The organism is Algoriphagus aestuariicola (assembly GCF_017254835.1).
GTDB lineage: Bacteria > Bacteroidota > Bacteroidia > Cytophagales > Cyclobacteriaceae > Algoriphagus > Algoriphagus aestuariicola.
The window spans coordinates 272,056-387,398 of record NZ_JAFKCW010000005.1; the positions used below are offsets into that span (position 1 = coordinate 272,056).

At 48.6% G+C, this 115,343-nt stretch carries 100 protein-coding genes (2 of these 100 only partly in view); 48 read left to right on the plus strand and 52 right to left on the minus strand.

The features are described 5' to 3' along the window. The 4 genes from J0A67_RS20360 to J0A67_RS20375 all read right to left on the minus strand — a co-directional run. On the minus strand, nucleotides 1-789 hold the 5' portion of the coding sequence (locus J0A67_RS20360; protein ID WP_206571233.1) for a SusD/RagB family nutrient-binding outer membrane lipoprotein. 678 nt of this gene lie to the left of the window's left edge; the window shows 789 of its 1,467 coding nt (coding positions 1-789); the start codon lies at nucleotides 787-789; the stop codon falls past the left edge of the window. 26 nt (nucleotides 790-815) lie between these two features. Then, nucleotides 816-4,283, minus strand: coding sequence for a SusC/RagA family TonB-linked outer membrane protein (locus J0A67_RS20365; RefSeq protein ID WP_206571234.1), 3,468 nt, complete (start codon nucleotides 4,281-4,283; stop codon nucleotides 816-818). A gap of 161 nt (nucleotides 4,284-4,444) precedes the next feature. Beyond that, the gene (locus J0A67_RS20370) at nucleotides 4,445-5,332 is read right to left on the minus strand and encodes a FecR family protein (RefSeq protein WP_206571235.1); all 888 of its coding nucleotides are present in this window, start codon (nucleotides 5,330-5,332) and stop codon (nucleotides 4,445-4,447) included. Nucleotides 5,333-5,512: 180 nt separating this feature from the next. Next, nucleotides 5,513-6,112 (minus strand): RNA polymerase sigma factor, encoded by a 600-nt coding sequence (locus J0A67_RS20375; protein ID WP_206571236.1) that lies wholly within the window; start codon nucleotides 6,110-6,112, stop codon nucleotides 5,513-5,515. A 425-nt stretch (nucleotides 6,113-6,537) separates the two neighbouring features. Between J0A67_RS20375 and J0A67_RS20380 the strand changes: the two genes are divergently transcribed. From J0A67_RS20380 to J0A67_RS20400, 5 genes are all read left to right on the plus strand, one after another. After that, nucleotides 6,538-7,596, plus strand: coding sequence for an aldose 1-epimerase family protein (locus tag J0A67_RS20380; RefSeq protein WP_206571408.1), 1,059 nt, complete (start codon nucleotides 6,538-6,540; stop codon nucleotides 7,594-7,596). Between the two features lie 64 nt (nucleotides 7,597-7,660). Then, nucleotides 7,661-8,869 (plus strand): cupin domain-containing protein, encoded by a 1,209-nt coding sequence (locus J0A67_RS20385; RefSeq protein WP_206571237.1) that lies wholly within the window; start codon nucleotides 7,661-7,663, stop codon nucleotides 8,867-8,869. A gap of 115 nt (nucleotides 8,870-8,984) precedes the next feature. Then, nucleotides 8,985-10,007 (plus strand): sugar phosphate isomerase/epimerase family protein, encoded by a 1,023-nt coding sequence (locus tag J0A67_RS20390; protein ID WP_206571238.1) that lies wholly within the window; start codon nucleotides 8,985-8,987, stop codon nucleotides 10,005-10,007. Nucleotides 10,008-10,161: 154 nt separating this feature from the next. After that, a complete protein-coding gene (locus J0A67_RS20395) occupies nucleotides 10,162-11,328 on the plus strand; it encodes a Gfo/Idh/MocA family protein (RefSeq protein ID WP_206571239.1) in 1,167 nt (388 codons plus the stop codon). A gap of 122 nt (nucleotides 11,329-11,450) precedes the next feature. After that, nucleotides 11,451-11,798, plus strand: a complete 348-nt coding sequence (locus tag J0A67_RS20400; protein WP_206571240.1) for a hypothetical protein — start codon at nucleotides 11,451-11,453, stop codon at nucleotides 11,796-11,798. 71 nt (nucleotides 11,799-11,869) lie between these two features. On the opposite strand, the gene trhA is transcribed toward J0A67_RS20400, so the two are convergent. From trhA to J0A67_RS20420, 4 genes are all read right to left on the minus strand, one after another. Beyond that, nucleotides 11,870-12,508, minus strand: a complete 639-nt coding sequence (gene trhA, locus J0A67_RS20405; protein ID WP_206571241.1) for a PAQR family membrane homeostasis protein TrhA — start codon at nucleotides 12,506-12,508, stop codon at nucleotides 11,870-11,872. A 127-nt stretch (nucleotides 12,509-12,635) separates the two neighbouring features. Next, the gene (locus J0A67_RS20410; protein WP_206571242.1) at nucleotides 12,636-13,172 is read right to left on the minus strand and encodes a lipocalin family protein; all 537 of its coding nucleotides are present in this window, start codon (nucleotides 13,170-13,172) and stop codon (nucleotides 12,636-12,638) included. A 241-nt stretch (nucleotides 13,173-13,413) separates the two neighbouring features. After that, nucleotides 13,414-15,897 carry a PAS domain-containing sensor histidine kinase gene (locus J0A67_RS20415; RefSeq protein ID WP_206571243.1) on the minus strand — a complete coding sequence of 828 codons (2,484 nt, stop codon included), beginning with the start codon at nucleotides 15,895-15,897 and terminating at the stop codon, nucleotides 13,414-13,416. 1 nt (nucleotide 15,898) lies between these two features. Further along, complete coding sequence (locus tag J0A67_RS20420; protein ID WP_206571244.1) at nucleotides 15,899-16,363, minus strand: response regulator; 465 nt, start codon at nucleotides 16,361-16,363, stop codon at nucleotides 15,899-15,901. 656 nt (nucleotides 16,364-17,019) lie between these two features. On the opposite strand from J0A67_RS20420, the gene J0A67_RS20425 reads away from it, so the two are divergent. Both J0A67_RS20425 and J0A67_RS20430 read left to right on the plus strand, forming a co-directional pair. Further along, on the plus strand, nucleotides 17,020-17,268 hold the full coding sequence (locus tag J0A67_RS20425; RefSeq protein WP_206571245.1) for a Rho termination factor N-terminal domain-containing protein: 249 nt from the start codon (nucleotides 17,020-17,022) through the stop codon (nucleotides 17,266-17,268). Between the two features lie 50 nt (nucleotides 17,269-17,318). After that, entirely contained in the window at nucleotides 17,319-18,167 is an 849-nt protein-coding gene (locus J0A67_RS20430; protein WP_206571246.1) for an SDR family oxidoreductase, read from the plus strand. Nucleotides 18,168-18,237: 70 nt separating this feature from the next. Here J0A67_RS20430 and surE read toward each other — a convergent pair whose 3' ends face one another. After that, nucleotides 18,238-18,969 carry a 5'/3'-nucleotidase SurE gene (surE, locus tag J0A67_RS20435; protein ID WP_206571247.1) on the minus strand — a complete coding sequence of 244 codons (732 nt, stop codon included), beginning with the start codon at nucleotides 18,967-18,969 and terminating at the stop codon, nucleotides 18,238-18,240. 62 nt (nucleotides 18,970-19,031) lie between these two features. Between surE and J0A67_RS20440 the strand changes: the two genes are divergently transcribed. From J0A67_RS20440 to J0A67_RS20460, 5 genes are all read left to right on the plus strand, one after another. Continuing rightward, nucleotides 19,032-19,940, plus strand: a complete 909-nt coding sequence (locus J0A67_RS20440) for a diacylglycerol/lipid kinase family protein (protein WP_206571248.1) — start codon at nucleotides 19,032-19,034, stop codon at nucleotides 19,938-19,940. Nucleotide 19,941: 1 nt separating this feature from the next. Next, nucleotides 19,942-21,192 carry an AI-2E family transporter gene (locus J0A67_RS20445; RefSeq protein WP_206571249.1) on the plus strand — a complete coding sequence of 417 codons (1,251 nt, stop codon included), beginning with the start codon at nucleotides 19,942-19,944 and terminating at the stop codon, nucleotides 21,190-21,192. Nucleotides 21,193-21,602: 410 nt separating this feature from the next. Beyond that, nucleotides 21,603-21,986, plus strand: a complete 384-nt coding sequence (locus J0A67_RS20450) for a hypothetical protein (protein ID WP_206571250.1) — start codon at nucleotides 21,603-21,605, stop codon at nucleotides 21,984-21,986. A gap of 101 nt (nucleotides 21,987-22,087) precedes the next feature. After that, nucleotides 22,088-22,624 (plus strand): pyridoxamine 5'-phosphate oxidase family protein, encoded by a 537-nt coding sequence (locus tag J0A67_RS20455; protein ID WP_206571251.1) that lies wholly within the window; start codon nucleotides 22,088-22,090, stop codon nucleotides 22,622-22,624. Nucleotides 22,625-22,871: 247 nt separating this feature from the next. Then, the gene (locus J0A67_RS20460; RefSeq protein WP_206571252.1) at nucleotides 22,872-24,263 is read left to right on the plus strand and encodes a sulfatase-like hydrolase/transferase; all 1,392 of its coding nucleotides are present in this window, start codon (nucleotides 22,872-22,874) and stop codon (nucleotides 24,261-24,263) included. A 93-nt stretch (nucleotides 24,264-24,356) separates the two neighbouring features. On the opposite strand, the gene J0A67_RS20465 is transcribed toward J0A67_RS20460, so the two are convergent. The 4 genes from J0A67_RS20465 to J0A67_RS20480 form a co-directional block, all read right to left on the minus strand. Next, nucleotides 24,357-25,457, minus strand: a complete 1,101-nt coding sequence (locus J0A67_RS20465; protein ID WP_206571253.1) for an acyltransferase family protein — start codon at nucleotides 25,455-25,457, stop codon at nucleotides 24,357-24,359. A 61-nt stretch (nucleotides 25,458-25,518) separates the two neighbouring features. Further along, on the minus strand, nucleotides 25,519-25,830 hold the full coding sequence (locus J0A67_RS20470; RefSeq protein WP_206571254.1) for a chaperone modulator CbpM: 312 nt from the start codon (nucleotides 25,828-25,830) through the stop codon (nucleotides 25,519-25,521). Then, nucleotides 25,817-26,731: a DnaJ C-terminal domain-containing protein gene (locus J0A67_RS20475; RefSeq protein ID WP_206571255.1), complete on the minus strand. Its 915-nt coding sequence runs from the start codon at nucleotides 26,729-26,731 to the stop codon at nucleotides 25,817-25,819. The genes J0A67_RS20470 and J0A67_RS20475 overlap by 14 nt, the downstream gene beginning before the upstream one ends. A 124-nt stretch (nucleotides 26,732-26,855) precedes the next feature. Continuing rightward, the gene (locus J0A67_RS20480; RefSeq protein ID WP_206571256.1) at nucleotides 26,856-27,950 is read right to left on the minus strand and encodes an alkene reductase; all 1,095 of its coding nucleotides are present in this window, start codon (nucleotides 27,948-27,950) and stop codon (nucleotides 26,856-26,858) included. A 317-nt stretch (nucleotides 27,951-28,267) separates the two neighbouring features. Here J0A67_RS20480 and J0A67_RS20485 point away from each other — a divergent pair, with 317 nt between their 5' ends. Next, on the plus strand, nucleotides 28,268-29,263 hold the full coding sequence (locus tag J0A67_RS20485) for a hypothetical protein (RefSeq protein ID WP_206571257.1): 996 nt from the start codon (nucleotides 28,268-28,270) through the stop codon (nucleotides 29,261-29,263). 13 nt (nucleotides 29,264-29,276) lie between these two features. Here J0A67_RS20485 and J0A67_RS20490 read toward each other — a convergent pair whose 3' ends face one another. Together J0A67_RS20490 and J0A67_RS20495 are read right to left on the minus strand one after the other, a co-directional pair. Next, a complete protein-coding gene (locus J0A67_RS20490) occupies nucleotides 29,277-29,873 on the minus strand; it encodes a DUF2911 domain-containing protein (protein ID WP_206571258.1) in 597 nt (198 codons plus the stop codon). Between the two features lie 113 nt (nucleotides 29,874-29,986). Then, entirely contained in the window at nucleotides 29,987-30,814 is an 828-nt protein-coding gene (locus J0A67_RS20495; protein ID WP_206571259.1) for a sugar phosphate isomerase/epimerase family protein, read from the minus strand. A 152-nt stretch (nucleotides 30,815-30,966) separates the two neighbouring features. On the opposite strand from J0A67_RS20495, the gene J0A67_RS20500 reads away from it, so the two are divergent. Together J0A67_RS20500 and J0A67_RS20505 are read left to right on the plus strand one after the other, a co-directional pair. Continuing rightward, on the plus strand, nucleotides 30,967-31,956 hold the full coding sequence (locus tag J0A67_RS20500) for an NHL repeat-containing protein (RefSeq protein ID WP_241265278.1): 990 nt from the start codon (nucleotides 30,967-30,969) through the stop codon (nucleotides 31,954-31,956). A 98-nt stretch (nucleotides 31,957-32,054) separates the two neighbouring features. Then, nucleotides 32,055-32,435: a VOC family protein gene (locus tag J0A67_RS20505; protein ID WP_206571261.1), complete on the plus strand. Its 381-nt coding sequence runs from the start codon at nucleotides 32,055-32,057 to the stop codon at nucleotides 32,433-32,435. Between the two features lie 62 nt (nucleotides 32,436-32,497). On the opposite strand, the gene J0A67_RS20510 is transcribed toward J0A67_RS20505, so the two are convergent. From J0A67_RS20510 to J0A67_RS20535, 6 genes are all read right to left on the minus strand, one after another. Continuing rightward, the gene (locus tag J0A67_RS20510) at nucleotides 32,498-33,058 is read right to left on the minus strand and encodes a LutC/YkgG family protein (protein WP_206571262.1); all 561 of its coding nucleotides are present in this window, start codon (nucleotides 33,056-33,058) and stop codon (nucleotides 32,498-32,500) included. Next, nucleotides 33,055-34,413, minus strand: a complete 1,359-nt coding sequence (locus J0A67_RS20515) for a lactate utilization protein B (RefSeq protein WP_206571263.1) — start codon at nucleotides 34,411-34,413, stop codon at nucleotides 33,055-33,057. The genes J0A67_RS20510 and J0A67_RS20515 overlap by 4 nt, the downstream gene beginning before the upstream one ends. After that, nucleotides 34,410-35,168, minus strand: a complete 759-nt coding sequence (locus J0A67_RS20520) for a (Fe-S)-binding protein (RefSeq protein ID WP_206571264.1) — start codon at nucleotides 35,166-35,168, stop codon at nucleotides 34,410-34,412. Before J0A67_RS20520 ends, J0A67_RS20515 begins: the two co-directional genes overlap by 4 nt. A gap of 15 nt (nucleotides 35,169-35,183) precedes the next feature. Continuing rightward, entirely contained in the window at nucleotides 35,184-36,512 is a 1,329-nt protein-coding gene (locus J0A67_RS20525) for an FGGY-family carbohydrate kinase (protein ID WP_206571265.1), read from the minus strand. 194 nt (nucleotides 36,513-36,706) lie between these two features. Beyond that, nucleotides 36,707-37,744 (minus strand): GntR family transcriptional regulator, encoded by a 1,038-nt coding sequence (locus tag J0A67_RS20530; RefSeq protein ID WP_206571266.1) that lies wholly within the window; start codon nucleotides 37,742-37,744, stop codon nucleotides 36,707-36,709. Between the two features lie 50 nt (nucleotides 37,745-37,794). After that, nucleotides 37,795-39,915 (minus strand): bifunctional aldolase/short-chain dehydrogenase, encoded by a 2,121-nt coding sequence (locus J0A67_RS20535; RefSeq protein WP_206571267.1) that lies wholly within the window; start codon nucleotides 39,913-39,915, stop codon nucleotides 37,795-37,797. Between the two features lie 269 nt (nucleotides 39,916-40,184). On the opposite strand from J0A67_RS20535, the gene J0A67_RS20540 reads away from it, so the two are divergent. The 3 genes from J0A67_RS20540 to J0A67_RS20550 all read left to right on the plus strand — a co-directional run bounded on the left by J0A67_RS20540 (nucleotide 40,185) and on the right by J0A67_RS20550 (nucleotide 43,107). Continuing rightward, entirely contained in the window at nucleotides 40,185-41,588 is a 1,404-nt protein-coding gene (locus tag J0A67_RS20540; protein WP_206571268.1) for a purine-cytosine permease family protein, read from the plus strand. Then, entirely contained in the window at nucleotides 41,585-41,767 is a 183-nt protein-coding gene (locus J0A67_RS20545; protein ID WP_206571269.1) for a hypothetical protein, read from the plus strand. Before J0A67_RS20540 ends, J0A67_RS20545 begins: the two co-directional genes overlap by 4 nt. A 98-nt stretch (nucleotides 41,768-41,865) precedes the next feature. After that, a complete protein-coding gene (locus tag J0A67_RS20550; RefSeq protein ID WP_206571270.1) occupies nucleotides 41,866-43,107 on the plus strand; it encodes a sugar isomerase in 1,242 nt (413 codons plus the stop codon). Between the two features lies 1 nt (nucleotide 43,108). Here the strand turns inward: J0A67_RS20550 and J0A67_RS20555 are convergent, their stop codons facing one another. Beyond that, nucleotides 43,109-44,239 carry an ATP-binding protein gene (locus J0A67_RS20555; RefSeq protein ID WP_206571271.1) on the minus strand — a complete coding sequence of 377 codons (1,131 nt, stop codon included), beginning with the start codon at nucleotides 44,237-44,239 and terminating at the stop codon, nucleotides 43,109-43,111. 523 nt (nucleotides 44,240-44,762) lie between these two features. Then, the gene (locus J0A67_RS20560) at nucleotides 44,763-45,557 is read right to left on the minus strand and encodes a hypothetical protein (protein WP_206571272.1); all 795 of its coding nucleotides are present in this window, start codon (nucleotides 45,555-45,557) and stop codon (nucleotides 44,763-44,765) included. A 151-nt stretch (nucleotides 45,558-45,708) separates the two neighbouring features. Here J0A67_RS20560 and J0A67_RS20565 point away from each other — a divergent pair, with 151 nt between their 5' ends. Further along, nucleotides 45,709-46,716: an SMP-30/gluconolactonase/LRE family protein gene (locus J0A67_RS20565; protein ID WP_206571273.1), complete on the plus strand. Its 1,008-nt coding sequence runs from the start codon at nucleotides 45,709-45,711 to the stop codon at nucleotides 46,714-46,716. Between the two features lie 164 nt (nucleotides 46,717-46,880). Here the strand turns inward: J0A67_RS20565 and J0A67_RS20570 are convergent, their stop codons facing one another. Continuing rightward, nucleotides 46,881-48,200 (minus strand): Gfo/Idh/MocA family protein, encoded by a 1,320-nt coding sequence (locus J0A67_RS20570; RefSeq protein ID WP_206571274.1) that lies wholly within the window; start codon nucleotides 48,198-48,200, stop codon nucleotides 46,881-46,883. 490 nt (nucleotides 48,201-48,690) lie between these two features. Next, the gene (locus tag J0A67_RS20575) at nucleotides 48,691-49,635 is read right to left on the minus strand and encodes a DUF1593 domain-containing protein (RefSeq protein WP_206571275.1); all 945 of its coding nucleotides are present in this window, start codon (nucleotides 49,633-49,635) and stop codon (nucleotides 48,691-48,693) included. A 67-nt stretch (nucleotides 49,636-49,702) separates the two neighbouring features. Between J0A67_RS20575 and J0A67_RS20580 the strand changes: the two genes are divergently transcribed. Beyond that, nucleotides 49,703-51,139 carry an arylsulfatase gene (locus tag J0A67_RS20580; RefSeq protein ID WP_206571276.1) on the plus strand — a complete coding sequence of 479 codons (1,437 nt, stop codon included), beginning with the start codon at nucleotides 49,703-49,705 and terminating at the stop codon, nucleotides 51,137-51,139. A 68-nt stretch (nucleotides 51,140-51,207) separates the two neighbouring features. On the opposite strand, the gene J0A67_RS20585 is transcribed toward J0A67_RS20580, so the two are convergent. Then, nucleotides 51,208-51,807, minus strand: coding sequence for a GNAT family N-acetyltransferase (locus J0A67_RS20585; protein WP_206571277.1), 600 nt, complete (start codon nucleotides 51,805-51,807; stop codon nucleotides 51,208-51,210). A 135-nt stretch (nucleotides 51,808-51,942) separates the two neighbouring features. Between J0A67_RS20585 and J0A67_RS20590 the strand changes: the two genes are divergently transcribed. Both J0A67_RS20590 and J0A67_RS20595 read left to right on the plus strand, forming a co-directional pair. Further along, the gene (locus J0A67_RS20590; RefSeq protein WP_206571278.1) at nucleotides 51,943-52,305 is read left to right on the plus strand and encodes a transmembrane 220 family protein; all 363 of its coding nucleotides are present in this window, start codon (nucleotides 51,943-51,945) and stop codon (nucleotides 52,303-52,305) included. 29 nt (nucleotides 52,306-52,334) lie between these two features. Next, complete coding sequence (locus J0A67_RS20595) at nucleotides 52,335-53,084, plus strand: NIPSNAP family protein (protein WP_206571279.1); 750 nt, start codon at nucleotides 52,335-52,337, stop codon at nucleotides 53,082-53,084. A 56-nt stretch (nucleotides 53,085-53,140) separates the two neighbouring features. Here the strand turns inward: J0A67_RS20595 and J0A67_RS20600 are convergent, their stop codons facing one another. The 8 genes from J0A67_RS20600 to J0A67_RS20635 all read right to left on the minus strand — a co-directional run bounded on the left by J0A67_RS20600 (nucleotide 53,141) and on the right by J0A67_RS20635 (nucleotide 63,352). Beyond that, entirely contained in the window at nucleotides 53,141-54,277 is a 1,137-nt protein-coding gene (locus tag J0A67_RS20600) for an FAD-dependent monooxygenase (RefSeq protein ID WP_206571280.1), read from the minus strand. 104 nt (nucleotides 54,278-54,381) lie between these two features. Beyond that, the gene (locus tag J0A67_RS20605; RefSeq protein ID WP_206571281.1) at nucleotides 54,382-57,825 is read right to left on the minus strand and encodes a ThuA domain-containing protein; all 3,444 of its coding nucleotides are present in this window, start codon (nucleotides 57,823-57,825) and stop codon (nucleotides 54,382-54,384) included. Nucleotides 57,826-57,913: 88 nt separating this feature from the next. Beyond that, nucleotides 57,914-59,080: a galactokinase gene (galK, locus tag J0A67_RS20610; RefSeq protein WP_206571282.1), complete on the minus strand. Its 1,167-nt coding sequence runs from the start codon at nucleotides 59,078-59,080 to the stop codon at nucleotides 57,914-57,916. A 69-nt stretch (nucleotides 59,081-59,149) separates the two neighbouring features. Beyond that, nucleotides 59,150-60,172, minus strand: coding sequence for a LacI family DNA-binding transcriptional regulator (locus J0A67_RS20615; RefSeq protein ID WP_206571283.1), 1,023 nt, complete (start codon nucleotides 60,170-60,172; stop codon nucleotides 59,150-59,152). Nucleotides 60,173-60,248: 76 nt separating this feature from the next. Then, nucleotides 60,249-61,229 carry a M28 family peptidase gene (locus J0A67_RS20620; RefSeq protein WP_206571284.1) on the minus strand — a complete coding sequence of 327 codons (981 nt, stop codon included), beginning with the start codon at nucleotides 61,227-61,229 and terminating at the stop codon, nucleotides 60,249-60,251. Beyond that, complete coding sequence (gene cysS, locus J0A67_RS20625) at nucleotides 61,219-62,712, minus strand: cysteine--tRNA ligase (protein WP_206571285.1); 1,494 nt, start codon at nucleotides 62,710-62,712, stop codon at nucleotides 61,219-61,221. Before cysS ends, J0A67_RS20620 begins: the two co-directional genes overlap by 11 nt. Before the next feature lie 122 nt (nucleotides 62,713-62,834). After that, nucleotides 62,835-63,134, minus strand: coding sequence for a type II toxin-antitoxin system RelE/ParE family toxin (locus J0A67_RS20630; protein ID WP_206571286.1), 300 nt, complete (start codon nucleotides 63,132-63,134; stop codon nucleotides 62,835-62,837). Next, complete coding sequence (locus J0A67_RS20635; protein WP_206571287.1) at nucleotides 63,116-63,352, minus strand: hypothetical protein; 237 nt, start codon at nucleotides 63,350-63,352, stop codon at nucleotides 63,116-63,118. The genes J0A67_RS20630 and J0A67_RS20635 overlap by 19 nt, the downstream gene beginning before the upstream one ends. A gap of 142 nt (nucleotides 63,353-63,494) precedes the next feature. On the opposite strand from J0A67_RS20635, the gene J0A67_RS20640 reads away from it, so the two are divergent. After that, entirely contained in the window at nucleotides 63,495-65,003 is a 1,509-nt protein-coding gene (locus J0A67_RS20640; protein WP_206571288.1) for a glycoside hydrolase family 43 protein, read from the plus strand. A gap of 549 nt (nucleotides 65,004-65,552) precedes the next feature. Here J0A67_RS20640 and nudK read toward each other — a convergent pair. Then, on the minus strand, nucleotides 65,553-66,131 hold the full coding sequence (gene nudK, locus J0A67_RS20645; RefSeq protein ID WP_206571289.1) for a GDP-mannose pyrophosphatase NudK: 579 nt from the start codon (nucleotides 66,129-66,131) through the stop codon (nucleotides 65,553-65,555). Here nudK and J0A67_RS20650 point away from each other — a divergent pair. After that, nucleotides 66,130-66,447 carry a hypothetical protein gene (locus tag J0A67_RS20650; protein WP_206571290.1) on the plus strand — a complete coding sequence of 106 codons (318 nt, stop codon included), beginning with the start codon at nucleotides 66,130-66,132 and terminating at the stop codon, nucleotides 66,445-66,447. The genes nudK and J0A67_RS20650 overlap by 2 nt on opposite strands. A 180-nt stretch (nucleotides 66,448-66,627) precedes the next feature. Here the strand turns inward: J0A67_RS20650 and purH are convergent, their stop codons facing one another. Beyond that, entirely contained in the window at nucleotides 66,628-68,154 is a 1,527-nt protein-coding gene (gene purH, locus J0A67_RS20655; RefSeq protein ID WP_206571291.1) for a bifunctional phosphoribosylaminoimidazolecarboxamide formyltransferase/IMP cyclohydrolase, read from the minus strand. A 412-nt stretch (nucleotides 68,155-68,566) separates the two neighbouring features. On the opposite strand from purH, the gene murI reads away from it, so the two are divergent. From murI to J0A67_RS20675, 4 genes are all read left to right on the plus strand, one after another. Then, nucleotides 68,567-69,397, plus strand: a complete 831-nt coding sequence (gene murI / locus J0A67_RS20660; RefSeq protein WP_206571292.1) for a glutamate racemase — start codon at nucleotides 68,567-68,569, stop codon at nucleotides 69,395-69,397. Between the two features lie 134 nt (nucleotides 69,398-69,531). Continuing rightward, nucleotides 69,532-71,604, plus strand: coding sequence for a S9 family peptidase (locus J0A67_RS20665; RefSeq protein WP_206571293.1), 2,073 nt, complete (start codon nucleotides 69,532-69,534; stop codon nucleotides 71,602-71,604). 430 nt (nucleotides 71,605-72,034) lie between these two features. Beyond that, on the plus strand, nucleotides 72,035-73,051 hold the full coding sequence (locus J0A67_RS20670) for a polysaccharide lyase (protein WP_206571294.1): 1,017 nt from the start codon (nucleotides 72,035-72,037) through the stop codon (nucleotides 73,049-73,051). A 246-nt stretch (nucleotides 73,052-73,297) separates the two neighbouring features. Further along, a complete protein-coding gene (locus J0A67_RS20675; protein WP_206571295.1) occupies nucleotides 73,298-73,753 on the plus strand; it encodes a COG2426 family protein in 456 nt (151 codons plus the stop codon). Nucleotides 73,754-74,367: 614 nt separating this feature from the next. Here the strand turns inward: J0A67_RS20675 and J0A67_RS20680 are convergent. Then, nucleotides 74,368-74,640, minus strand: a complete 273-nt coding sequence (locus J0A67_RS20680) for a hypothetical protein (protein ID WP_206571296.1) — start codon at nucleotides 74,638-74,640, stop codon at nucleotides 74,368-74,370. A 486-nt stretch (nucleotides 74,641-75,126) separates the two neighbouring features. On the opposite strand from J0A67_RS20680, the gene greB reads away from it, so the two are divergent. After that, nucleotides 75,127-75,600: a transcription elongation factor GreB gene (gene greB / locus J0A67_RS20685; RefSeq protein ID WP_206571297.1), complete on the plus strand. Its 474-nt coding sequence runs from the start codon at nucleotides 75,127-75,129 to the stop codon at nucleotides 75,598-75,600. A 30-nt stretch (nucleotides 75,601-75,630) separates the two neighbouring features. On the opposite strand, the gene J0A67_RS20690 is transcribed toward greB, so the two are convergent. The 3 genes from J0A67_RS20690 to J0A67_RS20700 all read right to left on the minus strand — a co-directional run bounded on the left by J0A67_RS20690 (nucleotide 75,631) and on the right by J0A67_RS20700 (nucleotide 78,862). Next, nucleotides 75,631-75,903, minus strand: coding sequence for a hypothetical protein (locus J0A67_RS20690; protein ID WP_206571298.1), 273 nt, complete (start codon nucleotides 75,901-75,903; stop codon nucleotides 75,631-75,633). 227 nt (nucleotides 75,904-76,130) lie between these two features. Continuing rightward, nucleotides 76,131-76,964 carry a sugar phosphate isomerase/epimerase family protein gene (locus tag J0A67_RS20695; protein ID WP_206571299.1) on the minus strand — a complete coding sequence of 278 codons (834 nt, stop codon included), beginning with the start codon at nucleotides 76,962-76,964 and terminating at the stop codon, nucleotides 76,131-76,133. A gap of 644 nt (nucleotides 76,965-77,608) precedes the next feature. Next, complete coding sequence (locus J0A67_RS20700; RefSeq protein WP_241265279.1) at nucleotides 77,609-78,862, minus strand: cation:proton antiporter; 1,254 nt, start codon at nucleotides 78,860-78,862, stop codon at nucleotides 77,609-77,611. 500 nt (nucleotides 78,863-79,362) lie between these two features. On the opposite strand from J0A67_RS20700, the gene J0A67_RS20705 reads away from it, so the two are divergent. The 3 genes from J0A67_RS20705 to J0A67_RS20715 all read left to right on the plus strand — a co-directional run bounded on the left by J0A67_RS20705 (nucleotide 79,363) and on the right by J0A67_RS20715 (nucleotide 80,738). Beyond that, the gene (locus tag J0A67_RS20705) at nucleotides 79,363-79,506 is read left to right on the plus strand and encodes a GreA/GreB family elongation factor (RefSeq protein ID WP_317195073.1); all 144 of its coding nucleotides are present in this window, start codon (nucleotides 79,363-79,365) and stop codon (nucleotides 79,504-79,506) included. Nucleotides 79,507-79,991: 485 nt separating this feature from the next. Beyond that, on the plus strand, nucleotides 79,992-80,465 hold the full coding sequence (locus J0A67_RS20710) for a hypothetical protein (RefSeq protein WP_206571301.1): 474 nt from the start codon (nucleotides 79,992-79,994) through the stop codon (nucleotides 80,463-80,465). A gap of 57 nt (nucleotides 80,466-80,522) precedes the next feature. Continuing rightward, a complete protein-coding gene (locus J0A67_RS20715; RefSeq protein WP_206571302.1) occupies nucleotides 80,523-80,738 on the plus strand; it encodes a hypothetical protein in 216 nt (71 codons plus the stop codon). Nucleotides 80,739-80,922: 184 nt separating this feature from the next. Here J0A67_RS20715 and J0A67_RS20720 read toward each other — a convergent pair whose 3' ends face one another. After that, nucleotides 80,923-81,450, minus strand: coding sequence for a hypothetical protein (locus J0A67_RS20720; protein ID WP_206571303.1), 528 nt, complete (start codon nucleotides 81,448-81,450; stop codon nucleotides 80,923-80,925). A 165-nt stretch (nucleotides 81,451-81,615) separates the two neighbouring features. Between J0A67_RS20720 and J0A67_RS20725 the strand changes: the two genes are divergently transcribed. Beyond that, nucleotides 81,616-82,161, plus strand: a complete 546-nt coding sequence (locus tag J0A67_RS20725) for a hypothetical protein (protein ID WP_206571304.1) — start codon at nucleotides 81,616-81,618, stop codon at nucleotides 82,159-82,161. 159 nt (nucleotides 82,162-82,320) lie between these two features. On the opposite strand, the gene purL is transcribed toward J0A67_RS20725, so the two are convergent. After that, the gene (gene purL / locus J0A67_RS20730; protein WP_206571409.1) at nucleotides 82,321-85,998 is read right to left on the minus strand and encodes a phosphoribosylformylglycinamidine synthase; all 3,678 of its coding nucleotides are present in this window, start codon (nucleotides 85,996-85,998) and stop codon (nucleotides 82,321-82,323) included. A 365-nt stretch (nucleotides 85,999-86,363) separates the two neighbouring features. Between purL and J0A67_RS20735 the strand changes: the two genes are divergently transcribed. From J0A67_RS20735 to J0A67_RS20755, 5 genes are all read left to right on the plus strand, one after another. Further along, entirely contained in the window at nucleotides 86,364-86,969 is a 606-nt protein-coding gene (locus J0A67_RS20735; protein ID WP_206571305.1) for a TetR/AcrR family transcriptional regulator, read from the plus strand. A gap of 14 nt (nucleotides 86,970-86,983) precedes the next feature. Beyond that, nucleotides 86,984-88,342 carry a TolC family protein gene (locus J0A67_RS20740; RefSeq protein ID WP_206571306.1) on the plus strand — a complete coding sequence of 453 codons (1,359 nt, stop codon included), beginning with the start codon at nucleotides 86,984-86,986 and terminating at the stop codon, nucleotides 88,340-88,342. Nucleotides 88,343-88,381: 39 nt separating this feature from the next. After that, nucleotides 88,382-89,515 carry an efflux RND transporter periplasmic adaptor subunit gene (locus tag J0A67_RS20745; protein WP_206571307.1) on the plus strand — a complete coding sequence of 378 codons (1,134 nt, stop codon included), beginning with the start codon at nucleotides 88,382-88,384 and terminating at the stop codon, nucleotides 89,513-89,515. A 2-nt stretch (nucleotides 89,516-89,517) separates the two neighbouring features. Continuing rightward, nucleotides 89,518-92,922, plus strand: coding sequence for an efflux RND transporter permease subunit (locus J0A67_RS20750; protein WP_206571308.1), 3,405 nt, complete (start codon nucleotides 89,518-89,520; stop codon nucleotides 92,920-92,922). A gap of 126 nt (nucleotides 92,923-93,048) precedes the next feature. Further along, nucleotides 93,049-93,564: a UpxY family transcription antiterminator gene (locus J0A67_RS20755; RefSeq protein ID WP_206571309.1), complete on the plus strand. Its 516-nt coding sequence runs from the start codon at nucleotides 93,049-93,051 to the stop codon at nucleotides 93,562-93,564. A 17-nt stretch (nucleotides 93,565-93,581) separates the two neighbouring features. Here J0A67_RS20755 and J0A67_RS20760 read toward each other — a convergent pair whose 3' ends face one another. From J0A67_RS20760 to dapA, 5 genes are all read right to left on the minus strand, one after another. After that, nucleotides 93,582-95,273 (minus strand): toll/interleukin-1 receptor domain-containing protein, encoded by a 1,692-nt coding sequence (locus tag J0A67_RS20760; protein WP_206571310.1) that lies wholly within the window; start codon nucleotides 95,271-95,273, stop codon nucleotides 93,582-93,584. A gap of 103 nt (nucleotides 95,274-95,376) precedes the next feature. Continuing rightward, entirely contained in the window at nucleotides 95,377-96,081 is a 705-nt protein-coding gene (locus J0A67_RS20765; protein ID WP_206571311.1) for a hypothetical protein, read from the minus strand. Between the two features lie 117 nt (nucleotides 96,082-96,198). Next, nucleotides 96,199-96,387 (minus strand): exodeoxyribonuclease VII small subunit, encoded by a 189-nt coding sequence (gene xseB / locus J0A67_RS20770; RefSeq protein WP_206571312.1) that lies wholly within the window; start codon nucleotides 96,385-96,387, stop codon nucleotides 96,199-96,201. Further along, nucleotides 96,384-97,691, minus strand: coding sequence for an exodeoxyribonuclease VII large subunit (gene xseA, locus J0A67_RS20775; RefSeq protein WP_206571313.1), 1,308 nt, complete (start codon nucleotides 97,689-97,691; stop codon nucleotides 96,384-96,386). The genes xseB and xseA overlap by 4 nt, the downstream gene beginning before the upstream one ends. 5 nt (nucleotides 97,692-97,696) lie before the next feature. Beyond that, complete coding sequence (gene dapA, locus J0A67_RS20780) at nucleotides 97,697-98,557, minus strand: 4-hydroxy-tetrahydrodipicolinate synthase (RefSeq protein ID WP_206571314.1); 861 nt, start codon at nucleotides 98,555-98,557, stop codon at nucleotides 97,697-97,699. A 181-nt stretch (nucleotides 98,558-98,738) separates the two neighbouring features. Here dapA and J0A67_RS20785 point away from each other — a divergent pair, with 181 nt between their 5' ends. After that, nucleotides 98,739-99,746 carry an LLM class flavin-dependent oxidoreductase gene (locus tag J0A67_RS20785; protein WP_206571315.1) on the plus strand — a complete coding sequence of 336 codons (1,008 nt, stop codon included), beginning with the start codon at nucleotides 98,739-98,741 and terminating at the stop codon, nucleotides 99,744-99,746. Nucleotides 99,747-99,808: 62 nt separating this feature from the next. Continuing rightward, the gene (locus tag J0A67_RS20790) at nucleotides 99,809-100,423 is read left to right on the plus strand and encodes a DUF4230 domain-containing protein (protein ID WP_206571316.1); all 615 of its coding nucleotides are present in this window, start codon (nucleotides 99,809-99,811) and stop codon (nucleotides 100,421-100,423) included. 131 nt (nucleotides 100,424-100,554) lie between these two features. Here the strand turns inward: J0A67_RS20790 and J0A67_RS20795 are convergent, their stop codons facing one another. The 3 genes from J0A67_RS20795 to J0A67_RS20805 all read right to left on the minus strand — a co-directional run bounded on the left by J0A67_RS20795 (nucleotide 100,555) and on the right by J0A67_RS20805 (nucleotide 102,329). Beyond that, on the minus strand, nucleotides 100,555-101,361 hold the full coding sequence (locus J0A67_RS20795; protein WP_206571317.1) for an amidohydrolase family protein: 807 nt from the start codon (nucleotides 101,359-101,361) through the stop codon (nucleotides 100,555-100,557). Between the two features lie 69 nt (nucleotides 101,362-101,430). After that, nucleotides 101,431-101,868, minus strand: a complete 438-nt coding sequence (locus J0A67_RS20800) for an SRPBCC domain-containing protein (RefSeq protein ID WP_206571318.1) — start codon at nucleotides 101,866-101,868, stop codon at nucleotides 101,431-101,433. 32 nt (nucleotides 101,869-101,900) lie between these two features. Beyond that, complete coding sequence (locus J0A67_RS20805; RefSeq protein WP_206571319.1) at nucleotides 101,901-102,329, minus strand: VOC family protein; 429 nt, start codon at nucleotides 102,327-102,329, stop codon at nucleotides 101,901-101,903. A 74-nt stretch (nucleotides 102,330-102,403) separates the two neighbouring features. Between J0A67_RS20805 and J0A67_RS20810 the strand changes: the two genes are divergently transcribed. Next, a complete protein-coding gene (locus J0A67_RS20810) occupies nucleotides 102,404-103,192 on the plus strand; it encodes a M90 family metallopeptidase (RefSeq protein ID WP_206571320.1) in 789 nt (262 codons plus the stop codon). 44 nt (nucleotides 103,193-103,236) lie between these two features. Here the strand turns inward: J0A67_RS20810 and J0A67_RS20815 are convergent, their stop codons facing one another. After that, a complete protein-coding gene (locus tag J0A67_RS20815; protein ID WP_206571321.1) occupies nucleotides 103,237-104,403 on the minus strand; it encodes a dicarboxylate/amino acid:cation symporter in 1,167 nt (388 codons plus the stop codon). A gap of 216 nt (nucleotides 104,404-104,619) precedes the next feature. Then, on the minus strand, nucleotides 104,620-107,085 hold the full coding sequence (gene ligA / locus J0A67_RS20820; protein WP_206571322.1) for an NAD-dependent DNA ligase LigA: 2,466 nt from the start codon (nucleotides 107,083-107,085) through the stop codon (nucleotides 104,620-104,622). Nucleotides 107,086-107,297: 212 nt separating this feature from the next. On the opposite strand from ligA, the gene J0A67_RS20825 reads away from it, so the two are divergent. The 7 genes from J0A67_RS20825 to J0A67_RS20855 form a co-directional block, all read left to right on the plus strand. Beyond that, nucleotides 107,298-108,542, plus strand: a complete 1,245-nt coding sequence (locus J0A67_RS20825; protein WP_206571323.1) for a DUF2264 domain-containing protein — start codon at nucleotides 107,298-107,300, stop codon at nucleotides 108,540-108,542. 66 nt (nucleotides 108,543-108,608) lie between these two features. Continuing rightward, on the plus strand, nucleotides 108,609-109,241 hold the full coding sequence (locus tag J0A67_RS20830) for a TetR/AcrR family transcriptional regulator (RefSeq protein ID WP_206571324.1): 633 nt from the start codon (nucleotides 108,609-108,611) through the stop codon (nucleotides 109,239-109,241). 56 nt (nucleotides 109,242-109,297) lie between these two features. Beyond that, nucleotides 109,298-109,879, plus strand: a complete 582-nt coding sequence (locus J0A67_RS20835) for a GrpB family protein (RefSeq protein ID WP_206571325.1) — start codon at nucleotides 109,298-109,300, stop codon at nucleotides 109,877-109,879. Nucleotides 109,880-109,948: 69 nt separating this feature from the next. Further along, on the plus strand, nucleotides 109,949-112,009 hold the full coding sequence (gene metG / locus J0A67_RS20840) for a methionine--tRNA ligase (protein ID WP_206571326.1): 2,061 nt from the start codon (nucleotides 109,949-109,951) through the stop codon (nucleotides 112,007-112,009). A gap of 217 nt (nucleotides 112,010-112,226) precedes the next feature. After that, entirely contained in the window at nucleotides 112,227-113,690 is a 1,464-nt protein-coding gene (locus J0A67_RS20845; RefSeq protein WP_206571327.1) for a potassium/proton antiporter, read from the plus strand. Nucleotides 113,691-113,848: 158 nt separating this feature from the next. Further along, entirely contained in the window at nucleotides 113,849-115,276 is a 1,428-nt protein-coding gene (locus tag J0A67_RS20850; RefSeq protein WP_206571328.1) for a circularly permuted type 2 ATP-grasp protein, read from the plus strand. Nucleotides 115,277-115,287: 11 nt separating this feature from the next. Beyond that, on the plus strand, nucleotides 115,288-115,343 hold the 5' end (the start) of the coding sequence (locus tag J0A67_RS20855; protein WP_206571329.1) for an alpha-E domain-containing protein. Its footprint extends 937 nt past the window's final position; only the first 56 of its 993 coding nucleotides appear in the window; it begins with the start codon at nucleotides 115,288-115,290; the stop codon falls past the right edge of the window.

The following is a 115,343-nucleotide window of genomic DNA, read 5'->3' on the forward strand; positions in this document are numbered from 1 at the left end:
ATGGGCGGCCTCCGACTGACTGGTAAACACGGGATATGTGGAAGGGTCGGCAATAATCTTGGCCATGATTGCCCTGGATTCTGACGGTTTCTTGGCCGCTTGGCGATTTGCGATTCTAAGCGCCAGCGAGTTGGCAAACTTCTTCCATCGCATGATGTCTCCATTGAACAAGATGTCCCCGCTGATGGGTGCACCGCCGACGACCAGATTGGTATTGGCCTCTTCAAGGTCAGCTAGTAAGCCTGCATAGATCTCCTCCATCGAATCATATTTTGGAGAGTTGACGCTGACTTCAGCGGTTCCCTGCAATGCTTCGGAATAGGGAATTGGTCCAAAAACATCAGTGAGGTAAGAGAAAGCGAAGGCCTTCATCACCAGGGCCACTCCTACATAGTTTGAGTTTGCGTAGGCAGCATCTGGAGCTGAGAGGCTTTTGATCCGCTCAAAATTGACTAGGGATTCGGTATAAATTCGGTTCCAGGTGCCGGAGGAGACGGTCAGGGGAATTTCATAGCTGTCGCCTTCCGCGTTGATGTAGATGTTTCTGGAGAGATGTTGTATCCAGCACATCGCCGCATCGATGTTCAGCCGTTCGTATCTGGTGCTGTGACCCCAGTATCTATCCACCACGGTCTGGATGGCATTGGGGAGGAGCAAAGCCGGTGCGATCTCTACCGGGTTGTTGGGGTCGGTGTTCATTTCTTCAAACTCGCCGGTGCAGGACTGCGCTGTCCAAGCCGCCAATACGATGAAGAGTGCCGAGAGTGACTTTATATAAGTTTTTTTCATGACAGATGGAGTTTAGGTTTGGCTGATCAAAAAGTGATGTTCAGGTTGAAACCCATATTTCGGGTACTGGGCATTTCCCCATAGGCGAAGCCTTGGGCGTTGCCTCCTTTATTGTCCACCTCTGGGTCCATGTGGGGGTGGTTTTTATAGAGAATCGCTAGGTTTCTTGCGACGAAAGTGAGATTCATCGACTGGATAAAATTGTTTCGAAGAAAGTTTTCGGGGAAGCTGTAGCCAAAGGTCAGTTCTCTCAGCTTGACATAGGTGCCGTCAAATATTCCGGCTTCGTGGTAGGTCCGTGGATTTTGTGCGTTCCAGAAGGTGGTTGCATTGACGATCACGTCATTTGGAGCGTAGACTGGATCCTCAGCGGTGCCAATATTCATGACTCCTTTTCCGATAATTCCTTCTTCGCGACCAGCTGCGGTCTCTGCGTATTGGCCGGTTTTCCTTGCCAAGCCAGTACCCACGTCAAAGATATCGCCTCCCATCTTTACGTCTATCAAAGTAGACAGTGTGAATCCTTTAAAACTGAACGAGTTGGAAAGCCCACCGATCCAGTCCGGCTGGATGTTGCCTAGCGCATGGGTTCCCTCTTCGAGGATGGGAAGGCCATTGTTGTAGATCAACTCACCCTCTGGGCTGCGTAGATAGCGACGGCCGTAAAGTGTACCGTAGGGCTGACCTACGCGCGCTTCCGAAGTCAAGCTGTTCTGCGTGCCCAAAATGTAGTTTTCCAAGCCTTCGGCCAGCTCTACGACCTTGTTTCGATTTCTCGCAAAGTTCAGAGAGAGATCCCAAGAGAATCCCGACGGAAGTACTACGGGTCGGGCGTTGAGCATCACTTCTATCCCTTGGTTGGTAATCTCACCAGCATTCAAGATCTGGCTGCTGTAGCCCGAGGCAGTGGAGATGGATACCGCTAGGATCTGGTTGATCGTGGATTGGTGGTAGTAGGTCATGTCCAGTCCCAATCTTCCTTGGAAGAAACGTACGTCCAATCCCAGCTCTTTTCCCGTCGTGATTTCCGGCTTTAGGTTGCGGTTTGCGATTTCCTTGGACTCCGTGTAGGTCGGGGTAGTGCCAGCCCAGAGTCCCATCGAGGTGTACACTTGGTTGAGCATGTAGGGGTCGGCGTCGTTTCCAACTTGGGCCAAGCTCGCCCTGACTTTCGCAAAGGAGAGGACGTTGGATGAAACATTAAACATGTCCGTCAATACCGCGCTAAGGGCAACGGAAGGATAGAAAAAGGAATTGTTGTCCACAGGCAGGGTGCTAGACCAATCATTTCTGCCCGTAAGGTCTAGGAACAGCACGTTTTTATAACCCAGTTGTGCCGAGCCAAAGACGCTGTTCACCACTTGCTCACTGGTCTCGCTTGACGGCGTGGTCGGACTCGCATAATTGCCTAGGTTGTAAAGACCGTCGATGGTCAATTCGCCGACGTTTACTTGGGTTCTTTTGTAGTTGTTTGTGCGGTTGATAGCTCCAGCCTGGAGTTTCATGGAGAAAGTTTGGGAAATGTCTTTGTCAAAGGTTAGGATCAGATCATTGTTCGTTTCTTGGCTTCTGAGCGCTATCTCCTGATAGGAACCCAACCTTCTGACATTGTTTTTTGTGAACTCAACCCCCGTAACGTTTTCTCTCAAATCGGACCAAAAGTCCGTACCACTGCGCAGCATGACGCTGAAGTGCTCGCTGATGTCATAGCTGAGTGCGATGTTGCCGACTAGGCGATCTTTCTCGTTGGCATTGGTATAGGCTTCCTGATAGAAGAATGGATTTGAGAAGTACTCATGCTGCCAGTTGGCGTAGGGATAAAAGTCTCCGCTGCGGAAGGTGGCCGCTTGTATGTCGTAGTAGTCTCGCCAGTTTTTTAGCTTGGTATAGTCTGTGTGGCGATGGGCCCAGATGAAGTCCTGGCTGCCGGAGAAGTTTCTGTTGTCAGAGCCGGACTTGATGTATTCGGCATTGACCATCACCTGCAGCGCGGGAGTGAATTTGTAGGAAGTGTTGAGCTTGAAGTTGTTTCGCCAGTAGTCATTGTTCAGCATGATGCTGGTCTGGTCCATTTTTCCCACCGAAAGGCGGAAGCTTCCCAGCTCATTACCCCCGGAGAGCGCGACATTATAGGATTGCGTGCTGCCCGTTTCCCAAAAATCCTCCCAGTTGTTAGGCTGGGGAAGGAGGGCGACCTTCTCAGGTGCCGAGTACCAAAGAGGCACCATCCGGCCATCCATTGGAGCTCCCCAGCTTTCATCGACCCCAGCGGTGCCGCGTATCCCTTCCGCGTCAAATCCGTTTCGGCCGTCAACGTACCAGGTACTGTAGCCAGCCCCACCCCCGTAGATGTTTTGAAAGTTTGGCTTGACCAAAGGATTGTCCCAAGTCATGTTGGTGTTGAATTCCAGACCAATGCCTTTGGTGCCTTCCCCGTTTTTGGTGGTGACCATGATCACGCCGTTTGCCGCCCGAGAGCCGTAGAGTGCAGCTGCGGTAGCACCTTTCAGCACATTGATCTCCTTGATATTGTCGGGGTTCAGTTCGGATAGGCCACTGCCATATTTTTTGGAAGAGCTCTGCTCCAGCGGTACTCCGTCGACCACGATCAGAGGTTCGTTGTTCCCAGCCACGGACGAAGATCCCCTGATGACAATGTGAGACCCGCTGCCAGGACTGGAGTTGCCAGTGATCTGCACCCCGGCTACACGACCGGAGAGGGAGTTGGCCACGTTTGCCGCCCGGGCCCGGGTGAGGGCATCCCCATTTACACTTTGGGTTGAATATCCCAGGGCTTTTTTGTCCCTAGCCAAACCAAAGGCAGTGATCACCACTTCACTGAGCGCCAGATCCGAAGGGGCGAGGATAATGCTGTATTCCGACTGTGTGGAGACTGGGATTTCTTGGGTGGTAAACCCGATAAATGAAACTACCAGGACTGGATTGGTCAGGTTTTCATCAAAGGTCAGGGAAAACCTTCCGTCCAAATCTGTCACCACGCCGATCTTGGTATCCTTGATCAAGACGCTTGCTCCGGGGATGGCCATTTCCGTGTCGTCAAACACAATACCTTCGATGGTTCGCTCGGCTTGTATTGCTGCCTTGGAAGGCGAGGGTATAGATTCGGTTTTGCTGTTGGCGCTTGGCTGGGAAGTGCTTTCTTTTACCACCATGTAGAAGTTGCCAGAGCCTTTTTTGTATTGCAATTGGCTACCCTTGAGGATGCGGTTCAGGTTTTCTTCGGCCGAAAGTTGGGAATTGATTGCCGCTGGAGTAGCGCTTCCTGTTACCAAGTTAGACGGATAGGCGATGGATATCGCATAGATCTCTTCCAGATCTCTGAGTGCAGACTCCAGCGTTTTGGAGTCATGGGCCGCATTGGGGCCAGGCCCTTTGGCCAGTTGCTGAGGGGTTTGACCGTAGGAGGATGGTGGGAGCGTGACCGCTCCAGCCATCCCCACTACCAACAAACAGCGGGTAAATTTTGAGAACATAGATTAAGTGGTTAGTGGTTAGAATGATAGATTGAGAGGTTTTGGGTTTACTGCTAATCATTCTTCCAAATCCCATCCGGGATTTTTGCTCTATGTCTTTTTCCTGATTCATTAGAACAGGAGTATTTACTTAATCACTGTTGGTCTATTGTTTTGCTGGTTTAGTTTGTTTCAGATTGTTTTATATGGGCTATTGTTACTTTGCTTCCGTTCAAAGTGATCGACGTGCCAAACAGAATTCCGAGGTTTTCTAGTACTACTTCGGGCCGGTCAGAGAGTGGTAGACTCCCGGATACAGCTGTCCCACTTTGTAAGGTGCCTGCATCGTCGAGCGTAAGGTCATAGATCTCGAGTACGGTCTCCAATACCTTTCCGAGATTTTCATTCTCCATTTTCAGCTTCCTGTCCCTCCAGGAGCTTAGCCTTTCCGGGTTTTCTACTCGGATCGAATTAAGGTTTTTTCCCCTCGGGTCCATCTTGGCGCATTCACCCGGAGTCATCAGATGTTCGGAGACTCCGTTTTTTCCCTCGTAGCCCAGCAGCACGCTTCCTTCCATCAAGGTGACTTTCTCCACCAGACCGGAGCTTTTCACATTGAATTTGGTCCCGAGTACCGTCACTCCGAGATCACCACCTTCGTTTACTTCAAAGGTGTTTCCCTCTCCATCTTTCCGAATGGAAAAGAATGCTTCACCTTCCAGCCTGACTTTCCGGTCAAAGCCAGAAAGCCTGCTCATCCGGTAGCTCAATGTCGAATTGGAGTTGAGCGTGACTGAGGAGCTATCGGGTAGGGTAAGTTCAAGAATTTCGTCAGCTGTGGTGTGGTAAACCACCTCAATACTGCCGGTCCAGACCCAGATCGAAATTGCTGAAACTAGGACAAGAGAAATAGAGGCGGCAAGCGTGACCTTTTTCCAGATTCTCTTTCTTCTGATCACCTGCCTCTGCCTGATTTCAATTCCCGTCTTGATCGCGTCAAACATTTTTTTCTGTAAAGCGACTTCTTCGCTTTCGTTTAATCCTTCCAAATAGTCCTCGCTGTTTTGCATGCTTGTTTGGATTTTCGGGGACTAGTTGGGAAATATTAATAGTAGCTGGTCTGTTTTCATTTACTTAGTCAACTGAGAATGTTTTTTCCTCCAGTGCCAGTTGAAAAAAAGATGGTTTTTTTTTCAAAAGCCGGAAAACGGAGTCTATGAGGTGTTTTTTCTTCTGTGTTTTTAAATTGATTAAAGAAAAAAGAAGAGGGGATCTTGAAGTAGCGCCATTCCGCTCGCCAATGTCAGCTCTCTCAGGCTGACCCGAAGGTCTTTGATGGCGCGTATTAGGTGCTTCTCGACTGTGCTTACCGAAATCTCCATGACATCAGCAATTTCACTGTAGCTCAGTCCTTTATTGAATCGAAGTTTGTAAGCCTTTTGCCTTTGGATTGGGAATTTTTTGATAATCCCCTTGATGTTCAGTTTTAAATCTTTGAATTGAATCAGCTCCTCTATGGAGATGCTGGTATCTGGACTTTGTGCTTTCAGCGTATCCAAATATTTCTCCCGGATTGATCTAGATTTGTATTGGTTGATGATCCTGAAGTTGACGGAGCTATGTAGGTAGGACGACAGTGATTCGTAGATGCTGATGGATTTTCGGCGAACCCAAAGGTCTATAAATACCTCCTGCACGATTCCTTCCACTATCTCGCGCTGGTTGAGTTTCCTCATGCCGAAGTTGAAAAGTTGCTTCCAATACCGATTGTAGATTTCCTCAAATGCGGCATCTGAGTCATTCTTGATCCTTTCCAGCAACCTTTTTTCGTAGAGCACTTTCTCGGACATAGGAAATCTAGTGTAGTTGAAGGATTATCGATGCATTGAATTTTTTATAAACAGGGTTATAAATTAGGATCAATTGAATAAAAAAATGTTAAAAAATCAAATTATGGTTTATAAAAAAGTATAAATGTAAAATATGTATGTAAAAATCGGCTTTCTAGGGTTTTTCAATCGGTTTCGAGTTTTTTGGTTTTTTTTGCCTCCCTAGCTGTGAAGGTGAGAACGAAAGCTACAATTCTAGCTAAGTGTCGCGCCCAACATAGATCAGGTGGGACCAAGTTCAATATTCCCCGATATTTTGACCAGCGGCATATTCCCGCCACGCATTTTCTTTAAATTACCTCCGCGCTTCCCAGGCTACCCATATACAGCAGGATAGTCTCGGAGGGCCTTTTTTATAGGTTTAAACCTTGTCCACACAGCCCAAAATGAACCTGTCCGATCCACGCAACTGGAAACATAAACTATCCAATTCCCACCAGCTCGGTGGCATAGAAACATCGGTCATTGACAATGGCTCCGGTCGGGGAGTAAGGATAGCGTGGGTCAATACGGGAACCGGACTTCGGTATAAGCTGGTACTGGACAGGGGAATGGATATTTTGGATGCATTTCACAATCAATACAGCCTTGCTTGGATTTCCCAAGCGGGACTGACGGCTCCGCAGCTTTTTGCCAACAGAGGCATAGATTGGCTGCGAACTTTTGGGGGAGGGCTTCTAACCACTTGCGGGCTTTCCAATGCAGGGCCTCCAAATGAAGACGAAAATGGCTCCAGAGGACTTCATGGAAACTACTCCAATTCCCCTGCGGAACTTGTCTCGATCAAGCAGCCGGATATTTTCGCCGGAGATTTTGGTTTCGAGATCGTAGCCAAAGTGCGTGAGACCACGACTTTTGGGCCAAGCTTGGAGATGATTAGAACTATCTCGGGTAGTATTGGGTCTGCTGAGATCCATATCAATGACCAAGTCATTAACCGTGGCAATTCGCCAGCTCCCCACATGCTCCTCTACCACATCAACTGCGGATGGCCGCTGATCGACGACGGAACTCGGATTGTTTGGAAAGGGGAGAAGAAGCCCAAGGCTACCGATGCCAACAATACCGAATTCAACCGGAAACATGAGTTTACCCGATGTGCGCCGCCGATGGACGAGCATGCCGGCTTTGGCGAGGACGTCGCTTTTATCGATCCTAAAGTAGATGCCAATGAGCAAGTGGTTTGTGGCTATGCCAACGATGGATTGGGGTTGGCCCTTAGAATCAGCTTTTCCAAAGCCCAATTGCCATGGCTGATCAACTGGCAGCACTGGGGAAAAAATGAATACGTGACAGCCCTGGAACCTGCCACCCATCCGCCTATAGGTCAAGCCGCAGCTCGGGAAAATGGAACGCTTATTTTGTTGGAACCCGGAGAAAGTCGAACCTACGATCTTAGGATGGAGGTACTAACCGGAGAGGAAGTTGGGAATTTTAAAAAGTAACAGTCGAACATCAGAATTTTGGAAATCAAATAACGAATAAGCAATAACCTAATTACCAATAACCATGAGTTTAGCCAAAAAAGCCCTAGAGCAGGGCGAAGGAATATTGAGACTGACGCCTACTTGGGTGCCGAGGTCTTTTTGCGTACCGGGGCGACGAATCAAGCTTCATCCCGATGACTATTATGCCCTTGGCGGCATGCGGGGAGGGATTGACGAGCGCTGGTTTTCCTCTACCACTCCAGCCGAAAACGGTCCCCTCACTTCCAAGAACGAAGGCTTGTCCCACATCGCTTACGAAGAAGGCGGCAAGACGGAGCTCTTTCTTCTAAAGGATGCCATTGCCGAATTGGGTGGTGAAATCATTGGTTCCAGGCTTTGGGATAAGTACAAATCCTGGCCCATGTACTCCAAGTTTTTTGACAACATGGGGCCTTTACCCCACCACATCCACCCGAGCGATGAATTCGGTAAGCTAACCGGGCAAAACGGAAAGCCTGAAGCCTACTATTTCCCGCCGCAGGTGAACAATCATGGTGGCGATTTCCCTTATACTTTTTTTGGCATCGCGCCAGGCACGAGCAAAGAGACCATTCTCCAGTGTTTGAAGGATTTCAAAAAGGGCGACAACAAGATCACCAACTATTCCCAAGCCTTTAGACTTCAGCCGGGAACGGGCTGGGACGTTCCTCCGGGCATGCTCCATGCGCCGGGTTCGCTGTGCACCTATGAACCACAAAAGGCTTCCGATATCTTCGCGATGTACCAGTCTCTGGTCAACGAGGCGATTATTCCCGAGGAATTGCTTTGGAATGCTACCCCAAAAGATCGATGGGGTGACTTCGATCTGCTCGTGGAGATGATCGATTGGGATCTCAACGTCAATCCAAATCTGATGGACAATCACTACATGGAGCCGAGACCGGTAGAGCCAGTAGAAAAGATGCATGCGGCAGGCTATCACGATGCATGGATCTGCTACCGTTCGCGCGATTATTCGGCGAAGGAACTGACAGTATTCCCAGGGCAAACCGTCACCATCACCGACGGAGCTTCCTACGGGATGATCATGATGCAGGGACACGGAACCATGGGCGCATGGGATATCGAAACGCCTTCTTTGATCCGATTTGGACAGCTGACTCACGACGAATATTTCGTTAGTGAAAAGGCAGCCAAAGCAGGTGTGAAGATCACAAATCTCTCCAAGACCGATCCTATCGTGATGTTGAAGCACTTTGGTCCGGACAACCCGGATTTGGTGATAAAATAATCGTCAACAGTCCACAGTCGACCGAAATGCGGTGGACTGACCGTTGACAACCCTTCGACTTCGCTCAGGTGACATATCAATAGCTAATAACCCTATAACTTAATAACCTGTAACAATGAACAACTTCCCAAAACTCCATAATGCCACTTGGCCGGGACTGGTCGGAAAAGGCCCCGACTCCGAGCCGGTGATTCCATTTGATTCCTTGCTGGAGATGACCGCCGCCGCCGAGGTGGATGGCGTCAAGTTTGACGGCATAGATGTGGGGCTCTTGGAGCCGCATTTTGACCTGAACAATCCCGACGAAGCCAAGAAATTGGCCGATAAAGTTTCCAAGCATAACCTCAAAGTTGGATCTTTGGTAGCCCCGATTTGGGCCGGCTCCGCGATGGGAACTGCCGATCAGCGTAAAACTTTTGTGGAGATGGTGCGCAAATCCTGCGAGTTTGGACAGAAACTGAAAGAACTTGGCGTCAGAAACTACGGCATCGTACGAATTGATTCCGCTGCTGGAGTATCGGATTGGGCCAAAGATCCCGTGGCCAATACCAAGCTCATTGCGCAGACTTTCCAAGAGGCGGCGGATGTTGCGGCTGGGTTTGGTGAGAAACTCGCAGCGGAAGGTGAAATCTGCTGGGGAGCCATGCACAGCTGGAAGCACATGGTGGAACTGCTGGAAATGGTGGACAGAAAGAATGTAGGTTTCCAAGCCGACATGTCCCACACCTTCCTTTATACCATGGGTTACAATGCGCCTGAACATAGAATCCTTCCGGAGGGAGCTGACTTGAAAGACCGTGAGGCAGTCAAGGCCGCTTTGAAAACCGTTACCGACGCACTTCGTCCATGGACGATCGACTTCCACGTGGCTCAAAATGATGGTTCTGTCTTCGGCTCAGGGTCACACGACAAGACCGGACGCCACTGTCAAGCTACTGATCCGAATGGGGTTTTGGATATCGCACATGACGCAGGATACTGGCTGAGAGACGAAAATGGTCAACTGACCAAAGCCTTCCAGCATATCTGTTGGGATGGCTGTATGTTCCCCAACCAAGTAATGAACAACCAGCAAACTTGGAACGACATTTTGGCCGCTATGATCAAGGTGCGTGAAGCGCATGGCTGGAAAGGCTGATTTACGATTTAAGAAAGACGATTTACGAGCGGAAAATGAAGTGTTAATGTTTAAGATAGAGAGGTACTGTTGAAGTTCTGAAACCTTTCTACATTCCCGCATTGCCACTTTTCAACTCAATTTTCCAACCTTCCAAATTTAAAATTTTCCAATTATGGCTAATAAAAAACTAATTCGAATCGGACTCATCGGCACAGGGCTGATGGGCCGCATCCATACCAACGGCTACAAGCGTTTGGCCGACTTTTTCCCTGAATACGAATACAACCCGGTCTTGCAAGCCTGCTGCTCCAGAAAAGCGGAGCGCGCCCAGGCCTTCGCTGACCAGTGGGGATACAACTCCATCGAGACCGATTGGCGTAAAATCATCGAGCGGGACGACATTGACGCGGTGGATATTTGTACTCCAAATGACTCGCATGCGGAGATTGCTATCGCTGCTGCCAAAGCAGGCAAGATGATCCTTTGCGAAAAGCCCCTAGCCCGCACCGTCGCAGAGGCGGAAGGTATGCTCAAAGCAGTCGAAGAAGCTGGGGTAAAAAACACCGTGTGGTATAACTACCGTCGCATCCCCGCTGTGACTTTGGCCAAGAACATCGTGGCTTCAGGCAAGCTGGGCAAGATTTTCCACTACCGCGCCAACTTCCTCCAGGACTGGACCATCAATCCCGATTTGCCCCAGGGTGGAGATGCGCTCTGGAGATTGGATGTAGATGCCGCAGGCTCCGGTGTAACTGGGGATTTGCTGGCACACTGTATCGATACCGCTATGTGGATCAATGGGGGCATCAAAGATGTCTCTGCCGTTACGGAGACCTTTGTGAAGGAGCGTGTCCACCAAGGTACCGGGGAAAAGCAGAAGGTCGGCATCGACGACGCCTGTATTTTCCATTGCCACTTTGATAACGGTTCCTTGGGTCTCTTTGAAGCGACTCGCTACGCACGGGGACACAAGGCACTTTATACGCTGGAAATCAATGGGGAGCATGCTTCCATCCGTTGGGACTTACATGACCTGACCCGACTTGAATACTTCGACCATAGCGACGAGGGCAAAGTGCGAGGCTGGAGATCCATTCACGTGACTGACGGTGACCATCCATATATGAACCGCTGGTGGATTCCGGGCACCTCTATCGGATATGAACATTCCTTTATCCACCAAGTTTCGGATTTCTTCTTGAGCTTGCAGACTGGCGAGCCTTGCCATCCTACCTTCCGTGATGCCTTCGAGACCCAAAAAGTTTGCGAAGCGGTCATCGAATCGGCAAACTCCAGAGCCTGGAAAGACACTGGTGTCGAGTGGGTGGAGAAAGTCTGAAATGTGAAGTGTGAAAGCTGAATTCTGAAGACTGAAGTTTGAAATCTGAAAGAGTCCAAGCCTTCCGGCTTGGACTCTTTATGTTTAAGTGATTTCTTGGTGAGTTCGAAACTGAGATTAAGATGAAGTTAAAAGTCGAAATTCTTGTGTTTGTCATGCTTCTAGCCAGTTCCTGCTTGTCCAGTACGTATGATAAGTGCGCAGAAATCAAAGGAGAAAAGCTCCTTTTCCAAGATTCCATTTCAAGCGGACTGGAGGGTGATAGAGGTATCTACAAGGTTTCCATCCACCTGCGTGGAATGGTGGAAAGTGATGTCCAGTTCAACGGTTTGAATCTTCCTGCCGGAAAGATCGATACGGTAATGGACCACGTGGACCAATATGCACCCTATTTCTATTATGATTTGGAAAATGGTTCCGGAAAAGAAGTGGATTTAGAAGTATGTGTGATTTTCTACTACTCGCATTAGCGAGGGCTGGTGTGTTATTTATGCGGGCAGTTGGGAATATGGTTTGCGACTGCATAAACCACGACTTGGGATCAAATACCAACCAAATGATAAACCGCCACAAAATGACAGGCCGTACCCGCCAGTACGAAAATATGCCAGATCGTGTGGTAAAAGGGCTTTTGGCTTTGAACATAGAAAAACACCCCGGCGGTATAGGCAAGGCCTCCGGCTCCTACCCAAGCCAAAGTCTCGAAGTTTATTTTCGCAGCGATGTCGTCTAGGAAGAAGACGGCTAGCCAGCCCATGAGCAGATAGATCGCCACCGACACGACCTTGAACCTGCCGGTAAAAAATAGCTTGAGCGTGCTTCCGACCAAGACTGAGCCCCAAAGAAAGCCTAGAAAAATAAGGGCAACGTCCGGTGCAAGAACAGCAAACATCATCGGAGTATAAGACCCCGCGATAAGGAAATAAATCGAGATATGATCCAGCACCTGCAGTCTGCTTTTGCGCTTCGGATTTTTCGCCAGATGGTATAGGGGTGAAAATGTGTACACCATCACTACACCCACACTGAAAACTATCGCGCCAAGCAAGGATTGAGCCACCTGCTTTTCCGCCGCCTGCCAGACCAAAAAGGGTATTGCCACCAATGCCGCCAACAGCCCGATGCCGTGGGAAATGGCGTTGGCTAGTTCTTCTTTTTGGGTCTGCAGACGTTTGGCCATGGGTTGGAATCGCTCCCCGAAGCTAAGGAAAATCGAGGTGTCTTGGCTTGGGCCTTGTCGGAATTGAGTGATTCCATGGGAGGGCCTTCGTTGGAAACGCAATCCCAAGTACCGCGAAGAAAGGTCACTACTTCTGCGCTGTATGCTCTACCCACAAAAGCCGATCTGTGTCATAGCCTACGGTTTTGGCAATTTGCAAGTATTCTTCCTTCACGTCCTGAGGGATAGTGGTGTCTCTGGACAGAATCCAAAGGTAGTCGAGACTCTCCCCGGCTACCAGAGCATAGCGGTAATCCTCGTCGAGAGCGATGACGTTGTACCCGGAGTAGAAGGGTCCAAAGAAGGAGACTTTCAGTCTTGCTACACTATCTGAGTCCACAAACTTGGCCGTGCCCTTCGCTTGCTCCCATTCATCTTTTTTGGTGTTGTATCCCTGGTTTAGGACTTGGATGGAGCCATCATCGTTCATGGAATATTCCGCAGTCGTATTGTTGAGGTTTTTCTCAAACTTGAAGTCTATGCGTGCAATCTCATACCACTTGCCTAGATATTTTTTGGAATCAAAGGGGCTGACTGCTGTCGCTCCCTCTGGGATTCCGGGGGTGCAGGATAACAGTATTAGCAGAAGGGTGGAGATGGAAAGATAAAAGCTTGGCTTCTTCATGCCTGATGTTGGTTTGGTTTGCGCTTCACACCTTACAATCTAAGAGCCAAAATTCGCTATTTGTACCAAAGCGACAATCCGAGGTTCTTTCAGTCTAAGAATTGGGCCTTTTCCCTGACTTGGGTATCGTCAGCCCCAGCCTGAGTCGGCAATTCCACTGGCATGAGGTTAATTAAGCTTGGTTTTTCTGAAAACAGCCTTATAGAATATCAAGAGCTGATTACTAGCGCTGGTTTACATTCTACATCCTTTCCACTGGCAGATAGATGTCAAACGTTGCTCCCTGGCCGGGTTGCCCCGAAGCGCTGATGTTACCGCCGTGGTTTTCCGCGATCTTTTTCACAATGGATAGCCCTATGCCGGTTCCCTTGTATTCGCTTTTGCCATGCAGACGCTGGAATAGCTCAAAAATCCTCTCGTTGTACTCAGGCTCAAAACCAATCCCATTGTCACGGACTTGGATATGCCAATAGTCCCTGTCGTGGGGCAGATGTTTGACTGGTATAGAGGTGCCGGAAACGCGCTCCGCCCAAACCGCTATCCGAAGTGGTGTGCCAGGGCGGGAAAACTTGATGGAGTTGCTGATCAGGTTGTAGAACATCTGCTGAAACTGGAAGTGAATCACGTTAACTTCGACATCGGTCTTTAGTATAATTTCTCCCTGTTTTTCTTCCAGTTCCTCGCGGAGGTCTTGTTTGATGCGTTCGATGACGGTGGCGAGTGAAACTTTTTGGTAAACGTGTTCGGCGGTGTTGGTACGGGAATAGGCGAGCAGGTCGTTGATCAAGGCCTGCATTTGCTCGGCTGAGCGCTGCATGCGGTTAAAGAGTTCCCGCCCTTTGTCCGAGAGACTTGCGTATTCTTTTTCGATGATGCGTGAGGCAAAAGTTTGGATCTTGCGCAACGGCTCTTGCAGGTCGTGACTGGATATATAGGCAAATGATTGCAATTCCTTGTTCATCCGTTGGAGTTCCGCGTTTTTCTCCTCCAACTCTGTTTTTTTGGCTTCCAAGGCGTCGGCAGCCTCTTTCTTTTCAGTCAGGTCGTGGGTGACTTTAGAAAACCCGATAATCTCCCGTTGATCGTTATGTACTGCAGTGATGACCACACTTGCCCAAAAGCGGCTGCCATCCTTTTTGACGCGCCAGCCTTCTTGGGTGGCTTTGCCTTTTTCGATAGCCTTATTCAAAAGAGTCATCGGTAGCCCCCTTTTTCGGTCTTCCTCGGTGTAGAAGTTTGAAAAGCTCCTACCGATGATTTCTGCCGCAGGGTATCCTTTGATTTTTTGCGCTCCTGTGTTCCAGTTTTCTACAATTCCCTCCTTGCTGATGTACAGAATGGCGTAGTCCTGCACTTCCTCTACCATGAGGTGGTAGCGCTCTTCGCTTTTTTTCAATGATTCATTCAGCTTGAGAAGTTCTGCAGTTCGTTCTTTGACCTGTTTTTCCAGTTCGTCCCGGAAGCTTTTTTGATCTTCGATGTCGGTATTGCTGCCGAACCACTGTACGATTTTACCGTGCTCATCATACAGGGGTAGTACTCGGGTAAGAAACTGCCGGAATCGGCCATCTTTCCCCTTTAGTGGAAACACCATTTCAAATGGTTCCCCTTTTTTTAGGGAATGTTTCCATTTTGTCAATACAGTATCCAATACGTTGGGGTCGTGGACGGACTGCCAGCCCCATCCTTCCATTTCTTCGGGCGTTTTGCCCGTGTATTCGTACCATTTCTTGTTGTACCAATAGATCCATCCGTCCGCATCGGCCATCCACGCGAGGTTGGGAATGTTGTCAGCTATGGCTCTGAACAGTGTCTCACTTTCGAGTATTTTTTGGCGTGACATCACCTGCTCTGTGACGTCTATGCCGACCGCCATGATGCCGTCGATTTCGCCGGAAGAATTGAAAAGTGGCTCGCAGCTGAAGTTGACATAGGCAGTTTCCAATTTGCCGTTTCGGTGCAGCTGTACTGGTAGCTCGGCGGTAGAGAAGATTTTGCCAGTGCTATAGACTTCATCCAAAATAGCTTCGATACCTTGCGTCTTTAGCTCCGGCATGGCCTCCAGAATCGGCTGACCCAAAACTTCCTCACCACTTCTTCCCCAGATTTGCAGTGACTTGTTGTTTGCGATTTCCACCACATAGTCTGGGCCTTGCAAGATAGCGATAGAGACAGGAGCACGGAGGATCATAGAACGAAGCCTCCGTTCGCTTTCCTCGAGCTTTCTTCTGGTTACGACCGTGTCAGTGGTCTCGGTACACGTGATTACCACCCCGTTAATTTTTCCTGAGTCGTCAAAGACTGCGCTGTAGCAAAACGTCCAGTAGATATCTTCCATCCGACCGTTGCGATAGAAGCCTACTAGCTGATCTTGGAAGGACACCGACTCTCCAGTTCGTATCACCCGGTCGATCAGGGGGCCAATAAAATCCCAAATATCCGCCCAGACCTCACGGCCTTTTTTGCCGATAGCCGGATGTTTACCTTCCACCCCCAAGCTGGGTCGGTAGGCGTCGTTGTAAAAACAAAGCAAGTCTTCACCCCACAGCAAAAACATGGGAAAGGGGCAACTTAGCACGATGCCGAGTGTGGCTCGGAGGCTAGTTTCCCAGGATTCAATGGGACCAAGTGGCGAGTTGTTCCAGTCAGTTTGTTGGATGAGTCTACCCATCTCTCCGCCTTTGGCGAGGAAGGGGAAATCCTGGGCGTTGGGCATGTATTTCATGTTATAGCAAGACCAAGAAGTTGCTTCTGTGGGGTTGCCTAGAGCTATTTTGTTGCCAAAGTGTTAGAGCCTTGCCTATAACCGATTTAAGATTGGAGAAGTCGCCCTCTTTTCGTACATAATAGAGCGCTCCCATGTTATAAAGTGATTCCATTACGTCCGGGTTGGCGGACGTGGAGTAGATGATGACTGGGATCTTGCTCAGCTTTTTATGCTTTTTGATCTCCGCCAGACATTCCGCTCCGGACTTGCTTGGCATATTGAGATCCAGGAAGATCACTTGGGGTAGTTGGTGGAGGTGGTCCTTCAGGAATAGCATTAGATCAAGGCCGTTGCTGACCACGTGCAGGGTCGCACTGACTAGAAGTTCGTCTAAGGCATCCTGGAAAAACATCCGGTCGTCTTCGTCGTCGTCTGCGAGGAGTATGGTGAAGTGCTCGTCTTTCATTTCGACACCCAGCAGCAAGCCCCCTAGGTGTGGGGATGTAAAGCTTCAATATAAGACGAATGCCCCATTGATTAAAATTTTTGCAAAGATCCCTTTCTGGTTGACGCAGTTTACCAGGCGAATAACAATGTAAATTTCTTAAACCACTTCCATTTTGCTAGGCAGGATTCCTGAAGTATGATCTAAGTCCTGATGCTGGCGACTGTGATAACAAGGTTTTTACGGGGAAAAATGCGGATCATAACGAGCACCTTGGCTGAAACCGTCATGAAACGGATCTAGAGCTTTGCGAGACTGAGGTGGATATGCCCCACGCTGTCCACATTTAGAAACATCACCCGATACTTAATTGCAACGCTGGAGATTATGAACCAGATCGTGATTTTGTCCTGAGGTCTGGGTTTAGATTTCCGTTTGATGTATTTGTGGGTGTAATGCGAAAATGCCAATGAGCGGCTCTCAGGAAGGTGCCTGACATGGATGCTTTTTACTCAGCTCATAGTTTCATTTAATTGAAAATGTACCAGTCCCTAGGTCTTATCATTTGCAAAGTGCTGGCGCGTGACACCTAATCCTCGCTCGGTCTCAAATTTGATTTCTGAGCATAGAGAAAGTGGCAGCACGTAAGCCGCTTTCGCGTAAACCAGTTCCTTCATCTTCAAACCAAAACTATCATGGCAAAGGATCACGGACCCAGCATCAAGGACGATGCGAAATACGAAGCGCTCAGAAGAGAGGGCGTGAGTAAGCAGAAGGCTGCTAGGATCGCCAATACCCCAGATGCGGGCGAGCGAGGTGGTAAAGCCAAAGACTACGAGGATAGAAGCAAGCAGGAGCTATACGAAAAAGCCAAGCAAGTCGGAATTCCCGGCAGAAGCAAAATGACCAAGAGCCAGCTTATTCACGCATTGAGGAACAATTAATTAGAAAAATGCACGTCGAGTTCGGCGTTTGACACTAACGTAGATATCCTATGAAAAAGCCAAAGACTTTTAAACCCCAATCTCAAGAGCTTCCTGGACAGCAAAGCAAGATGGTGCCAGAGCCCGAAGTAATCCGACAAGGCTATGAGGGAGCCGACAAGCTCAGGGGCAAGGTCGCCCTAATTACCGGTGGGGACAGCGGAATTGGTCGCAGTGTCGCGGTGTACTTTGCCCGCGAGGGTGCAAATGTGGCGATCAACTACCTCAATGAAGTCAAAGACGCCAAGGATACGCAAAAGATGGTCGAGGCAGAGGGAGGTAAATGTGTCCTCATCAAGGGCGACATCCGATCCGAAAGCTTCTGCAAAAAAGTGGTGGAAACCACCGTCAAAAAGCTTGGGGGACTCAATATACTGGTCAACAATGCAGCAGTCCAGTTTCCAAAAGATAGTTTGGATGGAATCAGTTCCAAGCAACTCTTGGAGACCTTTGAAACCAATATTTTCTCGTTTTTTCATCTTTCCAAAGCCGCTTTGCCACATTTTAAAGATGGTGACACCATCATCAACACCAGCTCGGTCACTACTTATCGAGGCAGCGAACACTTGGTGGACTATGCAAGTACCAAGGGTGCAATCGTGGGCTTTACACGCTCCTTGGCTAAGATGCTCGCTCCTAAAAAAATACGCGTAAACGGCGTCGCGCCGGGTCCGATCTGGACTCCACTCATTCCCGCCACATTTGACGACGTCACCAAGTTTGGCCAAGATACCGCCTTGGGAAGAGCTGGGCAGCCCAGTGAGGTGGCACCGGCCTATGTGTTCCTGGCTTCCGAGGACAGCTCCTACATCACGGGACAGTTTATCCATGTGAATGGGGGTGAGATCGTGGGAGGATGATTCTCCAGTTGGCAGTGGTCAGTATGCAGTAAGCAGTACAGATCACTGCTTTCTGCATACTGCATTAGTCCTAATCGAAAATCTTTCTACCGGAGAGCTTCACCAGTTGTGACTCGTCTGTGAGATCCAGTCGCAGTGGGGTCATGGACACCAGATCGTGCTCCATGGCATAGCGGTCAGTACCTTCTTCGGATGGCTCGAGAGGCACCACAGTGATCCAATACAAAGCCCGTCCCATTGGGTCTTGCGCAGGCTTAACCAAGCCGTCGTATTGCCGGATAGACTGTCGGGTCCATACGATTCCTTTGGGTGCAAAGGGGAAGTTCACATTGACTAATAGGGGTACATCCTCCCCGATTAAATACGCGATCACCTGCCGGATATACGGCGCCATTTTTTCAAAGTCATATTCTTCGCTCTGAGTAGGTGTGCTGAGCGCTACTCCTTTCACTCCAAGCAAGGCAGCCTGCTTTGCCCCGGCAAGAGTCCCCGAGTGCCACATGGAATTTCCCAGATTTGGGCCGAGGTTGATTCCAGAAAGGACAATGTCCACTTTTTCCCAATGGAAGCATCCCAAAGACACGCAGTCCGCTGGGGTTCCGTTTACTCGATATGCGTCAAAATTCCCCACTTTCGTTTTTCGGTAGGAGAGGGGTCGGCTGGCGGTGATGGCATGGCCCATGGAAGATTGCTCCACGTGGGGAGCGACAATTCGCACGCTTCCAAATTCTGAGGCGATTTCTGCCAATTTTAGTATTCCAGGGCTGTAGATACCGTCGTCGTTTGTGATCAGAATGTTCATAACAAGGAAGTTTAGTCGTGTTTTTGTATGCAAATAGCACGCAGGACTTACTTGATAGCGCTATGAAAATCATTCTCCTTTATAATCCAACCGCCGGAACCGAGGATTTCGACCTCGCAGAAGTCATCGGGTCGCTAGAGCGGCAGGGTGCCAAAGTGATCGCGCAAAATACCAAGGAAGACGGATTTGAAGAGGTGCTTAAGCTCAACTATGACCTTGTCGTGATCGCCGGTGGAGACGGGACCGTGGAGAAAATCCTTCTCGAGTTGCATGACTCCAAGATCCCCATCTCGCTCTTGCCTTCTGGGAATGCCAATAACATAGCCGGCAGTCTGGGCATTGCGGGATTTTATCCAGATACGGTCAAGAACTTCAAGAAAGGCAACTTCCTTCCGCTCAGTGTGGGGACATTTCAGACTGAAGGGGAAAAAGGAAGGTTCATTGAGGGCGTAGGCTGGGGGCTCTTTACGGCCCTTCTCCAGCAGATCGAGCGGGGAAAAAGGGAGGAAGCTCCCGACGGAGACAAAGTTGACTTTGGAAGCAAACACCTCAGAAAGCTTCCCGAAGAACTTTCTGCTCAAGAATATGACATTAAAATCGACGGCAAGGACTACTCCGGCCATTACCTCTGGATTGAAGTGATGAACACCAGGCAGCTTGGACCCCAGCTGGTCTTGGCGCCAGAGGCCGATCACGGAGACGACTATCTTGACGTGATGCTGGTCCGGGAAGATCAAGAGAAGGAGCTCAGGGATTTTCTAAAAGCGCATGAAAAGGATGCGGTTGAGAGCCCCTTTGAAGTGATCAAAGCCAAGAAAATAGAGGTCAAAACCCACCTGCCCTTCCATGTGGACGATTCGGTGGTAGTTCACCAATCGCTCTATGAAGGGATTCCAAAAGTCAAAATAAAGCTCCAGAAACATCAATTGACTCTTTTGAACACCAACCCCAATTCGTCAAAAAAGAAATGATATGAAATCCAACGGCGTCTTGGTTCGCTTTGCACTACTTGTGTTGGCTGTCTTCTTTCTGGCACAAGGTCTCGTGCAGGCGGAGGTATTTTTGGTTCCGCTTGCCTTTGCGGTCTTGCTGACTTTGGTTTGTGTGCCCTTGGCTAGAAAAGTGGAGGCAAAAGGTATTTCCCGTGGCTGGGCTTCCTTTGGGAGTGTCATTTTATGCATCTTGATATACTTGGCTTTTTTCGCAGTGATCGCTATCCAAGTCGGGAGTGTCTCGGAGCGCTGGCCCGAGATAGAAAAGAAACTCGCGCCAAAAGTGGACAAGGTGGTTGAAGTAATAGAAGAAAAGACTGGGCTGAACGTGCAAGAGCAGATACCCCAGTGGCTGGACAACTCTGACAGTACCTTCCGCCAAGGTGAGGAAGCTCAAGCGCAAACTGAAAATGAAAGTGGAGAACAGGCTACAGGGGAAATTGCAAATGAGCAATCCAAAGGACAAAATGAGTCAGGCCAATCCAAAACAAGCGGAAGCGTCGCGATCTCAAGCGGAGTTAAAAAACAGTTAGGGCAAGTCGCCGTGAACCTGTTCGGATTTCTGGGCAACTCCTTTTTGACCTTTGTCTACCTGTTTTTTCTCCTCAACTACCGCAACAAAGTCAAACGGTCCATTCTCCGTTTTTTCTCTGCTGAGAAGAGAAAACGCGCCAAAGAGGTGCTGGAAGATTCAGTTCAACTGGCGCTCAATTTCCTGGGCGGGCGATTTTTGCTAATCTTTTTTCTCGCAGTCATTTATACGGTCGGCATGCTGATCGCAGGCGTACAAAACGCCATCCTGATCAGCGTGATTGCGGCTATCCTGTCCTTGATTCCCTATTTGGGGGTGATCATCGGCTTCGTCCTTGCGATCATCATGACGCTGATCGGAGGAGCGGAAACTTGGTCATTGATTGTAGTGGTGGTGACTTATGGAGCAGCGCAGTTCATTGAAAGTTATATCCTCGAACCCTTTGTTGTTGGCGACAAAGTCAACCTTAACCCCTTGGCTACCATTCTGGTGGTGGTGCTGGGAAGTGCGATTTGGGGTGTGGCTGGTATGATTCTCAGCATTCCCATTGCCGGGATTTGCAAAATCATTTTTGATGCCGTCACCAAACTGGAACCTTTGGGCTATATGTTGGGCGAGGAGGATGTGGGCGATGACAAGGAAGAAAGCTTCCTAAGCAAATGGGGAGGGAAGCTCAGGGACAAATTGAAGAAAGACTAGTAAGGCTCAGGGTCTCTGTACTGCTTTGGCATAGGAAGCGCAAGTCAGGATTTTTGCTCGACGACTACATTTTGATAAAAGCTCACGGTTGATGGCATGCCATTTCTTGTGTCATGCGTTCCCCAAGGTGGGGAAGGCGTAAAGATCAACGGAGGTTAGTAGGATTTGAACTCGCTGTTTTGCTGGGTTTTTCAATATCTAGTTTTTTGAAATATATGTCTGAAATTAGCCTGATGTCAGAATTATTATTTTGAAATATTTGGTTTTGTGTGGAATGATAGAAATATAATTTGTTTGCTGAGGTTATTGAATTTTCGATTCTGTAGGGACATCTGCTTCTGGAAGTGCTTTTGAACAAAATATCGTGGTGTCTCAGGCCCTTGCGTGGAATACCCCTAACTATCAACACTATGAAAACGAAACTGATCCTATATCCCGCAATAGTCGGGATGCTCTTCGTCGCCTGCGGGGAGAGCGAAAAAGATTCCTACACCGATGCAATGCAAGATGAAGTGGCGACAAAAGGCCCACTAGATGGAGATGACATCAACATGAAAAAACTGGAAGACGCCAAGCCCCTCGGACAGCATGAGCTCGTCGACACGCTACAGCTTCCGGAACCTTTGATCGTGATTCTGCAAAAGGACCCGGCTACTTCACTTGACAAAATCAAAGATGTGAGAAGATTTACGGAAGATGCCATAGAGTACTTCGAGATCACATTTGACAATCCTGTGCAGGATAAGCAAGTGATTACCTACGACAACCTGGGCCGTATCAAAAGTCCAAAATAGAATCCGGAGAAACGATCAACTCTCTGGGTAAACTGGACATATTGTAGTTATCCCAATCATTTTCCCTAGCAAATCATACGTTTTAACTAAACCGACTTATTATGAATTCTATTGATCAGCAGTCCCCTGAAAACCATAAAAAGGACTTACAGGGAAAAGAGGCTGTGGAAAAGATCCGCTCCTTAATCGACAAAGCAGGCTCTTGTTTCTTTGTCACCCAAGCGAACTTCAATGCCTCTCACCGATCCAGACCCATGGCGGTTCAGAAGACGGATGAAGCTGGACATGTATGGTTTCTCAGTGCGAAAGACAGCGTCAAAAACATGGAGCTTGCACAGGATAAAACTGTTACGCTGTATTTTCAGGGATCCTCCTACTCTGATTTTCTGGAGTTGAATGGGCATGCGATTGTCAGCGCTGACCGCGCGAAAATAGAAGAACTTTGGGATCCTACTGTCAAAGCTTGGTTTACCGAGGGCATAGACGATCCAAGGATATCAGTGATCGAATTTATACCGGATACGGGTTACTATTGGGACAACAAGCACGGCAATGCCGTGGCAGGTATCAAAGTCCTGATCAGTGCTATATCGGGAAAAACGATGGACGATTCCATCGAGGGAAATCTGATCGTTTGACGGGTATCGGATTTCTATGGGTAAAAGTGTGGCTCAGACTGAGCCGCACTTTTTTGTTTTAGTACCGGAGTTTGGATGCTTATGCCAAATTTTCCGGTTGGAGCTAAGGCTGGAGTGTTTGGTTTTCAATGCAGATTTCTGCCGATTGTCAAATAAATTGGCAGGTAGGGAAGAGTTATGGAATTTTTTAGGGCAAAAGTCTAAATTTGACAAGCTTGCCCTTTCAAGGCTAAAAAACCCCATTACCATGAGAATTTTCCCCCTACTCCTTTGTCTTTTGATTGGCACTGGAAGTATTGCGCGGCAGCGCCCAGTCCAAGACAGACCCAATGTCATCATCATCCTTACGGATGACCAAGGCTACAAAGATGTAGGGTTCAACGGCAGCACTGATATCCCCACGCCTGGGATAGACCGCATAGCCAAAAATGGCGTAGTTTTTACGTCTGGCTACGTATCCTATGCCGTCTGCGGACCTAGCCGCGCAGGTCTGCTCACCGGCAGGTATCAGGACAGGTTTGGCTTTTCCAAAAACCCGCTTTTCGCCCCAAATGATCCTAAGATGGGCTTGCCACTCAGCGAGGAGACGATGGCTGATCTGCTGAAAAGAGGAGGTTACACCACGGCAGTCTTTGGCAAGTGGCACATGGGAGCGCATCCCGACCTTCATCCTAATAAACGTGGTTTTGACGAGTTTTACGGTTTCCTATCTGGAGGGCACAACTATTTTCCAGAGGACTATACCATCGCAGACATCAAGGATGCCAGATCCCAATATGATGGCTACCGTACCCGACTGCTTCGCAACACAGAGCGGGTGGATGAGACAGAGTACCTCACGGACGCGCTGTCTCGGGAGGCCATTGACTTTGTGGAGAGAAATCATGAGACCCCCTTTTTCGTCTACTTAGCCTACAATGCGCCGCATACTCCCTTGCAGGCGACCGAGAAATACCTTAGCCGCTTTGCCCACATCGAGGATACTAAGCGTCGTACCTATGCGGCAATGGTAAGTGCTGTGGACGACGGGGTGGTCGCGCTGCTGGACAAACTGGATGAACTGGGCATCACCGACAACACCCTGGTGTTTTTCCTTTCCGACAATGGCGGTCCTTCGCCCCACAATGCCTCGGACAATTCCCCTTTGCGAGGGTTTAAAGGTGACTTCTTTGAGGGAGGTATCCGTGTGCCCTTTGCAGTGCAGTGGAAGGGCATGATTCCCTCCGGCCTCCGCTATGACCATCCGGTGATTTCTTTGGACATCTTTGCCACAGCCGCCGCTGCCTCCAAGACAAGTCCCAAAAATGAACTGGATGGGGTCAATTTGATTCCCTATTTGACCGGGGAAAGCCGGGATCTGCCGCATGAGCAGCTATTTTGGAGAAACTATGAGGCGGGAAAGTTTGCCGTCCGCACACCGGAAAGCAAGCAGATCACCACTGCCAAGGAAACGTTTCTCTACGATATCCAAAAGGATATCTCAGAGTCGAGAAACCTAGCGGCTGACGAAGCCAAGCGTGCAGCAGAACTGAGCGAGCGGGTGGAGAAGTGGAAAAAGTCCCTGATGGACCCGATCTTCATGGGTCTGTCCGAGGACAAAAGATACTCCGAGCTCCACCCGGATAGGTTTGGGAAGTAGAACGAATTCGAGGCCGAAACGCTGTCTGAATTGACGAAAACAAGCGCCACAGCTAAGCGGATCAAATCCGTGAAGCTGTGGCGTTTTTTTTTACTATATCCTGAAGAATATCCCCTTGCGGTAGAGGAAGTAGCACAACCCCCACATGGCCGCCAGCGTAGCTATGGCCGAAACCAGCGCCAATCCATGTTCTCCGAATCCTGTCCAAGAGAGAAACCCGCTGGTGAAGATGGCCAAGGTGCTATTGAGCCAACGGCCGAGGATCTCGGCAAAGAGGTAGATGAAGATCGAATTCATCCCCACGACTAGAAAGAGGAAGATGCCTTGGCGCTTGTTTTTCACGTCTACGAGCCAATAACTGAAGGCCAGTGCCAGCAGCGCCCAACCTCCGGAGGCGAAGGCAAAGGCTGTGGTGCTGATTCGCTTGATGATCGGAGTAATCCCCGCCCAGTCCAGTCCGTAGCCTATCGCTAGTCCAATGACGCCCGCAATGACAAAAATCTTAATCTTTTCCGCAGCGGGTTTGGCAGAAAGTAGGACGTTACCGCAGATCGCTCCCCAGATCGTATGGGCTGCCGTCGGGATGCAATTGATGGCGACCCAACCCCCATTGTTGATCTTGCCCATAAGAATTTGGTCGGTATAGTTGCCGAAGTTAGTGCCGTGGACAAAAGGTGTCTCAGGATTGTAAATTCGGTAAAGGACTTCGGTCAAGGCCAGCAGTCCCAATGAAGTACCCAGTTGGATTTTCCATCCCTTGTCGATCAGGAGATAGGTGACCAGCACCGTAAAGGAAAGCTGTGTCAATACGTTCCAGAGTTCGAATACTAGCTTACCCGCGTAGATGCAGTGCAGACCGGTACCAAAGAGAAACAGAAGCAGGCATCGCTTGAGAATATGGCGTGTGACAGCGCTGCGGTTTTCTGATAGAGCCAGTCTTTTGTTGAGCGAAAAAGGCATGGCCACACCCACGATAAACATGAAAAAGGGCTGGATCAAATCCCAAAATCTAAGTCCGTTCCATTCGTGATGGGTAAACTGGAGGAAAAAGGGATAGAGGCTACTGCCATCTGGAAAAAGCTCGAGCAAAGCATCGTAGACATGGGCTGCCTCCGCGATGAGCAAAAACATGGTCAGGCCTCTAAACAGATCCAATGAAACCAGTCTTTGGGTGGGTGGGATGGTTGGGGTCATTCAGGATTTTGGGTTTGGAATAGTGGGGGTAGGACCAGGATTTGTTTCGAAACTGGATAGGCTAGAAGCTTTCATCTTCTTTTACGCCCAGCTCCTTGAGTTTGCGCCTCGCCTCCTGCAGCTCCTTGTTGAGTGTTTCCACTTTGTCGAGTAGGCGAAAGATCACGTCTATGCCTTCTGGATTTATTTGGAGGTCTTGATGGATCCGAATCATTTTTTCAAGCAAGCTGAGTTTTTCTTCGGGCAAATATTGGATTTCTTCCACCGTATACAATTCTATCAATCCCAGCTCGCTCAAGGAGTCGATGAAGGAAACCTCGATCTTATAGTGAGTGCATAGGGTTTCGATGAGTATGAGTTTAGGATTTGCCATGATGTCGGAGTTTTCTCAGTTGTTCGAAAAGTTGTTTTTCCGCTTCACTTAGGTTGGTTGGGTTTTTCACGGCGTAGGTGAGGATCAGGTCTCCAAATTCGCCTTCCATTTTGTACCGGGGAAATCCTTTTCCCTTTAGGCGGACCTTGGTTCCACTTTGCGTTTCAGAGGGCACTTTGAGTTTCACCTTTCCATCGAAGGTTTCCGCTACGATCTCACCGCCGAGGATCGCGGTATATAGATCCAAATCTACTGTAGCGAAGAGTTGGTCTCCTTCCCGCTGAAAGGCGGTGTCGTTTTCCAGATGGAATTTGATGTATAAGTCGCCATCGGGACCTCCATTGACTCCTTTTCCACCTTTTCCCTTGATCTTGATCGTCTGTCCGTCGGCAATCCCAGCCGCGATAGTCAGCCTGATTTTTTCTCCGTTTACGGTGAGTACCTGCTGGTGGGTACGGTAGGCGTCCCTAAGGTTTAGATGCAGCTCAGCGTGATAGTCTTGTCCCCTAAACTTCGCCCGCCTGCCGCCCTGACTGAAGCCTCCGCCGCTGCTTCCAAACATCGATTCAAAAAAATCCGAATAGTCCGACTCTGAAAATCCCCCTCCAAAATCCCCGGTATCCGGTCTTTGGCGATAGGTGTAGCCCCCGGAATCCCGCTGTTCGAACTGTTCTGCGTGCTTCCAGTCCTTGCCATACTTGTCGTACTGCTTACGCTTTTCGGAATTGCTGAGCACTTCATTGGCTTCATTGATTTCCTTAAACTTCCGATCTGCTTCCTTGTCGTCCGGATTAACGTCCGGGTGGTATTTCCGAGCGAGTTTTCGGTAGGCTTTTTTGACGTCTGCTTCGGTGGCATCTTTTGGGATACCAAGCGTCTGGTAATAATCAATAAAATCCATTGGCAAGTAATTTTGCTAGGTTGGGGAGATTGCAAATGCTACCTGACTAAATATAGTCACTATGGCGATATCCGGGAAATTTCCGTCCCGGAAATGCTCATACGTTTGCGATTGCCTTTCCGGATTAGACTTCGACTTTTTGGTTTAGGAGAGGATAGTCGATATATCCTTTTTCTGTACCGCCGTACATGGTTTTGGGATCGGCTTCGTTTAAATCCGCATCCAGTTCAAATCGTTTTGGAAGATCAGGATTGGCAAGAAAAAGTCTTGCGTAGGAAATGGCATCCGCTTTCCCTTTAATCAATTCTTTTTCGCCGGACTCTCGGTCGTAGTTGGCATTGGCGATGAGGCTAGTCTTCACCAAGTCGCCAAATAGAGCGACGTCGTTTTCGATTGGATAGCGCGGCAAGAGATCTGCGTCGGGACTTCTTCGAGCCAGTTCTATGAAGGCCAAGTCCAAACCGTTGATTTTTTCGATCAGATAGGAGAAAGTGCCAACCGGATCTTCCAGTTGGATCCCATTGTTGGTGCCGAGCGGAGACAGCTTCACGCCAACTTTGGAGGAGCCGATCGCTTCGCAGATTGTCTCCAAGGCTTCCAGCATAAAACGGCATCGGTTTTCCACTGATCCTCCATATTGGTCTTTTCTATGGTTCGAGCTATCCGCAAGAAACTGGTTGGGCAGGTAGCCATTCGCGCCATGGAGCTCGACTCCATCAAAGCCTGCCTCTATTGCATAAAGTGCCGCCTGTCGGTAGTCGAGGATGGTTTGCCGAATATCCTCGAGAGACATTTCCCTTGGGGTTTCGAAGTCTTTCATGCCTTCCGACGTGAAGTGACGCTGTCCTTCAATCGCAATGGCCGATGGTGCTAGGGGAAGCTTGTTGGAGCGGTCGACGGAATGGCCGACCCTGCCCGTATGCCATAGCTGGGCAAAGATCAATCCTCCCTCATCGTGAACGGTCTCGGTGACTTTTTTCCAAGCTTCCACCTGTCCCGAAGTGTAAAGGCCGGGTGTGAATGGGCTTCCTATTGCGTCTTTCGAGATATTGGTCGCCTCGCTGAGGATGAGACCTGCGCTGCTGCGCTGGGCATAATACGTGGCGGTCATTTCCTGGACCAGTCCGTCTTCAGGTGCGCGACTGCGGGTCATAGCAGCCATGACCATCCGGTTTTTGAGTTGAAGATCCCCGATTGTGGTTGGAGTTAAAAGTTTCATAGTTGGTTTGTTTAGAAGTGTTAAAGTTTTTGTTTCAGTCGATCAGGTCGGGAATTTGTTCCCCAGATGGGGAATGCGTGTACTCGGTACCCTTGTATCAGGCAGTTCCCAATGTTTGGTCTCTCCCGGCCCATAAATCCCATTTATTGAAAACAAGCCCCGAAAAGGGTATGGATTTCCGAGCCAGCTTTACAGACAGGTGCCTAAACGATGCCAAAGGCAGGAGATGAAAGTGTCAGATGGTAGCGTGCAGTAATTTTAACCTTTGGAGAGAATTTTTAACTAGGAGCCAAGGTTGCTCATGTGCAACTTGCCGGATGCTCATCCGCCAATTTCTTTTAGTCGGGTTACTATTCGTTTTCTTTTCCGCCGAAGGGCAGGATTATTTGGACTACCACCGTTCTGTTCGAGCGATCGAGGCCTCACTTCTGCAGGAGGAATGGGAGGAGGCTTTGGCACTTACGCTACGTTTGGAGCGGGATTTCGAATTTCTTTTCAAAAAAGACCTCAAGATTGCACTCCAGCTTGCTTATCGCGTAGGGGATTCCGTGTCTTTCCGGAGGTTTTCAGGAAAGGCTTTTGAAAGGGGTTGGGATTGGAAAAAAGCAAAAAAGGAACTTAGGGATAATTCCGACTTTGAGCTGGGGCTGGGCGACTCCTTGAAATCCATATCAAAACGTACACGAAGAATTCCCGTGCCCTACCCAGAAATCCGGGAACAGGTAAAGCGGCTTTTCATCCAGGATCAATGGCAGGCCTTGGGAGGTTTGTTCACCTTTTCAGCAGAAAGGCAGGATCGCTATGCCGAAAAGAAATTTGCGCCAAAGGCAAAGAAAAGGGTGGAGGAAATTCGAAGTATCATGGATCAAGTCGGTTATCCCGGAGAGATGTTGATCGGCAATTCGGTTTGGGCCTCAACGATACTTTCGCACTACAATTCGATTTCCGAACGCTTTGCAAAAGCCGATACGCTTTACCCCGCACTCAAAGACTCCCTTCGACGAGACTTGGGTCTTGGCAAGATTTCGCCCTTTGAGTTTACCCTGATCGACAATTGGTATCAATCCATAGTGTCAGGACGTCAGGTTGAGTCCTATGGAATTTTGGAGAGAGAAGTCAGCGACGAGGCACTTCCCATGGTGGATACAAATCGTTTGGCGGTTGGCTTGCCCACTGTAGCGGATTATAATCGACTCTTGGATTTGCAGGAGAAAAACGGGATTCGACTGTTTTTTGGTGAGGCTTGGGGAAGCAACTCTCCCATTGAGATAAAAAATAAAATCCCGCCCAGCAGTCGTCAGGCGGGATTTTGAAGAAGGCACAGTGTTAAAACTGGCTTTTGAACTGCTCGATTTTTTGATCCGCTTGTGTGTCTACCTGGAATGAGACCGATACTTTTTCCCAAGCCATGGTGACGGTAGCGACTTTGTTGTTTTCAGCGGAGATGGTGTAGATCAGCCGCTCGGTGTTTTCGCCCATCTTAGGTGCGGATTTTACCGCGACGGCATCGTCGGCAGCCACCGCTGCTTCGTCGATTTTGCCATCCTTAGTATAGGCGTACACGCTTTCAGCTTTTTTGTTCAAGTGGATTGTCCATTCTCCTGTAGCAGCCGGCGTGATGAAGATGGAGTACTTGCCTGCCGGAAGGTTTTTTCCGCCGACACTGACTCCGGTGCTAAACTCGATAATGGTCTGGTTGTTTGCCCCAGCTCTCCAAGTTTCTCCGTATTTGTGGAGTTCTCCGAAAATTTTCCTTCCCTTCACTCCAGGCGAGGAATAGGAGATGCTGATCTTGGTAAAGCCTACGTTTTGTGAAACAAATGCGGAAGGGCTAGCTGCTGGTGCTTGCAGCTGGGCCATTGCGGCAAAGGACGAGGTGATGAACAGCGTGAAGGCAAGTAGCAAGGATTTGGTGTTTTTCATGGGTTTGTTCGATATGGATTTAAGGAGGGAAAGCTACAAAAAAACCGACTGGGTTAGGAGCTTTCTTGCAAAGCTTCCCCCAGTCGGATTAGGTATTCACTAGGCGTTGGGGCCTATTTTTTCAATTGACTTTGGATAAAAGCCACACTCTGAGGAATCTGCTCCACCGACCGACTGCTTTCATCCTCGATCACGAGGTATTTAGTTCCTTGCTTTTTTGCTTCTTGGATCAATCCTGCGATATCGATGTCCCCCGTACCTAGAACGACGTTGGTTTCTACGTCGCCGTGTCCATCAGCAGATCCATTTGTGCCTTTCTTCCGGTCTTTGAGATGGAGCTGGGGGAATTTGCCGGGATATTTCTTCATGATGGCCAGAGGGTCGCCTCCGCCCATCTTTACCCAAAACACATCCATGTTGAATTGGAAGTTTTTGGCATTTTCCAACATATAGTCCATTGGGGTTCCAGAGCCGGAGTTGGCAAACTCATAGCCATGGGGATGATAGGTCAAGGTTATCCCTTCTTTGGCCAGCATTGCGCCGGTTTTGTTGAACAGCTCTGTTGCCGCTTTGATGTCTTCCATAGAGATAGGCCCTTCTGTATGAGGGATCCAGTAGCAGGTGGCGTACTTGGCACCGTGTTTTTTCGCATCGGCGATGATGCCTTCGGGATCGGATTTCAGTCTATTGTAGTCGGCACCCACCCCCACGATCCGGAGATTGTTGTCTTTGAGCAGTTTGGAATATTCGGCATCCGACATGCCATAGCCGCCGCCTCCTTCAAGAGCCGATATCCCCCAGTCGGAGATCATTTGGTGGTATTTGACAGGATCGACCTTCATCTCGTTTCGAAGGGAGTAAAGTTGAAGGGCAATTTCCTGAGCTTTCAGACCCAGGGGGGCGATGAGGAACATCGCCAAAAACAGGGATTTGAATTTCATAGTCTAGGGTATTTTGGATATGCTGTAAGCTATGGATTTTTGAAGATTCAGGAAAGATGTTAAGGGCATTTTCCCTAAATTGTCTGCCCAGCATTCTATTTATGAATTCAAGAAGAAAATTTATCCAAAACACTTCCTTACTAGGATTAGCAATGAGCATTAAACCCGATTTTTCCCTTTTGGCGGCCCAAGACCAGATACTCGGTCACGGCGATTTCAAATACAAAGTCGACACCAAATGGGGCAATCTCGATCCGACCAAAGTCCCGGTGGTAAACTGCCATGAGATGGTCATGGATCGCAAGGGTCGCATGATCATGCTGACTGACGAGGCCAAAAACAACGTGATCATCTATGACCAGTCCGGTAAGCTTCTCAGCACATGGACACTTGGATTGGATCGCGCACACGGACTTTCTCTTGTAGATGAGGGGGACGCTGAGTACCTCTGGGTAGTGGACAATGGGGGCAAAGTGGTCAAGACTAGCCTAGATGGTAAAGTGGTGGCGGAAATTTCCTCCCCGCTGACCAACGAAATCTATACCGAAAAAATGCCTTGGGTACCGACGGAAACAGCCGTTGCACCCAACGGAGATCTTTACATTGCCGATGGCTATGGCTCCCAGTTTTTCCTCCAATACGACAAAGACGGAAACTTTGTCCGGAAATTTGGCGGAAAGGGCAATCAAGACGCGCAGTTTAGCACGGCCCACGGGATAGCGATCGACCAGCGTGGAGGAAAGGCTCCAACGCTTCTTTGTACCTCCAGAGGGCACAATTCCTTCAAGCGGTTTACTATGGATGGAGAATATTTGGAGACCATTTTTCTCCCAGGGGCATTTGTCTGCCGTCCCGTGATCCATCGGGAAAACCTCTATGCCGGGGTTTGCTGGTCGCGACTAAGATATCTCGAACAGACGGACAACTCAGGTTTTGTAACTATCCTGGACAAAAACAACAAGGTTGTCTCCAATCCAGGAGGAACGGCTCCAGAATACCGAAATGGGGAGCTCCAAATTATGCTTCAAAAGGAGCCGGTGTTCAAGCATTGTCACGATGTGTGTATTGATCAGGACGAGAACATCTATGTCTGCCAGTGGAATGCCGGAAAAACATATCCGATCAAGTTGACCAGGGTGTAGTGGGTATTTGGTATCTAGTATTCAGTACCAAGTAGCCAGTATCAAGAGGATTGGCGGGTAGCGCAGTCCCAAATCTCAAATCTCTAATAACTAAAGCTATGAAAAAAGTAACCGTAGGATGGTTTGAAATTCCGGTCAATGACATGGATCGGGCCATCACTTTCTATGAAAATGTGTTTGACTGTAAGCTGGACAAGCAAGTCATGGGTGATTTCGAAATGGCCTGGTTTCCCTGGGGTGATGATGGAAAGGGTGCAGGGGGGAGTCTGGTTTATCACAAGGATTTCTACGAAACGAGCAACTTCGCAGGCACCTTAGTCTATTTTTCTTCAGAAGACTGTGCGGTACAGCTAGCGAAAGTGGAAACAGCCGGAGGGAAGGTGCAAATAGATAAGAAACTGATCGCGCCGGATATCGGGTATATGGGTGTGTTTTTGGATTCGGAGGGCAATCGAATTGCCATACACTCGCGAAGCTGAATCGAGCGTGTCAAGAAAGGCCTGTCGGAATTTCAAATGTCGACAGGCCTTTTTCTTGAAAATCAAATCAATACCACTCTCAGGCTTTTTGCTCCGTGGGCACCGACGACGAGGCTTTGCTCGATGTCCGCAGTTTTTGAAGGGCCCGCTATGAATACCCCGAATCCGGAAGTCGCGCTGCCGATACGCTCGTAGCCTTGGTGCATAGTAGCCACCAGGTTTTTTTTGTTCAAAACGATCACGAGATGTTCGGCAATAAAGGGCACGACACGCAAGCCCAAATCTGCATCCTCCAGCCAAATCGCCCCGTTTTCAGCCACGCCAAACTGACCGTCCAAGATCGCCAGATCTAGGTCATTTAGCTGGTGCGGATCTTCGGGAAGACTGATAGTGGACAAGTCTGAAAAATGTGTGGAGCGCGAAATCAGTTTTGGGTGATTTGATGCAGTCAACCAAGTTTCAAATTCTGCCTGGCTTAATACTTCTCCTTTGTTACCCAAAATGGACTGCACAAAAGTCGCCTCGATCTCTCCCTGAATACCAAATTCGGGGATTTCCGGCAGAGGCTTGGGTTCAAGTTTGATTCCTCGGATCGCGGATAGGATGGCTTCTCTACTGCTCATGATCGGTTCTTTTGATACCATTGCTGGAAGGATTCCTTTGGCGCTTCAGGCAGGTCTCTGCTTTTTCCCCAAGCATTCATCGGGTGGTAGATCAGGCTGTCAGGAAGGGTTTTGAGCGCTTTTCGCATTAGACTCCCAGAGATCTTGTACGCGAGAGGGCTTTTGAAAATGCCCGCTGCAATCCACATCGACAGGCCTTTGCCTAGCTCTCCATGGGCTTTGGTGATTTCCTGTCTCCATTCGTAGAGCTGCTCGTGGATGTTGATCTTTACCGGACAGACATCCGAGCAGCTGCCGCAAAGCGTCGAGGCAAAGGGTAGGGTGCTGTGTTTTTTCATATCCAAGCCCGGAGAAAGGATGGAGCCGATCGGTCCGGGGACGGTGCTGCCATAGCTAAAGCCACCGCTTCTTCGATAGATTGGGCAGGTATTCATACAGGCGCCGCAGCGTATGCACTTGAGCGAGTTTTTGAATTTCTCCCTCGCCAGCTGTGCGGTGCGGCCGTTGTCCACCAAGATGATGTGCAGTTCTCTTCCCGGTGCGGGGCTTCGGAAATGCGAGTTGTAGTTGGTCACCGGCTGCCCAGTGGCAGACCTCGCAAGAAGCCTCAGGAATATTCCGAGGTCTTTTCTCCTAGGAAGGATCTTCTCGATCCCCATGCAGGCTACATGGACATCCGCGAGGTGTACGCCCATGTCAGCGTTACCTTCGTTGGTACAGACGACAAATTCGCCCGTTTCGGCGATGCCGAAGTTGACACCAGTGAGGGCTACTTTGGCACCGAGGAACTTTTCGCGCAGGTGAAGTCTAGCCGCTTGGGTAAGATAGGCCGGATCTTCGTTGCCTTTTTCGGTATGGAGTTTTTCGTGAAACAGCTCGGAAATCTCGCCCTTTTTCAGGTGGATGGCCGGAAGTACGATATGGCTTGGTGGCTGGTGAAGGAGCTGCACGATCCGCTCGCCCAAGTCCGTGTCGACCACGTCTATCCCGTTTTTTTCAAGGAAAGGGTTTAGATGACACTCCTCAGTCAGAATGGATTTGCTCTTGACAATGGCCTGGCAGTCATGGCGCTTTAGGATATCAAGGACAATGCGGTTGTGCTCTTCTCCGTCCTTGGCCCAATGGATTTGGACACCGTTTTTCTTGGCGTTTTCCTCAAACTGCTCCAGATAAGGGCCTAGGTTGGCCAGTACGTTGTCCTTGATCTGGGAGGCAAGGTTTCGCAGGTCTTCCCATTCTGGTATGGTCTTGCTGATACGGTCACGCTTGTCGCGCACAAACCACAGCGTCTCGTCATGCCACTTGGCTTGGGCCTGATCTTTCAGAAATTCGCTTGCATTCTCAGGATGGCTCATGAGATCGCTTGGTTTAGGATTTCCGCAATATGGAGAAACTTCAAAGGCTGCTTGTTTCTGGTGGCTATCCCTTGCAGATGCATGATGCAAGACATATCTCCACCAGTGAGGATTTCGGTTTGGTGTTGGGCGTGGTCTTCGAGCCGATCTTTGCCCATCCTGACGGAAAGGGCCTCCTCGGTGACGGAAAACGTCCCCCCAAAGCCGCAGCACTCGTCGGTACGACTCAGCTCAACCCATTCCAGGCCTTCCAGATTTTCCAGCAGCTTTTTGGCTTTGTTGAACGGGTTCTGGTTGAGCTCCGAACTCGATGAAAGCCTTAGCCCTCGCTGTCCGTGACAGGAGGAATGGAAACCCACACGGTGCGGAAACTTGCCCTCGATCTTTTCGACTTTCAGTACATCGGTGATGAACTCGGTCAGCTCAAACACCTTGTGGTGCAACTTGGCTTGTTCATTTTCCAATCCCGGAATTGCAGGAACGTGTTCTTTGACATGCAGAACGCAGCTTCCCGAGGGCGCGACCACATAGTCAAAGTCTTTGAAAAGTTCGATGAAATGCCTTGTCGCGCCGGCGGTATCACGCTCGTAGCCTGAGTTGGCGAGAGGCTGACCGCAGCAGGTTTGGCCCATGGGATAGGAGACCTTGCAGCCCAGTTTTTCGAGCAGTTCCAGACTTGCCACTCCCACTTGGGGATAAAATTGATCTACGTAGCAAGGGATGAAAAGCCCAATTTTTGGAGAATCGGAAATCATGGCAGAAAGTTAAGGTCAGGATTCCATATTCACCAACATCGCCGCCCCCAATGCGGAGCCGTTGGGGAAATCGCTTGGAATAATCTCCAGTCCAGGTAGCTTTTTGCGAAGCATCTCCAGGAAGATCAGGTTGGCGTTGAAGCCTCCGTCCACATAGAGCTTCTTCACAAGAGCACCGTCCAGCACAAGCCTAAGGGAAGCGACTTGGATGTCCGTCAACTCGTGCAAAAAGGTGTAGTAGGCTTCGGTAAATTCCGGAAAGCTTGCCCAATCGCTTGCGTCGGCTCTTTCCAGTCCATAGTCTTGGGGCTTGAGGTATTTGAAACCTATTCGCTTAGTGTCTTTTTCGCTGACTTTTTCGTACAGCGTTTGATCGAACTTCAGTTTTTTGTAGGTGCCAAGAGGTAGCTGCCAAAATGCGTACATTTCCTCGACCTGATACTTGTGTTCCTCTCCGATGAAAAGGCGTGAGATCTTGATCGGCTGTCCACTGATGCTGAGGAATTGGAGGCAGTCTTTGGTCAGTTCGGATTCGGAAAGTGCCGTTTTGTTGAACGGATTGATGCTGATGGCCCAGGTGCCGGTGGAGAGCAGGGCAAAGGGCTCTTTTTCCTGTTTTAGATAAGGCAAAAGTGCGCCCGATGAGTCGTGCACACCGATCCCACAAGGGATAGAGCCCAGTTCAGGTTTGGTTGTCAGCAAGGCGTCGCCTGGAAGGATTGGGGGAAGAAGCGGCTCGATGCCCTCCCTTTTCACCCACTCGTGGTAGCCCATTTTCTCAAAATCCCAGAGCCCAGTGTGACAACCTATGCTGGTGTAATCAGACACCATCTCGCCGGTGAAGATGAGGCTGAGGAATTGGGGCAGGTGTAGGCAGTGGCGTACGTTTTTGAAGAATTCCGGTTTGGCGTGCTTTAAGAAATAGATCTGCAAACCGGAATTGAGCATTGCCAAGGGAGGTGAGGAAGTCTGCTGGCAAAAGGCCATTTTTCCACCGTTTTCGGTGTAGAATTTCTTAAGCAAGTCCTCGGGAAAAGGCTTTAGGTAGTCATACAGAGGAGTGACCGGTTCGCCTACTTCATCCGTGTGGACGAAAGACGCACCATGGCCGGAGAAGTTCAGTTTCTTGATTTCAAATTTTTCCGACTTCAGGGCTTCGGTAAAGGTTTCGAGCATCCACTCTCTCAGGGGAAGAACAGGTTCGCTCGGAAAGCCATCCTCATCCGGAACGGCATCCATGCGAGTATACGTATTGTGGACCTCCTTGAGGTTTTCGTCAAAAAGAAAGAATTTCTTGTTCGTCTTCCCGATATCAAAGACAGCGGTAACGGGGATTTTTTTCATTTACAATTCACGAAATACGATTTCCGGCGCTTAGAACAGCGTCTAGCAGGCTAGGCGATTGACGACGGTACTTATTTAATCTAGGGCTAGCCCAATTTTATTATCCGGCGGTTTGGCAGGCATTCGATACCAATCCTTCAATTGAGGAATTCGCATACGCTCAGTCTGAGCTTGCTTTTCAACTCCTCAACCTTCTATAGAGACTTTCTCAGCGTCATCCGAAAAGGATTTTTGATGGGAATCCGGTCTTCAGTTCCCAGGATTTGCTCTGCGATAGTTTTGCCCATGCTTTGGAAGTCGGTGGAAATGGTCGTAATGCCGTCGGCGAGGATTTCCTTAAGTGGGGTGTCGTTGTAGGAGATGACTCCGACATCGCGACCTAGCTTGAGCAGCTGTTCTCTGGATTTCTTCACGATATTCACCAAGTCCGATTCCGCCAAGACGATGTGGCAATCCCCTTCATCCAAGGGCTCGTCGTCGTCCACGCCATCGACAATGAGGTTTTTGAAGTCATGGAAAAAGCAGAAACGCTTGAAACCATCCATAATCTCAACTGGGTATAAGTCACCCTTCGGAAATACGAGAATCAAACGCTGATATTTTCGTAGATGGGAAATACCCGATTCCAAAACCTCAAAGATGTCTTTGGAAAAATCCTGATAGACCCCTGGAAACTCATTTTCATGGTCTTTGACTGCACGATCTATAATCAACAGCTTGTCTTTTGGAATGCGTTTGATCAGATCGTAGCCCGTCTCCGGATGTCCAGCGTTGTCAAAGAAATGCGGCGCCAAGACATAATAATTGTAATTGCCCAAGTTGGTTTCCAGCAGATCCTCCAACAGATTTCTGTTGTAGTGATGGATCTGCAGATCCACCGAAGCTTGGGATCCCAAGGTTTCAATGATGGAATAGTAGATGATTTTTTTGTAGGAACTCAGCTTGTTGAAAAGCAAGAGTACTTTTGATTTGTGCCCCATATTCGTGGAGGAGATATAAAAGCCCTTGCCGCGAACCGAGGAGATGATTCCTCGGTCACGCAGCTCGTTGTAGGCTTTTTCGACAGTGTCCCTTGAAAGCAAAAAATCAAAACTGGTCTCATTGATAGAAGGAATCCGGTCTCCAATTTTGAGCTTTCCCTTCTCTATGTCCTCCAGGATCAAATTGACTACCTGGAGGTACTTCGGCGTGCGCGATTCCACGGCGATTTTTTCGGATTTGTCAAGAAGCATAGGTTATTGGGTTATTGGGTTAGGGCAAATAGGGTAATCTCCAATCGAAATTATCGAGGGAAGGCAGCTGCTAAGCCCCCGTCCACATTAAGCATATTTCCGGTAGTCTTGGAGAGCAGTCCTCCGACGAAGGCGAATGCCGCGTCAGCGATGTCGCTCACTTTGACACTTTCTTTCAGCAAGGTTCTGTTTGCATAGTATTGCGGAAGGTCTTTGACGTCGATGCCATAGGCTTTGGCCCGATTTTCGGCCCATCCACCTTCCCAGATGTTGGAGTTTTCGATCACAGCATCGGGATTTACCACGTTGACGCGAATCTTGTCTTCCGCCAGTTCTGCAGCCATCAGTCGTGACATGTGTAGCTGCGCGGCCTTTGCCGTACCATAAGCTACGTTTTTTGGTCCAGCTACCAAAGCGTTTTTACTCACAACATTCACGATATCACCTCCTAAGCCTTGTTGCTTCATCAGGCTGACCCCGGCTCTGGATACGTGATATTGGCCCATGACAAGGATGTCATTCAGACGATCCCAATCCTGATTTGTATGATCTTCGAAACCTTTGGAGATGGAGATGCCTGCATTGTTCACGACAATGTCTATCCCGCCAAACTTCAGGCAGGTGGCTTGGATTGCACTTGCCAAACTCTCCGTATTGGTCACGTCCAGCTGAGCGCCCAGCACGACGTCCTTGCCGTATTTCTTCTCAAACTCAGCCACAGTGCCGTCCAAGCGAGACTGGTCGATGTCGGTCAGGACGACGCAGGCACCTTCTTGGACGTATTTTTCGGCTATGCCCTTGCCGATACCCCCAGCGCTGCCCGTGATGAGGGCAATTTTGCGGGAGAGCGGTTTTTCTTTGGGCATACGCTGAAGTTTCGCTTCTTCAAGAAGCCAATATTCAATGTCAAAGGCTTCTTGAAGCGGAAGGGAAACGTATTCGGATACCGCTTCTGCGCCACGCATCACATTGATGGCGTTGATGTAAAATTCTGAAGCAACGCGGCTGGTCTGCTTGTCTTTCGCGTAGCTGAACATGCCGACTCCCGGCCAGAGGATCACGACCGGATTCGGGTCGCGCATAGCGGGACTGTTGGGATGTTTATGTTTTTCGTAGTAATCAGCATACATCTCGCGATAGGCTTGGAAGGCCGCACCGATGGATTCCTTCAGTGCGCTAACGTCGCTGAGATCAGCGTCTGCTGCTAGGTCGAGTACGAGCGGGCTGATTTTGGTTCTCAAAAAGTGGTCTGGGCAGGAGGTTCCCATCGGAGCCAATTTGCTAAGATCGTGGCTGTTGATAAACTGCAGGACGGTGTCGCCATCATTGAAAGTGCCGACCATTCTTTTTTCTGAAGAAGCCAAGCCCCTCAAGATGGGAGCGAGCTTTGCCGCCTGAATCTTTCTCTGCTCGGGAGCCAGCGAGGAAACTTTCTCCCCTCCAAAGACGGGCCTTTTCTTTCCATAGTTTTCAGCTAAATAAGCCGATGCAGTCTCGATGACTTCGAGGCTGTTCATATAGCATTCATAGGCGGTGTCTCCCCACGTGAACAATCCGTGTCCGCCGAGCATAATGCCCCGAATGCCGGGGTTGTTGTCCAAGGTTTCTTTGAGCAGAAGCCCCAAGTCAAAGCCCGGACGCTGCCAAGGAACCCATGCGATGGCGCCTTTCCAAAGTTCTTGGGTGATCTTTTCCCCGTCTTTGGAAGCAGCGATGGCAATTGCAGCATCAGGGTGTAGGTGGTCTATGTGTTTGAAAGGCAAAAAACCGTGGAGCGGTGTGTCGATGGAAGGAGCTTTGGAAGCCAAGTCGTAGATGCAGTGGTTGAACAGCTCGACCATCTCGTCTTCGAAATCGATGCCCCGGTAAATTCCCTTCAATGAACGGAGCTTATCCACGTATAGCCCCGCCAGTCCGGAGCGGGTCATGGTCCCAATATCACCTCCGGAGCCTTTGATCCACATGACTTCCACCGGCTCTTTGGTCAGGGGGTCGAGTTCGGTGGTCTTGCAGGAAGTGTTTCCCCCACCATAATTGGTGATTCTCAAGTCTGCACCGAGAATATTGGATCGGTAGATCAAAAGGTCGACCTCATTGCCCTCCAGTTTGGCTGCTTTCGCCTCGTCCCATAGGTAGCTTACATATTTGAAACTCATAATCGGTATGTTCATTGTTAAACAGGTCTATTAGTGACAGGATGAATTTCCCTGAAATCAACCCAATAGGTATCCTGTGGTGTCTTGAGTGATGATTGATTTTTTTGACTTTTTATTTTTGCTAAGGAAAAAGGAATTCCGTCTTTAGGATTCAAGTCCTGAAAATTTGCCTTGAAATTAACAGTTTCCAAAATAAACATAGGACAAACGGCATAATTTCATTCGGACACAGCAGGACAGAGCAGGTAAGTCTGTTTCTTTAATTCAGCCAAAAAAAATCCCAGATGAGCAATCGTTTTTTCAAGAAAATTGTCGGTGGCACCAACGAATTCGAGCGGACACCCGTCCCCGAGCAAAGTCTAAAGGGTAGTAGGAGTTTTTTGGGGATGTATGCAGGGGAGCATACCGCAGGGACTGAGTTTGTAATTGGGCCGCTCTTTGTCGCCCACGGCGTAAGTGCTGGTGACTTGGTATTTGGTCTTTTGATCGGCAATCTTCTAGCAGTGCTGAGCTGGGCGCTGATCACCGCACCTATTGCCACTGCCAAGCGAATGACGCTTTACTATCAGCTGGAGCGCATCGCAGGCAAAAACGTCGTCCGCTGGTACAATCTGGTCAACGCCCTGATGTTCTGTTTTCTGGCTGGGTCGATGATTGCAGTGTCCGCCACTGCTGTAGGCATTCCCTTTGATTTGGAGATGCCGACCCTTGCCGATTGGTTTCCCCGGACTGCAGGTTGGGTGGTGACGGTACTTCTCCTTGGTGCAGTGGTGACGCTGGTGGCGATACAGGGTTATTCCCAAGTGTCTAAGTTTGCCAATGTGATGTCGCCGTGGATGATTCTGATATTTTTCTCTGCTGCTATCGTGGGGTTGTCCCAGCTTGGGGTTGGCTCTGCCGAAAGCTTGGTGACGGTAGCGCGGGAGGTGATCTGGAATGGCGTGCCACTTCCAGGCATGTCCCGGTTTTCGGTTTGGCACGTGATCTTCTTTGCGTGGTTTTGCAATATGGCCATGCATATTGGCATGTCTGACCTAACTATTCTTCGGTATGCCAAGTCTTGGACCTCTGGTTTTGCTGTGTTTGCCGGAGTTTATCTAGGCCACTTTGTGGCTTGGATTGCTTCGGGTGTGCTATATGCCGTGTTTTTGCAGGCAAACTCCGGTTCGCAGGAATTTGCTCCCGGGCCTATTGCTTATCAGACGCTTGGTATAGCTGGTGCCGTCTGCGTGGTGATTGCGGGTTGGACCACGGCCAACCCCACGATTTACCGGGCTGGGTTGGCGCTACAGGGGATTTTCCCAAAAGTCGCTACATGGAAAATCACGGCGGTGGTGGGGGGAATCACCTCTCTTGCGGCATGTTTCCCGGCCTTGGTGATGAAGCTCTTGGATTTTGTAGCACTGTATGGCTTGCTACTCATGCCTATGGGAGCGGTGATCTTTGCTGATTTTTACTTTTCGGAGAAAATGGGCTTTCGATCAGAGGGAGCCTTAAGCTCCAAATCGGACTTTAGCCTGCCTGCCTTTCTGAGTTGGGTTTTGACTCTGGTATTTTGTCTCGGCCTCAACCTGTTTTACGGTGTGGAAATCTTCTTCCTCGGTCTGCCGGGTTGGTTTGTAGCGGTGGCTATTTTTGTAATTCTCTCCAAAGTGAAATATCCCATCGCCAAATCCCTTGCTGCATGAAAAACATCCTGAAAATTGTATCCTTTGCCGGCTTGGTGCTGTCCATCGTGCCGCCTGTTTTGCTTTTCCTTGGAAAACTGGAAATGGATCCTATGAAGCTTTGGATGGGTGTCGGGATGGTGGCGTGGATGGTGACGGCACCTTTTTGGATAAACAAAAGCAGTCAGCAGTCTCAGTAGGCAGTTGGTAGAAGCGGCTAGCTTTGCCTCGGTATGCTACAGATCGATGTTATATGGACAAAAACACTATTGTCCAATCACTCAATAACCATTAACCTATGTCAACTGATTTCCATCAAAAATCCGTTTCTCTTCTTTCTGAACAACTCGCAGAAAAAGGAATCGATATTCAGGAGCTTCTTTCCAAAATCTCCGCTTTTCAAATTGCTGTGCCCAGCTGGGCTTTGGGAGCCGGAGGCACACGTTTTGGACGCTTTTCAATCGGTGGAGAGCCGAGAAACCTAGAAGAGAAACTCGATGATATAGGCCTATTGGCCAGATTAACAAAGAAGACCGATGCGGTGTCCCTGCATATTCCCTGGGATATTCCCCAGGACGCCCAAGCCATTCGACAAAAAGCGGCCGAGCTGGGTATATCCTTTGACGCAATGAACAGCAATACCTTCCAGGACTACGGACAATCGCTCAGCTACAAGATGGGTTCTTTGAGCAATGCGAACGCCGCCATTCGTCAACAGGCGGTGGAGCATAATATCCAGGTGATTGAAATCGGAAAAAGTCTGGGCAGCAAAGGGCTGACCGTTTGGTTGGCGGACGGAAGCAATTTTCCTGGGCAGGCGCATTTTCGAAAGGCTCTACAATGGACAGAGGAATCCTTGAAATCCATCTACTCCAAGATGCCGGATGATTGGAAACTGTTGCTGGAGTATAAACCCTACGAACCCAATTTTTACCATACCGTAATTCCGGATTGGGGTACCTCCTCGTTCCTATGCAGGCAGCTGGGCGGTCGAGCCAAGGTGCTCGTGGACCTTGGCCACCACCTGCCCAATACCAATATCGAGCAGATCGTCGCCACCCTGATGCATCAGGGCATGTTGGCGGGATTTCACTTCAACGACAGCAAGTTTGGGGACGATGACTTGAGTACCGGTAGCATCAAGCCCTATCAGCTTTTCCTCATTTTCTGCGAGTTGGTCGGAGGAGCGGAGGAAAATGCCCAAGCTTGGGAGAGCATCTCTTGGATGATCGATGCCAGCCACAACACGAAGGATCCGATCGAGGACTTGATCCAAGCGCTAGAATCCATTGCTCAGGCCTATGCAAAGGCACTCCTGGTAGATCGTGCCAAGCTGGCCCAGTGCCAAGTAGAAGGTGATGTGGTAGGAGCGCAGGAAATTTTGCAGGATGCTTTTTTGACCGATGTCAGGGCTTTGGTCCGTGAAGCCAGAGTGAGGAGTGGAGGCGAGGATGATCCCTTGGCTTTTTACCGAAAGGAGAAGATCCGGGAAAAGCTAATCGCAAAGCGAGGCAAGAATTCTCAGGCGAGTGGGTTGTAACTCACTTATAAAGCTCATAGAAATTACCCGGAGTAATCACCTTAAAGCTTGAATTAGGATAGGTTTCGGAAAACTCTGCGGGGAACTTTCCTGGAGCTCCTTCTGCATACTTGAACTCAAAGCAGGTCAGATGTCCGTCTTTTTCCTCGATGTAGTCGATCTCTTTTTGGTCGTAGGTTCTCCAAAAGTAGGTATTGACAAACCTTCGGTGATTTTGGTTGAACTTGATCCGTTCGGTGATGCAGAAGTTTTCCCAAAGTCCTCCTACATCTGTTCGTAGATTCATTTGATTGAAGTTGCGGATCACTGCATTGCGGATTCCCACATCGTAGAAGTAGATTTTTTGGCTTTTGGCCAATTCCTTACGCAGGTTTCGGCTGAATGAATTCAGTCTGAAGATCACAAATGATTTTTCCAACAGCTCCAAGTATCGCTTGACCGTGTGCACATTCGTTCCGGTGATTTGCGCGAACTCATTAAGGGAAGACTCACTTCCCGTCTGCAAAGCTATGGCTGTCAAAAGCTTGAAAATCAATTCCGGTTTTTTGACTTGCTCAAATTGGAACAGGTCTTTGTACAGGTAGTTGGAAGAGATCTCTGAAAGTTCTTCGATTTTTTCATCCCCAACACTGTTGAACACCTGGGGGTAAAGTCCGAATCTCAGGAAATTGGGCAGATTGGCTTTGATCTGAATGGGATTGAGTGATTGGCCGATTTCCTCCAACGAAAAAGGAAGCAGGAGAAACTGACGTGATCTGCCGGTAAGAGGCTCGGAGACTATTCCCGAAAGTTCAAAACTGGAAGACCCCGTTGCAATGAATTGAACTTGCGGAAACGTGTCCACCAGTACTTTCAATACAAGACCGATATTGGCAATATGCTGAGCCTCATCAAAAATGATCAGCTCCCGATTTCCGATAAATTCTGTCAAAAGCCCGGAATTAGTCGTGGAAAGGGCGTCTTTGTATTCCTGAAGTTCACAATTAATGTATGCCGATTTATCAGGAAATTTCAAAAGCAGGTATTTCACTAAAGTGGTTTTCCCAGTTCTTCTGGCGCCATAGAGGATCAGGACTTTGCCTTTGAAAAGCTGATCTTCAAGTTGAGAGATAATGGTTCGGGGTACTTGCACTACGCTTCTAGCTTTTAATCCATGAATCTAACTTCATAAATTTAGCTAAATCTATGAAGTAAACTTCACAAATTTCTATGAATTTATGAAGTTGATGGCTTGGCAACGGTTAATTGGCGTTCTAATGGCCTACTTGAGTCCTCTCAAAACAATGGGCTTGCCGGTGGATTTTTCAATAGGAAGATTGGCTTTGTATCAATCAGCCATTCATATAGGAAGCGTAGAGTTTCTTGGTTTTTCAGGGTTCTCTCTCGCCAAGTTCCTAAATTCTGAGATATTCTCAGGCAAATGATAGAGTTCCATGTATTGAGTTTCATAGTGTAAAATTGGCGTCCAGTTTCCTTTTCTGACCGACGTCAGAGCTTTGGTGAGGGAAGTGCGCATCCAAAGCGGGGGAGAAGGGGATCCTTTGGCTTTCTACAGAAACGAAGAAATCCGGGAACAGCAGATTGCCAAGCGGGGGAAAGACGCGACAGCGAGTGGTTTGTAATATTTGAAACTTATCAGTCGACCAGATTTCCTTCTAATAGTAGCTGTAAATCCTTTTAAACCTTTGTGTGAAACCCCACTGAGGATAGAACTCCAATTCTTTGATCAATTGATCTTGGTCGTTGTAGAAATATTGGAATACATTTTCTTTGTCGTTCGGCATAGACCAGGTTTCCTTTGCCACCAGTCGGCCTTTAGAGTCGTAGCGGAAATAGTGCTCGAAAAGAGGTGTGCCTAATGAGCTTTGTACATGTAAGATCACTTGATCCTGATCATTATATGAGAATTCATCTACTTCCATATCTTGATTTTTGCCGTATTTTTTTGAGGTCAAAAGTCCCTTTTCATTGTAATAATGGGTGGTTATGGGTTCTTTTTTATCATTTAGGATCTGAAAGAGTTTGCCAGAGTCAGTATAGGAGTATGTAAGAGCTCCGCTAAGAGTGAATTCGCCATTTTTTAAGTTGAAGGATTTTTCTTCTGTTAGTCTATCAGCGGTGTAGTGATAGGTCGTTGCTCCTGTAGTGTCGCCTTCGGAAAAACCGAAAATTCCCCCGCTGTCTCCTCCTTCATAAATCCCAATAGTTAAAGCTATATCTCCACTTTGACTATAATAAAAGTCACTTCTGAAATGGAGCCCATTTTCATCAGACTGATATTGATCTCTTGATCGAAGCTTACCTGTTGGAGTAAAAAGTTGATCCTTCAGTAGGGTTCTGACCTCGTTCAAGTTCTCTGGTTCATTGATTGCGGGGTCCACACGTTGGTTGATTTCACACGAGCAAAGCCCTGAAAATAGCGAAAAGAAAAAGATGCTTAATTGTCTCATGGCAAGATGGTTGGGTTGTGAATTTAGTTTAACGTGTGCTGAAAACCAATGTTATAGTGTGGCTTGGGTTTAGTTTTTTGGTATTGGCTCTTCCAGTGTCGGACTTCTGGGCCGAATCGGTTATCTTCCTTTTTTCAAGACCCAAAAGACCATGAAAAAATCCTGTTGGTTTGCAATTCTTGTCTTGGCTGCTTGCTCCAGCCCAAAAATCCAGCAAGAAGCTGTTTCTAAATTCAATACCATCGGCTCCGTAGAGCGACTTGATTCTGCGATCAACGCCTTGATTCCGGCCGATGCCCAGATCGAAGTCTTGGCCTCCGGTTTTGAATGGGCGGAGGGGCCGCTGTGGCTGGAGGATCAGCAGGCCTTGATTTTTACGGATGTGCCTGCCAACAAAATCTGGAAATGGACCGAGAAGGACAGTCTGTCACTGTATTTGAGTCCATCTGGATATTTGGGTGATCGGATGGATAAGCACGAGCCAGGGGCCAATGGCTTGGCTTTGGACTCCTCCGGCAATCTTATCCTGTGCCAACATGGAGAAAGGCAAGTGGGTAAAATGCTGGCATCGCTTGATGCACCCAAATCCGAATTTGAAGCTTTGGCGACCGGCTATGAAGGCAAGCGCTTTAATAGCCCAAATGACCTCGTATTTAATTCTAGCGGTCAACTCTTTTTCACCGATCCTCCCTATGGAATGGATCCTTGGGATGAAAAGCAGCTGGATTTTCAGGGTGTCTATCGTCTGGATCAGGATGGCAAGGTCAGTCTTCTGGTGGATTCGCTAAGTCGGCCTAATGGAATAGCCTTGAGCCCCGACCAAAAGACGCTTTACATAGCCCAGTCTGATCCGGAGAAGGCGAGGTATTATGCATTTGGTTTGGATGAGAGTGGAAATGTGATTTCGGGAAAAGTCCTGTTTGACGCCTCTCCACTCCAGAGCGAATCCCGAAAGGGTCTTCCTGATGGATTAAAGGTTCATTCTAGCGGAACTCTCTTTGCTACCGGACCGGGCGGAGTTTTGGTGATTAGTCCTGAAGGAAAACTTCTGGGTACGATAATGACCGAAAACGGAACGGCAAATTGTGGGTTTGATATAGGTGAAAAATACCTATATATGACCGCTGATGCGTATTTGATGAGAATTGCTTTGAAGTGAGAAAGCTAAATTCAGAAAGCTAAAAGTTAGGAAGTATGGAAGCTAGGAGGTTGGAAAGTTGGGACTATGGATTATTGTCAGGCTGGGCGGAGTTAACGCCTTTATGAAATAAAGTTTAGCGTTGCGCTGCTTATCCTGAAGCAGCACATGGGTTTTAATTCCCTTTAAAGCTTTGGTAGTACCCAAGGCTCCCGATAGTCAGGCCATATCAACGCGTTGGCTGCCTTGTTTCCGACAAACTCGCGTTTTGCGTCGTCCCATAGCAGTTCTTCCGCCCCGACTCTAGCGGCTATGTTTGGGATATGAGCATGCAGAGCCGCTATTCTGCCTGCTTCAGGTGGACATACCGTTTGTTTCCGGGTTTTGATACAATCCACAAAGTTGGCTACGTGCAGATTATGGGACTCTTTGGTGCCTTCTAGTTTTTTGGCTTCGCATTTTGGGGCGTTGGCTGTTCCGTCCCACTCGGGATAGATTTCATAGCCGCCTCGGTTGACGACCAAGGTTCCCTTTTCTCCAACATAGGCTATCCCATAAGGCTTTTCGTAGGGGCCGGTTTGCAGCCCTCCGTTCATGTCATAGTTGATCAGAAAGTCTTTTTTGGAAAAAAGCACGTTCATCGTGTCAAACGTATCTCGATCTCGGTTTTCCGTATTAACGTTACGGGCATAGGTCAATACCCTGGATGGGGCAGATGGATTTTCTTCCACCCAAATCGCCATATCCAAAAGATGCACTCCCCAATCCGACATCAGTCCACCCCCGTAATCCCAAAAGTGCCTCCAGCTCCCGTGAAATCGGTTGGAATTGAAGTCCCGCTGGGGCGCGGGTCCCAGCCAAAAGCCATAATCGACACCTTTGGGCACGGCTGAGTTGGGTACTTTTTCATTTCCGAGTCCGTAGTTGAAGTTTGACCAAATGTTGACCTTACGAATTTTGCCCAAGTGGCCACTCTTGACCAAATCCCTTGATTCTATAAAAGCCTGTCCGGATCGTTGTTGCTGTCCCACTTGGATGACCCGGTCGAATCGCTTGCCGGCTTGCTGGATCAAGTCGCACTCGCCGATGCTGTTTGCCATGGGCTTTTCCACGTAGACGTCTTTGCCTGCTTGGCAAGCCGCAACCGCGATCAGGCAATGCCAATGGTCTGGCGTACCGATGATCACGGCATCGATGTCCTGGCGCTCCAAGACTTTTCTGAAATCTTGGAATCCCTCAGGACGTGTCCCGGTTGCCGCTTCGATTTCTCCAAGCTTTTCCTCCAGTACGTTCTGGTCCACGTCGCAAAGGGCGATGCAGCGCACATCCGGTAGTGCCAAATGGTGTTTGAGTATGCCAAAGCCCATGTTGCGGCATCCGATGAGCGCGACGCGTACTTGGTCGCTGGGGGCGATCCTGGCTCTAGCGGCAGCAATGTTTGGGCTGAGCCAAAGGCCGCCAATTAGCAGGGAGGAGGATTTCAGGAAGTTTCTGCGGTCGGTCATGGTTGTTTTGGGTTGGGCGATACAAAATAGCAAAAAAGAAGCAGCAGACACTCGGGAATAGGTGCAGAAGCCGTAACAGTGTTTATAATATGTGGAAATACCCCTCCTTTTTAGTGGAAAAATAGTGGAGAAGTAATTGGGGTGAAATTTGGAATCCTGCTGATAATCAGTCAACTTTAAACCTATCAAGTAAGAGATAAAAGGCCGACAATAGAATGTCGGGCGGTTAGTTGAAAGTTTGAAATCGGGTACAAAGGGGCACTTACCACCGGGTAAATGTCTGAGACGGGAAACCGCAGAAGTACAAAACAGATTGGCCCCAAAAGGGACATCCGATCGTATGAAAGGAGGCTTCAAATGAATCGTCACTAACTCAGGCAACTGAGGGATAGCCATAATAACTGTAGCTTGGATTGAGTTGGAGGCTATGGTTTCCAGTTCATTAAACGGGAAGGTTTCGCAAGAAATCCTTCCCGTTTCTGTTTTAGGTTCATTTTAGCCTAATCATCCTGCCTCTCCAGTCCGCCAGATATTGCTGCCTAAATCTGTTGACGGTTTTGGCACCAGGCATTCCATTTTCTGCCAATTCGCGGTTTTGGCAATCTGTCCAATAGTTTGGTCTGTCTTCTCTTTTACAAAATGACCCTCCCCAGCTTTCTCCCTCAGGATCGCTTGCCACGCCGTGTAGTAGATATAGCACACTTGGTGTATCACCCATTTTTATGTCCTGTTTTTTCTCAAAAAACAGGCTTCCGAGATAACCCGCTCCTTCGACAAATTCCTTGACAAAACTGGCATTGCCCCAAGGGGAGTCCTGAATTCCTCCCATATACATGCCACGAAAAGTAGTGTTGTTTTCTATCCACCAGAGGTCAGGATGATTGGCGTCAATGTAGTCTCTTGATTTTTGGTCCTGTTTGGTGTTCCAGGAGCCGATTGAATAAACACGGAGAAGAGGTTTGATTTCTGGATGAAAATGCAAGGCTTGGGCCAAATCCGTGATCGATCCCCAAACCAGAACGTATACCGGTTTTCCGTATTTGAGCACCTGACTCGCCAGGAAACCTGCGCCAGCGCTGATTCGGTCCGGGACATCGGATGCCTGAGGATCTACTTCGCCTTGTATCGAAATTGTCCTGAGGTAAGCTGCGCTGGGAAAGGAATCTGAAATTTTGGACAGTTTGGGAAAGTCGGCTTCGTAGGCCTCTATTACTTCCAGAATATCCGATTTCCGGCCTTTTCCGGGAGGGGAAGAAATAAGCCCCAAAATTTCAAACCGATCAGCATAAAGCAAAAAGTGAACTAAAGACTGAAAGTCATCGGGATCATCTCCGCCAATATCCGTTGAGATGATTACGGGCGTTCGTTCCTGTGAAAACGCGGTGTTGAAGAGGGCTATTCCAGCCAATATCAAGAATATCAAGAGCTGTTTCATGTCGTTTTCTTTCAAAAGGGCTTTATTAGTAGCTTCTTTCCAATTTCTGAAAAATTCCGATCCCGCGATGAACAGACTGCTATTCTTAATTCTTTTTGCGATTGGCGCATGCGGCCAAAAAACACCTAACAATGAATCGGATGCGAAACCGAACATTGTTTTTATCCTTGCCGACGATTTGGGCTATGGAGACTTGGGCTTTTTAGGACAACAATTCATAGAAACTCCCAATATTGATCGCTTGGCCAAGGAGGGGATGTTTTTCAGCAGACACTATTCCGGTTCGCCTGTCTGCGCTCCGTCCCGATCCACGCTCTTAACAGGCCTGCACACGGGACACACGCCGATTCGGGGAAATTCCGAGGTGCAGCCGGAGGGCCAATTGCCGCTGACAGACTCCGTCGAGACGCTCAGCAAGATCTTCCAAAGGGCTGGCTACGTGACGGGGGCCTTTGGCAAGTGGGGACTGGGGATGAATGGAACCTCTGGGGAACCGATCAATCAGGGTTTTGGGGAGTTTTATGGCTATCTCTGCCAGCGCTACGCGCACCGCTACTACCCCGCATACCTTTGGGAAAATGGGCAAAAAGTGGATTTGCCCGGAAACGATTGGACCAAAAAATCCACCTATGCGCCGGATCTGATCCAGGCCAAGACTTTGGAATTTATCGAAAAAAACAAGGAGAAACCCTTTTTCCTCTTTATGCCCATCGTGATGCCGCATGCCGAGCTAGCTGCGCCAGACGATGAGCTTTTCAAGAAGTATAAGGCCAAGTTTGGCGAGGAAAAGCCACATGTGGCGCCTCAGGGCGGAGATTATGGGCCGGAGATGCGGATTTCCGCGTACCAATCAGAAGCCAACCCCCATGCGGCATTCGCTGCAATGGTGGAACGAACCGACCGATTTGTCGGAGAAGTAGTGAAGAAATTGGAGGAGCTAGGCTTGGCAGAAAATACGCTAATCGTGTTCACCTCCGACAACGGCGCCCACCGTGAAGGCGGAGCGGATCCGGATTTTTTTGATTCCAACGGCCCATTTCGTGGCTACAAAAGAGATCTCTATGAAGGAGGCATCCACGTGCCGATGATCGTGAAGTGGCCGGCCAAGGTGAAGGCTGGAAGCAGCTCGGATCAGGTCTCAGCATTCTGGGACTGGCTGCCGACATTCGCCGATATTCTTGGCGAGCCAGAGCCAGCCGAAATAGACGGAATTTCTCTTTTGCCCAGTCTGCTGGGTGAGAGTTCCCAAGCCCACCACGACTACATGTACTGGGAGTTTCACGAACTAGGCGGTAGACAGGCTGTTCTACAGGGCAATTGGAAGCTGGTCAAATACCAAGTGAAAGACTCGACAAAGACTACTTTGGAGCTTTTTGATTTGGCCAAGGATCCGGGAGAGCTGTCTGATTTGGCGGCGCAAAATCCCGGAAAAGTGAAAGAATTGGAGGCCCTTATCGGACAATCCCACTTGCCCAATAAGGTATTTAGCCTTTTTGACCAATAAAAACGGGGGCCTTTGGCCCCCGTTCCCTTACCCAATCATTTACTTATTACCCTATAAGTACAGTGAAATTATTTCTTCCCCCAGTCCAAACTGTCCTTGTCTGACCTGCTTTTTTGATTTTTCCAGTTTAAGGCGACAATAGACCAATCCTCCGTGCTGTCGCTGAATTTATGGATAACTTCAAATCCTACCCGCTGGTGGGCTTTGATCGAGCGTATGTTAGAGTCAGCAATCTCTGTGATCGCAAAGTCGAAGCGGGTCGAGAAAAAATCCACATAGGCCTCGTACATCCTGTCAAAGATACCCCGCCCGCGATAGTCTTTGCTGACGCAGATCTGGCCGATCACGAGATAGTTGTACGACGCGACGTTGTTTCCCGCGAATTCCAAGCGTTCAAACTGCTGGAACATCGGGATGAGTACTGGGATGAGATCCTTGGAAGCCTTGGTCATCGCCAGGATATAGCCCACGACTTTTTCGCCGTCTTTGGCGATGAGATGCGGGGCGATTGCATTCATCTCAGCCAACTGCTCAAAGGAATGGTTTACAGTGACAAAGCCCTGGGCTGCCTTTTCGGCTTGGGAGATGTTTTGTGGGAGATTTTCCTTTTGGAGGCTCAGGATGCCGAGCAGCTCTCGTTCTGTTTCCGCAGGTTTGAAATGGATCATTGACGTGAAATTTTGCGAATCTAGTCCAAACCCGCTTTTATTTCCATACTTTTTCCTGACAAAAGCTTTTGACGTACGGGAGCGTATTCATCCTGAATTTTCTTAGTTTTAAAGTTGCCAACCCAACAAAAACACATGAATTTTAATAAGTATTACTTCGGAATCTGGTTCTTTCTCTTTGCGCTGTTTGCCTATTGGCAGTTTAATGATCCCGACCCGGAAGTTTGGGTGAGCATCTACGGAGCAGCGATGGTTTTTTGCTTGCTTGGTTTTCGTGGTATTTTTCCAAAAATCCCTCTTACGTTGGTGATTGTCCTCTGCTTGGCAGGTGCAGTTTACTTCTTTCCCGGAGGGATAGGCGACTGGGTTTCCCAAGAGTGGGCCCAAAAAGATCTGACCATGAAGACGCCAGAAATGGAGGAGAATCGGGAGACTTTTGGACTTTTGATTATTGCATTGGCATTGAGTCCAGCCTTATATAAAGCCTGGAAAAAATAAGTTAAACACACAACAAACCCATTAACCTTATGAAAAAACTACTTCTGTTTCTGATTGCCATGACTATTGGTTTAGGGGCCTTTGCCCAGCTGCCCAAAGTATCCAAGTCCAAGTATTTTGAAATCCGGAAATATTATGCCCATCCGGGCAAACTTCCAGATTTGCTGAAGCGATTTGAAAACCATACCATGAAGCTCTTTGAAAAGGCTGGAATGGAGAATATCATCTACCTCATTCCGGAGGAAAACACAGACAATTCCATGACCTATATCTTGGGTTACCCTGATGCAGCAGCGCGGGATAAGATGTGGGATTCTTTTATGAATGACCCGGAATGGAAGAAAGCCTACGAGGAATCCCACGTAAATGGTCCTCTTGTGGCGAAAGTAGAACAGACCTTTATGACTTTGGCTCCTGAGCTAAATGATACACCCATACCCACGGGCAGTGGGATTATCCAGATGAGAACTTATCATTGCTTCCCCGGCAAAATCGAAAACATTCAGGCGAGGTTCCGGGACCATACACGTGCACTTTTTGAAAAGCAAGGCTTGAAAAACTATCCCTATTGGCTGACCGTGGAGAAAGACGGAAGCCAGCCTAAGTTAGTTTACCTTTTAGGACATGAGGATCGTGCAGCTTTTGACAAGGCTTTTGAAAACTTCCGAAATGATCCGGAATGGATCAAGGCGAGGGATGCCTCTGAAGCATCCGGCAAAATCGTCGAGAAAGTGGATGCAGTTTACTTTACACCTTGGGCTTTTTCCCCAATGAAATAGCAAGTGATTGATGGCTTAAACATCGAAGGCGGGCTTAAGAGCCCGCCTTTTTTACTTCAATCCAAATCCACGTTATAAAGCTTTTCCAGTTGCTTTTGATTGACTGAGGCGGGTGTGACTCTAAAGGCGAAGTTTCTGAGCCAAATGCCAATAGGGTTTTCCAATTGCGCGACTTTTCCCAAGGTCCAAGACTGGATGACGATCTGCCGAGTGCGCGTCAGCCTTCTTTTTTCAAAGTCCAAAAAGGCTGTTGAGGTTGAGGGATTCTTTTTCAAGCAAGCCATTAGGACGGCCGCATCCTCCAAGGCCATGCAGGCGCCTTGGCCCATGTTTGGCGTGGTCGCATGCGCGGCATCGCCGATCAGAAGAATGTCTTCAAAGGCAAATCGCGAAAGCGGAGGTAGATCCAGGATGTCATTCCAGATGATTGGCGCGTAGGTCGCTTTCAGGACCTCGGATATCGACGAGTGAAAATCCCCAAAAATCTCTAGGATGTCTTCTTTTTTGAAGTTCTTCTTGTCCGAGTCGGCGTGAGGGGCATTGACACAGGCAAACCAATAAATTTGCTTATTTCTCAACGGAACGATTCCAATGCGTCCTTTTCTTCCCCAGGTTTCGAAGGTTTCATCGATGTGAAGTTGTCCATTGTCGGCAATTCCCCTCCAACAGGTATAGCCGGCAAAACGGGGATTGGTATCGGGGAGCAGTTGCTTGCGGATGGGAGAATGGATTCCTTCTGCCACGATCAGATGGGAGGCCGATATCTCAGAGCCATCTTCGAAAAACACGGTATATCGCTTGGGTCCCTTGACAAAGCGCTTGGATCTTTTTCCTGTTAGAAGCTTCTTTTCTTCCAAAAAAGAAAGCAAAGCAGCGTGAAGATCCGCTCGGTGGATGGTGAAGTTGCCATAGTCGGGATTGTGTGCGTGGGTTTTGCTGATCAGCTTTCCTTTGTCGTCATAGATACTGAAGTCCGCCAATCGGCTTCCTTTGGGTATGACTGCGTCTGCCGCTCCGATCTTGGAAAGCGCCTTCATCGCATTGGCGGCGAGAGCGATTCCCGCACCGACAGGTCGGAAGGCTTCAGAGGCCTCCGCTACAAGGAAATCTTTGCCGATTTTTTGCAAAGCGATCGCGGTGGCGAGGCCGGCGATTCCTCCGCCGAGGATCAAAAATTCAGTGTCTGGCTTCATGTTGAAGTGATGTTACGGCCTTGAATTTGGGAGAAAAGTTCTGCCAATAAAATAGCCATCCCGAATGGTTTCAGGATGGCTATTGCAGGAAGGTACATTAATCTTTACTTGGCGTTGAAGGTAATGCCCATCAGAATGAACGTACCTAGTTCAGCACCTTTCGCATCGCTGATAAAGTATAGTTTGTGCTTTTTGCCATCGCTTGCGCCAGTGATCTGGAGTTGAGCTTGGTGCATTTTAATCGGCATTCCCGGAGCGGCAAAACCCTCGCTTGGCTGCTGGGTTCCTGAGCCAACCACCGTTCCGGTTGGGCTATCCAGTCGGACTTCGAAATCCACGGGAACTTTGATCGGCTCTTGAGAGGCGGTCATCAAAGTCACGGAGCCGATTCCAGTCAAGTCGATGGCAGGCAAAGCGAAGGAGCCTTGAGTAGCCGGAACCATCAGCAGGTGACGTCCATCATATACCATTTTGGTGTACACTTCAAATTCGCCCGCTTGCGCCAAATCCACGGTATTGGATTTCAATACCAAGGAGTTTGCACCGGTCAACGGCTTGATGGCTTCACCACCCTTATCGGTGTAAGTTGCCGAAATCACCAATGCTCCGGTTGGGGAAGGGGTTTTACCCAAAGTGGCATCCAAGGTGCCTTTCGCGGGCAGGCTTGGTTTAGCATCCGCCCCTAACGACAGGACATAGCTCACGAGGGCGTTGGCGTCGGTCGTATTCAGGTCTGGGTTGGCAGGCATAGCTGTTTCACCCCAAACGCCACTTCCGCCGTTTTTGATTTTGTTCAAAAGGTAGTCGCGGTCTCGTTCTCGGTATTTTTTGGCGACTTCTGCAAAGGAAGGCCCGATAGACGCTTCGTTTTCCTTGTGACAGGTCTTGCAGGTCATCGATTGGAATAGAGATTTGCCCGTCATGGCTTCACTCATAACCTTGTGGCCCATATCCGCTTCGGCCAAATCCACTCCGGAAATATAGTCTGCGGAGACAAACATAGAACTCAAATCCACGGCTGCAGCCGGATCATCTGGATCAGTTGCAGACACGGAATAGGTTACTTTCTTACCAGGGAAATAGAATGATTGGTTGCCTTCAATAGCGATCTGAACTTCAGGAGCGGTATTTCCAGAATACACACTTACAGGAAGGCTGGATCCGGAAAGTCCAGCTGGGTCATTCGCAACTACAGTCACTTCAAAGTCGCCCACTGTATTGAAGGTGTGTGTCAAAGTTGGCTCGTTGCTGGTTTTGGTTTCACCTTTTCCAAGATTCCATGTGTAGGTCAGCGGATCTTTTTCGGGATCGCTTGCGGTCGCCGTGAAAGTCACCGTCAATGGATTTTTGCCGGAGGTCTTGTCCACTTTCAGCTCAGAGACCACAGGTGCCCTGTTGCCGCCATTGTAGTCAATTCGAAAGAGTCCCGCATCTGTGTTTTTGCTAAACCAGCCGTTTCCGTATTCCAGGATGTAGATTTTGCCGTCAGGCCCCATTTCCATGTCCATCATCGCATTGAACTTAGTACCTGGCATGAACGGTTCCATTTTGGAGAAAGACCCATCCGAATTCATCGTGACGACTTTGATCCAGCCTCTGATCCATTCGTAAATGAATAGTTTGCCATCAAAATAGTCTGGCATTCTCGTTTCTGCCGGGTACATGTCTGAGTAGTATATCGGGCCAGCCATGGCGTTTCTTCCCCCTTGTCCCACGGATGGGAAGTCGGGAGAAGCTGCGTAAGGATACCAGATAAATGCAGGCTCTACCGGAGGCAATTTCTTCAAACCAGTGTTGTTGGGCGAGTTGTTTGCAGGTCCAGCTGGATCAAAAGCAGGCCCTGTTTGGCCAGTTTCATAATTGAATTCACGGTAGGCGTAGTTTTTACCGATTGTGTATGGCCATCCGAAATGTCCCGCTTTTTGGGCCTGGTTCACTTCGTCATAACCTCTTGGACCTTTGACATCCAGAGAGTCGTTGTTTGCATCGGGACCAACTTCACCCCAATACAAGAATCCGGTTTTTTGATCTACAGAGATTCTGTACGGGTTTCGGAGGCCCTGAACAAAAATTTCTGGCCGAGTTCCTTCTGTTCCTTGAGGATAAAGGTTGCCTTCAGGAATCGAATAGCTTCCGTCTTCAGCCACTTTGATTCTGAGGATTTTTCCTCTGAGATCATTCGAGTTTCCAGAGCTTCTTCTTGCATCCCACTGTTTGTTGCCATCTCTTCCGTCCAATGGAGCGTAGCCGTTGAGTGTATAAGGTGTGTTCGGCTGGTTGAATGGTGTGGAGTTGTCACCCGTGGAGAGGAATAGATTTCCATTAGCATCAAAAGCGATGGATCCCCCGGTGTGACAACAGATGTTTCGCTGAGAATACAGTTCCAAAATCACTTTTTCGGAGGACATATCCCAAACGCCGTCTTTGAAGACAAATCGGGAAAGACGGTTGATCTCCTGATCTCCCGCGGGCGAGTAGTATACGAATACAAAGTTGTTTTGCGCATAGTTAGGGTCTTTTTGCAGTCCCATTACTCCTTCTTCCGCATTGACGCCTTTTACTTCCGCTTTCCAATACACGTCGAGTTTGGCTACCTCTTTCAGCTCGCCGTTTGCTTCGCTATAGTGTAGGATTTCCCCTCTTCTTTGGGCTACCAAAATGTCCAGATTCGGTAATACTGTCATTTCGGTAGGCTCGGTAAACTGACCTACAGAAAGCGTGGTTTTCGTAAAGCGGTTTTCTTCCGGTACACGCTTGGATTTTGCCTTGGAGTAGTCCAGTATCGCATTGTCGCCCATGGCGTACTGAATGCCGGCTAGTAGATGCTTGAGGTAATTTTCTTCTTCGAAAGACTCCTTGGTATGGCCGCCGCCGGTGTAGTAGGCGCGACCCCCGTCATAGTCATGGTACCAGGCAATAGGGTGTTCGCCCATGTCGTAGCCACCTTGGTAGGAAGCCTCGTCCAGCATCAGGAGTTTTTTGGTGTCTGGATTGATGTTTTTGTAGCTATACCACTCGTCGGTTCTTTCCCAAGATTCTGGGAGGAAATCTACTGAGGGATGTTTTTCTCCGGTTTTGGTGACTTTTCCGGCTTGTACGTTTGGATGTGGATCATTGATGCCGGGATGGTCGATGAAGTATCCCCCGACCAATTTTCCATACCAACCCCACTCATATTCGGTGTCGGCAGCGGCGTGGATTCCCACAAATCCGCCACCCGACTGGATGTATCGCTCAAAATCAGCTTCCTGATATTGGTCCAGGACGTTGGCAGTGGTACTTAGGAAAATCACCGCTGCATATTGGGCGAGATTTTCCTCATTGATGTTTTCAGCATTTTTGGTGGTGTCCACCTCAAAACCGTTTTCGGTTCCCAGCTTTTGGATAGCGGCGATGCCAGCAGGGATGGATTCATGGTAATATCCGGCTGTTTTGCTGAATACCAGTACTTTGGGGTTTCCTTCCCGCTTTTTGGTACAAGCGGAAAATCCCAGTCCGATCAGCAGCAGCAGGAGAAGTAGGCTACGTAGGTTTTTGGGTAAATTCATATAGGTGTAAATTTTTTGGAAAATAGGGAAAAATAAAGACACTGTAATAAGTGCCTGTATTTCTAGGTGTTTTAAGTATGGGATTTGGTCATTTGGTATCGGCAGGTTCTTTCAGGATGGATGCCCCCGAGCCGATCTGCACTGGGATAAAATCCGGGACTATACCGAATCGTGCCGAGTAAGCGGAAGAGATCCGGCTTTCAAAATCCATGATCCGGCTACTTTTGACTAGATTGATCGTGCAGCCACCAAAGCCGCCACCCATCATGCGTGAACCGATGACGTCCGTGATCTCCCAGGATTTTTCCGCTAGAAAATCCAACTCTGGGCAGCTTACCTCATAGTCTTTGCTTAGGCTTAGGTGGGAGGCTTTCAGCAATTCTCCAAACAAAGACAGGTTGCCCAACTTCAATGCTGCGGCAGCCTCATGGACCCGTTCACACTCGGTGATAAGATGCTTGGCTTTTGGGTAGAGTTCGGCGGAAAGTAGGGTCTCGACTTTCTCCATATCGGCAGAAGGAATATCCCTCAGCGTGACGATTCCCGGAAAATGCGCAGAAAGTAGCCTGACGCTTTCTTCACAAGCTTCGCGGCGTTTGTTATAGGCCGTATCGGCAAGGGAGTGCTTGACTTTGGAATTGACCAGGATGAGTGAGTAGTCACCGAATTCCGCAGGGATTTCTTCGTGGGTATTGCTTCTGCAGTCTAGCAAAAGAGCTTTTCCTTTGGCGCCAAAGGCTGATGCATAGGGATCCATGATGCCGCATTTGACACCTGCGAAGAGGTGTTCGGACTTCTGGCCATACAGGGCGATGGATTTTTTTGGGATTTCAAACCCAAAGAGCCCCGAAATTGCCGTGCCTATGGCTACCGATAGCGCTGCCGAGGAGGACAAGCCGGAGCCGACTGGGATATTTCCGCCAAAAACCATGTCAAAACCGGATACTGAATAGCCTGCCTGATTGAGTAGCGCAACCATTCCCATGACATAGGTAGCCCAGTGGCCCTTTTTCGGGGAAAGCGTATCCAGTTCAAATGTGAATTCCTGGTCAAAATCCAGGGAATAAAGGCGGCAGCTTTTCAGACCGTTTTTCTGGATAGCGACCCATATTCCCTGTTTGACTGCTGCGGGAAATACAAAACCTTCCTGGTAGTCGGTATGCTCTCCAATCAGGTTGATGCGCCCGGGGGCAAAAGAAATTAGGGGAGACGACTCAAATAGATTCCGGAAAGTGGTTTGGATTGGGTTGATCATGGGTTTGGCTGATGTTGTAGGTTGTGGCAGAGAGTCGATAACATGACAATAACCGATAACCTATGACTTTCAAAAATGCTGGGAAGACCTACGCGGTACCAGGGTAGTCTCCAAGACGATGGAGATGGGATCCTCAGAAGCTATCCCATCCAGCTGATCCAATAGGTGGCTCACCGCCAATTTTCCCATTTCGTAACCCGGCTGAGCTACGGTAGTGAGTGGGGGTTCCACGACCGCAGAAGTCGGGTTGTTGGTAAATCCCGCCAAGGCGATGTCTTCTGGGATTTTGATGCCCAAAGCTTTCCATTCGGTGAGCACGTCTACCGCAACAGGATCAATCATGCAAAATACCGCATCAGGTCTAGGCTGCATCTCGGTGATTTCCCGCGCGATATTGATGTTGCCCTCTGTAGTTAGGTCACTTACTTTTATCAGGGCATTGTCAAGATCGATTCCGAATTCGGATAAGGCCTTGAGGTAGCCCTCTTTTCTTTTCTTTGAAATATAGAGGTCTTCGGGGCCGGAGACATAGACGATTTTTCTGGATCCATTTTCCAAGAGATGTTTCACCACCTGATGAGCTCCTCCCGCGTCGTTGAAAGTGACCTTGGAAACTGGGATTTCCTCATGAACCCGGTCGAAAAGCACGAAGTTGATTTCCCTGTTGTAAAGTTCGTACAAGTGGTCATATTGGTTTGTCTCGCGGCTCAGCGAGATAAGCAGGCCGTCAACCTGGCTGGATACGAGGGTGCGGATGTTGGCCTTTTCCTGTTCCAAGGACTCGTTGGACTGACAGATCATCACGTTGTAGCCGCGCTTGTTGGCGGCGTCTTGGATACCACTGATACAAGACGCAAAAAAATGGGAAGTGATCTCGGGCACAATGACGCCGAGTGTCTTGGATCTTGAGATGCGAAGGCTCTGGGCGAGGAGATTGGGCTGGTAGTTCATCTCCTTGGCCATTTCCACGATCTTCCTCTTAGTTTCAGGATGCAATTCCGGAGAGTCCTTCAGAGCTCTGGAGATAGTGGAAACCGATACGCCAAGTTTTTTGGCGATTTCCTTCATCGTGATTTGATGGCCTTTTTTCATGGTTTTTTGGGTATCCTATTCTCAAGCTTGCAATCGAATGCACTGGCACAAATTGCAAAAAACTTTAGAATTATCACTATTCCTGGTAGACGGTGTACAAAACAGTTTCCCCCACCGCCCGCAATGTACGGGTGTCGATCAAATCCATGTTGTCCAGATGGGTGTGATGGTAATGGCTAAAACCGAAATCGGGTGAAAATTCGATAATGTCTATTGTTGGGATACCTGCATTAGCATTGACGAAGGCATGGTCATCCAGGATCTCCGGGGCGTCTTTTTGGATAAAGAAGTCCGAATGCCCCAATTTGGAGGCGTTAGACCAGACTTTGGACACGATTCCGCTGGCATACTGTCTGGAGTAGCCTTCGCGGTAGAACTTGGCATTTTTGCCGCCTACCATGTCCACCAGTATTCCATAGTAGGCGGAATAATTCGGGACATGCTTGTTCTTTGACCAGTATTGGGAGCCATGGCACCACCAAAATTCCTGAGCATTGTTGCGGGTGCGGGCCTTTTCCGGCTCTCCGTCATCTTCCCCGTCAAAGAGAATGATGTCTATTCCCACTTCGGGTTTCAGTTCTTGGGAAGCGATAATTCTTGCCACCTCCAATAAGACTCCAACACCGGAGCCACCGTCGTTTGCTCCATCAATCGGCTGGTCCAGGCGCTCGGTGTCCTTGTCCGCTATTCTTCGGGTATCCCAGTGCGCGGCCAAGAGGACTCTTTTGCTCGCTTGGGGATTATAGGAAGCGATGATATTGCTTAGATCCCAGGTTAGTCCATCGTAGGTTTTGGCCTGGAAGTCCTGAGTCTGTACACTCCAGCCGTAGCCCTCCAACTTGGAAATCATCCAGTTCTTGGTGTCGCTGTGGCCTTTGGTGCCGGGTACACGGGGACCAAAGTCGACCTGCTTTTGGACAAATGCGTAAGCAGAATCCGCATTGAAGCTTGGATAAGGTTTGACTACAACTTCCTCTACGACTGTTTCGGTGGGTTTTTCACCGGAACAGGCCCAAGCAAAAACCAACATTCCTATTAGCCAAAATCTATTCTTCATATGCCCAATCTATTTTTTCTTTCATGTCCTTGACCACAAAACCCAGGGCCTTGAGGCCGGAACGGATCTCGTCCACTTTTGAATAGTCGCGAGCTGTTTTTGCCTCGGAATACAGCTTGAGCAAAAGCTCCAGCATCGCGCCTTGCACATCGCCTTTTTCCTCTATCAAGCCCAGGATGTCCACCACAAAAGTGATGAAGGTGTCTTTCAGCTTCGCAAAAACCTCCTCACCCAATGCCGCAGCAGCCAATTGACCCGTGAAGACGGAGTTGATTTTCTTCAGCAGGTTGAACAAGTGTCCTATCGCCTGCGCAGTATTGAAATCATCGTCCATTGCGCGGTAAGCCGCGGTGATGCTGCTTTCGATTTGCTGGATTTGGTTGCCGTCCAAAGCCACCGCTTCATCTGGCGTAAACTCCAGCATGCGTGCGATGCGAAGGCCGTTGATGAGTTTCTTGTAGCCTTTTTGCGCAGCCTTCAGGGCTTCGTTGGAGAAGTCCAGCGTGGAGCGGTAGTGCGCCGTGAGCATGAAGTAGCGGATCGTCATCGGACTGTAGGCCTGCTCCAGCAGCTTGTGGTTGCCGGTGAAAAGCTCCTGCAGGTTGATGAAGTTGCCGAGCGACTTGCCCATCTTCTGTCCGTTGATGGTGATCATGTTGTTGTGCATCCAATATTTGGCCGGATCGTGGTGGTTGCAGGCGTTGCCTTGCGCGATCTCGCATTCATGGTGCGGAAACAGCAAATCCATGCCGCCGCCGTGGATGTCAAACTGGGTTCCCAAGTATTTGGAACTCATGGCAGTACACTCGAGGTGCCAGCCAGGGAAGCCTTTGCCCCACGGAGAATCCCACTTCATCAGATGTTCAGGCGAGGCATTTTTCCAAAGGGCAAAATCCGCCGCGTTGCGTTTTTCGTCCTGCCCGTCCAGTGTGCGGCTACCGCTCATAAGGTCTTCCAAGACTCTTCCGGAGAGTTTGCCGTATTTATAGCTTTCGTTGTATTTGAGTACGTCAAAATAGACCGAGCCATTCACTTCATAGGCAAGACCCTCTGCTAGAATCGCTTCGACCAAGGCAATTTGCTCGGGAATATGTCCGGTGGCGCGAGGTTCAATGCTAGGCTTCCAAGTATTGAGCAAAGCCATGTCGCGATGGTAAGTGTCTGTGTATTGCTGCGCCACTTCCATGGGTTCCAGTTGCTCCAGCTTGGCCTTTTTTGCGATCTTATCCTCTCCCTCGTCGGCATCGCCTTGTAGGTGTCCTACGTCTGTGATATTTCTGACATAGCGTACGCGATAGCCCAAATGGGTCAGGTAACGATTGACAGTGTCAAAAGTGACGGCTGGGCGGCCGTGCCCTAGGTGGGCATCGCCATAGACGGTAGGTCCGCAGACATACATGCCCACAAAGGGCGGGTTGATGGGTGCGAAATCCTCCTTCTGGCGGGAAAGGGTGTTGTATAGCTTGAGTTGGTGAGGCTTCATGGGAGTATGAAGTACGAAGTACAAAGTACCAAGTACGGGAATAATCCGATTTTGATTCAGGATGCAAAATAGGGGAATCCGCTACGGAATAGAAAGCGCCGTCCCCAAAAGCCCAAAATATCTCATTTGACTTTTCTCTTTTTGGGGTTTTGGCGATTGTCCCAAAAGGAGACGATTTCAATCTGGTTGATTGTTACTTCGTAAAAAATCAGGTAGTAGCGAAGCGGCAGAACTCTGGTTGACCGGTTTGATGCCAACCTTCCGAGAAATTTGTTTTCCGCCAATGCAACCAAGAGGTGATCGATCTCATCCAGCAGTTTCAGGCTATATCCGGGAGATCCGTTTCGAAGGGTGTAAAATTCTAGGACATGGTGAAGCTCGTCCTTCGCAAGATCCGACCAGACTATTTTTTTGAAAGCCATGCCTTCATATCGGAGACCACTTGCTGATGGGAGGAGCATTTGCCATTTTTAATTTGCCCCCTTCCTATTTCAATCGCTTCGGCTTGATCTTCAGAAAGCTCAAACAAACCCGCTTCGGACGAGTCTACCAGGGACTTAAGTGTCTGTAGCAGATCCAGATCATTGGATTCCCTGATTCTGGAAATGAGATTTTCTTTGATTTTCTCGCAAGAGTCCATGTTTGAACTAGTTTGTTGCAACAAATTACCTTTTTTTAACCGAAAAAGAGAAAGGTGGGTTTTCCAAATTCATTCCTTTTGCCGGGATTTGCCGGTCAGCCGATATCTTTAGCCATCAAACCTTCCCGATGATTCAGTTTTTATGAAAAAGCGATTTCCCATTTTTACCCTGTTTGCCCTCATCCTGGCTTTCTCGTGTGTCAAACCCGAAAAGGCTGAAATCATCCAAGAACAGGTCATTCCCGGTGAGCTACCTGATCCGACGCTGATTGAAGTGGACGGGACCTTCTATGCCTCGGGCTCCTCCAATGCTTGGGGGCCTTACTACCCGATCTACGAATCCAAGGATCTGAAGAATTGGACATTTGTTGACTACGTTTTTCAGGAAAAGCCCGATTGGACGATCAATAGTTTTTGGGCGCCGGAGCTTTTTTACAAAGATGGGACTTTCTATTGCTACTATACCGCGAGGCACAAAGACGGAGTTTCCATGATAGGAGTCGCCTCGACCAAGGATATAAAGCAGGGCTTCCAGGATCATGGGGTGATCATCAAGTGGGGAGAGGAGGCCATCGACGCCTTTGTCAACCAACAGGGAGACGATTTGTACATCACTTGGAAAGCTTACGGGCTGACCAAAGACAAACCCATCACGCTCTTGGGCTCCAAACTGAGCAGGGACGGGCTTTCCCTCGCAGGGGAAAGTTTCGAAGTGCTGGTAGCTGATGCGGATACATGGGAAAGAGGAGGTATCGAAGGCCAAACCATCATGGAAAGAGACGGCTATTTGTATATGTTTTATTCGGGGAATGCCTGCTGCGGGGCCAATTGCGACTACCAAGTCGGTGTGGCCCGGGCAAAAACGATGGAGGGGCCTTGGGAGAAATATGCAGGAAATCCCATCTTGGTTGGCAACGAAAATTGGAAATGTCCCGGCCACGGTACGGCTGTGCAAAACGATGGGGACTGGTACTATCTCTATCATGCCTATCCCAGCGCGGGCTTTCCCAATCTGGGCAGATCGGCACTGTTGAGCCAGATCGCTTGGGATGAGAAAACAGGCTGGCCAAAATTCACCGCCAATTTCCAAGCTGGAAGTCCAGCCAATTTGGCGAGTAATTTTATGGACCAATTTGATGGAAATGTCTTGAAAGCAAATTGGAGGTTTGATGTGGAGGCTGGCGATATGATCGCTAGAGTTGCTGATGGAAACCTGATTTTGACTGCGGATTCCTCGGCCATTCCAGCCTTTTTGGGAATCAATCCCGAAAAAGCCAATGCAGAATTTCAGACCCAAGTTCACGGAAAAAGCGAGGCGCTGCGAAGTTTGACCTTTTATGTCACCAAAGACAATAGCCTTGGGCTGGGAGTTCAAGGAGATTCATTGCTTCTCTGGAAACTAAAGCAGGGAGAGTTTCAGGTTTTGGAAAAAAAGCCGCTGGACTTCTCAGAAAATCTATTTCTCAAAGCCCAAATGACTGATGGAAAGCAGTTTCAATTTTCTTTCAGTTCGGATGGACAAACCTGGGATGCCATTGGCGGAGAAATTGTTGGAGACAACCTGGCCTGGTGGTCTTGGGGGATGAAGGCTGGCCTTTCCGTAAAGGGAGATGGCGAAGGTAGCTTTGGGGAGTTTGAGGTGAGGTATTAGAATTGGAGGTTTTGCCAATTGCAAATTGGAAAGGATATTCGGCTGGAATTGCAAATTCCACCCAACGATCGTTGTTAAAGTAGTTGTTTGAATCCCGATATCTAGTGAAAGTGACAAAATATCTAAGAATCATATATTTTCATGTGTACAATGCATATTGCCAAGATGATCGTTTTGGAACGAGTGTCCCTCATTTGAAAGCATTCGGGCTTGTAGGATGTTCGTTGAGTTTTTTGATTGCAGTTATTCGCGCACTTACTTTTCAATGCTTAATTGGGACTAGGATTTCCTTCAAAATAGGTCTTTTGATCGAGGTCCTGAGTTTGGTTTTGTTCTATTATCTTTTAGTGTTTAATAGAGTGTTTGAAAAGATTTATTGGGAATTTAAGGGTTCTGAGTTTGATCAAGTATCATATAGGATTTTGTCTTGGCTGGTGGTGATCACAGGCTTTCCCGCAGTGGGTCTATATGGATATTTTTTAGTTAGTCCTGTAAAATAGATCGAGTGTTCACATTGAAATTACAGGAGACTTGAATGCCTTTGCCCATTTAAACCACCCCCTTCAGTTTCACAAATTGCAGCAATAAAATCGTCTTCCCGTCCTTGATTTCGCCGCTTTCGACCATTGCCATCGCTTGATCGATGGGGATTTCCAATACTTCGATGTTTTCTTCCTCATGCTCGGCTCCGCCGCCTTCACTTACCTTCATGTCATTTCGGTATTCGGCGATGAAAAAGTGAAGGATCTCCGTGACCGAACCGGGGGACATATAGGCTTCGAAGATCTTGCGGACCTTGGAGATTTTGTAGCCGGTTTCCTCTTCAGTCTCTCGCTTGATGCAGTCTTCTGCATTTTCGTTGTCCAGTAGGCCTGCGCAGGCTTCGATCAGCATGCCGGATTCATTGCCATTGATATAGGTTGGCAGGCGAAATTGCCGGGTAAGAATCACCGTTTTTTGCTCGGGATGGTAGAGTAGGATGGTGGCGCCGTTGCCTCGGTCATAGGCCTCCCGGCTTTGGGTCAGTACTTCCCCGTTTTTCTTGCTGTATCGGTATGTGATTTTTTTGAGGATATACCAGTTGTCCGAAAGGATTTGGGTGTCTGTGATTTTTACGTTTTGAATCATGGATTTGGAAGGTGTTTTCAAAAATGAGTTTGCAAAATTCTCTGGTCTAACGGGGCGATGCAGTTACGGGTTTAATGGAATAAGTTTCGAGGAAGTCTATCAATATGCAGCTAATTTCATGCTTTGTTGTGATGCCTTTGCAAGTTGGTTTGGGTCATTTCTTTTACTGTTCTTTTGGCTTGACCCAAAAGAACCAAAAGGTCAAGATTTGCCAAAGCTCCAACTGCACAAGGCCGAACGCTGGCTCGCTGGCAAATCCGCCCACCGCACCTTTCCGATTTGTACTTTGTGGTCGATGGATGAAATTCACGACTAGAATCAGCATTCAAGGACTTTCTTCGAGTAGACCTTTTACAAAAAAAAGACCTTTGAAGTGGCCCAGCGACTTCGCTCAGGGTGACACCTCAAAGGTCTTGATACTTACGTCTAGCTACGCGCTACTTGGTTCTAGTCTCTAGTCTCTTGTTTCTATTACTTGATATTAAAGTCTAGATACTTAATGTTTGAAATGTCTCACACCTGTCATCACCATCGCCATGCCATGCGCGTCACAGTAGTTGATGCTGTCCTGATCTTTGATCGATCCACCTGGCTGGACGACTGCAGTGATGCCGGCTTCATGTGCGATCTCTACACAATCCGGGAATGGGAAGAAGGCATCAGATGCCATTACGGCACCTTTCAGCTCAAAACCGAATTCCTTGGCTTTGATGATCGCCTGACGCAAAGCATCCACTCGGGAGGTTTGACCTACTCCGCTTGAGAAAAGCTGGGTATCGTTGCTTAGGATAATGGTGTTTGACTTGGTGTGCTTGCAGACTTTCGCCGCAAAAACCAAAGCGTCCAGTTCTTTTTCAGTAGGAGCGACTTTGGTCACTACTTTGAAATCAGCCTTGCTTTCGGTAGCCAAATCCTTATCCTGCTCGATGATTCCATTGAGCAAAGTCTTGATCATCTTGGTGCCCGGAAGCGCCATTTTCTGACGAAGAAGGATTCTGTTTTTCTTGCCTTTCAAAACGGTCAAAGCCTCCTCAGTGAACTCAGGAGCGATCAACACCTCAAAGAAAAGCGAGTGCATCTCCTCAGCGGCAGCTTTATCCACAGTCTGATTGGTCACCAAGACTCCGCCAAAAGCCGAAGTGGTGTCCGCTTCAAAGGCCTTCTTGTAGGCTTCCTGCACGGTGTCGGCGATTGCGCATCCACAGGCATTGGTGTGCTTGAGGATGGCGAAGGCGGTTTGATCAGGGAATTCGGCGATCAAATTCACTGCAGCGTCCACGTCCACTAGATTGTTGTAGGAGAGTTCCTTGCCGTTCAGTTGGTCGAAAAGAGCTTCCATGTCTCCATAGAAGTGCGCCGCCTGATGAGGATTTTCTCCGTAGCGCAATGCCTTGGCTTTCGTTTCGGACACTTTCAGTGCTGGGATGTTTTCGGCTTGATTGAAATAGTTGAAAATATGCGTGTCGTAGTTGGAAGACACTTGGAAAGCCTGCGCGGCGAAATAGCGTCTGTCTTCGATTGTTGTTCCGCCATCCTGCTCAGCAAGTTTGGCTTCCAGTTCGGTGTATTGATCTTTGGAAGCGATAATGATCACGTCCTTGAAATTTTTGGCAGCGGCACGGATCAGGGAGATACCGCCGATATCGATCTTCTCGATAATGTCAGCTTCCGAGGCGCCAGATGCTACCGTCTCCTCAAAGGGATACAGATCCACGATTACCAAATCGATAGCCGGAATACCGTATTCCGCAGCTTGGGCCAAATCGCCCTCATTCTCTCTTCTGTGCAGGATGCCTCCAAAGATCTTCGGGTGGAGCGTTTTTACCCTGCCACCAAAAATAGAGGGGTAAGAAGTGAGCTCCTCGACTGGGATGACTTCAGCACCTTGCTCTTCAATAAACTTCTGTGTACCACCGGTGGAATAGATTTTCACTCCATGCTTTTTCAGCAATGCGATGATAGGTTCGAGATTGTCCTTGTAGTAGACGGAGACGAGCGCGGATTCGATTTTTTTGACGGCCATTTCTAAATGGTTTTGGATGATTTCAAGGGAAAGCGCAAAGGTAGGAAAAAGCGGGCAAGGCGGGAAATGAGATCGATGCATTTCGGAAAACGCTGTTTTGCATGAGGTAAAGAAAAGGAAATTCTGATTCTTGCCCCGAACTGTTTCTGTTTGTCTGGAGGATATTTTTCTTGAGTATCCAAGAAGACAAAATGTGGACTTTCCAGCCGGATCACCGGGTTTTTGCCATCCCCAGAGTTGAAAAATATGGGGCTGAGGGAGTTTATTCCAACGCTGGGCCGTCTGATTGTCGGGCCGAAATGAATGTCGTCCAAAACCACATGGAAGTGTCTTTCTCATTTTAGAGCAATTGTGGCTGCGAGCGCGGTTCATTCCGCTTTAACATGCAAATTGCAGGACTTATCCGTCACGAATGAATTCCAGCACTTCTCCCATCGGCATTTTCGACAGCGGCTTTGGCGGCCTCACTGTTTTCAAGGAAATAGAAAAGCTTTTGCCTCAATACGACTACCTCTACTTGGGCGACAATGCCCGAGCACCCTATGGTTCCCGAAGTTTTGAGACGGTCTATCATTACACCTGGGAGGCGGTGCAATGGTTTTTTGGACAGGGCTGTCCTTTAGTTTTGCTCGCTTGCAATACTGCAAGTGCCAAAGCCCTCAGAAATATCCAGCAGCTGGACCTGCCGAAAACAGCCGATCCCACTCGAAGAGTTTTGGGAGTGATCCGGCCTACCACAGAGATACTCGGACAGTTTACCCGGTCCAAGAAAGTGGGGATCTTGGGTACCAGCGGAACAGTGAAATCAGATTCCTATCCTACGGAATTGAAAAAATACTGGCCCGAGGTAGAGGTTTTCCAGCAGGCCTGTCCGCTATGGGTACCGCTCATTGAAAGCAATGAGCATGAAGGTGAAGGGGCGGATTTTTTCGTGAAAAAATACCTTAACCAATTGTTGGCGCAGGAAAAGGGGATCGATACGCTCCTCCTCGGATGCACGCACTACCCTTTGCTTCTCCCCAAACTCAAGCAGCACATCCCGCACGACATGACGCTCGTGCCGCAGGGGGAAATCGTAGCCAGGAGTCTGGTGGACTATCTAAACCGCCACCCCGAGATGGAGTCCCGGCTCAGCAAGGGACAAGACCACCGCTTTTGTACTACTGATGACCCTTCGGACTTTGCAAAGCGGGCGGAGATAATCCTCGGTCGCGAGATCAACGCAGTTGGTATCCATCTGTGAAGTCGATTGCATTCGAAAAATCCCTTGGGAAATGCTTTTTCTACTTCCCAAGCCGCCTTCCGTGTATTTCCTCCCCATTTTTAGTTTCAAAACCCGTATCATCGAACCTTAAATAAATTTAACCCAGATAGAACATGAAGAACTGGTTCTTCCTGGCAGCTGCTTTGGTTGCCACTATTTCCGTGTCGCAGGCTCAGGACAAACTGAAGAACATGCCTGGCTACGAGCAATACCAAAAAATTTCCCCCCAAATCTACAGCTCAGTCAAATCCGGTGCGCTTTCAGCCAAATGGAGCGAAGACGGAAGCTCTTTTGAGTATAGCCAAGACGGAAAACTCTACCGCTACGATATCAAGTCGAAAAAGGCCAGCGAAATCGGAGAAGCTCCAAAGCCTGAGGGAAGAAGACGAACCGGCCCCGCTCGTGGACGTCAATTCGACTCAGCAACGTCTCCTGATGGTGCTTTCAAAGCTTTCACCAAGGATCGCAACATGTACCTCAGCAAACCGGACGGTTCTGGTGTGATCGCACTGACTACTGATGGCAATGAGAATAATCAAGTGAAATACGGCATTGCGACTTGGGTATACGGCGAGGAACTCAGTCAAAATACCGCGATGTGGTGGTCACCGGACAGCAAAAAGATTGCTTTCTACCGATTTGAGGAGAAGGATGTCAAGAAATATTATGTGCTGCTCGATCAGCTCAACCTCTACGACTCTCTGGAAATCGAAGCCTATCCCAAAGTGGGCGAGCCGAATCTGCCGGTAGATCTGATGGTTTATGACTTGGAAACCAAAAAACTCAGCAAGCTGGACATCCGCGATGGAAAAGCCTTCGACGACGGCGATCTCGGCACCTATATCTATGACATTTCCTGGACTCCAGATGGCAAGGAGCTGATCTACCACAGCACGAATAGATTGCAAAACATCCTGGAGCTTCGTGCCGCTGATCCGGTGACTGGCAAGAGCCGGACCATCATCCACGAAGAATGGCTTGCGAGTTGGGTAGAGAATTCCCCGGAAATGCATGTCTTGGACAATGGTACCCAATTTATCTGGGCTTCCGAGCGCAGCGGCTTCAACAACTACTACCTGTACAATTTCGACGGAACCTTGGTCAGCACGATCACCCAGCATCCTTTCGAAGTTGCCAACATTGTGAGGGTGGACGAGAAAAACGGGACACTTTACTACATGGCCAGAAGCGGGGACAACCACATGAAGATGCAGCTTCACAGGGTGAATTTCGACGGAAGCAAGGACACCCGCTTGACCGACCCGGCGTACAATCACAGCGTCTCTATTTCTCCTGATGGAAAATACTTCGTCGACGTAGCCCAGACGCATGATGTAGCTCCGTTTACCAAACTCATCGATGCCAAAGGAAAGGTAGTGGCCGAGCTTGCCAAAAGTGACACGAGCAAGTTTGAGGAATTGGGACTAAAAAAGACTGAAATGTTCACCTTCACTTCCAAAGACGGAGTGACCGAGCTCCATGGCCTGATTCACTTCCCATCGGATTTTGATCCATCCAAAAAGTATCCGGTAATCCTCAGCAACTATGGAGGTCCTGCCACGAATGCTTTCCGCGAGACATTCGTCTATCCCGATCCATTGACTGAGTATGGATTCTTGGTGCTGAATATCGACGGCAGAAACGTAAGAGGCCGAGGCAAAAAACTCTTGGATCAACTGTACGGCAACTTGGGCTTGGTGGAAATGGATGATTTCGCGGAGGGCGTCAAGTCGCTTCACAGCCGTCCGTACTTTGACAAAGATCGCGTGGGCGTGTATGGCACTTCCTACGGAGGAACGACTGCCGCTACCATGCTTCTGAGATTCCCGGAGCTTTTCCATGCCGCTGTAGCCAACTCCTCCGTGACGGACTGGAGAAACTATGATAATATCTATACGGAACGCTTCATGGGTACCCTGAAAAGCAATCTGGAAGGATATAATCGATTCAGCCTAATGAACATGGCGGATCAGTTGCAGGGAGAGTTACTAATTTTCTTCGGTACGGCTGACAACAACGTTCACCCTTCCAATTCCCTTCAGCTGATCAAAGCTTTTCAGGATGCAGGCAAAAGCATAGAAGTTCAGATCGCTCCCGATGGCGGTCATACAGCCCTAAACCGTGATCGAATGATGGAGTTTTTTATCAAGCATCTGGTGACGGATTATAAAGAGGTGGTGAGGTAATCTTCGGGTCGGATGTCCAATGTCCGATGTTTGGTCACCTTCGAAATTGCTTGGCAGGTGGGCTAGAGCGGTTGACTTGTCGAACCGTGGTGGTGACATGAGCCGAAGCCTCTTTCCTTTATCCGCATGAAATGGTGAAAACCATGCACCAAGTGATTGGGGCATGGTTTTTTTTTTGAAAATTTCGGGATAAATCCACTCGAAATCCCATTCTCATTAAGGCAGAGATTAGAACAAGTAAACCCCGAAAAGCAAAAGAGTATACACCAACATCGATGGATAAAGGGCAAATTTGTATTTTTGAAGTGCGGTTCCGTTTGTTTATGTCGGTGTAGGTTTATGTTTTCGCCACCTCAAAGGCAAAGCGTTACAATTCTTTTAGCAACAGATCCTGTATGTTCAGATTTTTAATTTTAAGAAGAGTTTACTCATGGAAAAAAAATCCATTATATCGCTGTTTTGGTCCCTCTTTTCGATTGTTTTACCTGGTATCAGTTTAATAGCAAGTCTCAATTCTTTATTTGGTTACGATGCCATCAACGAAGATTTTCCTACTGTCAGTTCTTCTCTTTCAACCAGAGCAGGAATTGGCGGGGAGCCTCTTCCCAATTTGGATGATTTTTTCATTAGGAGGAAGGTGGATTTCAACAACCATTCCGAAGGATATTATACCGATGACCAGTTGAAGTCGGACTGGAAAGGAGGGAAGCTATATCTTCCCAATACCACCCAAGTTCAGACGGTCGACGGAAAGAAGGTCTTGGCCAGCTTTTTCCCCAAAGGAACTTGGGGTAGAGGCGGCGGACTAAACCAATGGAGCGATTTCCGGGATACGCCAGATGATATTACGGAGATCTATTGGACGTATCGCATCAAATATCAAAATGATTTTGATTGGGCCCTTGGCGCCAAACTTCCGGGAGTAGGATTCGGTTCTGTTCAGACTGTTGCCTCCGGGGGAGTCGGCCCCGGTATAGGTGACAAGGGAGCAAGTCTAAGGTTGATGCAAGAAGCTGGCGGAAAACTCAGAATGTACGTGTATCACCACAGCATGGGCGATACCTATGGAGATGACATGGGCCAGGGTCGATTCGGCCAATTAAAAAAAGGTGTTTGGCAGGAGTTGTCTGTTCGTGTCGTAGCAAATGAAATCGGCAAGGCCAACGGGATCATGCAAGTTTGGTTGGACGGAATGCTTGTGGCGTCGGCACAGAATATTGAAATGCGGACGGCTACAAGTCCGCAAAGAATCAATTCCTTGGCCCTGCATACTTTTATGGGCGGGGCAGACGAAAGATTTGCACCGGATAGGGATCAGTTTATGTGGATGGATGACGTGTATTTTTGGCAATACAGCAAGAAGTATTTGGCCGCAAACCCCAATGCTCCACGCGGTCTCCAACTACATTCCGCGTCGCAGAAGTTATATACTCCGATTTCGGAATAAGCCGGCTTGAAGATAGCCCAGCAGTCAGCAGCGTTTACGCGAAAATCAAGGGATGACTTACAAGTCGGTCAAGGTACTAGGCTTAGACAGCATGGCAGGCTGAGACAGGCAATTGTGGAGAGTTTTTTTTACTCAAAAAAACCAAATCCTTTTCTTTTGGACTGCGTTCCTACAGAGAATTTAAAGATTCGCCTAGCGGCAGCATCTACGGTATTCACTATTTTCGCGGCATCAAATCAGCACCGAATGTTTCTCGACCTACTTATAGCTATTCTTTGGAGCATTTCCCCCTTTGGTGAGGCAAAAATCGGTATACCCTATGCCATCCTGAATGGAATAAACATTTATTTGGCCTTCTTCCTTTGCTTTGTTGCCAATGTGCTCATCTTCCCCTTGATGTCGTTTTTTTTGGATGTGGTAAACCGCTACTTCATGAGGTGGTATCATTACAAAAAGGCGGCGATTTTTGTGGGCCGTAGGGCCAAAGCCGGCGCAGGCAAGAATGTGAAGAAATATGGCTTTTGGGGCCTGATGGTTTTCGTATTGGTACCGGTTCCGGGTACGGGCGTTTATGCGGGGACCATCGCGGGATATCTTTTCGGATTGGATCGCAAAAAAGCCTTCTTGGCAAACACCATCGGTATTTTCATCTCCTGTCTAATTGTTTGGCTGACCACTGTCATGGCCATGGGAGGGTTTTGATTGAACTGTGGGAAAGTAAGAAACCCAGTTTCAGTGATAGTTTGACAAAAACAGGAGGAGCGACCTACTGTACGCTTGGGCTGGAAATGTCAACGACATTTTTCCAAGAACCATACGTTTGCCTTTTCAAGATACTTACTGCTTGGCTGTGATAAGTGACCAACTTCCCAGTCGAATCAGGACAAGAGACTAGGGAGTCCTCAATCATGTAGGCCATGTCTCCACTTTCTGAGACTTAGACTCTTTTGGGTTCCCAGAAAATGCGAAACCCCGGGATTTGGAAGCTTTCCTCTACCATTTTTCCTATTGCCGCTTTACCATTCAGAGGCGGCATGCCCTTAGGTTGCCTGAGCGCCGTCCCTACTCAGTTGCATCAGTTTTTCACCTTCAGTTTGAGTGTCTACATCGGGTTGGCTGCAGCTCATCACAGCCAAACACAAGAAAAGAGCAGTTATATATTTCATGGTTGGCGGACTGCGTGTGAATTAAAATAGAGAAGAATTGGATGTGATGAAAAACTGGAGGAGAGCGGCCTAGGATCTGGTCCTGGGAGCCAGATACTGAGCCACTCTCCCCGGTAACAACAATCGCTGCCACTTCTTCAATTTGCCGGACTAAACCGGTACTGGCATCGAGACGACCACCGGCTCCAGAACCGTGTGTTTCTCCTTGGCCACTTTTACCATGACCTCTGGATCTCCCAAAATGTCCTGCATCAAACTCAAATCGTTTACTTCGGCGACCAGTACGATCGAATTGGGATCATCTGTGTCCTGAAAAGTCTGGAAGCCCGACGCGAATTTGGCGAAGATTTCCACGCGGTCTGGATGTCCCTTCATCCAAGTATCAAAATCGCCCACCTTATGGCGCATCACTACTGTTGGCATTGGTTAATGGATTAAAAGTGATTCCTACTCTTTTGGCTTTTCGGAATTCGCCCCCCTTATTACTCAAACAGTTTTTGGTATGCCGGAGGAAAGGGGCTGTCCCCAGCCCAAATAAGTTACCCATTCTTGTAGAAAGAGATGAAAATTAGATTATTGATAATTAATAATATGGGGCGAGCCTGATTTTTGGGGTCCAAAAGGATGGAACCTTGCCTCGGAACTCGGTGACTGATGTGATTGTCTCAAAGGTTTTTGCTAAGGTTCAAACTTGTATTTTCTGATTCAGAATAGTCCCTGTATAAATCAACAAACAGTTAATTTTGCGCCAAACAGACCTCGGTTTGAACCTTAAAAATAGTTGTGATAAAGCTAACGCGGAGCGTAGAATAGCGACAATCGCGAGGTTTTGGGATTTTGGGACATTTGCCCGTTTTTTGGGCCGACATAGATTGGGCTCCTTGGTTCATCAAAACCCCAAATAGCGAAATGAAGACGATGTGGATTACCCCGGAAGGTTTGGAAAAGCTAAAGGCCGAGCTGGATCACCTGTGGAAGGTGGAGCGTCCGGAGACTACCCAAAAAGTCGCTTGGGCGGCGAGCCTCGGTGACCGCTCGGAAAATGCCGACTACCACTACAACAAGAAACGTCTCCGGGAAATAGACCGACGTGTCCACTACCTGCGCAAGTGCGTCGATGACCTAAAGGTGATCTCCTATACGCCCTATCAGGAGGGAAAAGTGATGTTCGGAGCTTGGGTAGAGATCGAAAATGCCAAGGGACAAAAGTTCCGCTTCCGCATCGTGGGCGGAGAGGAGATTTTTGAGCGCAGGGACTATATCTCCATCGATTCCCCCATGGCCCAAGCTCTGCTGAAAAAGGAAGTGGGAGAGGAAGCTGTTGTTCAAACCCCAACGATGCAAATGGCTTGGCGAGTGAGGAAGATTGAGTATGAGAAGTGAGGGGGCTAGGCAAGAATTTCTGTCCAATCCTCAATTCAGGCCACGAGCCTTCAAAACCTCCATCAGGCCATCATCTTGTTTGGGGTTTTTAAGCATTTTGTAAATAAACAGGATGGGAAAAAACATGGGAATAAGGAATCCCAAGCTCCTGTCTGAGGATAAAATCCAAGCTCCAAATCCAAAAACCACGATACCCGCCAGGAAACCAATTCCAGCCGCATGAAGAAGTCTGGAGGTTTTGAAGTTCTTTTTTTCTAGCAACAGTTCGGCATCTGTCATGCCGGAATAATTCTTCTTTTCCATTTTTTTGGCGAGTTTAATTGGTCCATTTCCTGAATTGGGCTATTCAAGTTCACTTCCGATTATTTTTAAATCAAGATATCCAAAAATCAACTGGCTGAGAATACGTCAGAAAGATCCTGAAAATTATGAGCGGAGGAGAAAGCTCTGTTCTCAGGGGAGCGATACTATTAAAAAAGGCTGAACTCTTTAGAATCCAGCCTTTTTAGGCGCAAGGCTTATTCAAAATCCTATTCTTTGGTTGTTTCGATGACACCACGGAAATAACCGATGGATTCGGCAATGCCCATAAATGGATTGTCCATGTTTCTCTCGTGCTCCAGACTGCATACGCCGGTGTAGCCAACCCTTCGGATCATTCGCACCATGGCTGGAAAGTCGATGATTCCTCGGCCTACTTCGAGTGAATAGCCCGCTTTGACCGGAGCAGTTACATCCTTGATGTGCATGTCGAAGACACGGCTGTGGTATTTTTCCAGATCGGCTACAGGATCTTTGCCATTTCTGGTGTCGTGTCCAATGTCCAGACACATGCCAATCCGAGGATCGAGGTCTTTGGTGTGGTTCCAGACATCGTCGGCATCGGGATAGATTTTGATATCCGGCCCATGCAAATGGATGGCGTATTTGAAGTCATACTCTTTTACCTTTTTCTCGACGTAAGGAAGCAACTCCGGATTGGGAACGCCTACAATCAACTTTACGCCTACCCTTTTTGCATAGTCAAATGCCTTGTCGATTTCCTCCTCGGATCTCATATAGATCGGGCCAACGGCATATCCGGTCACGTCATGGGCTTTCAGCTTCGCATGAAAAGCAGCAATCTCAGCATCGGTGCTGTTCATAGGCAAATGAAAATCCTTGATGCAAAGGTAGTGCACATCCAGGGCTTTCAACGTCTCGAGGGTTTTGTCCAGGTCGAATTTTACGAAGGTATAGCCTGCGATTCCGACTTTGAACTGTTCCCCTGTTTCCGGTGGAAGCTGCGGTCCTGGTCTGGTTTCCTGGGCTTTGCACACTATTGTGGCGATTGCAAGCAAAAAGGTCAATGCGGTTAATTTCATGGGTTTGTTTTTTGTTTTTCAATTGCTATGTGGAAGCTCGCAGGAGAAATAACTATCCCAGAGTGTGACGCCTGAGTCCTGCTCGATTACATACAGTTTATTTTAAGGTTCTTTGTATCCAATTTAGCGAATGCAAGCCAAACAGATGCCCTGTGATTCGCCGGAGGACGTCTGTTCTTTATTTTTTTTATTTCAGCGGGAAGGAAGAAGTGCCGGTCGGTGGGGAAACAAACTTGGGAGTGAGTGAAAAAAACGACCCAGAATGGGTCAGATGCGTATAGCCGAAACAGATGGAACCCGGTACGACCCCATCGGGGTCGAATGTCATCCATAGCCTCATATTCTATAAACATGCAATCTCTTCGGGATTATCCCCTGGCAATATTTGTTTTCAGCGAACTACTAACTTGCCGGAGCTGAAAGTAATTCGCATAGGTCCCAAATATCCCTTCCACTTTCTCGTTGACTGCTGCGCTTTGGGTCTGGTGTCGTGGCGAATTGCAAATTCGAAGGGTAGGGAGGCCTGGTTACAACACCCAGTCCAGGAGGTATCATTGCTGGGGATCTCTTTGATCTGATTTGGATAGAATGATGCAAACACAATCGAAACTTTTTTCTCCTGTGACAGCGAAGGGAGGTTTTGATTAAACCTTCTGACTTGAATTTTTGTTCTTAAAAATTTCCAAAGATTGCGGTCCCTGCGATAGAGTATCTTGATTCTTTTCCAATTCTGGCTTTTGGGTTTTATTGGTCATCAATCCTATCATCATGACCAAAGCCGTCAAGATAATTACCTGAATAACGAGTGAATTGTTCACGAATGGAATCGACTTTGGAGGCGCGATGGATAAGAACAGCAAAATGGTAATAAGCCCACGGGGTGCAACAAACAACAGCGGACGCAAGGGGAGTTTCGAAAGTTTGAGTTGGATGGCCCTGACGGCGAAAATGCAAATCACAACTCCCAATGACCAGATGAAAGTATCCGTGTTGATGACTTCGATGGTTTCGATCAAATATCCGAAAAGTATGAAGAAAATGGCGCGTATCAGGAATGCGGCTTCTGTAGTCAACTCTTTGAATTTTGTGACTTCTGTATTCAGATCTTCCGGTTTGAATCTTTTTATCCACTCAAATTTTTTCAACTCGTCAAGGTTGCCGATCGCCAGTCCAAAAATCAAAATGAAAATCAGCGCGGGTAGATGATAGATCTCTGAAACCGCGTAAATCAAAACAACCAACAATATGATGGGAACAAATTTTACATGGTGCTCAATCTTATTTAGGAGAAAGGATAAGCCAATCGTGGCAATGAAGGAAACCACTGCGATGATTAAGAGTTGGAAGGCGAAGTATCCGAATGAAGAAGCAGTGATTACCTCATTGAAAGCCAGGAAGTTAAAAAGAAGAACTCCCAATATATCCGACAGGCTGCTTTCGTAGATGACAAACTCTTTGTTGTGTGATTGAAGATTTCTGACGCTGGGAATAGCAATGGCGCTGCTGATTACGCAGAATGGGATTGCATTTACGATGCTGTCTCTAAGGCTATAGTCTCCAAAATATCTAAAAGCAAAAGCAAAGATGAAGGCTAAAGCGATAATGGGAAGTAAAGCCCCCAAGAACGATTTTCCGATAAGTCCAAACTTGGATTTATTCAGCTCAAGTTCCAAAGAACCCTCAAGCACGATCAAAATAAGGCCGATCGTACCTAAGACCGGAAGAAAAGGCGAAAAATCGGGAAGCGGAAGGTCGATCAAAACGGTAAGTTTTCTCACAGACCATCCCAGTAGCAGCAAGAATATGACAGATGGAACTTTTGTCTTGGCAGATGTCAGGTCAAACACATAAGCAATGAGCAGCAACGTGCAAAATGTGATTACTATAGTGATCGTCATGAATGGTAAATTATGCTTAATTTTTGATTATCCTGTCAATTTTGATCCTCGACCCGGCTTTACTTTGGTCGATGAGCTTACTGATTCGTCCAATGTTCATTCGATTTCAGAAAGTCCCTAAGTTTAGTTTCGAACTTTGGTGCAGTTAGTTTCTTGAGCGGCAGGTCATACTGATAAAATTCTTGGCGAGATCCCTCCATTCTCGATAGTCAATTAATCCCATCTGATCGGATTCTGGCAAAAATCGATTCAGGAAAACTTCCGTTGTCAGTATTACGATGTGGGGGATTTTCAAAGTACGTATTGGGAAGTAAGGCCAATAAATATTTAAATGCGGATGAGTGTACTTCTTTGTTTGTAATCGAGAGAAGGAATCGCAAATGCCAGCTGGGGTTTTGACTTACTTCCAAAAAGAGGTGCTGTGCGGATGATGCGGTCTAATTCCAATTGGAATTCTGAGACACGGGGCCGGTTTTTTTTTGGGGGGGTAATCCGCTGAGATTTTTGAGCACAGGAACTATGTCTCGATTGATTCTCCCATGGACCAAGCCTTTCTGAAAAAGGAAGTGGGAGAGGAAGCTGTTGTCCAAACGCCAAATGGAAATACGGCATGGAAGATCAGAAAGGTTGAGTATGAGAAGTGAGAGATAGCTTTGCAGGGGCGTAACCCGGTGATCTTAGTAGATCTTGGCGCTAGGCCTAGTTTCGCGAGGCGCGTAGCGCTGTGATCTGCTTTCGTGGGATTCGGTTGATGTCAGGGCTATGCCCCATTTGGGGAAGGTGTGATCTGATTTTTCTACGAAGATGTCGGGGCTAGCGCCCCTGTGGGAACGCAAAGGAAGATTTTGTTTATGTTCGATGGCGATCGCGGACTACGCCTGGGAACCGCCCAAACTTCGCTCAGAGGGGGCCTTGGGGGATTTTGGACTTTTTTCCAGAAGTTTGCTAAGATGGACTTTCAAAAGCCGAGTCTCCACCTACCCTGTAGTGGGTATTTTTAGGAGAAAAGGCTGGTTTAAACGTTTATTTTCGTTTAAATGCTTGGAGGGGATTGATCCGACAATTATCTTTTAGTTACAGTATTCTTTTATTGGTTTTCATTTTTGTTTCACCTTTAATTTTTAATGCCATGGAAAACAAGATTCCCATTCAGATCTCGGAGGCGGATCAACAGATTTTAGACAATGCCTACCAAACCATTCGGGACACATTTAGGAAGTATGCCATTACCCTAAGCCCGAAAGACCGTCAAGACCTGCCCAAGATGGCAGATGGTACAGAAGCCTTCGTCCTTAAGGCGCTGGAACTGGCGAGTAAAAACCCGCAATTCGCTCCTCCTTTTATGGATGTCGAGGAGATGAAAAAGGATCTGGATGCCTACTTCCAGATCAAGCCCTTTCTCACCATGGCCAAGCAAAGCTGGGATGAATTCAGCGATACGGCCATGGAGGCAGGTTCGGAGGCCTATGTGCAGGCTTTGGCCTTTTACAACTCCATCAAGCTGGCCGTGAAGCTAAAAATCCCGGGAGCAAAAGCCATCTATGATGAGCTGAAAAAGCGCTTTGAGGTGTCTCCCAAATCCGCTTCTTCCGCGGAAGACTGAGGCTGGAGAAAATTTGCTTATCCTACCCAAGCCGAGTCGAAAGACTCGGCTTTTTTGATGGCTAAGGATAAAGGAGGGGAGGCTCGGGATAGGATTTCCCATTGCAAAAATGGAATAACGCAAGTCAAGGGCCCGATGCCGCAGTTCCGAACCGCGATGCCGCAGGTAAAACATGCGGTACCGGAGCCAAAAGCCAGGACACCGCAAGTCAAATATGCCATACCGGATCTCAAAGATCCAATCTCGGACCCAATACATCCGGTGCCGGATTAAAAACATCCGACACCGCATGTTTGAGGTGGAGGGGGGTACCTCGGAGGTGGGGTAGGGAGTGTGGCTGCTCCTTGCGTCTGGTGTCCTAGCGAATTGCAAATTCGAAGGGATAGGAAGGCGTTTTTCTCCCGTTGGCTATCTCGGACTACGCCTAGGCAAGCGTCAAACTACGCTCAGAGGGGGGTTAGGGTTTTTTATCTATTCTGTTCAATACTTGTCTGAAGTACTCATTCAGGAGTCCTGGCCCTTGAAATCTCTTCAAAACAACGGGACTTGCATCCAACTCCGATTGTCTATTGTCATTTTTGTCAGAATTTGAAATGCTGAGATAGACCATTCGGTAGATTTTATTGTCAGGTTCTTCTTGATAGGCTTCTCGAAGTAGCTCTTTACCTTCTTTTTCTAGGTCAACATAGTCGCCAAATTCATAAGGGAAGATTGAAACTGTATAACCTGCAATAAATTTGAATTCTGCCAGATGCTGAAATTTGCTCTTTCCATCGTCAAACATTTCTTTTAATCGTTGTCGAAGGTTTATTCTTTCATGAAATTCTGACTTGGCGTCTTCAATCGCTATCCAAAGGAAAAAAAAGAAATGTTTCCAAATTTCAAAGTCCGTAGGATTGGTTTTGTATAACTCGTGATATAACTCGAAAGCCTTATCGAAATCCCCGTTGTCTTCTATTTCAAATATACTCTTGAGCTGTTCCATATCGTCATTTTAGCCTACTTCCAACGATTTGCCGCTTGGCGTAGTGGCGAATTGCAAATTCGAAAGAATAGGAAGGCGTAGTTACAAACTACGCCTAGGTATGCGCTATACTACGCTCAGCGGGGGATTAATTGCTAAATTGAAGGAAATCAAATCGTCAATCAAATGATCACTGAGCATAAACAAGATGTTGTAGACTTTATTAGAAGTGTCTTTTTATCCGAAATGTGTGAATTGGTCTCCTACAAAGAGGCTCCATACATCAAGTTTTTGATATTAATCCAAGGAATTGAGTTTCTGGGGGCCTGCCAGGATAGTAAGCCTTTTGATTCTGAAGAAAGAGGTTTGTCAAAAAAAAGATTCAGACAAGGAATGTTATTACTCGGTAAAAAATATCAGGGCTTTTTAGATGATGAAAGTGAAATTAGCTTTTACAGGGATTTTAGATGTCCAATGATTCATCAATTCAAGCACAATCAATCAAAGATTACCTTGGCAACTCGGGATGGGGTCAATGATCAAGAACTTCATTTAAAGAAAAATGAAAAGGGACAAATGTATATTGTTCTAGAAGACTTTTATGCTGACATAGAACAGGCGGCTTTCAATTTGATACGTAAAATTGAAGCTGGAGAATACACTTTAGAAAAGCTTTCAGAACCATACTTAACTGTTCAAAAGATTGCAGAAATGCAGATTATATCTTCTTGAAGCTGTCAAATTTCATGGGACGGTTGGATTTGAATTTGTGGACGGTTTGTTTTTGCGATTATATACTAAAGCGACTTTTTCCTCGATCAAAAAAAAATCCCCTCCAGATTGCTCCAGAAGGGATTTTTATTTCAGCTTTCAAACTTCAGCTTTCAGATTTTATCCTTTCGCTTCCACCCATTTTCTAGCATTCACAAACGCTTCCATCCAAGGAGTGAAGTCGTCGTTTCTTTCGCTAGGGTAGTGAGCCCAGTTCCATGGCTTCAAGCTTCGCTCGATGTGAGGCATAAAGGCCAAATGTCTTCCGTCTTCGGAGGCAATACCTGCCGTCGCAAAGTCAGATCCATTCGGGTTGCCTGGATAAGCGGCATAGCTGTACTTCATGGCGAAGTTGTAGGCATTCTCACCTTTTGGAAGGTAGAATTTGCCCTCGCCGTGCGCTACCCAAACACCCAGACGCTGGCCGCTTAGGCTACCTAGCATCACGGAGTTGTTTTGAGGGATAGTTACGTTCACGAAGCAAGACTCAAACTTATGGCTGGCGTTGTGAAGCATTTTAGGCTTCTCGTCATGATCTGGAGTCACTAGACCCAGTTCGATCATCAGCTGGCAACCGTTACATACGCCCAAAGAAAGGGTGTCAGGACGAGCGTAGAAGTTGTCCAAGGCTTGTTTTGCTTTTGGATTGTAGAGGAATGCACCCGCCCAACCTTTAGCAGAACCCAATACGTCGGAGTTGGAGAATCCACCCACGAAGACGATCATCTGCACGTCTTCCAGGTTTTCTCTGCCGGCGATCAAGTCGGTCATGTGCACATCTTTCACTTCAAATCCTGCCAACCAAAGTGCATAAGCCATCTCTCGGTCACCATTCACCCCTTTTTCGCGGATGATGGCAGCCTTGGCTTTGCCTTTTTCAGTACGGTATGGATTCAAGCCGGATGCTTCAAAGCTGCCTTTCCAGTTTGGCGCAAACTCATAGCTGAGGGCTTGATTTTTATAGTTGTCAAAGCGGTCTTTGGCTAGTTTTTCTCCGCTTTGCTTTGTGTCCAATAGGTAAGAAGACTTAAACCACAGGTCTCTCAACCGAGCTACTTCCAAGGTTTGAGCTTCTAAAGTCACTTTCCCATCCAGAGTCACTTCCGCCAATTCCACGAAGTCGATTTCTGCTTCTGCAAGCAAACCTTCTGCAGCATTGGTATCTGCCACCTGAATTAGGATGCCTGGATTTTCGGAGAATAGCGCTTTAATGAGGTTGCTTTCTGCCAGACGACTTTCTTTGACAGAAAGACCGACAGACTTGCTTGGGAAGCACATTTCCAACAAAGCAGTAAGCAAACCACCGGAAGAGATATCGTGTCCTGCCAATACCAAACCTTTTTCAATCAGGGTCTGAACAGCAGTGAACGCTTTTGCGAAATAGGCAGAGTCCGCAACATTTGGCGTATCCTGTCCTACTTTGTTAAGGATTTGGTATAGAGAAGATCCAGCGAGTTTGGCGGAATCTTGGGAAAAGTCTAGGTATAGAACTTTGCTGCCTTCCTGTGGGAGTAATGCGGCTTTCACCGTCTTTTTCACATCCGAGCATTCCCCAACCGTGGAGATGATTACGGTTCCCGGAGAGTACACGACCTTTCCGTCAGGATATTTCTGAGTCATGGAAAGGGAGTCTTTTCCGGTTGGGATATTCACACCCAATTCGATGGCGAAGTCAGAGCAAGCTTTTACGGCACGGTATAGACGGTCGTTTTCTCCCGCGTTTTTCGCAGGCCACATCCAGTTGGCAGAAAGGGAAACACCCTTCAGGCCATCCGTGATCGGAGAGAAAACCAAGTTGGTCAAAGACTCGGCGATAGCCAGCCTGGAACCAGCCTCAGGATTAGCCAAAGCAGCAACGGCAGCGTGACCGATAGAAGTTGCGATACCTTTGTTGCCGGTAAAGTCCAAGGCCATTACGCCCAAGTCATTGAGCGGAACCTGGATTTCACCGACAGTTTGCTGTGTGGCAACACGACCTGTTACAGATCGGTCTACCTTATTGGTCAACCAGTCCTTACAAGCCACACCTTCCAGTTGAAGGACTTCCTCGATATATTCCTTTAGTTTGCCAGCTTCCAGTTCTGCTTCCGCAAACTTTGGAGTCAAGCCTGTTTTGTCTTCCAAAATGGTCTTAGGAGAAGATCCAAACATGTAGCTCAGATTCCAATCCACTGGTTTTTCGCCAGTTTTTTGGTTTTCAAACTTGAAGTGCATGTCTCCGGTCGTCTCGCCCACCACATAGAATGGGGCGCGCTCACGCTCGGAAAGTTGCTTCAGGGTTGCGATATCCTTTTTTCCGACTACCAATCCCATACGTTCTTGGGACTCGTTGCCGATAATTTCTTTGGAAGAAAGGGTAGGGTCTCCCACAGGCAACTGATCAATGTGGATCGTCCCACCGGTGCTTTCCACCAATTCAGAAAGACAGTTCAAGTGCCCGCCTGCTCCGTGATCGTGAATGGAGATGATTGGGTTGTTTTCGCTTTCTGCCATGGCGCGGATCACGTTGGATACTCGCTTCTGCATTTCAGGATTGGATCGCTGAACTGCATTAAGCTCGATGGCATTGGAAAGCTCCCCTGTATTCAAGGAAGAAACGGCAGATCCACCCATCCCGATGCGGTAGTTGTCTCCGCCCATGATGACGATCTGGTCGCCGGTTTTTGGTTCTTCTTTCTTGGTGTATTTGGCATTGGTAAAGCCAACACCACCTGCCAGCATGATTACTTTGTCAAATCCGTATTGCTTGTCGCCTTCTTCGTGCTCGAAGGTCAACAAGGAACCAGCGATCAATGGCTGGCCGAATTTGTTTCCAAAATCAGAAGCTCCGTTGGAAGCTTTGATCAGGATGTCCATTGGAGTTTGGTATAGCCAAGGTCTCTCGGCCAAGTTTTTCTCCCAGCTTCTTCCTTTTTCAGAACGAGAATATGAAGTCATATAGACTGCCGTTCCCGCCAAAGGAATAGATGCGGTTCCACCTGCCAAACGGTCACGGATTTCACCACCCGAACCAGTAGCCGCTCCGTTGAATGGCTCGACAGTCGTCGGGAAGTTGTGTGTTTCAGCTTTAAGAGAAATCACCGAATCGATCTCGCGAGTCTCGAAGAAGTCAGCTTGGTGCTGAGTCTTCGGAGCAAACTGCTGGATTTTTGGACCTTGGATAAAGGCCACGTTGTCCTTGTAAGCAGAAGCGATACGGTTTGGATGCTTTTTGGAAGTCTCCTTAATCAATTGGAAAAGCGTCATTGGCTGCTCTTCTCCATCGATGATAAAGGTTCCGTTGAAAATTTTATGACGGCAGTGCTCGGAGTTTACTTGGGAAAATCCGAATACTTCTGAGTCTGTCAAAGGTCGCTCCAGTTGTTTGGCGACATTTTCCAGGTAATCCACTTCTTCTTGGCTCAAAGCCAAGCCTTCGGATTTGTTGTAAGAAGCAATGTCAGTTACCGCTTTGATTGGCTCAGGCTGAAGATGAATGTCGAAGATTTCCTGATCAAGGCCCTCGTAGGCCTTTTGCAGCATGGGGTCGATCTGATCTCCCTCAGCCATAGGGAAAAATTCCTCGATACGCTGAATGCCCTGAATTCCCATGTTGACGGTGATTTCCACGGCGTTGGTAGACCATGGGGTAATCATTTCCTTGCGAGGTCCTGAATATTTTCCGGCTACTTTATCACCCTCCTGAAGCTTGGCCTCGCCAAAAAGCCAGGTGAGTTTCGCGATGTCTTCGGTGCTGAGAGGATGGGGAACTTGAACTCCGTAGATGAGTTTCTGAGGGGATTCAAAGAAGAAAATCATGTCCTTTGGCTGGTAAGCCGCAAAGGTAAGGAATTGGGGGGAAGTTTGGAAGTGGCAAGTTGGAGGCAGGGCTACGAAGATAGCGATGGGAAGACAAAGAATGCCGAGGAGAACGAGGAGTGATGGTCCTCGGCTATAGCCCAAATGATATGCATCGGTAGTCAGCATAGAAGAACCAAATACTAGGGGTTTGGTGTCTTCGGATCAAATTTAATTCTGTTTATTCCGGCCATTATTCATTTTTGTTCGAATATGTACAGGAAATCCCCTTTTCTGTAAAAGATAATTTTTTAATAAACTATGGAAACTTTGAATATGCCGATAGTTTCCATAGTTTTGGCGCCTGGATTTAATAAAGGGGATAGGTGACAAGGACGAGGATTCTGGAAATAGCGACAGAGCAGTTTTCCCGATACGGGGTGAGGGCTGTGACGATGGAGGATATTGCCCGGCAGGGCGGAATTTCAAAAAAGACAATTTATCTGGAATTTGCGGACAAAAAGGTCCTGGTAAAAGAGGCCTTTGCTGTTCTGCTGGAAGAAGATCGGAAGAAGCTAAACTGCATATTGGAAGCCGAGGATGGGGTGATCGAGCACCTGGTAAAAACCTCCAAGATGGTGAGACAGCGGTTGCAGTATATCAACCCCTTGGTCTTCATGGAGGTACAGCGCTATTTTCCGGATGCTTGGAAGATGTTTGAGGACTTTAAGGTGCAGGTGATCATGGAAGATCTGGTCAATGTAATTGAGAAGGGGAAGCTGTTGGGGTATTTCAGGCCGGAAATTGATTCGCAGATTCTGGCCAAGGTCAGAATCAACCAGATTACCTCTATGTTCGATGCCGAGAATATCTCCAGGCCGGACTACAATCCTGTTGAAGAACAGATGGTCATGTTGGACCATTTTTTACACGGAATTTTCACTGAAAAGGGCAGAGCCGCCTATACAGCACAACAAGCAATTGAAGATTGAAAACTAATCCAACTATGAAAAAGAGCCTTTTTACGTTCTTGTTTTTTTTATTGGCATTTCCCGTCGTTTGGGCGCAAGAGGTCGCGCAGCTTACCCTGAACGAATCCATCCTGTACGCCATTGAGAACAACTACATCACCAAAAATGCCAGGCTGGAAACCCTCATTTCCAAGGCTACGGTGAAGGAGACCACGGCGCTGGGACTGCCCCAAATCAACGGTTCCTTTAATCTGGACTACAATCCCATGATCCCGGTGGTGTTCCTTCCCAATGAACCGCCATTTGGTGATCCCAGTATCCCCAGTGATGTGATCCCCGCCAGATTTGGGGTGAGCTATTCCTCCGGCCTGGGTGTGACGGTCACTCAGATGATTTTTGATGGATCGTTTTTCATAGGTTTGCGCGCTGCGAAAACCCTGACCCAGTTGACTGATTTTGATCTGGTCAAAGCAGAAAACGACGTGGTGGAGAACGTCAAAAAAGCCTACTTCGGCGTGTTGGTGAATCAGGAGCGAATTCGCCTCGCCGAATCCAATTTGTCCCGTATTGACTCATTGCTGAAGGAGACGAGGGCGTTGAATGAAGCCGGATTTGCCGAACGAATCGATGTGTCCAGGATTCAGGTACAACGCAACAACGCATATTCCCAAGTCGAAAGAAGCCGCACCGCCTGGGAAATCAGCAAAGAACTGCTCAAGATTCAGATGGGGATGCCGTTGACTGTGGACATCCTTATCACGGAGACGCTTAGGGAACTAAACCCCAGGGAAGAGTTGATCCAGCTGTTGGCTGCCGAAGGTGAAAACAGGGTCGAGCTTGATCAGTTGAATACCCAAATCGAGTTGCAGCACTATGACCTCAAATACAACACCTCCCAGTATATGCCAACGATCGACTTTAATGGAAATATCAGAAGAAGCGGGGCGGGGAATGAGATCAATACGGTATTCGACAGTAACAACTGGTTTGGCAGTTCTCTACTTGGCGTCAGCATGAACATTCCCATCTTCGACGGGCTGAGCAAAAGTGCCCGAATCCAAAAGAACCGCTATACCATCAGCCAGCTCGAGAACCAGAGATTTTATCTGAATGACAGCTTTAAGAATGAAATATTCTCTGCGAAGGCTTCTCTCAAAAACGACCTGAACATCCTGGATGTGCAACTGGAAAATCTCGAATTGGCCCAAGAAGTCTATGACATCGCCAGAATCAAATACCAGGAAGGCGTCGGCTCGAACTTGGAAGTAGTGGATGCAGACGGAGCACTCACTGAAGCGGAGATCAACTATCTGGCGGCCTTGTATGACGGCCTGATTTCAAAAGTAAACCTCGAAAAAGCATTGGGCCTGCTAAAAGCAGACCTCGAAAACTAAACCAACTGTTTCTTCTTATTAAAAAACACAACCTCAGATATGAAACCTATCCTCAAATTTTTACCCTTTGTGGTTCTTACGGCACTTTCGATTTCCTGCGCAAAGGAAGAGGGAGTCGATGCGATGAAAACCAAACTCGCTGAGTTGAAAGACCAGGCGAATTCCCTGAATTCTGAGATCAAAACACTGGAAACCGAAATTTCGAAATTGGATCCGGAGTTTGCCAATGCGAACAAAAAATCCATCTTGATTACTACAGCTCCTGCCCAAAAAGGGGAGTTTACACATTTTGTTGAGGTAACTGGATCGGTTCTTTCGAAGAAAAACGTCAGCATCAGCTCCGAGACTGCGGGAAGAATCCTCGAGGTGCCCGTGCTGGAAGGTATGCGAGTAGGGGCCGGACAGTTGCTGGCTCGGATAGACGCGGAGTCCATTGAGAGAAATATCGAGGAAATGGAAAGCTCCCTGGAGCTAGCGACTACGATCTACCAAAAACAGGCTAGACTTTGGGACCAGAAGATCGGCACCGAGATCCAATATCTGGAGGCAAAAACTCGTAAGGAAGGGCTGGAAAAGAGCCTTGCAGCAATGAAAACCCAGCTGGATAAAGCTTTGGTGAAGGCACCCTTTAGCGGAACCGTCGAGAGTGTGGATGTAAGAATAGGTGAGCTGGTGCAGCCGGGCATGCCGATGTTCCAGTTTGTGGGAGAAAGCGACTTGTTTATCCAGGCGGATGTTTCTGAGAGCTTCGTCGGAGTTTTGAGCAAAGGTGATTCCGTGGAAGTGGAGTTCCCTTCCATCGGCAAAACGCTGAAGACTCGGGTTTCGGCTGTCGGCGGCATCATCAATCCAAACAACCGGACCTTCAAGGTGGAAGTATTCCTTCCCAACCTGGTCGAGGTGAAGCCCAACATGATTTCTATCCTAAAGATCAATGATTATCAAAACAAAGAGAGCGTGATCGTCCCTGCCCATTTGATTTTGGCGGACAACAAAGGGGATTATGTGTTCATCGTGGAAAATGGAACCGCAAAGAAGAAGTACGTGACCCGCGGGATGACCTATGAAGGAGAAACCGAGATCAAGGAAGGCCTGAACGGCACGGAAACGATCATAGACAAAGGCTTCCGTGAGGTAGGAGATAATTTCAGTGTAACCGTGTCCCAGCTTTAACCATGACAGAAACTCCTAAATCTACCATTACCAGGGAGTTTGGGGTGTCCAGCTTTAGTGTGGACAACTCCACCTCGGTGGTCATATTGACCTTGATTATCACGGTTCTTGGATTGGGGGCCTATCGCACCATGCCCAAGGAGAGTTTCCCTGAGATAGTCATTCCCACCGTATACGTCGGTACTCCATATCCCGGAAACTCCCCCGTGGATATGGAAAACCTTATCACGCGTCCAATCGAAAAGGAACTGAAGTCCATCAGTAATATAAAGGATATCCGGTCTACTTCGGTCCAGGATTTTTCTTCCATCGTAATCGAATTCAGCCCCGGAGTGGAGATCTCCAAAGCGATTCAGGATGTAAAAGACGCCGTTGACAAGTCAAAGAGCGAGTTGCCAACTGACCTGGATCAGGATCCGAATGTACTGGAAGTGAACACCTCGGATTTTCCGATCATGAACGTCAACATCTCTGGCCCCTACTCGGAGCAGGAGCTCAAGAAGTTTGGAGAGTATCTGGAAGATGCCATTGAAAAACTTCCAGAGATCTCCAACGCCGATCTCGCTGGTACGGTGGAGCGTGAGATCCAAATCAATGCGGATCCTTACAAGATGGAGGCTGTCGGAGTGAGCTTTGGGGATATCTCGGGGGCCATCCAGGCCGAAAACCTGACCATGTCGGGGGGAAGCATCAAAAGCGGGGACTTTGAACGTACTCTTCGTATCGACGGCGAGTTTTCCGAGCCAAATGACCTCCTGGATATCATTGTGAAGACGGACCAGCAAAAGATCGTCTATCTCCGTGATGTTGCCGTGATCAATGACACGTTCAAGGATAGGACTTCCTATGCCAGAAGCAAAAACCTGCCCGTCGTCACTATCAATGTGACCAAGCGAAGTGGTGAAAACCTATTGGACGCTGCCGACAAAATCAAGGAGATCATCGAAACGACCAAGACGAATCGCTTTCCCCAGGATCTGGAGATCACCATCACCAACGACCAAAGCAAGCAGACCCGTACCCAGGTAAGTGATTTGGAAAACTCCATCATCTTCGGGATAATCCTTGTGGTGTTGGTTTTGATGTTTTTCATGGGATTCCGCAATGCGCTTTTTGTGGGTTCGGCGATTCCGCTTTCCATGTTTATCTCCTTCCTGATACTTAATGCTTTTGGGATTACGCTAAACTTGATGGTGCTTTTCTCGCTAATCCTCGCCTTGGGGATGCTGGTAGATAACGGCATCGTGGTCGTGGAAAATATCTACCGACTCATGCAGGAAGGCAAGCCCGCAAAGCAGGCCGCGAAAGAAGGCGTGGGCGAGGTAGCTTGGCCAATCATCACCTCGACGGCGACCACGCTGGCGGCGTTCTTGCCGCTGGCATTCTGGGACGATCTGGTTGGGGAGTTTATGAAGTACCTGCCGATCACGCTGATCATCGTACTTTCCTCTTCGCTTCTAGTTGCTTTGGTGATCAACCCGGTGATGACATCCATGTTTATGAAGCTGGATTCAGGAGGAAAGAATAGGCCCAAACAAAGATCAATCATCACAGCCGGAATCTTCCTGGTGTTGGCAACGATCTTTTATCTAATCGGCTGGACCGCAATGGGTACACTTTCGCTGGTGGCATCTATCCTCACGTTGTTCAATGTCTTTCTGTTGAGAAATGCGATCCATTGGTTTCAGGAGGTTTTTTTGGTCAAGCTGGAAAACTGGTATGAGTCTACGCTCACGTATGCACTTCGCGGAAGGAATCCCTATTTCTTCTTCGGGGGAATGTTTGGGCTGCTGATATTTTCGCTGGTATTGCTGGGGATCAGAGCTCCCAAAGTCCTCTTCTTTCCTGACAACCAGCCCCAATTGATCAACGTGTTTATCGAGTTTCCGATAGGCACCGACATCAACGCCACCAATGCCTTTGTAGACAACATGGAGGATGAGATGATGGATGCATTGGAGCCCTATCAGGGAATTCTGGAATCGGTTATTACACAGGTCGGCGAAGGTACAAGTGATCCCATCGAAGGACCCAGCCAGCAGGCCACTCCTAACAAGGCGAAGATTACCATCGGCTTTGTGGACTACATAGACCGCCAAGGGATCAATACCAACGGCGCCATGGAAGTAATCAGGGATCTTGTCGAGAAATATCCCGGGGTCTTAATCACGGTCGATAAGCAACGAAATGGCCCGCCAGTCGGCAAGGCGGTAAACATTGAGTTTGTCGGAGAAGATTATGAGCAGTTGATCGCGTTTGTCAATCAGACCAAAGAGTATCTGGAATCACACAATATTCCCGGTATGGAAGAACTGAAGACTGACCTTTCACTAGGTAGCCCCGAAGTTGTGGTAGATATTGACCGGGAAAAGGCCAGAAGGTTTGGACTTTCCACCTCCACGATCGCAACCGAGCTGAGAACTTCCCTGTTTGGTTTGGAGGTTTCCAAATACAAAGAAGGCGAGGATGACTATCCTATACAGTTGAGACTCTCGGAAGACTATCGCTACGACATCAGTACCTTGGTGAACAAAAAGATAGGCTTCAGGGACAAATTTGGGGATAAGCGTGAGGTTCCGATCTCCGCGGTGGCGGACATCCGCTATGGCTCGACTTACGGTTCGGTGAAAAGAAAAGATCTCGAAAAGGCAATCACCATGTTTTCGAATGTTCTTGACGGCTACAACCCGACCGAGATCAATGCCCAAATCCAGGACTTGATGGAGAACTATTCGGTGCCTGATGGGATCACTGTGAAATTTACAGGTGAGCAGGAAGAGCAGGCCAAATCCATGGCATTCCTACTCAATGCGCTCATGATCGCGGTTTCCCTGATATTCCTGATCATCGTGGCACAATTCAACTCGGTAATTAGCCCATTCATTATCATGACCTCGGTGTTGCTGAGCACGATTGGTGTATTCTTGGGTTTGGTGATTTTCAACATGGATTTCGTGGTGATCATGACCGGAATTGGGATCATTTCTCTTGCCGGGGTTGTGGTTAACAACGCGATTGTGTTGATAGACTATACGAACTTGGTCCGGGCTCGGAAGCGGCAGGAACTCGGAGTTGCTGAGGGAGAGTATCTCGCCATTGCGGATTTACTTGCCAGTATTGTGGAGGCTGGGAAAACACGTCTCCGTCCGGTGCTGCTCACTGCGATCACGACGGTGCTTGGCTTGATTCCCCTGGCTATTGGAATGAATATCAACTTCAGCACCCTGCTAAGCGATTTTGACCCGCAGTTTTATGTTGGTGGCGACAACGCAGCATTCTGGGGTCCTATGGCCTGGACAGTGATATTTGGGCTAACCTTTGCGACGGTCATCACGTTAGTAATCGTACCGGTCATGTATTATTTGACAGATAAGCTTTCCATAAAGCTTAAGAAAGCAAAAGCATGATTGATTTAAGGTTGGTGGTTTTTTTTGACAAAACCCCCGGGACATTGTTCCGGGGGTTTTTTGTTTGATGCGGTGATGTTTCAGGTATGGATTTTGTATTTTTGCCCACCCAAATAAGATGCAGAGATGGAGGAATTGAAATGGTTTGTCATGTACACCGCATCCCGTTCCGAAAAGAAAGTGGCGGAGAGATTGCGAGAAAAAGGGCTGGAAGTATACCTGCCCTTGGTAGAGGAACTCAGACAGTGGTCCGACCGCAAAAAGAAGGTTCAGAGGGCCCTGTTCAATGGCTATGTTTTTGTCAAAACCCATAGGAATCAGCTTTGGGAGTGTCTGCAAGTGCCAGGGGCGGTAAAGTTCGTCCATTTTTCCGGGCAACATGCAACGGTAAGACAGGAGGAAATCGATATCATCCAGCGTGTGGTGACTACTGGCGTAGCCGTAGAAACGGACGGCTCGGTGATAGAGCCAGGTGAGAAGGTACAGGTGATGGGTGGCCCGCTGCAGAGCATGACGGGGGAAGTGATCGAGCGGGGCAACAAGGATTACTTCCTAATCCGAATCCCCGGAATTTACCAAAACATGCTGGTGAATATCCCAAGGAAATTCCTTCAGGTCATGGAAGACTCCGCTTCCAGCTGATTGGCGAAAGTACGGTGCTAATTTCGGGATTGGATCCTGAGATCTTTTCGTTTGATCATCTGCCCCTCAACCTGTAGTGGTTTTTTGGTGATCGACTCCATCGTATCCTTGATCGCCTGAAAAGAGAGGTCGCCAATCACGGAGAGTTGCGAAGAAATCGAGTCCGAGGCCGGAATGAGCTTGAGCTCGAATCCCTCAAAATTCAGCTGATCCAAAGAGTCCATGTCGATTTCCTTGACGGAAAAGAGATAGGTCTCGCTGATAGGCGCACCTGAGGGGGCTGTCGCGTCGAGGGTAAGTGCCACTAGCATTTTTTCTTCCTGGAGGGGAAAGCCCGTAGCCACTGAATCGCGGGAAAAATCTTCGGAGGAACCTGTGGTATAGTGTGATTCCCGGCTGGGAACGAACAAGAAAGCAATGAGAAGGATACCCGCGAGAGACGCTGCGTAGGGAAGAAGTTTTTTTAAGACGTTGCCATTTTTTGATGAACTGGGGGAGAAGGTAGTCGAGCCAATTTTCGGAAGGGGCTGTTCGTGACTGTAATCGTGGGGGGATTTTGACATTTCCATCCCTGGAGAAGGGGCTGGACTTGCAAAGCCTTCATCCCCCGGTGCCGATCTGGTTTTTATTTTTTCCACGAGCTCTGGATACGCTTCTTCTGATTCCAAATCGTGTTCTTTCACCAGTCCCCCTTCGGCGGTTTCGAAGCGGGGCATGGGAATGGGTGCGAGGGTTTCGGTAGTTACTTCCCGCTCCAGGACAATGTCCTTTTTTCGTTCTTGTCCTTGGATGATATGGATGAGGGTAATTCGAAGGATGAGGGTAAAGCTGCCCAAAGCCAAGGGTCTGACGTCATAGAGCCATTCGGTGAAGTCATCCTCAATGATGAACTGTTCCTCGTTGTTGAGTGCTTTGATTTCAAAATTGCTGCCATTCCTTCCCTCGGTCAGTGCAACTTGCATCACTTCCGCCAGACGGATGGATTCGATTTGCAGTTCCTCTTTGGGTATCTTCAGCCCTTCTCTCAGATAGATCTCTTCCCAGGCCAGTCGTACCGTACAGCGCGTCCACCGATCCAACTGCATCAGTGTCGGGATATGGTAGAGGACCTTTCCCTCTTTCCGGGAAGGTCCAGCGGGAGGCTTGCTCGGGGATACGCGTCCGCGGAGTGCGTCGAGGAGCGGGAGATATTTTCTCTCCCTCATGATCTCAAGCGAGAGCGTATTCATGTTGCCGATCTTTCCTGCCAAGTCATCGATGGCTCCCCGGATGTCGGCGTATAGGTCGAGCTCTTCCAGAATTTTCCTGGTGTCGGCAAGACTGTCTATGCTTTTGATCTTGGCATTCAGCGCTTTGGTTTGTTGGTCCCAGTAGTCCACGTAGTCGATGAGCGAAAAAGCATCGTAAATCCTGGCATCGGGAAGGACAATGGGGAAAACCCGGTCGTGGAATTCTCCCTTTTTTGCCACCTCTAGCAGCTCAAACATGCAGTTCTTGGACTTTAGGTATTTGTCGCTGATGACCAGCACGACCAGGTTTCCTTGGCCGATGCGCTCCATAAACTCGCGGATCAGTCCTTTGAACGCCAAATCGGTTTTGTCGCGAACCAAGACAAAGGAATTGGCATTGAGGATCTCTTGTAGCTCGTCTGCGACAAGCTCGCTTTCGCCGCCCCATGCATAGGAGATAAAAACCTGCTGCTGATCCATTGTGCTAAAAGTCTTCCTGTTGAAAGTAAGTCTCTTTCTCCAAAAGATCAATAAGAAAAGGCAGCCGATTAAGCTGCCTTGGATGCTGTGTAAGTTGCCGAACTCAATTCTTTTCCTTTGGTACAAAATACCTTCGGAAGACGATCTGAGCCTGAAAGAGATGGTCTCCGAATTTGTTGAAACCCACATTTCCATCGAGATTGTCAGTGAAGGTCCACATCATCGTACCTTCTCCGGCGATGTCGGAATAGGGGCCTAGTCGATAGCTTAACCCAGCTCGCACGGGGATATAGCCCGTCGTATTTAGATGTTTTGTCGGGACTTCCTCACTGTCATAAGACTTGGTCTGCTCAGTCCGTGAATGGAGGATGCCCAAGCCAAAGCCACCGTATAGATTGAAAAGGCTGCGGTGCATATGGTTGTTGAATCGGATCAGATTGATACTGGGAATCAGGTCAAAATAAAAGGCAGGTCCCTTTGCGGTGAATGAAGAATTATTCTCGTACCATCTATCCCTAACGGACGTACTCGGATTGCCGCCGCTGCTGATGTACTGGTAGCCCAGAGTGCTTCTGAGATCAAAAGTTGGGGTTATTTTTCTCGTCAAAGCCAAAGATACCGAAGGCTTGATTTCGAAATCCAAGGCACGGTACTGCCCGCCATTGTCCAAGTAGGCAAAGGATGGCCCGAAGCCCACAGTCAGGATATTGTCTCTTGATATCCTTTCCTTATAAAAGTTTTGGGCCAAGAGCGTCCCTGAGCACAGGAAGAGCGACAGGAGCGAAAGATATTTTACTAGGGGCTTCATTTGTAAAGGTCCTTATAGCAAGGAGATGCTTCTTCGCGCTTCGGTTTGCAACAAGCATGCCAAGCGGCTCAGAGGTATTGGGGTAGTTCTACTGGGCTTCCCCGTAGAAGTTCAGATTCAGTTGTCCTGAAAGGCTTGTTGGATGTCTGACTCGGTGGCCCTCAATTTGGCACGACAGTGTTTGACCAGTTCTGCAGCTTCCTTTACCAGGTCAGAAAGTTCATCCACGGACTTATTGCCCTCCTCGAGTTGGTTGAGTATGGATTCCAAACGGGCCATTGATTCGGCATAGCTTTGCTCTTTCATTTCTCGTCGATTTGCTTGATGATGCTGTTGATTTTCCTATCCAGAGTGATGGTCACTATTTCGTCTCCCTCCTTCAATGCTGCAAGATGAATGGGGGTTCCGTCCAACTCAGTACGTGTATAGCCCCGTTTTAGGATGGACTCGGGATTCAATTGACGCAAAAGTGTCTCTCGGTTTTCCAGCCGTTCCCCTTGCTTTTGGATGAAAGCGTTGAGGCTTGATTTCAGCTCCTTCTCCGTGTTGGTCAGCTGATGGTTTTGGAGCCTCAGGAGATTTTTTGCCGCTGCCTCTATTCGGCTGAATCTGTTTTTGAGCGCTTCTGACTCAAGGGAGATTCGGGTTTTGGACAGGGATTTGGCGCGGAGCTCAAGTTGATGGATTCGAGCTTCTTCCTCACGGAGTTGGCTTCGAGTCGACCTGTCCAGTCTTTGCATCACCATGCCCAGATTTTCCTCAAATTCCCGGAAACCCGACAAAAGAAACTCGGCTACCGCAGTTGGGGTTTTGAGCCGCGTATGAGCTACCAAATCCGCCACCGTCTCGTCTCGCTCATGGCCTATACCCGTGAAGATCGGCAGGGGGAAATTGGAAATCCCTGCTGCCAGTCTATAGTCGTCAAAGCAGTCGAGATCCAGCTGGGCTCCTCCACCACGGATGATCACCACCGCATCGAATCCTGATGTCGGTATTTCGGCCTTGATTTTTTCCAAAGCAGACAGCAGGCTTGTAACCGCTTCATTTCCCTGCATCAGGGAATTAAACAGGCGGTGGTAGACTTGATACCCATACCGGTTTTGGTCCAGTTGATTCACAAAATCTCCGTATCCGGCCGCCGTACTGCTGGACACTATGGCAATCCGCTGCACGACGGGAGGAAGCTCGAAGCGGCCGTTTAGGCGGATTAGTCCTTCCTTTGTGAGCCTATCGATGGTTTCCTGCCGGATACGAGCTCTTTCTCCGAGCGAAAACGAAGGATCGATATCCTTGACGTTTACGCTAAGCCCATACACCGGATGGTAGTTGACAGCCACTTGGGCCAGGACCTTCATCCCGTTTTTTAGGCTTGTTCCTGTAATGGACTCAAATTTCGCAGAGACGGATCGATAGGTGAATTGCCAGAGGTTGGAGCGGATTTTTGCCAAAACCTGGCTGCCCTCCTTTTCCACCAACTCAAAATAGACGTGGCCCTGCGGAGCTTGGCGAAAATCTGCCAGCTCGCCTACCACCCAATAGATTGGTTCGAGTTCGTTTTCCAGCGTAAGCCGGATCTGCTCGGTCAATTGGGAGATGGTCAGGGGAGACATGGGATTCAGTGCTGCCTGGCAGCTTTGATCTTGGCGTCCAAGTCTTGGCTCGCACGCAGCATAGGAAGTCGCACTTGGTCAGTCTCCAGGATTCCCAGCTGGAAGAGCAGGTTTTTGACACCCACCGGATTTCCCTCCAGATACATGAGGCTATTCATTCCCAATAGCGAGTATGTAGCCTCAAGGGCCTCTTCGTGGCTTCCGTGGGTTAGTCTTTTGAAAGTTTCGGGGAAGGCATTTGCCAAAACGGAAATCACGCCACTGCCTCCGATACTGATCATCGCCTTGGTCATCATGTCATCACCAGAAAGCAAGAGAAAGTCTTTTGGCATGGCCGCGGCGATCTGTATGCATTGTTCCAGATTGCCACTAGCCTCTTTCATGCCCACGATATTGGGATGGTGGGAGAGTGTCAAGGTCGTAGCCGCCGTCATGTTGGACATGGTTCGGCCTGGAATATTATAGAGGACTACCGGAGCTGGGCAGGCGTCAGCGATGGCAGTATAGTGCGCGATGATGCCTTCCTGACTGGGCTTGTTGTAGTAGGGGCTTACGGAAAGTAGGGCGGCTACACCGTAGAAATCTGTGTTTTTGATCTCATTGACCACCGCATGGGTATTGTTGCCGCCTATGCCCAGCATCACCGGAACGCGTCCTGCATTGTATTCGAGGCAGGCTTTCAGCACTTGTTTCTTTTCGGAAGAGGTCAGTGTCGTGGATTCTCCCGTGGTACCGAGCACCACCAGATAGTCGACTCCTCCGGAAACAACATGATCGATCAGACGCTTCAGGCTGGCAAAGTCTATGGAATGATCGTCATGAAAAGGGGTGACTAGTGCCACTCCCGTGCCTTTGAATGCGTTCATGGTTTTTTTGAAGGTTAGAGGTTGCAAAGATAGAGTCTTCGCTGAGTTTTGGTAGAGCCTCGGTTTTTTTTTGAAAACCCGGCAAAAGTCAAAAAAGCCTAGGCGAAAAGCCAAAAAAAATCTTTTGGCGAACGAATTACAGAAGCCGCGGGTTTTTGAAAACTGTAAACCAACGCTACCCATGTCCAGTCATTTTCCCTATTCCATCCTCGACCTTGCCCTGATTCGCGAGGGGTCAGATGCCGCCGACGCCTACGCCCGAAGCCTCGACCTTGCGCGCCATGCAGAGACCTGGGGTTACAAGCGGATTTGGCTTGCGGAGCATCACAATATGCCCTATGTGGGCAGTTCCGCTCCGGCCATTCTGATGGGCTATATCGCCGGTGGCACCCAATCCATCAAAGTTGGCTCTGGTGGCATCATGATGCCTAACCACAGCGCGCTCATGGTAGCAGAGGAGATTGGGACACTAGAGCGACTCTATCCAGGAAGGATAGATCTTGGCCTTGGACGTGCGCCTGGTACAGACCAGCGAACCGCCTCCGCGCTGAGGAGAGGGCGGGTAGAGACGGTAAATGACTTTCCGCAGGATTTGGAGGATTTGCAGCGGTATTTTTCCCAAGACAATTCCCGATCCGACGTCCGGGCTTTTCCCGCGGAGGGGCTGGATGTGCCGATCTATATTCTGGGTTCTAGCATGAGCAGTGCCATTCTGGCAGCAGAGCGTGGTCTTCCCTATGTCTTTGCCAGCCATTTTGCTCCGGCCTATTTTATGCAGGCAGTGAAATATTACCAGGATCATTTTCGTCCTTCGGAGTATCTACGAGAGCCTTTTGTGATGGCTTGCATCAATGTCATTGCCGCCGATACGGATGCAGAGGCACATTACCTGGCGACTTCCTTTTACCAGATGGCACTAGGAATCGTCCGTCAGCAATCCTATCCGCTTCGCCCTCCCGTGGAGGATATGTCCAACGTATGGAGCCAGCCGGAGGCTGCCGCAATACAGAATATGATGGCGGTAACCTACGTAGGCACAAGAGATGCTGTGAGAGAGGGACTTGAGGATTTTGTCCGCCATACGGGTATCAACGAAGTGATGATCACCTCCAACCTCTATGACCATGCAGCACGCCTGCATTCCTTTGACTTGGCTGCTCAGGCGGTACGAGGAATTAAGGTTGGATAGCGCAGCTGCGACGCAGGAATTTATTCGTTTCTTTGATTCAAATACCCGATAAATTAGCATTCATGAACCGATTCGCACTTGGATTTGTCGCAGCCCTATTGGTTTTGGGTGGCGTCTGGTTTTTTGTTGACAAAAAGGAAGACAAGGAAGAGATCAAGGCCGATTCTGCCTTGATCCAGCAGCAGATCCTCAATGTGGGAAAATTGATCGTGACTGAGGGGTACTACTCGCAGGTTTTTACTTTCAAAAACTCCCAGAATCTTTTCATGAACCTCTTCTCTTCGGACAAAAAGGCGCTCGTGGTGGTCAATGCCAAGGCCACGGTGGAGTATGACCTGCGAAAGCTCGAGACCGAGGTCGACGAAGCCAACAAGATGGTTATCCTCAAAACTATCCCGGAACCGGTAGTGAATGTTTATCCCGAGATCGAATACTACGACGTGACCCAGGATTATTTCAACAAGTTTGAGGCAAAGGACTACAACAAGATCAAGACATCCGTCACTTCACGTATTCGCGAAAAAATCGAAGCATCCGGACTGAAAGACGATGCCCGAGAGCGCCTGATGAGCGAGCTTCTCAATATTTATGTCTTGACCAAATCCATGGGTTGGACGCTCCAATACAACGAAAACGTGATCGAAAGCCCCGAGCAAATGCAGGAGCTGAAAAGGTGATTTTTCGGATAATATCAATTGCCTGTCACTTTCTTTTCAAAAGGCGACGCTTCGGCTGGGGATTAGGGGCGTTATTTTCGGCCAAATTCAACGTCCGGGGGATATCATTCTGGGGAAAGCAAAGCACCATTTTATTGTCTTGCCTTGCCGAAAAACTCCTCAGCATTACGAGAATAGAGTTTCTCCTTCTGGATGTCGGTGAGAAAGGCCAGATCTTCTATGGCCGCGACCATCTTTACGATGTCGCCGTTGTCAGACCCAAACATCAGCCTATCCTCTAAGCCAGCATCGTAAAGTGCCTTCATCGTGGTTTGGAAGCGTTCATTGTCCACAATGTCGGGATTGGCGATGACCGAGATGTCTGCATAGACCCGTGGAAACTCCTGCATGATCTCGATCGTCTGGCTGTAATATTGATCTCCGCTGTGCATGATCCAAAGCCGCATTGCAGGGAAAGCCACTAGGACGGGTTTGAGAAGCAAAGGATCTCCCAGTTCCCATTTGAAATTAGGACTGCCGTGGTCGGGCCCAGCACCGCCAGTGTGGATACCGACCGGTAAATTGTATTTCTCAGCCAAGCGGTAGTAGGAGAACATCGCCGAGTCACCGGGAGTAATGCCGTAGTATTGGTTCAGCAGCTCGCCGAGGAAATCAATCTTCCCGGATTTGATCTGCTCTTCCACCCATTCCATATTTGGCCACTCATTCCCATCCACAAAACAAGGCTGCAAGCTGTAGGGAACATTGCCGACAGGGCAGGGGAACATCAGGCCAAAGAGCAGTTCCGGAGATTGCCGATCCCGGTACTTTTCCTGCAAGTCCCAAGAGGAGCTTATTGCGGCCTTGTAGACTCCCCCATCATTCAGCATGTCGATATGCGTGCTCTGATCTTGCATGCCATGGATATGGACATCGAAGAGGCGGGGCGGACTCTTCATGTTTGGCTGACAGGCAATGGGAAGGAAAATACAGAGGCAAAGTCGGCCGATATTCATGGGTGGAGTAGCTTACAAAGATGGTTTTTCGCATTTAGCTTTCAGCGCCTCATTCATCAGGCGAAAGCCCGCCTCGGTCTTGGCCAGCATCCCACCAAGCAGACCGACCAAAAGGCCGGAAAACAGTTCGCCATGCGTTAAGAGCGTCTTGTTTTCACCTTTTTCCTCCAAGGTGAAATAATGCTCCCCGTCAAAGATCCCAGAAAAAAACAGTTGTCCCTTCCAGCGGAATTCCTTCCTGGGATCAAACCTGAGCAGCTTGGGCCGAAAGGTCATTCCACTGCCTCCGGGAGGCTGGATTCTTACTTCGAGTATTTGTCCTATAGTCTTACCTCCGCTGATTGAGGGAATAAATGGATTCCAAGCGGGGTAGTTTTCGAAGTCGGCTAAAACGCTCCAGATGTGGTCTGGCGTGGCATGGATGATGATGTTGGTTTCGATTTGTTTCATTAGAAATACATTAAGACAAATCCAGGCTTGGATTAGTCAGGTTTTTGGGAGTGAAGCCATTCCGAATAGCGGGTTCCCTCTTGGGTTTCGGTCAGGCTCTCAAAGGCCAGCCTAAATCCATCCGGATCCTTGATGGCGACCACCCACATGCCGTTACCTACGAAGGGTTCGTCCGGCAGGAGGCCTCGCTGCCCGAATTCTTGGTAGAGTTGCAACGCGTTTTCGCAGATCACATAGAGTGAAAAGCCAATCCCGGGTGTTTCTTTGGGGGGAAAGTCCTCCCGATTTTCCTGGAGCATGAGGGCTACTCCGTCCCGCTCCAGCCAGCACCACTCGATGGTTCCTTTTGGTTCCCATTTGTTTTTCAGCTCGAAGGCCAAGCCCTTTACGCAGCAGTTCAAGGACTTTTCCATGGATCCGACGATGAAAAAAGGAACCGCTTGATGGAGGTTTGGCTTCAAAATTAACTTGGGATTTTGCTATAATTTAGAGGAAAATCAGGGATTTTCCAGCCGAAACTCCACCAAGAAAGCAGATGATCATTTTCACCCTTCTCTTCGCCACGGCTTTGCTTGCGCTTCTGGCATGGGCTTTTTTCAAACCCAGAAAAAGCGGCTTGGCAATGCCCGAAACCTTTCCGAGGCGTTGGCAAACTTTCCTTGCTGGCAAAGTCCGCTTCTACCAAGAATTGGAAGAAGGAGAGAAGCGAGAATTTGAAAGGAAAGTCGTGCGGTTTTTGGGCCGTATCCGCATCACTGGTGTCAAAACAGAGGTATCCGAAGAGGACAGGCTTTTGGTGGCGAGTAGTGCGGTGATTCCGATTTTCCGTTTTCCCGAGTGGGAGTACAAGACGCTGGTAGAAGTCTTGCTCTATCCAGATCTTTTCACTGAGGAGTTCAATTTTTCTGAAGGTGAAAGGAATATCGCCGGAATGGCTGGGAGCGGAGGGATGATGAGTAATCTGGTGATTTTTTCCAAACCTGCGCTTTGGTTGGGCTTCGAAAACCAAAGCGACAAGCACAATGTGGGCATACACGAATTCATCCATCTTTTTGACAAGGAAGACGGGGAAGTGGACGGCGTGCCGGCTATCTTCATGAAGCATCAGGCTATTCTGCCATGGATCAATCTGATCAAGAAAAACACGGAGAAAATGCTGGAAGGCAAGAGCGACATCAATATCTATGGAGCTACCAATCCCCAGGAGTTTCTGGCGGTGACAGGGGAGTATTTTTTCGAAAGGCCCAGGCTGTTCAAGGAAAAGCACCCCGAACTTTACGCGGTGCTGTCAGAAGTATTTCGCTCGGATCCGGCCGGAGACTAGCAGGCGGTTAGCAATAGGTAGAGCCACTGTCCACTGAAGACTGCCTACTCCTTCCCCGAGATCTTGTTGACCACCAATGCGATTGCGCCGTCACCTGTCACGTTACACGCGGTGCCGAAGCTGTCCATCGCGATATAGAGTGCGACCATTAGGCCAATCATCTCCTCATTGAAGCCGAGCATGGCCTGCAGGATACCGATAGCGGCCATGATTGCCCCGCCCGGTACGCCAGGTGCAGCGACCATGGCAATCCCCAGCATGAAAATAAAGCCCGCAAACATCGTGAAGTCAAAGGGCTGTCCCTCCAGGATCATCAGGGCCATCGCGCAGGCGGTGATTTTCATGATACTTCCGGCTAGGTGTATCGTGGCACAAAGGGGGATCACAAAGCCCGCGACTTTCTCGGGAACTCCGTTTTTCTCAGCTTGCACCAGCGTGACGGGAATGGTGGCGGCAGAAGACTGGGTGCCCAAAGCCGTGAAATAGGCCGGCATCATGTTGGCTAAGAGACGAAATGGGTTCCGCTGTACGATGGTTCCGGCGATGAAATATTGCAGGAGCAGGAGTAGGATATGCAGGGCAAAAATCACCCCGATGATGTTCAGGAAGACGGAAAGAATCTCAAAAACTTGTCCGCTGTAGGCCATGCTGGCAAAGATGCCAAGGATAAATAGGGGTAGGAGAGGCACGATCACGTTTTCGATGACCTGCATGATGATGGTCTGAAAGTCTTTTACGGCTGATTTGAGCGTGGATTTTTCTTGGAAGGATAATCCCAAACCTATCATAAATGCCAACACCAAGGCTGACATCACATCGAGCAAGGGAGGGATGGCAATCGAAAAGTAGGGACTGAGTTCCTTTGTGTTTTCGGCCACCTCCCTGGCGGAGTTGACGTGTGATTCCAGCAGCGTCGGGAAGATGTTCGACGCTGCGAAGAAGGTCATAAAGCCGGAAAAGAGCGTGGATCCGTAGGCGATTGCCGCGGTGAGCAGCAGTAGTTTACCGGCTTCTTTTCCTAAGTCTGAGATTGCAGGCATGATCAGTCCAAGGATGATAAGCGGGATGGCAAAGCCCAGGAATTGTCCAAAAAAAGAATTGAACGTCGCAAAAATGCGATTAAACCATTCTGGCATATAAAGGCCGAAAACGATACCCAGGACGATGGCGATGAAAACTTTGAATAACAAGCTGGAAAACAGACTTTTCATAGGATTTGAGGAATCGGGAAGCAACGAAAAAACGTTGTTCTCCGGCTGATAAATAGCCTGCTAAGATAAGAGGAATGCCCTACATCGCTCAAAAGAGGGTGATTTTATTCGAAACCTCGATGAGAACGAGGATAGAGAATAGCGCTGCCGAGCAATCGTTTGCTCTTTGTAGTGAATTAGTGCGAACCGAGCAATGGAGACTGAACTAAGCTCGCCTTAGCTAGCTGGCGCTGCACCGACGAGCTTCATAAATTCCTCCTCAGAAATCAAAGGAACACCGAGTTTTAGGGCTTTTTCCTTTTTACTTGGCCCCATGTCTTCCCCTTCGATGATAAAGTCCAGATTTTTGGCTACCGAAGAGATGTACTGTCCTCCGTGAGCCTGTACAAAGTCCACTATCTCGTCCCGCTTGAAATTCTGCAGTTTGCCAGAGGCCAGAATCCGTTTTCCTGCCAATGCTGTTCCCCGTTGGGTGGATTCCTTTTGTTCGACTTCAAAATTCAGTCCCGCAGCCCGAAGACGCGCGATGTGATCCAGATTTTCTGTTTGGGCGAAAAACTCCCTAATGCTGTGGACCAGTGTTTCGCCTACTCCATTGATTTCCAATAGTTGATCTGTGCTTGCCTCTCGAAGCTGATCTATATTCCCGAAATGCCTGGCCAGTAGCTGGGCGGTGTTTTCGCCGATATTTCGGATGCCTATCGCAAAAAGTACCTTTTCAAAGGGTTGCAGTTTGGAAGCGTTGATTCCGGCGATCATATTGGAAATCACGCCTTCCTGAAAGGTATTGGACTTCAGTTTTTTAATCCGTTCGCTCAATTCATCGGGCAGGTCCAGATCCAGTTCCAGCAAGATCATATGGACCGTTCCGTGTTTTTTACTGGCTTCCAAGATCTGCTCGAACTCGGCCCTTCTCCCCAAAAAAATCTCCAATACCAAGGCTACAGGCACAAAGTCCTCCATTTTGGGCAGTTCCGGATGGTCTTTGAGTTGCCTGATCAGTCGCTCTACCATCCCAGTATTGGCAGGGACTTTCTTTTTCCAGATCCGGGTCTGTTCCTGAAATGCCCTCAGCGTATCGAAGACTGGAAGCTCTGCTTTTTCTTCCAGAAAATCTTGGATCTGCTTGGAAGAGATTCCTTCGGTGAGCGCGAAAAGCGCCTTTTGGAGGGAAATATAGAGCGTGCCAGTAGTCTCGCGTTCGTACTGATCCTGGCTCATCTCCAAGCCCAACAACTCACTTTGACGGCCGTCCAGCTCATAGATGTCAGCGTAGCTGCTAATGAATCCCTGATCGATCAGCGCCCTGATCCGTTCGGTGCCGAGGGAGTCTATGTCCATGGCCCGTTTGCTCACAAAGTGCTCGATTCGTCCCAATACTTGGGGCGGGCAGCTTGCTGCATTGGGGCAATAATGCTTGGCTTCGCCTTCTTTGCGAATCAAGGCGGTTCCACATTCTGGGCAAGTATCGATGTATCGGACTGGTGCGGCGCCGGCTTCCCTGCGTGCTGGGTTGACCGCGGTAATTTTGGGGATGATTTCTCCTCCTTTTTCCACAAACACAAAATCGTTCTCGTGAATGTCCAGTCGTTCGATTTCGTTTGCGTTGTGGAGCGAGGCACGCTTCACCGTAGTGCCCGCGAGGCTGACTGGCGATAGATTGGCTACAGGAGTGATGGCTCCGGTCCGTCCGACCTGGTAGGTGATGGAAAGTAGCTGCGTTTCCGCACTCTCGGCTTTGTACTTATAAGCGATAGCCCAGCGCGGGGTCTTGGCCGTAAAGCCGAGTTCCTCCCGCTGGTCATAGTCGTTGATTTTCAACACGACACCGTCCGTGTCGAGTGGGAGGGAGAAGCGCTTTTCCCGCCACTCTTCTATGTACGCCAACACTTCCTCTATTTTTCCGGCTTTTAAGTAAGTTGGAGAGACGTTGAAGCCCCAGCTTTCAATCAACCGAATCGCTTCGTCGTGCTTGCCCACCCCTATGTTGTCTCCCAAAAGCTGATAGAAATAGCAGTTTAAGCGACGCTTGGCTACAACGGCGCTATCCTGGAGCTTGAGCGTTCCTGAAGCGGCATTTCGAGGATTTGCAAGTAGTGCCTCGCCTTTTTCCTCCCGCTCAGCGTTGATTTTAAGGAATTCCCTCAGCGGCAGAAAAATCTCCCCTCGTACTTCAAACCTCTCTGGGACATTGGCTCCATGGATGCGGAGGGGAATATTCCGGATCGTGCGTACGTTGGCGGTGACGTCGTCTCCCCGAGTGCCATCGCCGCGAGTGACGGCGCGGACAAGCTGACCATTCTCATAGACCAATGAAATCGCGACCCCGTCAAACTTCATCTCGCAGAAGTATTCGTAGGCAGCGTGACCCAAGCCTTTGGCCACCCGTTCGTCAAAGGCAAGCAATTCCTCCTTGGAATAGGTGTTGCCTAGGGAAAGCATGCGGTATTGGTGCTCTACGGTTTGAAACTCCTTGGTAATCGCACCTCCCACGCGCTGGCTGGGGCTGTCTGATTGAAGCAAATCAGGAAACTCGGTTTCCAGGCGTACCAATTCCTCAAGCAACTGGTCAAATTCGAAGTCGGAGATCTCGCTTTTGCTTTCCTGGTAGTATAGATGATTGTAGCGATTGATCTGCTCGGAGAGTTTGGCAATGCGGCTGGCAGCTTCGGCGTGGGTCATGGATTTGGGCTAAAAATGAATTGCTAAAATTACAAGGAAAGGGAAAACCGAAAATTGAATGGTCAAAAAAATCGAAAATTGACCTGAAACAGATTGCAAAAAAAATGGGATCGCCTACAGCCCTATTTTGAATGCACCGATTTTTTGAAAAATATTAGGTCAATTGCACTACATGTGTGATTTTCGTCCAAATCTTGAATAGTTAAGTCGATATGATTAAGTTGATAGTTTCCAATCGCTGGTTTGTTTTTCTTTTTGTTCTGCTTTGCTTTCTCCAGAGCGTATCGCTGTCCGCGCAGCCCGGATCTTCGACGCGCGAACTATGGCTGGATTATCTCGATCGCGTGGCCGGTCCCGTTATATCCAATCTCGCGGAGGACAGGCTCAAGGAAGTGATGCCGATAGCCTTGGCCCCTACGATCGACGATAAAAAGACTCGCACCAAAGTCGCCTATTTGGAAGCTTTTGGCCGCACACTCTGCGGCATCGCTCCTTGGCTCAATGGAGAGGGAGGTTCGGAGCGCGAGCAAAAGATGAGAGCCCAATACAGGGAATGGACCTTGAAGGCTATAAAAAATGCCGTCAATCCCGAAAGTAAGGATTACATGGTCTGGGATGGCTTTCAGCCATTGGTGGATGCATCCTTTTTTGCGCAGGGACTGATTCGAAGTCCTTGGATCTGGGAAAATCTCTCCCCGAAAGTCCAGCAGCAGGTCGTAGATGCACTCCTGAAATCAAGGAAAACCATCCCGTCTTATTCCAACTGGCTCTTGTTCACAGGAATGGTGGAGGCCTTTTTCTGCAAGTATGGCTACGAATATGACCGAGTTCGCTTGGATTATGGCTTCAAAACTTTTGGCAGGCAGTGGTACACTGGAGATGGAATGTTTTCTGACGGCAACAGCTTCAACATGGATTTCTATAATAGCTATGTGATACAGCCCTATTTGGTGGATATTTTCGATGCGGTCAAAGAGAAGGACAAAGCTTACAATTGGATTGAAGAGGATCTGTTGAAAATCACGGCGCGCTATGCGGAAATTCAGGAGAGAAGCATCAATTCCGACGGGAGCTTCCCCGTCATCGGCCGCTCGATTGTCTATCGCGGGGGAGCTTTTCACCATCTGGCCAACATGGCATTGCTCCGAAGACTGCCGGAAAGTCTGAATCCGTCTCAGGTAAGGGGAGCGCTCACTGCAGTGATCGAGCGCACGCTGGGAGCGCCAAATACCTTCACAGAATCGGGATGGCTTAATTTGGGACTTGCCGGCCACCAGCCCAAGCTCGCTGACTACTACATCAATACGGGTAGCCTGTACCTCTGCTCAGCAATCTTTCTCCCGCTTGGTCTCCCAAACGATGATCCTTTTTGGACCAGCCCCGATACCGACTGGACCGCAAAGAAAATATGGTCTGGCGGAGACTTGCCAGCCGACCACGCCATGCATTTGAATTGATTGGCGAACTCGGTGTAGGCTAGTAAGAACTCGCCTTCTTATCTTTGCCCTTCAATTCTTTTGAGTATGAGCAAAAAGAACAGTCCGGAAGGCAAGATTCTCGAAGTGGCCTATCGTCTCTTCCTGGAAACGGGATACCGTCATACCACCATGGATGACATCGCCCAGGAAATAGGGATGAGCAAAAAGACCCTTTACAAGCACTTTCCGGGGAAATTGGAATTGCTCTCGGCGGCATTTGAACTCTTGCGCACCAAGATGACCGCCAAGGTTGAGGCGATTGTTGACAACCGCTATTTGGCTTTTCCGCTGAAGCTCCGCTCCTTTCTCAGTGTCGTGGCCACCTACCTGGCGCCGATCAATCCTGAGCTTTTCGAGGATCTTCGCGAGCATGCGCCGGAGGTATGGCAAGATCTGAGAGAGTATATCAACGAATCCGCGCACCTGCGCTTTGCAAAACTCATCGAAGAGGGAACCAAGCAAGGCCTGATCAACCCGCGGATCAATGTCAGTCTCGTGGTGATGCTTTATGCCGCTGCTGTACAGTCGCTTTGGGATCCGAAGTTTTTGGGGCAGTTTCCAGAGGCAATACAAAAGGGAGCCAAAATGCGACCCTCCGATGCCTTTGAACAAGCGATTGGCATCATCTACAATGGGATTTTGACGGAAGAAGCGCGCAACGAATTTCAGAATGCCTAGACAGGGCTTTGGCTGATTTTCCTATCTTTGGCCTCGGTTTTTACCAGATAGAGTAGATGAGCAATCCCTTGTACGAGCTGAAAAAGGATGACTGGAATCGCCTCTTTCCCATCCACCTGGAGGATCATAATCCGGAATGGGGGAATATTTTCGAAAAAGAAAAGGCGCTCATCCTTTCCGGGATTGAGAGGTTCTCCCCTGAGCTTATCGAGCATGTCGGAAGCACTTCGATACCCGGTATCAAAGCAAAGCCTTATATCGATCTGCTGGTTGTAATTCCTAAAACCTTGCTTTTCAACGAAGAGCTAATCGAGGCGATGGAAGGTTTGGGCTACACTTATTTCCTGGTCCCCGCAATGGAGGATATCGAAGCTTATATGTCGTTTGGCAAGGGCTACAATCTTTCAGGAGAAAAGGAGCAGATCTTTCACATCCACATGTGTCCAGCGGACAATTTCATGGTTAACCAGCTGGCCTTTCGGGATTTTTTGCGATTCAATCCCCAACAGGCAAGAGCGTATGAAAACTTGAAGAAGGAAGCTGCAATAAAGTACAGAAACGATCGAGGAGGCTACCGGAATTCCAAATCGGAATTTATACGACGGACGCTTGACTCGATATCCAATAATAGAAATTAAAATCCCGAAATCGGTGTTTCCCAAATTCCAAAACATCCGCATTTCGGCAAAAAAGAAGTTACCAGAAAAATGAGCAATAAGAATTTCAAACGCTATACCGTGACTTCGGCGCTGCCCTATGCCAATGGTCCCCTGCATATTGGACACCTGGCGGGTTGCTATGTGCCATCGGATATCTACGTCCGCTACCTAAGATCCCAAGGAAGGGATGTGGCCTACATTTGCGGATCGGATGAGCACGGCGTGGCCATCACAATCAAGGCCCAAAAAGAAGGTAAAACCCCGCAGGAAGTCGTCGATCACTACCATCAAATGATGAAGGGAAGTTTTGATGCATTTGGAATCAGCTTTGACCACTACTCCAGGACGTCTGCAAAAATCCACCATGAGACCGCTCAGGATTTTTTCAAAGACTTATATGAAAAGGGAGAATTTCTGGAACAGACGACAGAACAGTATTACGATGAGGAAGCCAAGCAGTTTTTGGCAGATCGATACATTGAAGGCACTTGTCCGAAGTGTGGCAACGAAAACGCCTATGGCGACCAGTGTGAAAAGTGCGGCACCTCCCTTAGCCCTACCGACCTGATCAATCCAAAATCCAAGCTTAGCGGGAGAACCCCGGTGTTGAAAGAGACCAAACATTGGTTCCTTGACTTGGCCCGTTATCAGAATTACTTGAAAAAGTGGATACTGGAGGAACACGCTGATGACTGGAAAAACAACGTGCTAGGGCAATGCCGATCTTGGCTCGAGGCTGGTGACGGACTGCAGGCGCGCTCCATGACCCGAGATCTGGATTGGGGAATTCCCGTGCCCGTCGCAGGAGCCGAGGGTAAGGTTTTGTATGTATGGTTTGATGCGCCGATTGGCTACATCTCATCCACCAAGGAATGGGCAGCCGAGAAAGGCATAGACTGGCGACCCTATTGGAAAGATGAGGAGACGAAGCTGGTACACTTCATTGGCAAGGATAACATTGTGTTCCACTGCATCATTTTCCCTGCAATTTTGAAAACACACGGGGGCTATGTGCTGCCGGACAACGTTCCCGCCAATGAATTCCTGAACTTGGAAGGAGACAAGATCTCCACCTCCCGCAACTGGGCGGTGTGGCTACATGAGTACTTGGACGATTTTCCCGGCAAGCAGGACGTACTGCGCTATGTCTTGACCGCCAATGCGCCCGAGACCAAGGACAATGATTTTACTTGGAAAGACTTCCAAGGCAGAAACAACTCCGAGCTGGTCGCGATCTACGGCAACTTCGTCAATAGGGCTGTGGTACTGACCCAGAAGTACTTTCAGGGCATCGTGCCGGAAAGAGGTGAGCTTAGAGGCTATGACGAGGAAGTGTTGGCAGCATTGGCCGAGTTTCCGGAAAGGATTGCCGCATCCATTGAGCGGTACCGATTCCGCGAGGCGCTTGGCTTGGTGATGGACTTGGCCCGCTTGGGCAACAAATACCTGGCGGACACCGAGCCTTGGAAAGAGATCAAGACTGACGAGCCTCGCACCAAGACCATCCTGAATATTGCGCTGAACATCGCCGCCAACTTAGCGATTGTGTCAGAGCCATTCTTGCCGCATACGGCTAAGAAGCTGTTTGACCTCTTCGATATTGAAGCAGGAAAATGGACGGAAGCCGGGAATGGAGAATTGATCAAAGCCAACCGTTCGTTGGGAGAAATGGGCCTACTCTTTGAGAAAATCGAAGATGAGACCGTGGAAAAACAAGTACAAAAACTTTTGGATGCAAAGAAAATGAATGAAGCCGCGAACGCACCAGTAGCTCCGATGAAGGAGCTCATCGCCTACGATGATTTTGCGAAGTTGGATATGAGAATAGTGACCATCCTCGAAGCTGAAAAAATGCCTAAATCCAAAAAGCTGCTCAAACTCAAAGTCGATATTGGCTTGGGTCACCGAACGGTGTTGAGCGGTGTAGCGGAGCATTTTGAGCCTGATTTCCTGATCGGAAAGCAGGTGACCATGCTGATCAACTTGGCGCCTAGAAAGATGATGGGCATAGACTCCGAAGGGATGATCCTGATGGCGGAAGACAAGGACGGCAAGCTGAAGCTCCTCGTGCCGCATGAGGGATCGGCGAGTGGTTCTACGATATCCTAGAGGAATTGTCTGTCTGGGCACCTGAGCAACGAGAGTTGCGAAGTCGAAGACTACCAAGTTCAGAAGCATAAAACAGAGACCTGTCGGGATTTGTGTCCAGACAGGTCTTGTTGTTTTTGGGCTGAGGGAGTCGCCTTTCGGAACCAATTTCTCCCTGAATTTTTTAACTTTTCACAATCTACTTTTCTTCGTAGACTGAATTAACCCTGATCTTTTTGTGCAAATCACCATTGAAAACGTCCTTCTAGTAGGCTCACTGCTCTTGATCTTCAGCATTTTGGCCAGCAAAACCGCCGGCAGGGCAGGGATTCCAGTCCTGTTGCTCTTTCTTGGCGTAGGGATGCTGGCTGGGACAGATGGTATAGGGAATATTGCTTTTGACGACCCTGGGATGACCCAATTTCTGGGAATTGTGTCGCTCACCTATATCTTGTTTTCTGGTGGGCTGGATACCAAATGGGAATCCATCAAACCGGTGTTGAAACCCGGATTGGTACTCTCCACCCTTGGTGTTTTGCTGACTGCTGTCTCTGTTGGATTGTTTGCGAGTTGGGTGGCGGATTTGTCTTGGAAAGAAGGCTTGCTGTTGGGCGCCATCGTGTCATCTACGGATGCAGCTGCAGTTTTTTCAATTCTGAGAAGCAAGAGCATAGGGCTGAAGGGGAACCTTAGGCCCTTGCTGGAATTTGAATCCGGAAGCAACGATCCCATGGCCTTTTTCCTTACCATTGGGATGACCTCCTGGCTGAGTCTGGAGGGATTTACTCCAGTGGATCTAGTACCCATGTTTTTGAAACAGATGGTATTCGGTGCAGCTGCGGGCTTCTTGTTGGGAAAAGGGATAGTCTTTCTGATCAACAAAATCCACTTGGAGTACGAAGGACTCTATCCTGTGTTGATGTTGGGATTGGTGGTTTCGGTCTATTCCCTCACCGATCTGATCGGGGGTAACGGCTTTTTGGCGGTTTATCTGAGCGCCATCACGATGAACCAAAGCCGTATGCTCCACCACAAAAGCCTTATTCGATTTTTTGATGGGATTGCCTGGCTGATGCAGATTGTGATGTTCTTGACCTTGGGGCTATTGGTGTATCCTACGCAAGTCTGGCCTGTGATCGGAGTGGGTTTTGTGATCGCCATGTTTTTGATTCTGGTCGCCAGGCCTTTGGGAGTTTGGGCCTCACTCTCCTTTTTCAAATACAAAAACCGGGAAAAGCTCTTTGTGAGCTGGGTGGGGCTAAGGGGAGCGGTACCGATCGTCTTTGCCACATTCCCGCTGATCGCGGGGGTGGACCAAAGTAACCTGATTTTCAACATTGTGTTTTTTATTGTCATAGCTTCAGTTGCCCTACAGGCTACTACGCTCGCGAAAGTTGCAAAGTGGCTCCATCTCGCGGTTCCTGAGGGGCTGAAAAGAAAAAGCCTGCTTGATTTGGAGCTTTCGGACGATTTTAAAAATGCGCTTGTCGAGGTCGTCCTACCGCAGGAATCTCCAGTGCATGGCAAACAGATTCTGGAACTGAATTTCCCCAAGACTTCCCTGATCGTCTTGGTCAACAGAAACAACAAGTTCATCACTCCCAATGGAGCAACGGAGCTCAAATCCGGCGACAAGCTCATGGTGATGATCAATTCGGGCTCTGAAGAATCCCTCGTGCGAAATGCACTCGGGATAGAATGATAAATTGCATTTTGGGGTAGTTTTTGGCTGATTTTTTATGAAAAAATCACTCAATATATTTTTCAGGTTGAAAATCGCGTAGAAAAGTGAGTTTTTTTTGAAAATATTTGATTTTGGCGTTTCTTTTTTATCTTACTGTACAATTCAATTTTCAACCTATGAAAACCGAAGGATACGCCAGCAACGAACACTATGATGAAATGTTCACCCCTGAAGGAAGCGTCAGGAACCACTATCGGGAATTTCATAACTATCTAAGTAAGGCTTCGTCGAAGAAGATGAACCAGCTCCAGTTTTCGGCAAACAAAACCCAGAAATCCATGGGTATGACCTTCAACGTCTACCATGATAACCAGGGATTGGAAAAAATCCTTCACTTGGACATCATTCCGAGGATTATCCCCAATTCTGAGTGGAAGAAACTCGAAAGTGGACTGAAGCAAAGGATCTATGCGCTCAATCTTTTTCTGCAGGACATCTATAATGAGCAGAAGATCCTCAAGGATAAAATCGTGCCCTCCGACTTGATCCTCGGTTCCAAGGACTACCTGAAGCCCTGTATTGGACTCACTCCTCCCAAGGGAATCTGGTGCCATATCACTGGTACAGACCTTGTCCGAGACAAAAACGGAGAGTACTACATCCTGGAGGATAATCTTCGCTGCCCATCGGGGGTCAGTTATATGCTGGAAAGCAGGGAAATCATCAAGCGCGCCTATCCCCAGCTTTTCAACGACGAGGGAGTGATGCCCGTATCCGACTATCCAACCAAGCTTTTGCGGATGCTGCAATACCTGTCAAACAAGCCCAAGCCGGTAGTGGGAGTGTTGACCCCGGGAATCTACAATTCGGCCTACTTTGAGCATTCCTATCTTGCGCTGCAGATGGGGGTGGAGTTGGTCAATGGCGTGGATCTCATCGTTAGAAACAAGAAAGCGTACATGCAGACGACAAAGGGGCTGCAGCAGATCGATGTGATCTACCGCAGGATTGACGATTCCTTTTTGGATCCGCTGACTTTCAACCCAGAATCTATGTTGGGCGTAGCCGGGATATTTGATGCGTACAAAGCCGACAATGTGGCCCTCGCCAACGCTCCAGGTACCGGAGTTGCCGACGACAAAGCCGTGTATGCCTATGTGCCCAGGATCATCAAATACTATCTCGATGAAGATCCGATATTAAACAACGTGCCAACTTATCTCTGCCGGGAAGATGAGGATAGAAAGTATGTGTTGGACAATATTGACGAGTTGGTGGTGAAAGAAACCAACGCCGCTGGAGGCTATGGCATGCTGATCGGGCCCAAGTCCGGCAAGGAAGACCATGATAAGTTTCGTCAACTGATCAAGAGTAAGCCCGAAAACTATATCGCGCAGCCTACCTTGTCACTGTCCACCGTTCCCTGCCTCACTGACGAAGGGATAGTCGGACGGCATGTGGATTTGAGACCGTACATTCTCTATGGCAAAGAAATCGAAGTGATTCCCGGCGCATTGACTAGGGTTGCCCTGAAAAAAGGTTCGCTGGTGGTAAATAGCTCCCAGGGAGGTGGAAGTAAAGATACTTGGGTTCTGTACAATTAAACTGAAACACTATGCTGAGCAGAGTAGCAAGCCACATCTATTGGCTGGGAAGATATTTGGAAAGAGC

What these genes read in the sequence shown, in the direction of transcription:
- J0A67_RS20635 (WP_206571287.1), bottom strand. Translation starts at nt 63,352, where the DNA reads ATGGACTCTTGCGAGAAAATCAAAGAAAATCTCATTTCCAGAATCAGG.
- J0A67_RS20390 (WP_206571238.1), top strand. Translation starts at nt 8,985, where the DNA reads ATGAACAACTTCCCAAAACTCCATAATGCCACTTGGCCGGGACTGGTC.
- J0A67_RS20755 (WP_206571309.1), top strand. Translation starts at nt 93,049, where the DNA reads ATGGAGGAATTGAAATGGTTTGTCATGTACACCGCATCCCGTTCCGAA.
- J0A67_RS20670 (WP_206571294.1), top strand. Translation starts at nt 72,035, where the DNA reads ATGGAAAAAAAATCCATTATATCGCTGTTTTGGTCCCTCTTTTCGATT.
- J0A67_RS20430 (WP_206571246.1), top strand. Translation starts at nt 17,319, where the DNA reads ATGAAAAAGCCAAAGACTTTTAAACCCCAATCTCAAGAGCTTCCTGGA.
- J0A67_RS20545 (WP_206571269.1), top strand. Translation starts at nt 41,585, where the DNA reads ATGAAAAACATCCTGAAAATTGTATCCTTTGCCGGCTTGGTGCTGTCC.
- J0A67_RS20510 (WP_206571262.1), bottom strand. Translation starts at nt 33,058, where the DNA reads ATGAGCAGTAGAGAAGCCATCCTATCCGCGATCCGAGGAATCAAACTT.
- J0A67_RS20580 (WP_206571276.1), top strand. Translation starts at nt 49,703, where the DNA reads ATGAACAGACTGCTATTCTTAATTCTTTTTGCGATTGGCGCATGCGGC.
- J0A67_RS20575 (WP_206571275.1), bottom strand. Translation starts at nt 49,635, where the DNA reads ATGAAACAGCTCTTGATATTCTTGATATTGGCTGGAATAGCCCTCTTC.
- J0A67_RS20725 (WP_206571304.1), top strand. Translation starts at nt 81,616, where the DNA reads ATGATCACTGAGCATAAACAAGATGTTGTAGACTTTATTAGAAGTGTC.
- J0A67_RS20535 (WP_206571267.1), bottom strand. Translation starts at nt 39,915, where the DNA reads ATGAACATACCGATTATGAGTTTCAAATATGTAAGCTACCTATGGGAC.
- J0A67_RS20530 (WP_206571266.1), bottom strand. Translation starts at nt 37,744, where the DNA reads ATGCTTCTTGACAAATCCGAAAAAATCGCCGTGGAATCGCGCACGCCG.
- ligA (WP_206571322.1), bottom strand. Translation starts at nt 107,085, where the DNA reads ATGACCCACGCCGAAGCTGCCAGCCGCATTGCCAAACTCTCCGAGCAG.
- J0A67_RS20480 (WP_206571256.1), bottom strand. Translation starts at nt 27,950, where the DNA reads ATGAAACTTTTAACTCCAACCACAATCGGGGATCTTCAACTCAAAAAC.
- J0A67_RS20450 (WP_206571250.1), top strand. Translation starts at nt 21,603, where the DNA reads ATGAAAACGAAACTGATCCTATATCCCGCAATAGTCGGGATGCTCTTC.
- J0A67_RS20745 (WP_206571307.1), top strand. Translation starts at nt 88,382, where the DNA reads ATGAAACCTATCCTCAAATTTTTACCCTTTGTGGTTCTTACGGCACTT.
- J0A67_RS20615 (WP_206571283.1), bottom strand. Translation starts at nt 60,172, where the DNA reads ATGAAAAAAGGCCATCAAATCACGATGAAGGAAATCGCCAAAAAACTT.
- J0A67_RS20815 (WP_206571321.1), bottom strand. Translation starts at nt 104,403, where the DNA reads ATGAAAAGTCTGTTTTCCAGCTTGTTATTCAAAGTTTTCATCGCCATC.
- J0A67_RS20790 (WP_206571316.1), top strand. Translation starts at nt 99,809, where the DNA reads ATGAACCGATTCGCACTTGGATTTGTCGCAGCCCTATTGGTTTTGGGT.
- J0A67_RS20550 (WP_206571270.1), top strand. Translation starts at nt 41,866, where the DNA reads ATGTCAACTGATTTCCATCAAAAATCCGTTTCTCTTCTTTCTGAACAA.
- J0A67_RS20465 (WP_206571253.1), bottom strand. Translation starts at nt 25,457, where the DNA reads ATGACCCCAACCATCCCACCCACCCAAAGACTGGTTTCATTGGATCTG.
- J0A67_RS20585 (WP_206571277.1), bottom strand. Translation starts at nt 51,807, where the DNA reads ATGATCCATTTCAAACCTGCGGAAACAGAACGAGAGCTGCTCGGCATC.
- J0A67_RS20810 (WP_206571320.1), top strand. Translation starts at nt 102,404, where the DNA reads ATGATCATTTTCACCCTTCTCTTCGCCACGGCTTTGCTTGCGCTTCTG.
- J0A67_RS20835 (WP_206571325.1), top strand. Translation starts at nt 109,298, where the DNA reads ATGAGCAATCCCTTGTACGAGCTGAAAAAGGATGACTGGAATCGCCTC.
- xseA (WP_206571313.1), bottom strand. Translation starts at nt 97,691, where the DNA reads ATGTCTCCCCTGACCATCTCCCAATTGACCGAGCAGATCCGGCTTACG.
- J0A67_RS20800 (WP_206571318.1), bottom strand. Translation starts at nt 101,868, where the DNA reads ATGAAACAAATCGAAACCAACATCATCATCCATGCCACGCCAGACCAC.
- purH (WP_206571291.1), bottom strand. Translation starts at nt 68,154, where the DNA reads ATGGCCGTCAAAAAAATCGAATCCGCGCTCGTCTCCGTCTACTACAAG.
- dapA (WP_206571314.1), bottom strand. Translation starts at nt 98,557, where the DNA reads ATGAACGCATTCAAAGGCACGGGAGTGGCACTAGTCACCCCTTTTCAT.
- J0A67_RS20460 (WP_206571252.1), top strand. Translation starts at nt 22,872, where the DNA reads ATGAGAATTTTCCCCCTACTCCTTTGTCTTTTGATTGGCACTGGAAGT.
- J0A67_RS20595 (WP_206571279.1), top strand. Translation starts at nt 52,335, where the DNA reads ATGAAAAAACTACTTCTGTTTCTGATTGCCATGACTATTGGTTTAGGG.
- J0A67_RS20410 (WP_206571242.1), bottom strand. Translation starts at nt 13,172, where the DNA reads ATGAAGAAGCCAAGCTTTTATCTTTCCATCTCCACCCTTCTGCTAATA.
- J0A67_RS20760 (WP_206571310.1), bottom strand. Translation starts at nt 95,273, where the DNA reads ATGGATCAGCAGCAGGTTTTTATCTCCTATGCATGGGGCGGCGAAAGC.
- nudK (WP_206571289.1), bottom strand. Translation starts at nt 66,131, where the DNA reads ATGATTCAAAACGTAAAAATCACAGACACCCAAATCCTTTCGGACAAC.
- J0A67_RS20470 (WP_206571254.1), bottom strand. Translation starts at nt 25,830, where the DNA reads ATGGCAAATCCTAAACTCATACTCATCGAAACCCTATGCACTCACTAT.
- murI (WP_206571292.1), top strand. Translation starts at nt 68,567, where the DNA reads ATGAATTCCAGCACTTCTCCCATCGGCATTTTCGACAGCGGCTTTGGC.
- J0A67_RS20690 (WP_206571298.1), bottom strand. Translation starts at nt 75,903, where the DNA reads ATGGAAAAGAAGAATTATTCCGGCATGACAGATGCCGAACTGTTGCTA.
- J0A67_RS20560 (WP_206571272.1), bottom strand. Translation starts at nt 45,557, where the DNA reads ATGAGACAATTAAGCATCTTTTTCTTTTCGCTATTTTCAGGGCTTTGC.
- greB (WP_206571297.1), top strand. Translation starts at nt 75,127, where the DNA reads ATGAAGACGATGTGGATTACCCCGGAAGGTTTGGAAAAGCTAAAGGCC.
- J0A67_RS20695 (WP_206571299.1), bottom strand. Translation starts at nt 76,964, where the DNA reads ATGAAATTAACCGCATTGACCTTTTTGCTTGCAATCGCCACAATAGTG.
- J0A67_RS20415 (WP_206571243.1), bottom strand. Translation starts at nt 15,897, where the DNA reads ATGAAATACATGCCCAACGCCCAGGATTTCCCCTTCCTCGCCAAAGGC.
- metG (WP_206571326.1), top strand. Translation starts at nt 109,949, where the DNA reads ATGAGCAATAAGAATTTCAAACGCTATACCGTGACTTCGGCGCTGCCC.
- surE (WP_206571247.1), bottom strand. Translation starts at nt 18,969, where the DNA reads ATGAACATTCTGATCACAAACGACGACGGTATCTACAGCCCTGGAATA.
- J0A67_RS20380 (WP_206571408.1), top strand. Translation starts at nt 6,538, where the DNA reads ATGAACCTGTCCGATCCACGCAACTGGAAACATAAACTATCCAATTCC.
- J0A67_RS20675 (WP_206571295.1), top strand. Translation starts at nt 73,298, where the DNA reads ATGTTTCTCGACCTACTTATAGCTATTCTTTGGAGCATTTCCCCCTTT.
- J0A67_RS20540 (WP_206571268.1), top strand. Translation starts at nt 40,185, where the DNA reads ATGAGCAATCGTTTTTTCAAGAAAATTGTCGGTGGCACCAACGAATTC.
- J0A67_RS20500 (WP_241265278.1), top strand. Translation starts at nt 30,967, where the DNA reads ATGAGCATTAAACCCGATTTTTCCCTTTTGGCGGCCCAAGACCAGATA.
- J0A67_RS20825 (WP_206571323.1), top strand. Translation starts at nt 107,298, where the DNA reads ATGATTAAGTTGATAGTTTCCAATCGCTGGTTTGTTTTTCTTTTTGTT.
- J0A67_RS20765 (WP_206571311.1), bottom strand. Translation starts at nt 96,081, where the DNA reads ATGAAGCCCCTAGTAAAATATCTTTCGCTCCTGTCGCTCTTCCTGTGC.
- purL (WP_206571409.1), bottom strand. Translation starts at nt 85,998, where the DNA reads ATGATTTTCTTCTTTGAATCCCCTCAGAAACTCATCTACGGAGTTCAA.
- J0A67_RS20600 (WP_206571280.1), bottom strand. Translation starts at nt 54,277, where the DNA reads ATGAAGCCAGACACTGAATTTTTGATCCTCGGCGGAGGAATCGCCGGC.
- J0A67_RS20565 (WP_206571273.1), top strand. Translation starts at nt 45,709, where the DNA reads ATGAAAAAATCCTGTTGGTTTGCAATTCTTGTCTTGGCTGCTTGCTCC.
- J0A67_RS20370 (WP_206571235.1), bottom strand. Translation starts at nt 5,332, where the DNA reads ATGCAAAACAGCGAGGACTATTTGGAAGGATTAAACGAAAGCGAAGAA.
- J0A67_RS20495 (WP_206571259.1), bottom strand. Translation starts at nt 30,814, where the DNA reads ATGAAATTCAAATCCCTGTTTTTGGCGATGTTCCTCATCGCCCCCCTG.
- J0A67_RS20440 (WP_206571248.1), top strand. Translation starts at nt 19,032, where the DNA reads ATGAAAATCATTCTCCTTTATAATCCAACCGCCGGAACCGAGGATTTC.
- J0A67_RS20395 (WP_206571239.1), top strand. Translation starts at nt 10,162, where the DNA reads ATGGCTAATAAAAAACTAATTCGAATCGGACTCATCGGCACAGGGCTG.
- J0A67_RS20400 (WP_206571240.1), top strand. Translation starts at nt 11,451, where the DNA reads ATGAAGTTAAAAGTCGAAATTCTTGTGTTTGTCATGCTTCTAGCCAGT.
- J0A67_RS20680 (WP_206571296.1), bottom strand. Translation starts at nt 74,640, where the DNA reads ATGCCAACAGTAGTGATGCGCCATAAGGTGGGCGATTTTGATACTTGG.
- trhA (WP_206571241.1), bottom strand. Translation starts at nt 12,508, where the DNA reads ATGGCCAAACGTCTGCAGACCCAAAAAGAAGAACTAGCCAACGCCATT.
- J0A67_RS20795 (WP_206571317.1), bottom strand. Translation starts at nt 101,361, where the DNA reads ATGAAGAGTCCGCCCCGCCTCTTCGATGTCCATATCCATGGCATGCAA.
- J0A67_RS20455 (WP_206571251.1), top strand. Translation starts at nt 22,088, where the DNA reads ATGAATTCTATTGATCAGCAGTCCCCTGAAAACCATAAAAAGGACTTA.
- J0A67_RS20710 (WP_206571301.1), top strand. Translation starts at nt 79,992, where the DNA reads ATGGAAAACAAGATTCCCATTCAGATCTCGGAGGCGGATCAACAGATT.
- J0A67_RS20720 (WP_206571303.1), bottom strand. Translation starts at nt 81,450, where the DNA reads ATGGAACAGCTCAAGAGTATATTTGAAATAGAAGACAACGGGGATTTC.
- J0A67_RS20525 (WP_206571265.1), bottom strand. Translation starts at nt 36,512, where the DNA reads ATGAAAAAAATCCCCGTTACCGCTGTCTTTGATATCGGGAAGACGAAC.
- J0A67_RS20605 (WP_206571281.1), bottom strand. Translation starts at nt 57,825, where the DNA reads ATGAATTTACCCAAAAACCTACGTAGCCTACTTCTCCTGCTGCTGCTG.
- J0A67_RS20620 (WP_206571284.1), bottom strand. Translation starts at nt 61,229, where the DNA reads ATGAAGAATAGATTTTGGCTAATAGGAATGTTGGTTTTTGCTTGGGCC.
- J0A67_RS20830 (WP_206571324.1), top strand. Translation starts at nt 108,609, where the DNA reads ATGAGCAAAAAGAACAGTCCGGAAGGCAAGATTCTCGAAGTGGCCTAT.
- J0A67_RS20700 (WP_241265279.1), bottom strand. Translation starts at nt 78,862, where the DNA reads ATGACGATCACTATAGTAATCACATTTTGCACGTTGCTGCTCATTGCT.
- J0A67_RS20850 (WP_206571328.1), top strand. Translation starts at nt 113,849, where the DNA reads ATGAAAACCGAAGGATACGCCAGCAACGAACACTATGATGAAATGTTC.
- cysS (WP_206571285.1), bottom strand. Translation starts at nt 62,712, where the DNA reads ATGAAGCCTCACCAACTCAAGCTATACAACACCCTTTCCCGCCAGAAG.
- J0A67_RS20785 (WP_206571315.1), top strand. Translation starts at nt 98,739, where the DNA reads ATGTCCAGTCATTTTCCCTATTCCATCCTCGACCTTGCCCTGATTCGC.
- J0A67_RS20590 (WP_206571278.1), top strand. Translation starts at nt 51,943, where the DNA reads ATGAATTTTAATAAGTATTACTTCGGAATCTGGTTCTTTCTCTTTGCG.
- J0A67_RS20475 (WP_206571255.1), bottom strand. Translation starts at nt 26,731, where the DNA reads ATGGATTTTATTGATTATTACCAGACGCTTGGTATCCCAAAAGATGCC.
- J0A67_RS20385 (WP_206571237.1), top strand. Translation starts at nt 7,661, where the DNA reads ATGAGTTTAGCCAAAAAAGCCCTAGAGCAGGGCGAAGGAATATTGAGA.
- J0A67_RS20365 (WP_206571234.1), bottom strand. Translation starts at nt 4,283, where the DNA reads ATGTTCTCAAAATTTACCCGCTGTTTGTTGGTAGTGGGGATGGCTGGA.
- J0A67_RS20750 (WP_206571308.1), top strand. Translation starts at nt 89,518, where the DNA reads ATGACAGAAACTCCTAAATCTACCATTACCAGGGAGTTTGGGGTGTCC.
- J0A67_RS20665 (WP_206571293.1), top strand. Translation starts at nt 69,532, where the DNA reads ATGAAGAACTGGTTCTTCCTGGCAGCTGCTTTGGTTGCCACTATTTCC.
- galK (WP_206571282.1), bottom strand. Translation starts at nt 59,080, where the DNA reads ATGATCAACCCAATCCAAACCACTTTCCGGAATCTATTTGAGTCGTCT.
- J0A67_RS20485 (WP_206571257.1), top strand. Translation starts at nt 28,268, where the DNA reads ATGCTCATCCGCCAATTTCTTTTAGTCGGGTTACTATTCGTTTTCTTT.
- J0A67_RS20715 (WP_206571302.1), top strand. Translation starts at nt 80,523, where the DNA reads ATGGCTAAGGATAAAGGAGGGGAGGCTCGGGATAGGATTTCCCATTGC.
- J0A67_RS20650 (WP_206571290.1), top strand. Translation starts at nt 66,130, where the DNA reads ATGGATTTGGAAGGTGTTTTCAAAAATGAGTTTGCAAAATTCTCTGGT.
- J0A67_RS20515 (WP_206571263.1), bottom strand. Translation starts at nt 34,413, where the DNA reads ATGAGCCATCCTGAGAATGCAAGCGAATTTCTGAAAGATCAGGCCCAA.
- J0A67_RS20640 (WP_206571288.1), top strand. Translation starts at nt 63,495, where the DNA reads ATGAAAAAGCGATTTCCCATTTTTACCCTGTTTGCCCTCATCCTGGCT.
- J0A67_RS20630 (WP_206571286.1), bottom strand. Translation starts at nt 63,134, where the DNA reads ATGGCTTTCAAAAAAATAGTCTGGTCGGATCTTGCGAAGGACGAGCTT.
- J0A67_RS20520 (WP_206571264.1), bottom strand. Translation starts at nt 35,168, where the DNA reads ATGATTTCCGATTCTCCAAAAATTGGGCTTTTCATCCCTTGCTACGTA.
- J0A67_RS20740 (WP_206571306.1), top strand. Translation starts at nt 86,984, where the DNA reads ATGAAAAAGAGCCTTTTTACGTTCTTGTTTTTTTTATTGGCATTTCCC.
- J0A67_RS20490 (WP_206571258.1), bottom strand. Translation starts at nt 29,873, where the DNA reads ATGAAAAACACCAAATCCTTGCTACTTGCCTTCACGCTGTTCATCACC.
- J0A67_RS20505 (WP_206571261.1), top strand. Translation starts at nt 32,055, where the DNA reads ATGAAAAAAGTAACCGTAGGATGGTTTGAAATTCCGGTCAATGACATG.
- J0A67_RS20425 (WP_206571245.1), top strand. Translation starts at nt 17,020, where the DNA reads ATGGCAAAGGATCACGGACCCAGCATCAAGGACGATGCGAAATACGAA.
- xseB (WP_206571312.1), bottom strand. Translation starts at nt 96,387, where the DNA reads ATGAAAGAGCAAAGCTATGCCGAATCAATGGCCCGTTTGGAATCCATA.
- J0A67_RS20375 (WP_206571236.1), bottom strand. Translation starts at nt 6,112, where the DNA reads ATGTCCGAGAAAGTGCTCTACGAAAAAAGGTTGCTGGAAAGGATCAAG.
- J0A67_RS20570 (WP_206571274.1), bottom strand. Translation starts at nt 48,200, where the DNA reads ATGACCGACCGCAGAAACTTCCTGAAATCCTCCTCCCTGCTAATTGGC.
- J0A67_RS20445 (WP_206571249.1), top strand. Translation starts at nt 19,942, where the DNA reads ATGAAATCCAACGGCGTCTTGGTTCGCTTTGCACTACTTGTGTTGGCT.